Annotated in this window: 92 protein-coding genes, 2 tRNA genes and 3 pseudogenes (1 of these 97 running past the window's edge); 39 read left to right on the plus strand and 58 right to left on the minus strand. The window is 39.4% G+C overall.

The genetic code is table 11. The features are described from left to right. Positions 1 to 483: 483 nt before the first annotated feature. Positions 484 to 1,110 carry a TetR/AcrR family transcriptional regulator gene (locus tag FB6_RS12495; protein ID WP_174560309.1) on the minus strand — a complete coding sequence of 209 codons (627 nt, stop codon included), beginning with the start codon at positions 1,108 to 1,110 and terminating at the stop codon, positions 484 to 486. A gap of 96 nt (positions 1,111 to 1,206) precedes the next feature. Between FB6_RS12495 and FB6_RS12500 the strand changes: the two are divergent. Then, positions 1,207 to 2,416: pseudogene (locus tag FB6_RS12500) on the plus strand (oxygenase MpaB family protein). Between the two features lie 37 nt (positions 2,417 to 2,453). Here the strand turns inward: FB6_RS12500 and FB6_RS12505 are convergent. The 3 genes from FB6_RS12505 to def all read right to left on the minus strand — a co-directional run bounded on the left by FB6_RS12505 (position 2,454) and on the right by def (position 5,637). Next, the gene (locus FB6_RS12505) at positions 2,454 to 4,517 is read right to left on the minus strand and encodes a TonB-dependent copper receptor (protein WP_174560310.1); all 2,064 of its coding nucleotides are present in this window, start codon (positions 4,515 to 4,517) and stop codon (positions 2,454 to 2,456) included. Between the two features lie 70 nt (positions 4,518 to 4,587). Continuing rightward, complete coding sequence (locus FB6_RS12510; protein WP_174560311.1) at positions 4,588 to 5,013, minus strand: DUF2946 family protein; 426 nt, start codon at positions 5,011 to 5,013, stop codon at positions 4,588 to 4,590. A gap of 93 nt (positions 5,014 to 5,106) precedes the next feature. Further along, on the minus strand, positions 5,107 to 5,637 hold the full coding sequence (gene def, locus FB6_RS12515) for a peptide deformylase (RefSeq protein WP_174560312.1): 531 nt from the start codon (positions 5,635 to 5,637) through the stop codon (positions 5,107 to 5,109). Between the two features lie 119 nt (positions 5,638 to 5,756). On the opposite strand from def, the gene FB6_RS12520 reads away from it, so the two are divergent. The 3 genes from FB6_RS12520 (at position 5,757) to FB6_RS12530 (ending at position 8,761) form a co-directional block, all read left to right on the plus strand. Continuing rightward, on the plus strand, positions 5,757 to 6,911 hold the full coding sequence (locus FB6_RS12520) for a LysM peptidoglycan-binding domain-containing protein (protein WP_174560313.1): 1,155 nt from the start codon (positions 5,757 to 5,759) through the stop codon (positions 6,909 to 6,911). Positions 6,912 to 7,009: 98 nt separating this feature from the next. Further along, positions 7,010 to 8,149 (plus strand): DNA-processing protein DprA, encoded by a 1,140-nt coding sequence (dprA, locus tag FB6_RS12525; RefSeq protein WP_174560314.1) that lies wholly within the window; start codon positions 7,010 to 7,012, stop codon positions 8,147 to 8,149. Positions 8,150 to 8,191: 42 nt separating this feature from the next. Next, positions 8,192 to 8,761 (plus strand): L-threonylcarbamoyladenylate synthase, encoded by a 570-nt coding sequence (locus FB6_RS12530; protein WP_174560315.1) that lies wholly within the window; start codon positions 8,192 to 8,194, stop codon positions 8,759 to 8,761. A gap of 401 nt (positions 8,762 to 9,162) precedes the next feature. Here the strand turns inward: FB6_RS12530 and FB6_RS12535 are convergent, their stop codons facing one another. After that, on the minus strand, positions 9,163 to 10,080 hold the full coding sequence (locus FB6_RS12535; protein WP_174560316.1) for a DMT family transporter: 918 nt from the start codon (positions 10,078 to 10,080) through the stop codon (positions 9,163 to 9,165). A gap of 417 nt (positions 10,081 to 10,497) precedes the next feature. Here FB6_RS12535 and FB6_RS12540 point away from each other — a divergent pair, with 417 nt between their 5' ends. The 4 genes from FB6_RS12540 (at position 10,498) to FB6_RS12555 (ending at position 13,090) form a co-directional block, all read left to right on the plus strand. Beyond that, entirely contained in the window at positions 10,498 to 11,052 is a 555-nt protein-coding gene (locus FB6_RS12540; protein ID WP_174560317.1) for a hypothetical protein, read from the plus strand. Between the two features lie 154 nt (positions 11,053 to 11,206). Then, positions 11,207 to 11,752, plus strand: coding sequence for a glutathione peroxidase (locus tag FB6_RS12545; RefSeq protein ID WP_174560318.1), 546 nt, complete (start codon positions 11,207 to 11,209; stop codon positions 11,750 to 11,752). A gap of 209 nt (positions 11,753 to 11,961) precedes the next feature. Continuing rightward, the gene (locus FB6_RS12550) at positions 11,962 to 12,330 is read left to right on the plus strand and encodes an RcnB family protein (RefSeq protein ID WP_174560319.1); all 369 of its coding nucleotides are present in this window, start codon (positions 11,962 to 11,964) and stop codon (positions 12,328 to 12,330) included. A gap of 148 nt (positions 12,331 to 12,478) precedes the next feature. Then, on the plus strand, positions 12,479 to 13,090 hold the full coding sequence (locus tag FB6_RS12555) for a hypothetical protein (RefSeq protein WP_174560320.1): 612 nt from the start codon (positions 12,479 to 12,481) through the stop codon (positions 13,088 to 13,090). 85 nt (positions 13,091 to 13,175) lie between these two features. Here the strand turns inward: FB6_RS12555 and adhP are convergent, their stop codons facing one another. Continuing rightward, positions 13,176 to 14,207: an alcohol dehydrogenase AdhP gene (adhP, locus tag FB6_RS12560; protein WP_174560321.1), complete on the minus strand. Its 1,032-nt coding sequence runs from the start codon at positions 14,205 to 14,207 to the stop codon at positions 13,176 to 13,178. Positions 14,208 to 14,451: 244 nt separating this feature from the next. Here adhP and FB6_RS12565 point away from each other — a divergent pair, with 244 nt between their 5' ends. Together FB6_RS12565 and FB6_RS12570 are read left to right on the plus strand one after the other, a co-directional pair. Beyond that, positions 14,452 to 15,456, plus strand: coding sequence for a pirin family protein (locus FB6_RS12565; RefSeq protein WP_174560322.1), 1,005 nt, complete (start codon positions 14,452 to 14,454; stop codon positions 15,454 to 15,456). A gap of 36 nt (positions 15,457 to 15,492) precedes the next feature. After that, positions 15,493 to 15,936, plus strand: coding sequence for an AAA family ATPase (locus FB6_RS12570; RefSeq protein ID WP_174560323.1), 444 nt, complete (start codon positions 15,493 to 15,495; stop codon positions 15,934 to 15,936). On the opposite strand, the gene FB6_RS12575 is transcribed toward FB6_RS12570, so the two are convergent. After that, positions 15,933 to 16,250, minus strand: a complete 318-nt coding sequence (locus FB6_RS12575) for a hypothetical protein (protein WP_174560324.1) — start codon at positions 16,248 to 16,250, stop codon at positions 15,933 to 15,935. The two genes, FB6_RS12570 and FB6_RS12575, sit on opposite strands and share 4 nt — an antisense overlap. 283 nt (positions 16,251 to 16,533) lie before the next feature. Here FB6_RS12575 and FB6_RS12580 point away from each other — a divergent pair, with 283 nt between their 5' ends. Together FB6_RS12580 and FB6_RS12585 are read left to right on the plus strand one after the other, a co-directional pair. Continuing rightward, positions 16,534 to 17,712: an SIR2 family protein gene (locus FB6_RS12580; protein WP_174560325.1), complete on the plus strand. Its 1,179-nt coding sequence runs from the start codon at positions 16,534 to 16,536 to the stop codon at positions 17,710 to 17,712. Beyond that, positions 17,705 to 19,405: an ATP-binding protein gene (locus tag FB6_RS12585; protein ID WP_174560326.1), complete on the plus strand. Its 1,701-nt coding sequence runs from the start codon at positions 17,705 to 17,707 to the stop codon at positions 19,403 to 19,405. The genes FB6_RS12580 and FB6_RS12585 overlap by 8 nt, the downstream gene beginning before the upstream one ends. 43 nt (positions 19,406 to 19,448) lie before the next feature. Here FB6_RS12585 and FB6_RS12590 read toward each other — a convergent pair whose 3' ends face one another. The 10 genes from FB6_RS12590 to FB6_RS12635 all read right to left on the minus strand — a co-directional run bounded on the left by FB6_RS12590 (position 19,449) and on the right by FB6_RS12635 (position 27,661). Beyond that, on the minus strand, positions 19,449 to 19,868 hold the full coding sequence (locus FB6_RS12590; protein WP_086200319.1) for a F0F1 ATP synthase subunit epsilon: 420 nt from the start codon (positions 19,866 to 19,868) through the stop codon (positions 19,449 to 19,451). A 26-nt stretch (positions 19,869 to 19,894) separates the two neighbouring features. Next, positions 19,895 to 21,289, minus strand: coding sequence for a F0F1 ATP synthase subunit beta (atpD, locus tag FB6_RS12595; RefSeq protein WP_016654740.1), 1,395 nt, complete (start codon positions 21,287 to 21,289; stop codon positions 19,895 to 19,897). A gap of 29 nt (positions 21,290 to 21,318) precedes the next feature. Next, on the minus strand, positions 21,319 to 22,188 hold the full coding sequence (gene atpG, locus FB6_RS12600; protein ID WP_086196638.1) for a F0F1 ATP synthase subunit gamma: 870 nt from the start codon (positions 22,186 to 22,188) through the stop codon (positions 21,319 to 21,321). 88 nt (positions 22,189 to 22,276) lie between these two features. Beyond that, a complete protein-coding gene (atpA, locus tag FB6_RS12605) occupies positions 22,277 to 23,821 on the minus strand; it encodes a F0F1 ATP synthase subunit alpha (protein WP_174560327.1) in 1,545 nt (514 codons plus the stop codon). Between the two features lie 63 nt (positions 23,822 to 23,884). After that, the gene (locus tag FB6_RS12610) at positions 23,885 to 24,421 is read right to left on the minus strand and encodes a F0F1 ATP synthase subunit delta (protein WP_092820016.1); all 537 of its coding nucleotides are present in this window, start codon (positions 24,419 to 24,421) and stop codon (positions 23,885 to 23,887) included. Positions 24,422 to 24,433: 12 nt separating this feature from the next. Next, a complete protein-coding gene (locus FB6_RS12615) occupies positions 24,434 to 24,904 on the minus strand; it encodes a F0F1 ATP synthase subunit B (protein ID WP_092820017.1) in 471 nt (156 codons plus the stop codon). A gap of 38 nt (positions 24,905 to 24,942) precedes the next feature. Next, positions 24,943 to 25,188, minus strand: a complete 246-nt coding sequence (atpE, locus tag FB6_RS12620; protein WP_000424060.1) for a F0F1 ATP synthase subunit C — start codon at positions 25,186 to 25,188, stop codon at positions 24,943 to 24,945. An 83-nt stretch (positions 25,189 to 25,271) separates the two neighbouring features. Then, positions 25,272 to 26,147: a F0F1 ATP synthase subunit A gene (gene atpB / locus FB6_RS12625; protein ID WP_174560328.1), complete on the minus strand. Its 876-nt coding sequence runs from the start codon at positions 26,145 to 26,147 to the stop codon at positions 25,272 to 25,274. A 111-nt stretch (positions 26,148 to 26,258) separates the two neighbouring features. Beyond that, positions 26,259 to 26,651: an ATP synthase subunit I gene (locus tag FB6_RS12630; RefSeq protein WP_086196642.1), complete on the minus strand. Its 393-nt coding sequence runs from the start codon at positions 26,649 to 26,651 to the stop codon at positions 26,259 to 26,261. A gap of 170 nt (positions 26,652 to 26,821) precedes the next feature. Then, positions 26,822 to 27,661 (minus strand): metal ABC transporter solute-binding protein, Zn/Mn family, encoded by an 840-nt coding sequence (locus FB6_RS12635; protein ID WP_174560329.1) that lies wholly within the window; start codon positions 27,659 to 27,661, stop codon positions 26,822 to 26,824. 141 nt (positions 27,662 to 27,802) lie between these two features. Between FB6_RS12635 and FB6_RS12640 the strand changes: the two genes are divergently transcribed. From FB6_RS12640 to FB6_RS12655, 4 genes are read left to right on the plus strand one after another with little or no spacing between them, the layout of a single operon-like run. Further along, positions 27,803 to 28,300 carry a transcriptional repressor gene (locus FB6_RS12640; protein ID WP_174560330.1) on the plus strand — a complete coding sequence of 166 codons (498 nt, stop codon included), beginning with the start codon at positions 27,803 to 27,805 and terminating at the stop codon, positions 28,298 to 28,300. Continuing rightward, on the plus strand, positions 28,273 to 29,064 hold the full coding sequence (znuC, locus tag FB6_RS12645; RefSeq protein ID WP_174560331.1) for a zinc ABC transporter ATP-binding protein ZnuC: 792 nt from the start codon (positions 28,273 to 28,275) through the stop codon (positions 29,062 to 29,064). The genes FB6_RS12640 and znuC overlap by 28 nt, the downstream gene beginning before the upstream one ends. Before the next feature lie 3 nt (positions 29,065 to 29,067). After that, positions 29,068 to 29,859: a zinc ABC transporter permease subunit ZnuB gene (znuB, locus tag FB6_RS12650; RefSeq protein ID WP_174560332.1), complete on the plus strand. Its 792-nt coding sequence runs from the start codon at positions 29,068 to 29,070 to the stop codon at positions 29,857 to 29,859. Positions 29,860 to 29,912: 53 nt separating this feature from the next. Continuing rightward, a complete protein-coding gene (locus FB6_RS12655; protein WP_174560333.1) occupies positions 29,913 to 30,611 on the plus strand; it encodes a hypothetical protein in 699 nt (232 codons plus the stop codon). Between the two features lie 52 nt (positions 30,612 to 30,663). Here FB6_RS12655 and FB6_RS12660 read toward each other — a convergent pair whose 3' ends face one another. Next, a complete protein-coding gene (locus FB6_RS12660) occupies positions 30,664 to 31,284 on the minus strand; it encodes a LysE family transporter (RefSeq protein ID WP_174560334.1) in 621 nt (206 codons plus the stop codon). Between the two features lie 162 nt (positions 31,285 to 31,446). Between FB6_RS12660 and FB6_RS12665 the strand changes: the two genes are divergently transcribed. Beyond that, a complete protein-coding gene (locus FB6_RS12665; protein WP_174560335.1) occupies positions 31,447 to 32,367 on the plus strand; it encodes a Dyp-type peroxidase in 921 nt (306 codons plus the stop codon). A 32-nt stretch (positions 32,368 to 32,399) separates the two neighbouring features. On the opposite strand, the gene FB6_RS12670 is transcribed toward FB6_RS12665, so the two are convergent. The 4 genes from FB6_RS12670 to FB6_RS12685 all read right to left on the minus strand — a co-directional run bounded on the left by FB6_RS12670 (position 32,400) and on the right by FB6_RS12685 (position 39,184). After that, on the minus strand, positions 32,400 to 32,606 hold the full coding sequence (locus FB6_RS12670) for a hypothetical protein (RefSeq protein ID WP_174560336.1): 207 nt from the start codon (positions 32,604 to 32,606) through the stop codon (positions 32,400 to 32,402). Between the two features lie 120 nt (positions 32,607 to 32,726). Beyond that, positions 32,727 to 33,536, minus strand: a complete 810-nt coding sequence (locus FB6_RS12675) for a hypothetical protein (protein ID WP_174560337.1) — start codon at positions 33,534 to 33,536, stop codon at positions 32,727 to 32,729. A 7-nt stretch (positions 33,537 to 33,543) separates the two neighbouring features. After that, on the minus strand, positions 33,544 to 35,880 hold the full coding sequence (locus FB6_RS12680; RefSeq protein ID WP_174560338.1) for a LysM peptidoglycan-binding domain-containing protein: 2,337 nt from the start codon (positions 35,878 to 35,880) through the stop codon (positions 33,544 to 33,546). Further along, positions 35,873 to 39,184 carry a type VI secretion system Vgr family protein gene (locus FB6_RS12685; protein ID WP_174560339.1) on the minus strand — a complete coding sequence of 1,104 codons (3,312 nt, stop codon included), beginning with the start codon at positions 39,182 to 39,184 and terminating at the stop codon, positions 35,873 to 35,875. The genes FB6_RS12680 and FB6_RS12685 overlap by 8 nt, the downstream gene beginning before the upstream one ends. A 223-nt stretch (positions 39,185 to 39,407) precedes the next feature. Between FB6_RS12685 and FB6_RS12690 the strand changes: the two genes are divergently transcribed. The 3 genes from FB6_RS12690 to FB6_RS12700 all read left to right on the plus strand — a co-directional run bounded on the left by FB6_RS12690 (position 39,408) and on the right by FB6_RS12700 (position 43,585). Continuing rightward, positions 39,408 to 40,562 (plus strand): methionine aminotransferase, encoded by a 1,155-nt coding sequence (locus tag FB6_RS12690; protein ID WP_174560340.1) that lies wholly within the window; start codon positions 39,408 to 39,410, stop codon positions 40,560 to 40,562. 122 nt (positions 40,563 to 40,684) lie between these two features. Beyond that, a complete protein-coding gene (locus tag FB6_RS12695; RefSeq protein WP_217427344.1) occupies positions 40,685 to 42,052 on the plus strand; it encodes an MATE family efflux transporter in 1,368 nt (455 codons plus the stop codon). A gap of 162 nt (positions 42,053 to 42,214) precedes the next feature. After that, positions 42,215 to 43,585, plus strand: a complete 1,371-nt coding sequence (locus FB6_RS12700) for an LLM class flavin-dependent oxidoreductase (protein WP_174560341.1) — start codon at positions 42,215 to 42,217, stop codon at positions 43,583 to 43,585. A gap of 145 nt (positions 43,586 to 43,730) precedes the next feature. Here FB6_RS12700 and FB6_RS12705 read toward each other — a convergent pair whose 3' ends face one another. Continuing rightward, positions 43,731 to 44,552, minus strand: coding sequence for an ABC transporter ATP-binding protein (locus FB6_RS12705; RefSeq protein WP_174560342.1), 822 nt, complete (start codon positions 44,550 to 44,552; stop codon positions 43,731 to 43,733). A 32-nt stretch (positions 44,553 to 44,584) separates the two neighbouring features. Beyond that, a complete protein-coding gene (locus tag FB6_RS12710) occupies positions 44,585 to 44,800 on the minus strand; it encodes a TOBE domain-containing protein (RefSeq protein WP_174560343.1) in 216 nt (71 codons plus the stop codon). A 336-nt stretch (positions 44,801 to 45,136) separates the two neighbouring features. Between FB6_RS12710 and FB6_RS12715 the strand changes: the two genes are divergently transcribed. Further along, positions 45,137 to 45,619, plus strand: coding sequence for a hypothetical protein (locus FB6_RS12715; RefSeq protein WP_368034421.1), 483 nt, complete (start codon positions 45,137 to 45,139; stop codon positions 45,617 to 45,619). Positions 45,620 to 46,021: 402 nt separating this feature from the next. On the opposite strand, the gene FB6_RS12720 is transcribed toward FB6_RS12715, so the two are convergent. Next, complete coding sequence (locus FB6_RS12720) at positions 46,022 to 46,870, minus strand: SDR family NAD(P)-dependent oxidoreductase (protein WP_174560345.1); 849 nt, start codon at positions 46,868 to 46,870, stop codon at positions 46,022 to 46,024. A 233-nt stretch (positions 46,871 to 47,103) separates the two neighbouring features. Here FB6_RS12720 and FB6_RS12725 point away from each other — a divergent pair, with 233 nt between their 5' ends. The 3 genes from FB6_RS12725 (at position 47,104) to phoR (ending at position 50,126) form a co-directional block, all read left to right on the plus strand. Further along, positions 47,104 to 47,817: a TetR/AcrR family transcriptional regulator gene (locus FB6_RS12725; protein WP_174560346.1), complete on the plus strand. Its 714-nt coding sequence runs from the start codon at positions 47,104 to 47,106 to the stop codon at positions 47,815 to 47,817. 214 nt (positions 47,818 to 48,031) lie between these two features. Next, positions 48,032 to 48,742, plus strand: a complete 711-nt coding sequence (gene phoB, locus FB6_RS12730) for a phosphate regulon transcriptional regulator PhoB (RefSeq protein ID WP_174560347.1) — start codon at positions 48,032 to 48,034, stop codon at positions 48,740 to 48,742. Positions 48,743 to 48,767: 25 nt separating this feature from the next. Continuing rightward, the gene (phoR, locus tag FB6_RS12735; RefSeq protein WP_174560348.1) at positions 48,768 to 50,126 is read left to right on the plus strand and encodes a phosphate regulon sensor histidine kinase PhoR; all 1,359 of its coding nucleotides are present in this window, start codon (positions 48,768 to 48,770) and stop codon (positions 50,124 to 50,126) included. A gap of 47 nt (positions 50,127 to 50,173) precedes the next feature. Here phoR and FB6_RS12740 read toward each other — a convergent pair whose 3' ends face one another. The 3 genes from FB6_RS12740 to FB6_RS12750 all read right to left on the minus strand — a co-directional run bounded on the left by FB6_RS12740 (position 50,174) and on the right by FB6_RS12750 (position 52,305). Continuing rightward, entirely contained in the window at positions 50,174 to 50,821 is a 648-nt protein-coding gene (locus FB6_RS12740; protein WP_174560349.1) for a glutathione S-transferase family protein, read from the minus strand. 100 nt (positions 50,822 to 50,921) lie between these two features. Further along, positions 50,922 to 51,320, minus strand: a complete 399-nt coding sequence (locus FB6_RS12745) for an OsmC family protein (protein ID WP_174560350.1) — start codon at positions 51,318 to 51,320, stop codon at positions 50,922 to 50,924. A 37-nt stretch (positions 51,321 to 51,357) separates the two neighbouring features. Further along, positions 51,358 to 52,305 (minus strand): pirin family protein, encoded by a 948-nt coding sequence (locus FB6_RS12750; RefSeq protein ID WP_174560351.1) that lies wholly within the window; start codon positions 52,303 to 52,305, stop codon positions 51,358 to 51,360. Between the two features lie 332 nt (positions 52,306 to 52,637). Between FB6_RS12750 and FB6_RS12755 the strand changes: the two genes are divergently transcribed. Together FB6_RS12755 and FB6_RS16605 are read left to right on the plus strand one after the other, a co-directional pair. Further along, complete coding sequence (locus FB6_RS12755; RefSeq protein ID WP_174560352.1) at positions 52,638 to 53,897, plus strand: GGDEF domain-containing protein; 1,260 nt, start codon at positions 52,638 to 52,640, stop codon at positions 53,895 to 53,897. 204 nt (positions 53,898 to 54,101) lie between these two features. After that, the gene (locus FB6_RS16605) at positions 54,102 to 54,614 is read left to right on the plus strand and encodes a hypothetical protein (protein WP_254592242.1); all 513 of its coding nucleotides are present in this window, start codon (positions 54,102 to 54,104) and stop codon (positions 54,612 to 54,614) included. A 460-nt stretch (positions 54,615 to 55,074) separates the two neighbouring features. On the opposite strand, the gene guaA is transcribed toward FB6_RS16605, so the two are convergent. The 3 genes from guaA to FB6_RS12780 all read right to left on the minus strand — a co-directional run bounded on the left by guaA (position 55,075) and on the right by FB6_RS12780 (position 57,949). Beyond that, positions 55,075 to 56,643 (minus strand): glutamine-hydrolyzing GMP synthase, encoded by a 1,569-nt coding sequence (gene guaA / locus FB6_RS12770; RefSeq protein ID WP_174560354.1) that lies wholly within the window; start codon positions 56,641 to 56,643, stop codon positions 55,075 to 55,077. A 268-nt stretch (positions 56,644 to 56,911) separates the two neighbouring features. Continuing rightward, on the minus strand, positions 56,912 to 57,379 hold the full coding sequence (locus FB6_RS12775; protein WP_174560355.1) for a NirD/YgiW/YdeI family stress tolerance protein: 468 nt from the start codon (positions 57,377 to 57,379) through the stop codon (positions 56,912 to 56,914). 123 nt (positions 57,380 to 57,502) lie between these two features. Beyond that, the gene (locus FB6_RS12780) at positions 57,503 to 57,949 is read right to left on the minus strand and encodes a DoxX family protein (protein WP_174560356.1); all 447 of its coding nucleotides are present in this window, start codon (positions 57,947 to 57,949) and stop codon (positions 57,503 to 57,505) included. Between the two features lie 195 nt (positions 57,950 to 58,144). Here FB6_RS12780 and FB6_RS12785 point away from each other — a divergent pair, with 195 nt between their 5' ends. Then, positions 58,145 to 58,777, plus strand: a complete 633-nt coding sequence (locus tag FB6_RS12785) for a DedA family protein (protein WP_174560357.1) — start codon at positions 58,145 to 58,147, stop codon at positions 58,775 to 58,777. Here FB6_RS12785 and FB6_RS12790 read toward each other — a convergent pair. From FB6_RS12790 to FB6_RS12810, 5 genes are all read right to left on the minus strand, one after another. Further along, positions 58,774 to 59,364: a LysE family translocator gene (locus tag FB6_RS12790; RefSeq protein WP_174560358.1), complete on the minus strand. Its 591-nt coding sequence runs from the start codon at positions 59,362 to 59,364 to the stop codon at positions 58,774 to 58,776. The two genes, FB6_RS12785 and FB6_RS12790, sit on opposite strands and share 4 nt — an antisense overlap. 219 nt (positions 59,365 to 59,583) lie before the next feature. Further along, on the minus strand, positions 59,584 to 59,973 hold the full coding sequence (locus FB6_RS12795; protein WP_174560359.1) for a hypothetical protein: 390 nt from the start codon (positions 59,971 to 59,973) through the stop codon (positions 59,584 to 59,586). A gap of 15 nt (positions 59,974 to 59,988) precedes the next feature. Then, entirely contained in the window at positions 59,989 to 60,825 is an 837-nt protein-coding gene (locus FB6_RS12800; protein ID WP_174560360.1) for a ParA family protein, read from the minus strand. Between the two features lie 82 nt (positions 60,826 to 60,907). After that, complete coding sequence (locus FB6_RS12805; RefSeq protein WP_174560361.1) at positions 60,908 to 61,300, minus strand: SirB2 family protein; 393 nt, start codon at positions 61,298 to 61,300, stop codon at positions 60,908 to 60,910. 12 nt (positions 61,301 to 61,312) lie between these two features. Then, positions 61,313 to 61,624 carry a BolA family protein gene (locus tag FB6_RS12810; RefSeq protein ID WP_174560362.1) on the minus strand — a complete coding sequence of 104 codons (312 nt, stop codon included), beginning with the start codon at positions 61,622 to 61,624 and terminating at the stop codon, positions 61,313 to 61,315. A gap of 241 nt (positions 61,625 to 61,865) precedes the next feature. Here FB6_RS12810 and FB6_RS12815 point away from each other — a divergent pair. Beyond that, positions 61,866 to 61,938: transfer RNA gene (locus FB6_RS12815), tRNA-Gly, on the plus strand. A 48-nt stretch (positions 61,939 to 61,986) separates the two neighbouring features. Continuing rightward, positions 61,987 to 62,062, plus strand: a tRNA-Gly gene (locus FB6_RS12820). A 327-nt stretch (positions 62,063 to 62,389) separates the two neighbouring features. Here FB6_RS12820 and FB6_RS12825 read toward each other — a convergent pair. Beyond that, positions 62,390 to 62,617: a helix-turn-helix domain-containing protein gene (locus FB6_RS12825; RefSeq protein WP_004858363.1), complete on the minus strand. Its 228-nt coding sequence runs from the start codon at positions 62,615 to 62,617 to the stop codon at positions 62,390 to 62,392. Between the two features lie 112 nt (positions 62,618 to 62,729). On the opposite strand from FB6_RS12825, the gene FB6_RS12830 reads away from it, so the two are divergent. The 5 genes from FB6_RS12830 to FB6_RS12850 all read left to right on the plus strand — a co-directional run bounded on the left by FB6_RS12830 (position 62,730) and on the right by FB6_RS12850 (position 65,779). After that, on the plus strand, positions 62,730 to 62,939 hold the full coding sequence (locus FB6_RS12830; protein WP_004858367.1) for a hypothetical protein: 210 nt from the start codon (positions 62,730 to 62,732) through the stop codon (positions 62,937 to 62,939). 19 nt (positions 62,940 to 62,958) lie between these two features. Next, positions 62,959 to 64,140: a site-specific integrase gene (locus FB6_RS12835; RefSeq protein WP_004858369.1), complete on the plus strand. Its 1,182-nt coding sequence runs from the start codon at positions 62,959 to 62,961 to the stop codon at positions 64,138 to 64,140. Continuing rightward, entirely contained in the window at positions 64,133 to 64,381 is a 249-nt protein-coding gene (locus FB6_RS12840) for a hypothetical protein (RefSeq protein WP_004858371.1), read from the plus strand. Before FB6_RS12835 ends, FB6_RS12840 begins: the two co-directional genes overlap by 8 nt. Positions 64,382 to 64,449: 68 nt before the next feature. After that, entirely contained in the window at positions 64,450 to 65,022 is a 573-nt protein-coding gene (locus FB6_RS12845; RefSeq protein WP_174560363.1) for a DUF1376 domain-containing protein, read from the plus strand. 10 nt (positions 65,023 to 65,032) lie between these two features. Beyond that, positions 65,033 to 65,779 carry an ATP-binding protein gene (locus tag FB6_RS12850; protein WP_004858377.1) on the plus strand — a complete coding sequence of 249 codons (747 nt, stop codon included), beginning with the start codon at positions 65,033 to 65,035 and terminating at the stop codon, positions 65,777 to 65,779. Positions 65,780 to 66,306: 527 nt separating this feature from the next. Here FB6_RS12850 and FB6_RS16610 read toward each other — a convergent pair. The 11 genes and pseudogenes from FB6_RS16610 to FB6_RS12900 all read right to left on the minus strand — a co-directional run. Continuing rightward, positions 66,307 to 66,429: pseudogene (locus FB6_RS16610) on the minus strand (IS5/IS1182 family transposase); the annotation flags it as partial. 83 nt (positions 66,430 to 66,512) lie between these two features. After that, positions 66,513 to 66,794, minus strand: a complete 282-nt coding sequence (locus FB6_RS16615; protein ID WP_004858381.1) for a transposase — start codon at positions 66,792 to 66,794, stop codon at positions 66,513 to 66,515. Then, positions 66,727 to 66,930, minus strand: a pseudogene (locus FB6_RS16670) (transposase family protein); the annotation flags it as partial. The gene FB6_RS16615 and the pseudogene FB6_RS16670, both read right to left, overlap by 68 nt. 351 nt (positions 66,931 to 67,281) lie before the next feature. Then, positions 67,282 to 69,360 (minus strand): polyphosphate kinase 1, encoded by a 2,079-nt coding sequence (gene ppk1, locus FB6_RS12865; RefSeq protein ID WP_004858386.1) that lies wholly within the window; start codon positions 69,358 to 69,360, stop codon positions 67,282 to 67,284. A gap of 112 nt (positions 69,361 to 69,472) precedes the next feature. Next, positions 69,473 to 70,741: an MgtC/SapB family protein gene (locus FB6_RS12870; RefSeq protein WP_004858387.1), complete on the minus strand. Its 1,269-nt coding sequence runs from the start codon at positions 70,739 to 70,741 to the stop codon at positions 69,473 to 69,475. A 49-nt stretch (positions 70,742 to 70,790) separates the two neighbouring features. Continuing rightward, positions 70,791 to 72,383: a Na/Pi cotransporter family protein gene (locus tag FB6_RS12875; protein WP_174560364.1), complete on the minus strand. Its 1,593-nt coding sequence runs from the start codon at positions 72,381 to 72,383 to the stop codon at positions 70,791 to 70,793. Between the two features lie 141 nt (positions 72,384 to 72,524). Then, positions 72,525 to 73,649, minus strand: coding sequence for an ABC transporter permease (locus FB6_RS12880; RefSeq protein WP_004858394.1), 1,125 nt, complete (start codon positions 73,647 to 73,649; stop codon positions 72,525 to 72,527). Between the two features lies 1 nt (position 73,650). Next, positions 73,651 to 76,407, minus strand: a complete 2,757-nt coding sequence (gene rbbA / locus FB6_RS12885) for a ribosome-associated ATPase/putative transporter RbbA (RefSeq protein ID WP_004858397.1) — start codon at positions 76,405 to 76,407, stop codon at positions 73,651 to 73,653. Beyond that, positions 76,404 to 77,462, minus strand: a complete 1,059-nt coding sequence (locus tag FB6_RS12890) for an HlyD family secretion protein (RefSeq protein ID WP_174560365.1) — start codon at positions 77,460 to 77,462, stop codon at positions 76,404 to 76,406. The genes rbbA and FB6_RS12890 overlap by 4 nt, the downstream gene beginning before the upstream one ends. A gap of 18 nt (positions 77,463 to 77,480) precedes the next feature. Then, complete coding sequence (locus tag FB6_RS12895) at positions 77,481 to 78,878, minus strand: efflux transporter outer membrane subunit (RefSeq protein ID WP_004858405.1); 1,398 nt, start codon at positions 78,876 to 78,878, stop codon at positions 77,481 to 77,483. Positions 78,879 to 78,882: 4 nt separating this feature from the next. Continuing rightward, entirely contained in the window at positions 78,883 to 79,578 is a 696-nt protein-coding gene (locus tag FB6_RS12900) for a TetR/AcrR family transcriptional regulator (RefSeq protein ID WP_174560366.1), read from the minus strand. Positions 79,579 to 79,894: 316 nt separating this feature from the next. Here FB6_RS12900 and FB6_RS12905 point away from each other — a divergent pair, with 316 nt between their 5' ends. From FB6_RS12905 to FB6_RS12925, 5 genes are all read left to right on the plus strand, one after another. Further along, positions 79,895 to 81,313 (plus strand): phosphate--AMP phosphotransferase, encoded by a 1,419-nt coding sequence (locus tag FB6_RS12905; protein WP_174560367.1) that lies wholly within the window; start codon positions 79,895 to 79,897, stop codon positions 81,311 to 81,313. Between the two features lie 564 nt (positions 81,314 to 81,877). Beyond that, positions 81,878 to 82,549: a hypothetical protein gene (locus FB6_RS12910; protein WP_174560368.1), complete on the plus strand. Its 672-nt coding sequence runs from the start codon at positions 81,878 to 81,880 to the stop codon at positions 82,547 to 82,549. Continuing rightward, complete coding sequence (locus FB6_RS12915) at positions 82,549 to 84,876, plus strand: hypothetical protein (RefSeq protein WP_174560385.1); 2,328 nt, start codon at positions 82,549 to 82,551, stop codon at positions 84,874 to 84,876. The genes FB6_RS12910 and FB6_RS12915 overlap by 1 nt, the downstream gene beginning before the upstream one ends. Further along, entirely contained in the window at positions 84,860 to 88,075 is a 3,216-nt protein-coding gene (locus FB6_RS12920; protein WP_174560369.1) for a tyrosine-type recombinase/integrase, read from the plus strand. Before FB6_RS12915 ends, FB6_RS12920 begins: the two co-directional genes overlap by 17 nt. Before the next feature lie 130 nt (positions 88,076 to 88,205). After that, positions 88,206 to 88,568 (plus strand): MbcA/ParS/Xre antitoxin family protein, encoded by a 363-nt coding sequence (locus FB6_RS12925; RefSeq protein ID WP_174560370.1) that lies wholly within the window; start codon positions 88,206 to 88,208, stop codon positions 88,566 to 88,568. 175 nt (positions 88,569 to 88,743) lie between these two features. Here the strand turns inward: FB6_RS12925 and FB6_RS12930 are convergent, their stop codons facing one another. From FB6_RS12930 to FB6_RS12975, 10 genes are all read right to left on the minus strand, one after another. Continuing rightward, positions 88,744 to 92,100: an ATP-binding cassette domain-containing protein gene (locus FB6_RS12930; RefSeq protein WP_174560371.1), complete on the minus strand. Its 3,357-nt coding sequence runs from the start codon at positions 92,098 to 92,100 to the stop codon at positions 88,744 to 88,746. Then, entirely contained in the window at positions 92,084 to 93,331 is a 1,248-nt protein-coding gene (locus FB6_RS12935; protein ID WP_005137646.1) for a radical SAM/SPASM domain-containing protein, read from the minus strand. Before FB6_RS12935 ends, FB6_RS12930 begins: the two co-directional genes overlap by 17 nt. Further along, entirely contained in the window at positions 93,331 to 94,068 is a 738-nt protein-coding gene (locus tag FB6_RS12940) for a TauD/TfdA family dioxygenase (protein WP_005137647.1), read from the minus strand. Before FB6_RS12940 ends, FB6_RS12935 begins: the two co-directional genes overlap by 1 nt. A 14-nt stretch (positions 94,069 to 94,082) precedes the next feature. Next, a complete protein-coding gene (locus FB6_RS12945; RefSeq protein ID WP_174560372.1) occupies positions 94,083 to 94,568 on the minus strand; it encodes a glycine-rich domain-containing protein in 486 nt (161 codons plus the stop codon). 1,555 nt (positions 94,569 to 96,123) lie between these two features. Beyond that, positions 96,124 to 102,189, minus strand: coding sequence for an SdrD B-like domain-containing protein (locus FB6_RS12950; RefSeq protein ID WP_174560373.1), 6,066 nt, complete (start codon positions 102,187 to 102,189; stop codon positions 96,124 to 96,126). Between the two features lie 129 nt (positions 102,190 to 102,318). Continuing rightward, complete coding sequence (locus FB6_RS12955) at positions 102,319 to 105,069, minus strand: NEW3 domain-containing protein (RefSeq protein ID WP_174560374.1); 2,751 nt, start codon at positions 105,067 to 105,069, stop codon at positions 102,319 to 102,321. A gap of 39 nt (positions 105,070 to 105,108) precedes the next feature. Then, positions 105,109 to 105,603: a hypothetical protein gene (locus tag FB6_RS12960; RefSeq protein WP_174560375.1), complete on the minus strand. Its 495-nt coding sequence runs from the start codon at positions 105,601 to 105,603 to the stop codon at positions 105,109 to 105,111. 241 nt (positions 105,604 to 105,844) lie between these two features. Further along, positions 105,845 to 110,761 (minus strand): beta strand repeat-containing protein, encoded by a 4,917-nt coding sequence (locus FB6_RS12965; RefSeq protein ID WP_254592243.1) that lies wholly within the window; start codon positions 110,759 to 110,761, stop codon positions 105,845 to 105,847. Positions 110,762 to 110,765: 4 nt separating this feature from the next. Further along, positions 110,766 to 113,453: a hypothetical protein gene (locus FB6_RS12970; RefSeq protein ID WP_174560376.1), complete on the minus strand. Its 2,688-nt coding sequence runs from the start codon at positions 113,451 to 113,453 to the stop codon at positions 110,766 to 110,768. Between the two features lie 19 nt (positions 113,454 to 113,472). Continuing rightward, on the minus strand, positions 113,473 to 115,343 hold the 3' portion of the coding sequence (locus FB6_RS12975; protein WP_174560377.1) for a DUF11 domain-containing protein. The gene runs 781 nt beyond the window's last position; the window shows 1,871 of its 2,652 coding nt (coding positions 782-2,652); the start codon falls outside the window, past its right edge — the gene reads right to left on this strand; its stop codon occupies positions 113,473 to 113,475.

A 115,343-nucleotide genomic window follows, 5' to 3' on the forward strand; every position in this document is an offset into this window, starting at 1 on the left:
GCCAGCGTTCAATCTGAGCCATGATCAAACTCTTCAGTTTAAAATCAATAGTGCATATAGTGCACCAATCTTGGCTCATCAATTACTGACAAAAATTTGCTCAAATAAACTTCGAGTAATTTCTACCTTCAATCAATGAAAATAATTTCGATTAATCAACCAGTAAAAATCCACACAAGTTGTTCTTCATAATCTCTTAATGATCTTCTTACTGCTTCGTCAGCAGCAAGCTAGGTCGGCTATATTACGCTTTCCTCTCAGAAAGTCAACTAGCAATTTCAAATTAATTTAAACTTTCTTTCTAAAACCCAACCCAACCATTTAATGCTAAGCCACTGTTTTATCAGAAGTTTTAATTCTCATCACCGCCGATGGATGTGCATTCTACAGCATTTCTTACCGCTTGCAAGCATGTTTTAGCAATTATTATTTTGAGTGCTTATTTTTCAAACCAACAACCACTTAAGTATTTGTTTTATATTGTTAATTTATTTTATCTTCATTTTTATTAAGAGGATTTACTTCTAAATAAGCCAAAATCATGTTTGATAACTCAACCTTAAGTTGTTGTTCTGTAATTAAAAAATCATTATTACTTACAAAACGCATCATGGTGAACAAGGTACTATTAATAATCACAAATGATCGATTCTTCAGCGTTTCAAAACTCCAGTGCTGGTAATAGCGATTAAATAAATACATACCGACTTCAAAAAAGTGTTTTTCCAAAACCTGAGAGGCATCTGAATGGCTGTATTGATGCCAGTGTTTTAAGATTTCAATAAAGAAACCGCGATCGGCTTTCAACATATCAAATCCAAACTGAATGCTCAGCGGAATGACCCCATAAATACTTTGATGTTCTTGCTCCACAATGATTTGCTTTAAAGCCAATCCTAATTGTTCTGACTTGCGCAGTAATAGTTCCTCTACGATTTGTTCTTTATTTTCAAAATATTGATATATGGAGCCAACACTGACGCCAGATTTCTCGGCAATTTTCGGTGTCGTCAGCTCCAATACGCCATATTCAGCAATACACCACTGCGCCGCTTCTAAAATACTTTCCACAATTAAACGTGCACGCTGCTGCTGCGGTCTTTTTCTCATGGTTCTACATCCAATAGTGATTTTAATTATGCGAATTGAATGCGAATAAATATTCGTATTAGTGTGGAATTAAACAACAACATTGAAGCATAAACAATGACCACATTTTTTAATACGCGGCTCACGCCTTTTAGCGCTACACAGCAAGGTAATCTATTCAGCTTTGCCCTTGCCCATTTCACCCAGCGCCCGATCCAACCCAGTTATGCAGAATACCTGTCGCTGAATAAAGCCTTGCAATGCGGTGACCCTGAAATGGAAAAAGTCATTACATGGATGATGCAAAACCCCAAAGTTCATCGCGGCTATTTTGAAACTGCACTATTTAAAGGTGTTGATCAACTCCCCCACCCCATTCCCGAGTTAAAGCATTTTTTCAAGAGAATTGAACAAGTTCCAGACTGGTTAAATACCGATAAAATTGAACACGCCCTGCAATTTACCCATCGTTTGGGGATTAATAATGGCTTTATTTTAAGAGACTTATCTTTGATGGCCGGCTATCTTTTTCCGGGCTTTAACCAACCTTTAATGCTGACAGGAGCTTTAAATAAACAAGCGGGCACGCGTTTGGCTGAAACGACCAAATGGTGGATTGATATTACTGAACCCAATGGATTAGAGCGTTTCAATGCCGGATTTACTTCCACGATTTACGTGCGTTTTATTCATGCTTTAGTGCGCTTTCAGCTGCAAAAAAAATAAAGCGTGGGATCATGAAATGTGGGGTGTGCCAATTAATCAATTTGACCTTGCTATGACCAATCTTGCTTTTAGCAGTGTGGTCTTGTTAGGCATTCGGGCTTTAGGGATTTTTCCAAATAAGCAGGAATCTGAAAATTTTCTGCATTTTTGGCACTATGTCGGCTGGCTGATGGGGATCGATGAAAAATGGTTAATTGAAAAAGAATCTGAGGGCTGGAAACTTTTATATTGGATGCGATTTGTCCATCCCAAATCGGATGCAAGCAGCGCCGCGCTCGGTGCGAGTTTATCCAAAGAACCTTTTGAACGGCAGTACAAATATTTGCGTCCCCTGCAGCAGAAATTAGCTTATCGACAGCATCTTGAACTGACACAATTTTTTATAGGCAAGAAACGAATGCACAAACTCGGACTGAAACCGCAGTCCGCTGCATGGTTTGCATATTATCTACTTACGCGAAACCTCGTGCTTTATACAGGTGCCAAACATGTGCCGGGGTTAAATCAAAAACTACAGGAAAAAGGCCGTGCCATTCAAAAATTAGGTTTGGCGCTCTATCAAAGTAAAGCCAAACAATTGGCGAGTATGCATCAGCAATAAAAAAGCAGAGCCTTGGCTCTGCTTTTTTAAATCTGACTTAGAACTTCATTGAAATTCGAGCCCAATAATTACGGCCGATATTATTGAATTGTTCCTCAGCCGCGAAACCAAAGGCGGCACTACCCGCCTTGTTCAAGTGTTCGTTATAGGTTTTATCCAGCACATTATCAATCCCTACGGATAAATCCAGCCCTTCACTCACATGATAGGTCCCATTTAAAGATAAAGTACCAAAACCACTACTTTTACCCAGATCATAACCGACAATATTACCCTGATCTTTACTGATCCGATTTTGAGCCGCAACCACGCGCCATAAAGCGCCTAAAGTATAACGATCTTGTACATAGCGCAGATTGACCCGCCCCTCTAAAGGTGCAATTTGTGGCAAGGGCTTATCATCAGTGGTGTTTTTTCCCCAGGCATACATGGCACTGACATCCGCTTGCAGATGATCACTAAACTGATAGCCCAGACCCGCCTCGGCTCCTGCAATTGTGGCATCGACATTTTTCGCCCCTGCAGTTTTGCCATGACTCATCATCCCGGGCATGCTATGTACGTGATAACTCATCAACACATAATCATTGATTAAACCTGCATAAGCAGAAACCCAAGAATTCAGTGCGCCATGTTCATGTTGATAGCCCAAATCCAGCTGCAAAGTTTTTTCGGTATCAATCCCGTTAAAGGCATTCACAGTTCCAGGATTACCATGTGCAGTACTAAACAGCTCCCAATAATCCGGCATGCGTTCGACATATCCTAGCCCGATATAAGTTTTGGCATCATGTTCAGGGTGCTGGTTTTCAAAGCGAATAAATGCGCTTGGCAGCGTTTTATCCAGCTCCCGGTTATAGCCTTTTGCTACGGAATCAGCACGTAGATCCTTGACATTAATCTGATCGACACGCACCCCGCCAACCCATTTATTCTGCTCACTCAGTTCATAACTTAATTCACCAAAAGCACCAAAAGACTGGAACTTCATATCTTTTTCACGAGCTTGATTTTGATATGGCGACATTAAACTGCCACTACGTGAGGAATGCTGATTGTTCTGGCTGTCCACGCCACTAATCAACTGCAATTTATCCCATTCATGGGTCACGGCTAGACGTGCATTCAGCGTTTCACGTGCTACGTTAGAAGCCATAGGCATCGTCATCATGCCGCTCGGTTTAAACTCACGTAAGCTAAAGTTGTCCATGACATGATCATTAAAGCTATAGTTGACTTGCGCTTCAATTTTCTTGATCACCTCCGTAACATTTTTCTTTGCTACACGTAGCCCCAAACTTTCACGGGCAAACTGAGAGCCATCCATTTCACGACCGGCATAGACCGCTTCGCCATCAGCCTTCCCACCGGTCAGTTCCACCCAAGTATTTTCATCCGGCGTCAAGCCCAATGCTACATCTGCATTCCAGCGTTTCCAGTCCGAAGGAACGCTGTTGCCATCGCCATCCTGATAGCTGTTTGAAACAGAACGGTTAGCATTTAGACGAATATATTTCTGCTCATCCCCCACTGCGGCTTCCACATTATGGTCCAGACGACCATAGGAACCGAGCAATACACTGGCTTGGCCGCGATAATTTTTATCGGCAGATAATTTTTCAGCTTCACGCTCAAAGATCACGGTTGCAGCCGAACCAGTATTGGCATATTGAACGGTTTGTGGCCCTTTAATCACCGAAATACGGTCATAGCTTTCCGGTGAAATATAAGAGGTTGGTGCATCCATCCGGTTTGGACAGGCGCCCAAATTTTCCGTGCCATCGGCTAAAATTTTAATCCGTGAACCAAACATGCCACGGAAAGTCACATCGCCATTGGTCCCGCCATTTTTGATTGAACTGAATCCCATAATGCTTTGCAGATAGTCGGCACCATCACTGGCCGGAATTGGCTGGATGGGCTGTTTCGGATCTGCATGCACGATCAGACCGTTGGCATCCTGCCCCTGCTGAGCTGTCACCACAATTGGCGCTAATGTTTGAACATTAGTCGTTTGTTGTTCGGCAAATACAGTCGCAGAATAACCGGCAACACAAATCGCAGCCGCAAGAGGCTGTAAGTAGAATTTAGGCTGAGCCATTTTTATCTCACTAATACATAAATATAGGCGTACTGGAGTCCGTTAAGACCCAGGTAAAAAAACGTCGGATTTATGCAGCGAGTGGCGGGGCTCGGCCTTGAGGGATTAAAAAAAGTCGCTGTAAAGCAAACCAGACATGACTAAACGTCTTTTGGAATGCGATTAAACGCACTTGAATACGATCTAGAACTTCTTTGACGTCTAATTCAGGCGGCAAGACCAGATTACCAAAGACCTTACAGTATTGGCATTGATGATTGGCATCATGATGATCATGCTCAACAGGCGACTGATCATGCTGAGTCGCATGATGCTGATGATGAGCATGTTGGGAAGCAGAAATGTGTTGTGCAGCAGGTTTTTGTAATAATGCACGCGTAATGGTTTCACAGACCGGAGCAACCTGATATTGCTTCGGTAACAAGGGCTGTAAAAACACAGCAATCTGTAAGAATACGGCTGCCATTGACAACAGCAGCCCACCACGTAACAACACAGGCAAATCCTAAAATTTGTCGGGCGCAAGTATAACAAAGCCCAATCGAAATTGGGCCAGGCTTTAAAAAATTTCTCAATGATTTTTTTTGCTTTAGCGTTTTACCGCTACTTTTTCTTTTTGCCGTTGACGAACGACTTTTTCCACTTTTTCACGTGCACGTTGACGTTTTAATGGCGATAAATAATCGACAAATAACTTGCCATTTAAGTGATCCATTTCATGTTGAATACAAACTGCGAGAAGTTCGTCCGCTTCCAGCTCAAATGATTGACCTTCAAGGTTAATTGCCTCGATTTTTACACGTGACGGACGCTCAACTTTATCGTATATTTGAGGCACTGATAGACAGCCTTCTTCATAAGGCAGTGTTTCTTCAGTTAATGGGGTAACTTTGGGGTTAATAAATACCATGGGTTGATCTTTATTTTCAGATAAATCCATGACAATCAGCTGAATATGATGATCGACTTGTGTGGCAGCCAAACCGATACCTGGGGCTTCATACATGGTTTCAAACATATCTGCTGCGAGCTGACGAATTTCATCAGTGACTTCTTCGACTGGTTTAGCAATGGTACGAAGACGGGGATCCGGGAAACTTAAAATAGGTAATAAGGCCATACGGTGTCCTCACTTATGCCATTGATCAAAAAACAAAATGAAGGAATGCTTCATCAAAAAAATGTGTGTAATATCGTTATTATAACGCAACTACATACATAATTTTAGGAATTATGATAATGAAAAAGGTTTTGAAGGGCATGCCAACTTTTAGTGCCTTGGGGTTTAAAAAACAGTTATTGGCACTTGCCGTATGTGTAAGTGTTGGCGTTGGAGTCGTGAGCATTGCCGAAGCGGCCCCTGCCCGAAATGTCAATCCACCTGCATTAAAGGCCGGAGCACCACAAGTGTATGTGGTGAAAAAAGGCGATACTTTATGGGATATTTCCAAAAGATTTTTAAAGAATCCAGTGCGCTGGCCTGAAATCTGGGCCAGCAATAAACATGTGAAAAATCCACACTGGATTTTCCCGGGCGACCGCCTACTTATGTGTACCTACAATGGCAGACCAATTATTGGTAAAGATGAAGGTGATGGCTGTGAAGGCATTATCCGTCGCTATACCGGTGGCACCAAATTACAGCCTCAGGTTCGGATTGAGTCTTTAAACAATGCCATTCCGGTGATTCCGCTGGAATACATCAAGCAATGGTTAGAGCGCAGTACCATTGTTGCGCCTGAATCAATTACAGGCACGCCTTATATTTTAGGTACTGCCGACCAGCGTGTTCTTGCTGCCAAAGGCCAAACTGTTTATGCCCGCGGTAATGGCCTGGAAGTCGGTCAACGTTATGCCGTTTACCGTGAAGGTGAGCCGTACATGCTTACCGATGCCAAAGGCAAAAAATACAATGCTGGTCTTGAATTGACTCAGGTTGCCTCAGGTGTTGCCGTCCGTGGTGAAAATGACATTACCACTCTGGAGCTCACTGATACCTATAATTCTGAAGTTCGTCGTGGTGACCGTGTACTGCCTGAATACGATCCGATGTTGCCAACCTTGTTCTACCCAACTAATGCTGAAGATGTAGTTGCCGGTGGTCATGTGGTTCGTGTAATGGGTTCAATTGGCACTGCAGCAAAACACAGTGTGGTGACCATTGACCGTGGTAGCTTGCAAGGTGTTCAAGCCGGGCAGGTCTTGGCTGTGAACCAAAAAGGTGAAGTAGTCACTGACCCGAAAACCAAAGAACGTGTGCAATTACCTGGACAGCGCATTGGTAACATCATGGTGTTCAAAAGCTTTGACAACCTGAGTTACGCTTATGTACTGGATAGCGAGTTACCGATTAAAGTTGGTGCCGAAATTCAGCCTCCACTGATGGATGAATAATCTTCCTATCTAAATATTAGGATTTATTGAAATGAGGCTGAGATTCAGCCTCATTCTATTTCACACAATAAAAAGAAGACATTTTTAAAGGTCTCATTATGCTCAATTCATTAAGCGCCTTGCAGCTGGATTACATTCGCCTATGGTTTCTGGTGCAACACTCGCTGACCAGCTTTTATAAAATTCATAAACACTACACCAATCTTGCAAAGGCAACACAGCCTGATCAAGTTGAAATCTGGCAAAAGCTGGGCATTCACAAAAACCATATCCAACGCCTGCAAGACTTTCATCTTCCTGAATCACAGCTACAATTTGAACGTTGTATTGATCTGATTCAAAAACACAGTGACTTTGTGTTATTGCAGGAAGATGCGCACTATCCGCAACAATTACTTCCCTATGCCGATAAACCGCCAATTTTGTTTGGCCAAGGTGATGCTCACACCCTGTTGCAACCACAAATTGCGATTGTCGGTAGCCGCAAACCGAGCAATCACGGCCGTCAAATCGCTTATGACTTTGCTTATTATTTAAGTGAAAAAGGCTTTTATATCAGTAGCGGTTTGGCACAAGGCATTGATGAAGCCGCCCATCAGGGGGCTTTGCAGCACAAGCGGACCATTGCGGTGATGGGGACCGGTCTGGAGCAAACATATCCACCCCAACATCAGCAGTTAAGACAACAAATCATTGCTAAAGGTGGTACGGTGATTACGGAATTTTTACCCGGAACACTGCCTTTACAACAGCATTTTCCACGGCGCAACCGCATTGTCAGTGCTTTAAGTCTGGGCGTGATTGTGGCTGAAGCAGCACTGAAAAGTGGTTCTTTAATTACGGCGAAATGGGCAGCTGAACAAGGCAAATTGATCTTTGCCATTCCGGGACACATTTATAGCGAACATCATCAAGGCTGCCATCAGCTGATTCGCGAAGGTGCGATTTTAATTGATCATCCGGATCAGGTGATTGAAGACCTGGCACTGCCGACCCAATGGCAAAACCGGCTACAGCTTGAGCAAACCAACCCTCCATCTCCCACTAAAATTGAACTACCTGCGCACCTGACACCGCTCTATAACCAACTGGACTGGGTGGGACAACCTATTGACGAGATTGTGGCCAAGCAACAACTGGATGTCGCCACATTGACCGGTCAGTTGATGGAACTGGAACTTCTGGGCCTATGTATGCAACAGGCTGGACTGTATCTACGTTGTCGTCCAGGCAAATAAGGTTCACAATATCCCTTTCATAAATTCGAAGGGAAAAATCTGATGATTACCACCTCTGTTGCCGAAGCTGCTCAATGTTTAAAACAAGGACATGTTTTAGCATACCCTACAGAGGCAGTTTGGGGCTTAGGCTGTGATCCTTTTAATGAACAAGCGTTTCTGGAAATTTTACGATTAAAGCAACGCCCCATTGAAAAAGGTGTCATTTTATTGGCCGCGCAAGTAGCACAAGTGGAACATTTATTAGAATCCTTGCCAGAAAAAATGCGTCAAAAAGTCATTGCATCCTGGAGCCATCGCTCTCCGACTGAACGGGCGACTACCTGGTTATTGCCTGCCGGGGATCATATTCCGGCATGGATTAAGGGTAATCATCCTAAAGTGGCGGTGCGGGTCACCACCCACCCTCTATGTGTCGCACTCTGCAATGCCTTTAATGGCTTCATTGTCTCCACCAGTGCCAACCCTGCAGGTGGCAATCCAGCACGCTCCCTTCAGGAAGCCAACCAGTATTTTTCCAGCCAGGTGCATTATTTAAATGGTGATTTGGGACTCAGCAAAGAACCAAGCCGTATTATTGATGCCGAAACAGGTGAGGTGATCCGCGCTTAAGCGGATCATTTTATTTGATAAATAACGTAAAAAACGCAATTTTTAGGCAAAAAAAAGCTCAACCATATAGGGACGGTTGAGCATAAAAAGGATGTGCATAAATCACATCCAGAGGGTCTGAAAATCTGTTGATGAACGCTTAATATTGTTAAGAAAACTTAAACATTCACGATATAAGTATTATGTAATAATTTATTTTGTTATACAAATACATTATTTATCTTAAAATACATTTTAAAGCTATCAAATAATGATCAATCTTTATTAAAGATTTAAATTATCTCACTATTTTTAATTATATTTTAAAAAAACCATCATTTTTATAAGCCTGTTTTAAAACTAGTTTGATTGCAAATCCGTTCCAAATAAAAGTTTATTTGTCTCTTTTTTAATCACATTTTTTAATTTGTATTCAATTTTTCTCTTGTGCTCAGCCGATCTTTCTTTTGAGCTAATAAAATGCCCAATAAAATCATCAGACCACCAAAGCTATGATAAATCGTCCAGGCTTCACCTAACCACAGCTTGGCAATAATGGCGGTACACACGGGCATTAAATTCATAAAAATACTGGTTCGGTTTGGCCCAAGCATCTGTACGGCCAACATCCAGACCAGTGGTGCAATCAGTGATGGAAAAATTCCGGCATAAACTACACTGCCGATATTTTGTAGATTGATGGCATCCAGCCCTAACCAGATCACAAAAGGTAAATGGTAAAGCAATGCAAAAATAATCTGCACATACAGGCTGATCAATAACGGAATCTGTAGTTGCCACTTTTTTAGAAAAACACCATAAAAAGCGTAAAAAAATACTGCCAGCACAATCATGATATCGCCCAGATGTCCAGCGGACTGAATCAGATTGCTCCAGTTTCCCTGTGCCATGACATAGAGCAAACCGGCAAAAGACAAGAGACTGCCTACCACGGCAAAACGGTTGGGAATATCCTTGAGCATGAACATGGAAATAAAAATGGTAAACACCGGAATAAAAGCATTAATAATGCCCATATTGGTCGCGGTGGTATAATGTGCCGCGGTATAGCCCAACCCTTGATACAGTACCATACCAAAAGCCCCGAGTACTGCCAGCTGTTTCCAGTGTGTGAACACCAGCTGACGTTCACGCCAGACCGTGCCTAACATAAACGGCGTAAGCACTACAAAAGCTAGCAACCAGCGATAGAAACTGATACTGACAGGTGAAATATAGTCCGCGACATAGCGCGTTACGGTAATATTCATCGACCAAATGAAGACAGCCAGCAAGGGCAATCCTAGTGCCCAAAAGACTGTTTTATACTGTTGTGTCATTCCCTGCCCTGTTTCTCAATATTCGTTATGATTTTTTCATGCTGTATTAAAACATGAAATATCAATTGTTCACCAACCTAGGCAAGTGCGAAATACCACAAAGTTAAATGATGATCATCAGCAGCAGAGTAATTAAAAAAGAGAAAAAATTATGCAAATGATGTGATGCCTCATACAATGACATAACATCTAAATGAAATTTCATAACCAAACGCTCACACAACGATCATAAGATTTCATATTGGTCGCCTTTAAATAACGTTGTTTGCAATTTGCAGCAGCTTCGCAACACAAACGCCCTAGTGAGCACTTGTATAAATATGTCATGTTGATGACAGCACTCGATCGAAACTGCGCTATTTTTAATATGTATAAAATTAGGCTTGATCAAAAGATTGAACCTAATGAGGATGCGATATGAACAAACCCTTACTGGCTTCACTCTGTGTTGCTGCCTTGGCATTAACAGCATGTGATAAAAAACCCAATGAAGCACCCGCATCATCAGCATCTGCTCCGGCAACCACCACCTCTGCTCCAGCTAACCCGCAAACGACTACTACAGCTCTCAGTTCAAACAATGTCCAAGATATTAAAAATGATCTGATTGAAATACAGACCCTTTCCAAAAATCGATCCCAAGAGGCTTCGGACTTACAAAATAAAGCCAATCAGGCTGCAGAAAAAGGGGACAAAGCCACGCTTACGGCCACAGTTGCAGAAATGAAAACCTATATTGGCAATTTTAACCGCGATCTGGATAATCTAAACCTAAAAAGTACAGAGCTGAATGCTGTACGCGGCAAAATCAAAGAATCCAATAATCTGGGGATCCAGCTCGCTGAAGAAAGCATTGCAGAAAAAGCAGATATGAACAAAATCAATGAACTGCGTACTCAAGCCAGCCAATTGCAAAAAGAATTGGTCACTGAAATGCAAGCCTTGGAAAGCAAAGCCAAAACTGTCAAATAAAGTCTGTTGCATGGTCAGAAAACAGGTCGCTTGACCTGTTTTTTTATTCAGCTAACAATCAATCGCTAATATTGCTTTCAATAAAGACTTGCCGATATGCAGAATAAGCTTTAAAACAAAGCAGTGATCCTCTCAAGTCATTAAGGACAATACAATGAGTCAATCTGTTTATGACATTCCGGTCAAAACCATTCAAGGCAATGACACCACGCTAAATCAATATCAAGGTAAAGTGCTGCTGATTGTCAACACGGCGTCGAAGTGCGGTTTAACCCCACAATATGAAGGTCTGGAAAAACTGTATCAAGACAAAAAAGCCCAAGGTCTGGAGATTTTAGGCTTCCCCGCCAACAACTTTCTGGCTCAGGAACCCGGTTCAGATGAAGAAATTCAACAATTCTGTTCGCTGAATTATCAGGTTGATTTTCCGTTATTTGCTAAAATTTCAGTGGCTGGTGAAGATAAGCACCCGCTGTATCAAACCCTGACTCAAGCCATTCCTGAACGTACAGGTGAAGGACCTTGGTGGAAAGATCTGGTCGATTATGGCTTAACACCAAATCCTAAACCTGAAGTACTGTGGAATTTTGAAAAATTCCTGATCAATAAAAATGGTGAGGTAGTCGAACGCTTTGCACCGGACATCACCGCTGACGATCCGCGTATTGTAGATGCAATTAATGCGGAATTAGCCAAGTAATTTATAACAATAATGTAAGTATCTGCTTATATACCAGATGCTTACATTTTTGATTCAAAAACAGAATTTTAAATTTGAAAATCAAAAAGTTTATTCTTCATTATCTCTCCATCATTTTAATCATTTAACAACAATACATTCACTACTTATCAATGACTTAGACATATGATGAAGCTATCAACCCAATGCCATGATAGAAAAGGTGAAGTATGAATACTCTAGTAAAAGCAATTGTTTTCTCTCTCTCTACTGCTTTAGTTACTGCACCTGCAATGGCTGCTCCGCAAGAACATAACCAGTCTCATCAAGTTCAAAATCAACAGAAAGGCCATACTCAGTCACATCAAAATACTTCACATAAAAATACTGCACATAAAAAAGCAGTAAATCCATCACATGACTGGAAAGTGGGTCAAAAAGTACCAAGCCAATACCATGGCCAAGGTTATAAAATCGACCACAAAAAATTTAAAAAATTGAGCAAACCAGGTAAAAACCAACAATGGATTAAAGTGAATGCTGACTACGTACTGACCAATGTCATTAGCCATACCATTATCAAAATCATTGGCGGTTAATACAGCTGATTTGAGTCAGAAAAGAGTGCTTAAGCACTCTTTTTTAATGCAAAAAAATAGATTTGTTATCGCTTTGCAACAATCAGTTTTTTCTCCACATTCTGTCCTTATATTGAAAAATATTGATTGAAGCTGAAATGAAAGAGATATGAAAAAATTCATCCAAAATGTGGTTTCTCCTTTTGTGATGTTTAGTGCGGGCCTTTTGCTGATTGGTTGTGAACAAGCCAATACTCCAGATGCAACTGAAAATGAAATGTCACCATCCAGCGATGTCTCTGAACAGGTCTCTACCCCATCAGCTACAGAACCTACAGCCAAAACCGATTTGAAAAGCGGGAACATGTTTTATATCGTTCGCGATGTTGCAGATATGCAGCTTAAGGCGGGTGCTTACGTTGAACAGTTGAAGCAAACTCAAACGGATTTAGAAACAGCAATCAACGATAAAGATCAACAGCAGTTGCAAGCCACGGCCAAAAATCTGCAACAACAACTGACGGGATTTAATCAGGCACTGAGCAGTCTGAACCTGAAAAGTCAGGAAATTGATTCGATTCGGCAAAATGTGATGCAAGCCAATCAGCAAGTGCTGGCTACCCCATTTTTAAATGGCGAAGTGGATTTAACTCAGGTGGATTTCAAGAAAATTGAAAAACAGATGGGCAATATCCAACTAGAAATGATTAAGCTGGCTGGAATGATGATTCCTGAAGGTCAGAAATATACCAGTGAAAGCAAAGCCGATCAGGAAAGTTGATTCCCTATAAATAAGCACGCTAAAAATAAAAACCAATTCAGTCCAGCTGAATTGGTCTGTTTAAATGAATATAAAGTATTAAAGATTAGAGTTTCATATCAATCACGATACGACCATCAATTTTACCCTGTTGCATACGTTCAAAAATATCGTTAATATTTTCAAGCGGTTCAACATGAATATGTGCCTTGACCTTGCCGCGCGCTGCAATATCCAGAGCTTCTTTCAGGTCCAGACGTGTTCCGACAATTGACCCCCGCACGGTAATTCCTTCCAACACCATATTGAAAATCGACAGGTCAAATGTGCCTGGCGGCAAACCGTTGAGCACCATGGTGCCGCCACGGCGAACAATCGCCACTGCCTGTTCAAATGCCTTTGGAGATACTGCTGTCACCAAGACACCGTGACAACCTTCACCCGTAGCTTTCATGACTTCTTCTTTGACATCGACTTTCAGTGCATTAATACCGACATCTGCACCCAAATTTTTAGCCAATTCCAGTTTAGAATCATCCACATCAATGGCGACCACATTAAAACCCATGGTCTTGGCATACTGAATGGCCACATGACCTAAGCCACCAATGCCGGAAATAGCCACCCAATCCCCGGTTTTGGCTTCAGTCATTTTCAAACCTTTATAAACGGTCACACCGGCACACAGAATTGGGGCGATTTCCAGCAGATCGACACCTTCAGGAATCACCCCGACATAATCACCATCGGCCAGACAATACTCTGCAAAACTGCCATTGACTGAATAGCCTGAATTTTGCTGTTTCTTGCACAGGGTTTCCCAGCCGGCATAGCAGTGATCACAGTGACCACACGCTGAATACAGCCACGGAACACCGACAATATCACCTACCTTTAAATGCTCTATACCCTCACCTATCTCAATGACTTCACCCACACCTTCATGTCCTGGAATAAAAGGTAAAGTCGGTTTCACTGGCCAATCCCCATGCATGGCATGCAGATCGGTATGACAAACACCTGTTGCTATGATTTTCACCAGGACTTTGCCCGGACTGATTTTTGGAATTTCGACTTCTTGGATTTGCAGCGGCTTATTAAATTCTGTCACCACCGCCGCTTTCATTGTATTTGCCATCTTGATATTCTCCATATTACACATACCGAGAAGACTCTTTAGAAGAGTCATAGTTCTACTATATCGAAGCTCCACTATATCGAATAATAAATCACCAAAAGTGGTGGATTTGTACGGGATTTGATGGTTTTAGATGGCCTTACAGTTCAGCTATAGACCCATGCCAAGCTCAGCATTTAAATGAATAAAATAAGAGACTTATTCATTTAGGTTAAGTAAAAAACTTGATAACAGGATTGATCACATGCACGACTTGCCTATTCTTTCCATTGTTCCAGTTGAATTTCGCCTAGATTTAAAAGACCCGTTTTTGTTTACTGCCCATCATATTGATCATTTTCCGACAGCAAATGCCGATCTGGGTCCGCAAACAGCGGCAAAAAATAAAGAATTTAATATGTACTATGGCGAAACGGTTCCGGGTTTTCCTGAACATCCGCATACCGGTTTTGAAACCATTACCCTGGTCGAGCAAGGCGTGGTCGATCATTTCGATTCGCTGGGTAATGGTGGCCGTTATGCTGCCGGTGATGTACAGTGGCTGAGTACCGGCAACGGTATTGAACATTGTGAAATGTTTCCACTACTGCATGAAAATAAAGAAAATCCTTTTGAGTTGTTCCAAATCTGGTTCAATTCATCGCCTGAACAAAAACGAAAAGATCCAGCCTACAAGATGATGTGGCGTGAACAGATTCCTCATGTATTTTCAACCGATCATGCCGGTAGAAAGTCTGATATTCGGGTCATTTCAGGATATTTTAACGATACTGCAGCAATTAACCGGCCTGAACATTCCTGGGCAGCTGCAGATCAGAATAAAGTGAATATTTATCTGATTACCTTAGAACCCTATGCTGAGCTGACTATTCCGGCAACAACTGCCAGTGCAACCCGTTTTGCATATTTTTATCAGGGCAAGCAGTTAAACATTGCAGGTCATGAGATTGAATTTAAACATCTGGTCGAGCTTAAACCGGCTGAAGCCATTCATTTACAAGCGGGTGGAATGGAAGCACGAGTTCTTTGGCTCGAAGGTGAACCGATTGGCGAACCTGTGGCTATGCGTGGCCCTTTTGTATTGAATTCCAATCAAGAGCTGAATGATGCATTTAAGCGTTATCGGGAAACCCAGTTTGGTGAATGGCCATGGCAAAGCCCTGCTCCGGTGTTTAAACGCGAGCAGCCGCGTTTTGCCAGTTATGAAGGCGGTCAACGCGAAGAATATCCCGAAACAGATGATTTATGATTTAATTAACCCTCACTTAAAGATGTAGCCTCTGTCATGCAACTGATTATTTTTACAGGCGTTCAGGCTTCAGGTAAATCAAGCTTTTACCTGTTGAATCTACACCATAGTCATTTGCGCATTAATCTGGATATGCTGAAAACCCGGCACCGTGAAAATTTAATCTTTGAAGCCTGCCTTGCCTCTAAAACCAAGATGGTGATTGATAACACTAATCCGACCAGTGCAGATCGCGCTCGTTATATTCAGCGCGCGCTGGATGCCGGCTTTGAAGTGATTGCCTATTATTTTGAAACCGATTTGCAAAGTACTTTAGAGCGCAATAGTCAACGTATCGGTCAAGCCAATATTCCTGAAGTGGGTGTCAAAGCGACTTATAAAAAACTGGAAGTGCCGCGTTTAGATGAAGGTTTTGCTGAAATTTTTAAGATCAAAATTATTGGTAATGGTGAATTTTCCATATTGCCTATTTCTAGTTAATTGTTTCTGATCAATTCATCTTGCTGTTCACGCCATGTTTTAAAAGCAGCTTGCATGGCTTGTCGTTCAATAGCTTGGGCTAAACGGCTTTCCATAACGGAAAAATCACCTTTATAGGCCGCAGCAACTATAGATTTTGCCAGTTCCTCAATACTCGCTCGACCCTGCTGCCTATAAGCCTGTATTTCATCTTGCCTTAAGACCAAGTCCCAGCAAGACACCACTGAACTCATGTCTACAGCAATGCTGAGATAGTACTGTTCAAGGTCTTGGTAGAGCTCCCAAAAGTGTGGTTCATGTTCGATCAGATTCATAGGAGAAAATTTGTGAATAGAATGAATTTAACTTAATACAGGAGATGAATAAAATATATGCAACTTTAGATGACATAACTTTAAAAGCCAAAATTTCTAAAGTGGTGATTAGAGCCACTATAAAAATTTGAAATCAGCAAGTTTAAATAAAAATTTTGATGAGATATTTAAAGTAAAAATTATAGGAGGAGAATGGAGAGCTTTTAATTAAATCCATTATATGACTATTTTTTTAACTTAAAAAAATTATAATGAAAACAAATGCTTTAAAAGAATATAGTTTATGAGTATAAGATTTTATAAACCTGCACCCATTGACAACTTTGTACCTTATGAAAAAGATGAAGATGAGCAAAAAGTTAATGACTTAGGTGATCTCAAAACAAAACTCAAAACGGCACTTCAAATGCCTAATATTATGGTTTTAGCTGGTAGTGGTACTTCATTAGGAAATGTTGAAGGACCAAGTATGAATGACTTATGGAAGTTCTGTATTGAAGATACTACAAGGAAAGATGATGCTGAAAAAATTATTAAAGAAATCAGATACAATCTTTCAGAACCTAAAAACAAAAATATTGAAGAATTCTTATCGTATTGCGAAGCGTACCAACAAATACACAATTCTATTGAATTAGAAATTTTTCTAACAAAGTCGAAAGAAATTATCTTAGAAAAATGTAAATTCACTAAATCTCCATCCACCTTATTTGCACACATGGAGCTTATTAAAAAACTTGCTAGACGAAAGAGTAAAGACAATAGAATTAAATTATTTACTACGAACTATGATACTTGCTTTGAAGAAGCTGCTGGGAAGTTAGGAATAACAATAATAGATGGCTTTACTTTTTCAGCACCCAGAATTTATAACCCTCAATTTTTTGATTATGACATTATCAAAAGAGATGGTATGGGCTCCTCTAATACTCCTAAATATTTAGATGGGGTATTTCATCTTTATAAATTACATGGATCTGTAAATTGGTTTAGAAAAAAAGAAACTGACGGTAATTTTACTATTGAACAGAAAGAATCAAATGATGCTAAAAATGCTTGTATGATTTTCCCTGCAAAAGGTAAATACCAACAATCATATATACAACCCCACCTAGAACTAATAGCTAAATTTCTTCAAGGTATTCGAGAACCTAATACTTGTCTCATAACTAGTGGCTTTGGTTTCAATGATGATCACCTCTCAGAGCCAATATATGCAGCCTTACAATCTAATCCACACTTAAAATTAATCATTGTTGATCGCTCTGTCGAAAAAAAATTTAAAAGTCCTGGTGAATATTCAACTTATTGGAAAAAATTTAAAGCTCTTGCAGATAAGGGTTTAGATATTTTATTTATAGAAGCTGACTTCGAAAATTTTGCTCTCAACATACCTGATTTGAAGGCTCTAAGTCCTGCGGAAAGTTTATATCAAGTTATTCATGGTGGACTTAATGCATAGTTTAGAAGAACGTGGAATCGTGCGCCCTGAATTATTATTTGGTAAAGTTAATGCAATTTCAGCAAACTCTTTGCAATTTGAGTTCATTAATTTACAACATGAGCCAATTTACTTTGAAGGGCGAAGATATGGTAAAGGAGAAGTTGGCGAGTTTGTCATTATTGAAAGCCAAATAAATTTAATTTTAGGACGTATTATTGAAATTAAAAAATCTGATTTAGAGCTTTCAAACTTAGATATTGTTGGACGAATCCAGCTTCTTGGTTCAATTCAAATGGATAACCTTAAAGTCACAGCAGGTATTGATTATTATCCAAGCATAAGTGACTTAATATATTCTGCTCCACATGATTTCATCGCTGATATTCCTCGTAGAATGAATAATATAAAGCCAGACGTAGAATTAGAAATTGGAGCTATCGATCTTGATAGAGATTGTAAAATCACAGTTACACCTGAAAAATTATTTGGTCGGCATTTAGGAATATTAGGATCAACAGGTGGTGGAAAAAGCTTTACTACAGCACGAATATTAGAAGAGTGTCTAAAGAAAAATTCTCGAGTAATTCTATTAGATCCAACAGGTGAATATAGAGGTTTTGATAGTGAGGATGTATTTCATATTCATCTAGGAAATCCAACATATCCGTTAGAGAACTCTTTAGCATGTAAACTACCGCCTGAATCATTTGTAGAAACAGATTTCTTAGCCTTATTCGAACCATCAGGAAAAGTTCAAGGTGCTAAATTTCGTGAAGCGTTAAAAAGTTTAAAACTAGCTAAAATCTATCCTCAAACATATCCAAATGGATATATTCCTAAAATTGATGCATCCAAACTAGAATATATTCAAATCATTAATGCTCTTACAATTAATATTAATGATCCTTTATACAGCTTCAATATTGATAAACTAACCTTACAAATTGAACATGAATGCGTATTCCCAGAAGGACAAGAAGGCTATGGTACCAAAGCCATTAAAATTCCTGAACGTTGGGGTAACCATGATGGTGGTTCTTTTGCAAATTGTCTTCCTTTAATTAGCCGAATCAATACCATCATCAATTCTCCACCTTTTGATACATTTTTTGACGTTAACTCAGGTCACAAATCATTAACGAATGTTATAAAACAATTTGCTTGTTCAAGTAAAAGCACTAAGAAACTACTTCGAATTGATTTAAGTGGAATTCCATTCGAATATAAGGCTCGTGAAATCATTGCTAATTGCATTGGGAGAACCCTTTTAAATTCATCAAGAAAAGGAGAATTCAAAGATAAGCCAATTGTTGTATTTTTAGATGAAGCACATAATTTTATCGGTAAAACAATAGGTAATGAAGACACTTTAGCTAAGTTAGATGCTTTTGAACTGATTGCAAAAGAAGGTCGAAAATTTGGTTTAAATATCTGTTTAGCCACCCAAAGACCTCGTGATATTACAGAAGGTGTTCTTAGTCAACTTGGAACTTTAATTGTTCATAGACTTACTAATGATCGAGATCGTGAGATTGTAGAACGTGCCTGTGGCGAAATTGATAAAGCAGCTTCTGACTTCCTACCGAGCCTACAACCAGGTGAGGCTGTGATTATTGGAAATGACTTCCCTATCCCTCTAACCATTAATATTAAAAAACCGACAATTAAACCAAATTCGGAAGGTGCCAATTTCCAAAAAAATTGGGCATAAAAAAACCACCCTTTCGGGTGGTTCTTCAATCTCAAACCGTGTCTTATTGAGCGCGGTTTTTGATTTTGCGGATGGTTTCCAACTGAGCAGCAGTTTCTGCAAGAGCAGCCAAAGCAGCAGCAGAGTCCAAGTCGCTCTTTTGATTTGCAAGCAATTGTTCAGCGTTTTTACGCGCTTCAACAATTGCAGCTTCATCCAAGTTTTCTGCACGGACTGCAGTATCTGCAAGAACCGTAACAACATGCGGCTGAACTTCTAGAACACCACCAGATACATAGATTAATTCTTCTGTACCGTTTTCAAGCAGAACGCGAATTGCACCCGGCTTGAGTAAAGTTACTAGCGGAGCATGGCCAGGCATAATACCCAACTCACCGCCGGCACCTTTAGCAATTAGCATAGTCACAGTGCCTGAGTACAAAGACTCTTTAACACTTACAACATCACATTGCATAGTCGACATGAGAATCTCCTAAATTAGGTAACTAATTAAAGTTTCTCAGCTTTAGCAATCACTTCGTCAATACCACCAACCATGTAGAACGCTTGTTCTGGGATGTGGTCGTATTCACCAGCTAGAAGACCTTTAAAGCCACGAATTGTTTCTTTAAGCGGTACAAGTTTACCAGGAGCACCAGTAAACACTTCAGCTACGTGGAACGGTTGAGAGAAGAAACGCTGGATTTTACGCGCACGGTAAACAGTCAACTTATCTTCTTCTGCAAGCTCGTCCATACCCAAGATCGCGATGATGTCTTTCAATTCTTTATAACGTTGCAATACGTTCTGTACAGAACGTGCAATTTCATAATGCTCAGCACCAACAACTAATGGGTCTAACTGACGTGAAGTAGAGTCAAGTGGATCGATCGCTGGGTAAATACCAGAAGATGCGATGTCACGGCTCAATACTACAGTTGCGTCCAAGTGGGCGAATGTAGTTGCAGGCGATGGATCTGTTAAGTCATCGGCAGGTACATATACCGCTTGGATAGATGTAATCGAACCAGACTTAGTCGATGTAATACGTTCTTGAAGAACACCCATCTCTTCTGCAAGAGTCGGCTGGTAACCTACTGCAGATGGCATACGACCTAGAAGTGCTGATACTTCAGTACCTGCTAGTGTATAACGGTAGATGTTGTCTACGAACAATAGAACGTCACGGCCTTTACCGTTTTCGTCTTTCTCGTCACGGAAGTACTCAGCCATAGTAAGACCAGTCAACGCTACGCGTAAACGGTTACCTGGTGGCTCGTTCATCTGACCGTAAACCATCGCTACTTTGTCAAGTACGTTAGAGTCTTTCATCTCGTGATAGAAGTCGTTACCTTCACGAGTACGCTCACCAACACCAGCAAACACAGATAAACCTGAGTGAGCTTTAGCGATGTTGTTGATCAACTCCATCATGTTTACAGTTTTACCAACACCGGCACCACCGAACAGACCAACTTTACCACCTTTAGCGAACGGGCATAGTAAGTCGATGACTTTAATACCAGTTTCTAAAAGGTCAGTAGAAGCTGCTTGTTCAGCATAAGAAGGTGCTTGACGGTGAATCGGCAAACGCGCTTCAGTAGCAACAGGACCAGCTTCGTCGATAGGGCGACCAAGAACGTCCATGATACGACCTAAACATGCAGTACCTACAGGTACAGAGATAGGCGCGCCAGTGTTAGTTACGTTCAAACCACGCTTAAGGCCTTCAGTAGAACCCATTGCAATAGTACGAACTACGCCATCACCAAGTTGTTGCTGAACTTCTAAAGTAGTTTCAGTACCGTCAACTTGGAGAGCGTCATAGATCTTAGGAACGCTGTTACGTTCAAACTCGACGTCGATAACCGCGCCGATGATCTGAATGATACGACCGCTACTCATTGCTGTCTCCTCAATTCAAACTAATAATGTTAAACGGCAGCGGCACCACCAACGATCTCAGAAATTTCCTGAGTAATCGCGGCTTGACGCAGCTTGTTATAAATAAGTTGTAGACTCTTGATCAGCTCACCCGCGTTATCCGTTGCAGCTTTCATTGCAACCATACGTGCAGACTGTTCACACGCGATGTTTTCAATCACGCCTTGATAAACCATAGACTCGATGTAACGAACCAATAAACCATTTAAAAGCTCTTCAGCTTCTGGTTCATAGATATAGTCCCAACCGTATTGACGGTTCAGACCTTCGCTTTCTTCAGCAGCTGCTAAAGGAACGAGTTGTTCGATCTTTTGGTTTTGAGTCATGGCATTGACAAAGCCGTTTGACACTAGATAAATACGATCTAACTCGCCCTTATCATAAGCGTCCAACATCACCTGTACAGAACCAGTTAACTGTTCAAGACTTGGCGCGTCACCTACGTTTGTAGTTGCACCAAGCACTTTACCGCCGTAGTTTTTAAAAAACGAAACCGCTTTTTGACCAATTAAAGCAAATTGAACTTCAATTGACTGCTCTTGTTGCTGTTGAACGTGTTTAACCACTTTCTTGAACAAGTTAATGTTCAAACCACCAGCAAGGCCGCGATCTGATGACACAATGATATAGCCAACGCGCTTAACCGGGCGTTCAACCATATAACGGTGCTTATATTCAGGGTTCGCTTGTACCAAATGAGCAATTACACGGTGCATATTTTCGGCATACGGACGGCCCTGAGCCATGCGCTCTTGCGCACGACGCATCTTAGAAGCTGCTACCATCTGCATCGCGCGAGTAATTTTCTGCGTGCTTTTGATACTAGCTACTTTGGCGCGAATTTCTTTTAAATTTGCCATACGCTTAACCTAGTATTCGAAAGCTCTTTCGAGCTTCCGAAGGTTGATCCGTGAACCAAACCAGAACTAAATTCAACAAAGTTGAAACTTAGTAAGTTTGAGTCGCTTTGAAGCTTTCAATACCTGCTTTGATTGCAGCTTCGATGTCTTTGTTGTAATCACCAGTTTCATCGATTTTTTGCATTAACGCAGCATGTTCTGAACGGAAGTAAGCAATTAACGCAGCATCAAATGCAACGATTTTCTTCACTTCAACGTCAGCCATGTAGCCTTCGTTAGATGCATAAATTGAAACAGCCTGGTCAGCAATTGAGTAAGGAGCATATTGTTTTTGCTTCATTAACTCAGTTACACGTTGACCATGTTCAAGTTGCTTACGAGTTGCTTCGTCAAGGTCAGAAGCGAACTGAGCAAACGCTGCCAATTCACGGTATTGCGCCAAAGCGGTACGGATACCACCAGACAATTTCTTGATGATCTTGGTTTGAGCAGAACCACCAACACGAGATACAGAGATACCCGCGTTCACAGCAGGACGGATACCTGCGTTGAATAATGATGTTTCAAGGAAGATCTGACCATCAGTAATCGAAATTACGTTTGTTGGTACGAATGCAGATACGTCACCCGCTTGAGTTTCAATGATTGGCAATGCAGTTAATGAACCAGTTTGGCCTTTAACTTCACCATTCGTGAATTTCTCAACATAGTCAGCAGAAACGCGCGAAGCACGTTCAAGAAGACGTGAGTGAAGATAGAATACGTCACCAGGATATGCTTCACGACCTGGTGGACGGCGTAAAAGCAATGAAATTTGACGGTAAGCAACAGCTTGTTTAGACAAGTCATCATAAATGATTAACGCGTCTTCACCGCGGTCACGGAAGTACTCACCCATTGTACAGCCAGCATAAGGAGCTAGATACTGCATTGCTGCAGGATCAGCTGCAGCTGCAGCTACAACAGTTGTGTACGCCATAGCGCCAGTTTCTTCCAGCTTGCGCACTACGTTAGCGATAGTCGATTGTTTTTGACCGATTGCTACGTATACACATTTAATGCCAGAGTTTTTCTGAGCGATGATTGCATCGATCGCCATTGCTGTTTTACCAGTTTGACGGTCACCAATGATCAACTCACGTTGACCACGGCCTACAGGGATCATTGTATCTACTGATTTATAACCAGTTTGTACAGGCTCATCCACTGATTGACGCCAAATTACGCCTGGTGCTACTTTTTCAACAGCATCAGTAAGTTTTGCATCAATAGGGCCTTTACCATCAATCGGGTTACCCAAAGCATCTACTACACGGCCTAAAAGTTCTGGACCAACCGGAACTTCTAATACACGACCTGTGCAACGCGCTTTTTGACCTTCTTGAAGGCTTAAGTAGTTACCTAAGACAACGGCACCCACTGAATCCTGTTCTAGGTTCAGTGCCATACCAAATAAGCCGCCGTCGAATTCGATCATTTCACCGTACATTGCATCAGCAAGGCCGTGAATACGCACAATACCGTCGGAAACCATAACAATGGTCCCTTCGTTCTTAGCGGTCGCGCTGGTGTCCAGATCGCCGATACGCTGTTTAATGAGCGCACTGATCTCGGATGGATTCAGTTGTTGCATTGCGCTATACCTCAATCTTTTTAAAGTTCAGTCTTCTTTTACGCAGTAATTTTTTATAAATAATTACGCAAGAAGACGAGTCCGCATTTTTTCAAGCTTGTTAAGCGCAGAATCATCTATCACTTGGTCGCCTGCACGAATAACTACACCAGCAATTAGCTCTGGTTTAACTTCTACAGAAACATTTACTGCAGCGTTAAAGCGTTTTTTCAACGCATCTGCAAGTACTTGTTCTTGTGTAGAAGACAATGGGAATGCAGATTCAATCACTACATCCACAGTATTGTTATTCTGTGATTTGAGCTGTTCGTATTCTGCTTCAATTTCAGGAAGAAGAGTCAAACGGTCATTTTCAGCAAGCAATGTCAAAAAGTTTGACACTGCTGCGGTTTGATCTTCACCTAAAACTTTGGCAAAAAGACTCACCTGCTCTGCAGGAGTAAGCTCAGGGCGATTTAAGTAAGCTGAAAATGCTTCGTCTTGCACCGCAGCACTGAGCAAAGTTAATGCATTTGACCAAGCGTCAGTTGCACCTTGCTCAGAAGCGTAAGCAAATGCTGCTTTAGCGTATGGGCGTGCCAACGTCAAGAGTTCAGCCATAATCCGCCTCTCTTAAAGTTTAGCAGCCAGCTGAGTCAGCATGGCATTGTGAGCTTCTGCGTCAACTTGCTGGGTCAGAATTTTTTCTGCGCCGGCAACTGCAAGAGCAGCAACTTGTTGACGTAATTCTTCGCGGGCAGCATTGATTTCAGTATCAACAGCTTCTTTAGCCTGTTGACGGATACGCTCACCTTCAGCAGCTGCCTGAGTACGCGCTTCTTCTACCAATTGCGCACCGCGACGGTTCGCTTGTTCGATCAATTGAGCCGCTTGTGCTTTAGCTGCGTCTAATTCAGCTTTCACTTGAGCTTGCGCATCGGCAAGGTCAGCTTTCGCTTTTTCAGCAGCGTTTAAGCCATCAGCGATTTTACGCTGACGCTCACTAATCGCATTGATTAGTGGTGGCCATACAAACTTCATGCAGAATGCGACAAAAATCGCAAATGCAATCGCTTGGCCAATCAATGTGAGGTTGATATTCATTGCTATTCCTCAATGGTTTAATTTAGGAATTAAGCTGATTAACCTACAAATGGATTAGCGAAGATGAAGAACAAGCCAATACCAACACCGATCATAGGCACAGCATCAAGAAGACCCGCGATTAAGAACATACGAGTTTGAAGTTGTGGAGCCAATTCTGGTTGACGAGCTACAGCTTCAAGGAAACGGCCGCCTAAAAGACCAAAACCAATCGCAGTACCTAAAGCACCAAAAGCGATCAAGATAGCAGATGCAATTGCAACTAGACCTAAAGTGAGTTCCATGATAATTCCTCAGAGGTTAGGTATATACCAAATTAAAGTAAAAAATTAAGCCCAACCATCCTTTTGACAGTCAGGCAATACCATTAATGTTTTTCGCTAGCCATACTCAAGTATACGATAGTCAGCATCATGAAAATGAATGCTTGTAACGTAATAACAAGAATGTGGAAGATCGCCCAAGGCACAGACAACGCCCACTGGATCCAGAACGGTAATAACGCGATGAGGATGAAGATTAACTCACCTGCATACATGTTACCGAAAAGTCGTAGAGCCAATGAAACTGGACGTGCAAGGAATGTTACGAGTTCCAGAATCAAGTTCACTGGAATGAGCAACGCTTTTGCAACTGGGTTACTTGGGTTAAATGGGTTAAGTGCCAACTCGCCGACGAAACCGCTGATGCCCTTTTCACGAATGCTATAGAACAAGATAAGCACAAATACCGACAATGACATACCAAGGGTAACGTTAGGGTCAGTAGATGGAACAATCTTGAAGTAAACGTGATGCGGGTCCATGCCAAATACATTTGCACCGATCAGTTGAGCTGTATACGGGATAAAGTCAACCGGGATCAAGTCCATTGCGTTCATGAGGAAAATCCACACGAAAATGGTCAGTGCAAGTGGTGCAATTAAGCGTGACTTGCCATGGAAAGTGTCGCGGACACTTGAGTCAACAAACTCGATGATCATTTCGATTGCAGACTGGAACTTGGTAGGAACACCAGCGTTTGCAGCTTTCGCTACTAACCAGAACAACAAACAGAAAACCACACCGAGAGTGATAGACCAACCCATTGAATCCAAGTGAATAGCAGTGAACCCCATCTGTTGAGCTTCATCAGCAGTCTCAGCCAATTTCCAAGAACCATCAGGCATTTTGCCATAGGTTAAATTGGTCAAGTGATGCTTGATGTACTCGGTCGAAGTAAGGGCATGTTCTTCAGCAGCCATAAATCACACCTGGTCAATGTCAAATACTAAATAGAGGGAACGAACATCGCGTGCTGCCTGATATCTCGTTCTTCTCCTAAAAAACTTTTCAATTTTTTGTTGTGTTTAAACTCATTTCCGGAGTCGTGACGCCCAAAAAGGTGCGACCCACGTCATCGTCTGAACAAGTATAAATCCACAAAACAGCGCCACCGCTGACAACGGTTTGACGTTGCTTAAAATTAAAATGAAACCAACAATCACAATTGCAAACTTGCCCATCAAGCCTCTATACATGTTCGAAAGAACCTGTTTTGAAGCTCGCGCACCTGCGGCTCGAAACGATTGCCAAGAAAAATAACAACTTGCGAGCCAACACACCAACGCACCAAGTGCGGCGCTGTAAGCTGCAGTTGAGTCTTTCAGGACCCACGCTATCAAGGCTGAAACAGGGATCATGCATGCTTGTAAGATGACTAAAGCTTTCGCTAATCGTCGGTCAATCATGCGACTAGTTCGGCTCATTATTTATTCACTCACAGCAATCATGCTTGACAAGTTTAGCTGATGATCGTTTTTAATCGCAGGCATTATAGAGTTACACCCCTGAACATGCAATCTTTTCCCGACCTAAGTCGGATTTTTTAATTACATAAATCGCTTTTGAACTCATCAATTGTTGCTTATTTTTTGCATTATTTACGTGCATTTTGTATGCATTTAAAAGTTTGATCAGCAAGTTTCTTCCACGCCAGCACAAAGTCCCCTTCCCCGCCCATGCTCTCATCGACAGCCTGGAAGGTCACCGGATTCAACTTCTGGTACTGGTTTTTGCTGGCATGCCCTTCTGCCAGGAGACACATATTGCGAGCTGGACGGCTATCATTTAAATACTTGATTTGAGCGATGGTCGGTGCAACATGTGGATCATCGGTCAATGCACCGGAAAATTTCAGGTTTAAAGCACGTTCCAGATATTGATAGGCATCATGATATGCCCAATAAGGCTTTACTGTTGCATTGTTATTGTATTGTTGTGCACTCAGTAGCATCTCTTGAGCAAAGCGTTTGGCATTGGCCCAGTAGACTTCTTTATGTTCGGGTAATTGCTGTGAACGCAGGGCTGCAATAAAAAAACCGATACGTACGGCATTGTTGGGATCTAGCCAGACATGCGTATCTACCGTATTGTTCAGCGCCACACCACGCGTAGTCCGCTGAGGCAGGGTTTGCACAATACCGGAATCTAAAATCGCAATCGCTCTGGGATTATCAGACAACAGCTTGTTCAATGGGGCTTCATGTGCCTTACCCAGCCAGATCACCAACGAGGCATCCAGAATGGCTTTGCGATGCGCAGGAGTCAGGGTGACATCATGTCCGGATTGATCTCCCAGCAATAATACAGGGTTCTCGACACCTTGAGTAATTTCCTGAGCAATCAGATAGATGGGATGGGTAGAAACCACCAGACTTTGCGACCAGCCTAAAGTACTGAATAAAGCAAGTGCACAAAATGCAAAGAAACGGGACATGAACAAGATTACCAAAGACTCAACAGGTGTTATAATATAACAAATCCACAAAAATACCTATGTCTGATCGAAACATGTGACACTTCATGTTAAGATTTAATGTCCTATTGTTTTTATAAATTTCGCACTTGAGGTTTTGCTATGAGCTTATGTTCACACGAACATCACAATGCATTACATGGTGTACACGACCATCATAATGTCGAAACACGTCTTGCTGAAGCCGAAAATCTCTGTGCAATTGCTGGGGCACGCCTAACGCCTTTACGTAAAGAAGTGCTCGAACTGATTTTAAATGCCACCGGTCCTATGGGGGCCTATGACTTACTGGCTAAAATCAAGAGTGATTCTGATCGACCCGCAGCACCACCAACGGTCTACCGTACTCTGGATTTTTTACTGGAAAAAGGGTTGATTCATCGTTTAACGTCCATTAATGCCTATATTCCCTGTTGTCATCCACGTGAAGGTCATCAGGCCGCTTTTTTAATTTGTACCCAGTGTAAAAATGTCAAAGAAGCCTCCGCACAAGGTTTACTTAAACAATTAGATGAACTTTCAGCCTCTGATCAATTTACTGCCCATCACAGTATTATTGAAATTTCTGGGATATGTCAGCAGTGCCGCAACCAACAATAACAGCCCAAACACTGATTGCTTTAGATAAAGTCAGTGTGCGGATGGATGAGCGTGACATTTTGAAGAATGTCGATTTCGCCCTGCATGAGCGAGAAATTGTCACGCTGATCGGTCCCAATGGTGCAGGGAAATCCACCCTGATTAAAGTTTTACTCGGCATTGTCAAAGCCAGTTCAGGCAAAATTCATAGCGCTAAAAAACTCAAATTTTCCTATGTGCCGCAAAAGTTCAATCCCTCGCATAGCCTGCCTTTACGGGTACAAGATTTATTGGCCTTAGAACACTGCGATGCGGATATAAAAGCAGAAATTATTCGTGATACCGGCATTGCCAAATTACAGACCGCCAAAGTGCAGCAACTTTCCGGTGGTGAACGGCAACGGGTGTTACTGGCTCGGGCTTTATTGCGCCAACCGGATGTGCTGGTCCTGGATGAACCGATGCAAGGTTTGGACATTCAGTCTGAAGCTGAACTGTATGAATACGTGCGAAGCTTACCCAACAAATATGGCTGTGCCGTGCTCATGGTTTCGCATGACCTGCAATGGGTGATGCAGGGTACGCATCGTGTGGTGTGCCTGAACAAACACATCTGCTGTAGCGGCTTGCCGGAAAATGTTCAGCAACATCCTGAATATCAGGCCATTTTTGGTACCAATCGGGTGTTCTATCAACATCATCATGACCACTGTGCGCATGGTGATAGTGCGACCCCTTGTCTGCACGATCCTCGCCCACACATTCACCCTGAACCGGAAGCTTAAGCCATGATGGAATGGTTACAAATATTGTTACCTGCATGGACCATGGGAACCCTGTTGGTGTTTCTGACTGCTCCGCTGGGTTGTCTGATGTTATGGCGACGGATGTCATTTTTTGCCGACACTATGGCGCATGGCACCTTATTGGGTGTAGCGATCGCAGGTGCTTTAAGCCTGCCGCTGTGGTTAGGGGTCAGCTTTCTGGCTTTTCTATTGGTGGCCATTTTATGGGTCTTGCATGATCCGCGCTTACCTAATGATGCCTTGCTGGCACTTTGCTCAGCCACCCTACTCTGCTCGGGCTTACTGTTTATTCAACATATTCCAAGTTTAAGACCGGAATTGCTGAGCTATTTGTTTGGTGATCTGCTACAAATTTCCTGGTCAGACTTGCCGATGTTTGCGCTAGTGATTATCGCGGCTTTAGCAGTACTGTATAAAAACTGGAAAGCACAGATTCAAATCGCGATTGACCCGGATATGGCTGTCAGTGAAGGCGTGAATGCAAAATGGCAGCGTCTGGTCTTTATGTTGTTGTTGGCTTTATTTACCGTGCTGGCTTTACGTGCAGTCGGTTCATTACTGATGGGCGCTTTACTGGTGATTCCCGCCTTGACCGCACGTTTACTGGCAAACTCACCTAAACAGATGGTGCTGTGGGCTTTTGTGATTGCTCAAATTGGCATTAGTGTGGGCTTATGGTCCAGTGCTGGTTTAGATACCTCTACCGGTTTAACCATTGTCCTCACCATGGCTGTTTTATTTGCGGTGGTTTTTGCCAAACATAAATTATTATAAATTTTAAAACAAAAATAATTAAGCTAATACAAATGAATTAAAAGGAAATTTGAATGCGTTTATTCGTAATTTTTTTAGGGTTAATCACTGCATTTTGGGGCATCAATCAATACCTTGTTCATAAAGCATTAGATCATTTTGTACTATTACAAGCAGTCAAACAAAATGATTTAACTGAATATGAAAAAATAAAAAAGTTAAATATTGGATTAACCAGCCTGCCAAATGATGATGTAGAAGATGGCGTTCGTAATTTATTAAGATACTATTTGCGCAATAAAATTGCCGGGGCAAATGATGAAGGGCAACGATTATGGGCGACATCTTTAGTACAACAATTACAAGATGCTAAAGTAAAAGGAAATTGTGAAGCTATTGCATATTACGATGAGCAACCATCTAATCGTAAAACAATTCAATCACTACTCACTCCGATCACACAGCAACAAGCAGCTCATGCAATCTCATACATTATTACCCATAAAAGAGTAAATAACAGTACTTGCCCTCATAGGACTTGCACTGTTCAACAACCAAAAGAATGGGAAATTGTAGAAAAAAGGATGATTGAACAATTTGGACCAGATGTTAAATTATTCAATCTTGGACTGAATGAAAAAGACAAAAATAAACAATGTGATTTAAAAATTCGTCTTTTTGAAAATATCTTAGCTTTGCCACCACAACAAAGCGCTATCGTTCTACATTGGTTCTTCGCTAATTCAATTGCTAATAGAATTGCCATTTTTTAGAAAAAAGATAAGGAGTTAACTTTTGGTTAGAAATATTCAAAATGATTAAGCACTACTGATGTATTAAACTCAGTAAGCCAGCGGCACAACTAAATAAAACTGCAAAAGTCCGATTCATATATTTTTGCTGCTTAGGTGACTTGAGTAAACGTAAAACTTTGGCTGCCAGCCCTGTATAGCCTGCCATCACAATCAGATCAATCGTCACCATTGTGGCTGCCATAATCACATATTGAATCCACTGCGGTTTAGACAAATCTAAAAACTGCGGCAAAACAGCCAGTAAAAAAACAATCGCTTTGGGATTGCTCATGTTTACTAAAAAGCCGTGCAAAACCAATTTAGCAACAGATTTAGTGGGTTGCTCTTGTTGAATCTCGATTGATTGCGTAGGTGCTTTCCATTGCAAATAAGCCAAATATAATAAATAGCCCACTCCAAACCATTTCACCACCAGAAAAGCCCAAGGCGTGGTTGCAAATAGCACCCCCACTCCAGCAGCGACAATCCCGATTTGTACCAATAAAGCAAGCTGTAGACCTAAAGCATTCCAGTAACCGCGTCGAAAACCATAATTCAAACCACTGGACATGGATGCAATTGCACCTGCACCCGGTGAAATACTGATGACCCAACAAGCCAGAATATACGCCAGCCAAATTTGGTAAGACATAAAAGATAAGCAGATAGAAAAGTGCAGCCATTATATGACTTTTCATCTTTTATGTGCTTGAAAAATTGATCATCAAAAACAGGCTTTGGGCTATTCACCTTGGCAGTGATGAGGCACAATAAAGCAAATCACGTCTTTGATCAAAATTGTTAGGAGCCATGTATGACTGCCCAATCCGTAATTTTACCGTTACCTTCAGATCATGCTCGGTTTATTGTTCTACGCTTAAAAGACTTAACGATTGATGAGTTAAAAGAAAAACTGCAAGATTTATTTACCACCCGTGATCGTTTAATCACCCAGCACCCCAATGCACAGATTAAAACCGGGGTAGCCTTTGGTCCTGAACTTTGGGCAAAACTCTATAATCTAAGTCCTGCCGGTTTTAAACAACTGGAACCGATTCAAGGTTCATTTCACATGCCTGTAGCTCCGGCAGATCTATTGATTCATGTTGCTTCACAACGTACCGATATCTGCTTTGCCTTAAGCCAGTCATTCTTTGAAGGTATTCAAGATAAAGTGGAAGTACTGGATGAGCGCGTATGCTTCCGCAATTTTGATGGTCGTGACCTGACTGGTTTTATTGATGGGACTGAAAACCCGCAATTTCCAGATGATCGCGCCGAAGTCGCATTATTAGGTGAAGATGCCGGTATGTTTGCCGATGGCTCATTTGTATTTGCACAGCGCTATGCGCACAACTTGGCAAAATGGAAACAGCTAAAAGTTGATGCTCAAGAACATGTGATTGGCCGAACCAAACTAGAATCCATTGAACTGGATGATGAGGTGAAGCCTAAAAATGCTCACATTGCGCGTGTCGTGATTGAAGATGACGAAGGTGAAGAAATAGAAATTTTACGTCATTCTCTTCCTTATGGAGATGGTCGAGGTGATCAAGGTTTATTCTTTATTGCTTATACCAAAAACCTAGAAATTATCGACCATATGCTGGAACATATGTTTGGTACAACTGGTGATGGTATTCATGACCGCTTACTACACTTTGTGACGCCTATGGATGGTGCTTATTACTTTGCGCCAAGTGAGGAATTGTTGGAAGAAGTTTTGGAAGGGTAAAAACCAAACCAAGCTGACAGAAATCGGCTTGGTTAAATCCACAAAAAAGAAGTTTTCCCTGCATTTGTTTCAGATAAATACTCGTCACAATCAGACATATCAAACCCTTTTCGCTCTAAATGAATTGCTTGTATTTCACCATGTATAACATCAAACAATAGAACATTATTTTTCTGATTTTTATCAATAGCAGTATAGGTTAAATCTTGCGGTGAATCACTTGCCCCTTCACTTATCATCCTCTCAGCTTTAATAAGTTAAAATCCAAATGATTTTCACCCCCCTTACTATTATTTTAATAAGTACAAGTTCCTAGTGAAACCAATTTAAAATACAAAAATATCTCATCTTCATTGGAGTCAATTACCCTTTAAAAAATAGGAATACATTCCATCTCCATCATCATTTGAAATAATATTGTTAGTTCCTTTCTTCTTTTCCACAAAGTTGTTTATCAAAAAAGGTTCTTTTTTATCAGGTATTAAGATAAATGAGTACTCAATAGGAGATTTTTCATAGACTACTCTTCCGGTCGAGCTAAAATCTTCTGAAGCTTTTTGAAGTTCATATAGAATCTGATATGTTTTTTTGTTTTTATTATATTCCACAGACCCCAACTTACTAAACCCCATAGAAACCTCATTAAAATTTTTTAATTTAGAATTTAAAGATAAGAAGAAAGGCGAATATAAGCCTAAATTTTTTTTATTTAAAATATATACATCACTTTTAAATTTTTTTGAATTATTATTTGAAACTGGATTTACATAACTCTCAATTGAGAAAATAACTATATTACTATCATTAAATAGTACACTAGAGCCAATAGCACTTACATCTGAAACAATAAAAGGAAACTTATACTCCCTTCCACCTAGCTGAATAAAAGGCTCATAATTTAAAAAATAATAATCATTTCCTTTTATTTTATTGTCATTTTTTAATAGAGGCTTCAATAAAATTAAAATATCTTCATATGGAACATTAACTGTATTCTTCTTTAGTTTAAAATTTTTATCATTATCAGTATATATAAATACAGAATTCAAAACATTCCTATATCCTAGTTTTATATAAGTAGGTTGATTTACATTATTTTCTATATTAAATTCTGCATTAGCAATTGCTGAAAAAGCCAACATACCTATCAAGCATAATTTATATTTCATGATATATTTACCTATTTAATTTAACACCATTTTCAGTGGTCTTACAATTATCTAACCAAGGAAACGGGTCTTGTCTATACGTCATTCCAGATTTCCCCATTGATTTCGTTATCTCTGTTCTGACCTCAAAATGCAAATGTGCACCATCCTCAATTTTTGTCATACTTCCAGCATTACCAGTATTACCAGTTTTCCCCAGAACAGTATCTAGTGTGGTTATAATAGCTCCCTCTGTTACATTTATAGAATTTAAATGTGCATAAACAAAGTAAATTGTGTCTATGTTTTTTGCTAAAGCTTTTTTTGAAACTGGCAAATCATTTACGTCACATTCTAAAATGATAGTTTTTCCATAACCTGGATATGATGGAATTACTTTTGCAATGGTACCAACACAAACTGGATAGACATTGGTACCATTATCAGCCTCAAGATCAAGACCTTGATGCATTCCACTAGATCTATAAGTTGTTCGATTAAACCCTGATGCAACCTTAGTTGCCTGCTGTAAATTACTTTGATTATAAGTTGCAGCATTCGCTTTTAAGGGTAATGATTTATAACCAAACCGCCTCACTTGACAAGTACCATTAAGTGGATTTCTCCAACCATCAAAATTGAGCTTCTGTTCGTTGTTCGTACTAACCTCTTGTGTTTTCTTCTGTATATTTTTTTCTTGAGTAATTGGAAAATTAATCCTAAATTCTTCTTTATCTTTTATCGAAGTGATTGAAGTTAAAACTTGATTATCGAAAATGATTTCAAGCTTATCTCCTTTTTTAATTTTAATAACCTCATGACCATTTTCATTTGTCAAATGTGGTTTTAATCCATATTTAGATTTTACGGAATACCGAATATTGGGTTCAACCTTATTATTTACAATAGATGTAATGATAATACTAATATTTTCTGTTGCTTGGGTATCATTAGCTCCTTTCTTTTTCTCGAATTCTTTACTTGGCCGAACTAAAGCTTTACCACCTAGAAAAACAATAATTTCCTCCATTGTTCGAGCATTCTTAAATTTTTTCCCATCAGCAGGGCTAAGGGTAAATCGATTTACATTAATTTTTGCATCTGTATATTCAGTACATAACCACCATCGATATGCATCCCCCCCATTACTAAATCTTTCCTTATAATTTTGTAATGTACTGCAATTAGGACTATCTTTGGAACACACTTGCCCTTGTAGTTTTGACCATGAAGAGTCGTTTGTTGCTTCAATTATTTTGCCAAACCCTGTTGGACCATCATGATGAGCTACATATCCAACTTTTGCGAGATCACCAGGTTCTAAACTACCGACCTTACTATATATGTTTGTAACTATATCAATATTTGCTCTAGCATATGCCGCTGCTGAATCCACTGAAAAAGTAGGATCCGTTCCAAGAGCTTTTAATTTTGCTTTATCTTTCACCGAAATTAACTTAAGAGCCATATTTTCTTGAAAATTAGAGATTAATTTTTTCTTAATAACATGTTGTTGAAGTAAGGTGTCACTATAGGTAGAACGCGTACATATCTCATACCAAGTTTCACTTAGAAACTGAGTTAATCCTACTGCAGATGATGTTGAAGCACGTGCTTGAGCATTCCATTCTTGGCTTCCTCTTTTTGTACCGGCTTCTGCGTTAATTTTTGCAGCTAAGGCTTGTGGCGCTAAATTATATTTTTTTGCTGCGTTAATAATTATTCTTCGATATTTTTCATTATCTGGATGTAAATATAAATTTTCTTCTGAATATACTGCAGCTACTGTGACGGCAGGTAATCCACCTTCCACTCTTGTTTCAGATGCCCCAGATGTATTCTGCACTTTCTTACCATTAACTTTCAATTTTTTTTCAATTACTTGTGTATTTGTTCTAGCTACACCCTCAACTTGATAAGTATTACCTTTTAATATCATTGCACGAGAACTTAGTTTTAATATTTTTTTCCCCATCGGCAATGTTTTATGATTAGCTATAAGTTCAAATATATTTTTTAATGTATATAAACTTATTTTTATACCTTTCAAAGCATCTTCAATTTGAATATCTTTAATTACCCCATTATCATCACTAGTCATTAAATGACACTGACCATCATACTCTAGTAATAGCTTAGCTTGACGAATTGATTCCCATTTTAAATCATAAATTTTTAATGTTAAAAATGTATCAATGTTTCTACTATTATTTTTTTTCAAATATATCTTTTGCCCAATTTTTAATAAATTTTTCTTTTTACCATATAAACCATTTATTTCAACTAATTCATTAAGACTAATATGATATTTGTTTGAGATACCCCAAAGCGTATCCCCTTTTTTTACGATATGTACATTACTCATACTGATGTCCAGACTCTTTATCATATGGATTGTGATGCTCACCTAAATCTATTTCTTCTTGTAACTCCTCTTCGTCATCATCAAACCACGAAACCCAATCATCGAATCCAACCAATGCTTTATACTCAATATTTTTTTCATCATTTTCTAATCTAAAAATGGATTTATCAATTTTTGAATCTAATTTAAAAACATAGTTCTCATTTATTTTTTCATAAATTTGTATCATTGCATTTTCTATTTTCTCACCTTCTAATGACACAAAATGGAATACTTTAGTAAATGGACCACTGCTTGGTAATTCAGGAACCTCATAAGATACTTTTGCCCCACCTGTAAACACATGCTGCCCCGCCTTACTCTCAAATTTGCCGCCTGTTGTACTAAAAATACCATCCCCATTAATTTTCAATTGGGAACCACCAGCTGTCAGCACAATTTCTTTCGGACTTGTTAATTCAATCTTATCTTCCGTCGAAATCAGTTTAATAACCTTACGGGCAATAACTTCAATCGCATCATCCTGCGCTTGTAATTCAACTTTACCTTTCGCGGCAAAAGCACTTAAACCTTTTTGAGCCGCAAATAAGCTAATTTTGTCTTGCGCATGACCAACAATATTCTTTTGAGTGCTTAAATTAATAGAACCTTGAGCACTGGTCGCAATATCTTGCGAGGCTTGTAAAATAATATCTTCCGGTGTAGTCAGGGCTATGCCATTAGGAGAAGCCAATAGCATTAATGCCTGTCTAAATAATTTCCCCTGTTCCTGCTGAACAGACTCATGAGTATTCCCCTGCTGCGTGTAGCTTTCCATAAAACCTTGCAAGGAACTCAATGCTTTATCTGGGGTGATATCCAGTTTGTTTCCTTTAGTGAAAGCGCCACAGCTGCTCATAATATCGAAGTCTTTAACCTCAACATTCGCCAGTACTTTACCCACCTCTTGCAGAGCACTTAAGGGATTCAATTCAATGTTCTTTTTAATCCCCGCCAGTTGAGTTTTAATCAAGTCTGAGCCGTGTTCTTCAATATTGCCAATAAACGCTTTAAGATTTGAGACCGCTTCCTTTGAATCAGCAAAGAAGGTATTGAATTCCTCGGCAATATTAGAAAAAGAGTTTCCTAATTGGCCAATTTCACTGATAAAACCACCACAATTCTTTAATGCTGTTAAGGGATCTTTACTGATATCTTCTTTAAATAAATTTAAAGTGGTATTTAAGGCTTGTCCTGTACTTTTAAGCTCTAGAGACTGAATAAATTTAGGCAAGCGATGAATCACATTCAAAGCATCTGTTTGCTGCTTCACCGCAATTTCACTCAGCATTTTCATGCTTTCATGGCCTTGATTTAATAATGAATGGGCCTGAGCAGCTTCCAGATGATCCGCAATCGCCTGTTTCTGGGCATAGGTAGTGATTAACATCCCCTTCCCCGCCCGCACAGCTCCCCATTGATCGGTTCTTAACTCAAAGCCTTCACCACGACCATCACTTTCAGCCTTGTCTTTAGGGTGACTCAAGTTACCCAAATTCAGCTGGCTTGCCCCATGACTGCTATGCAATTGGGTACTAATCTGCCCTGTGGTGTCATCAAAACGCAGCTGGTTGAAACCCGCACCCGCGACTTCCTGAGATCGAATGCCACTGAGTTTTTTAGTTTCAGGTAACTGACCTTTCAGATCAAACATCGTTTGGTGACGTTCTGCTTCATGGATTCGGCCCACCACAAATGGTCGGTCTACATCACCCTCAAAGAAATCAACCACCACAATTTCACCAATCCGCGGATGGAAACGTGCACCATAACCTTCACCTGCCCATGGCGTGAGTACATCGACCCAGGCGGAATCACTGTCATTATCATTGCTCCCTGCCCCACCATCATGGCTATGGTCATAACCACGGGTAAACATAAAGCGAACCTTAATCCGCCCCCATTGATCGACATAAATGCTTTCACCTTCAGGACCCACCACTTTGGCTCGCTGTGGGTAGGCTGCCGGTCTATGCATCAAGGGATGATATTCAGGAACTACAGCGATATTGCGTCGTACCAGATACAGCTCATTGGCTTGGCGTTCTTCACCCACAGCTTTCCAGCGACTTAAACTGAGTAGGCTGTCTAACTGCTGCAGAATATCTTTGGGTAAATTGTTCTGGTTATAAAAGGTTTTGCCCAAAATCAGGAATTCTTTGTCCGAACCCGAATGCTGATCAATTTCCGGATGATCCAGCAGTTCAAACCAGTAGCCAACATGGGCATCTCGTACACTGCTTTGGGCAGTAAAATATTTGGACTGCAAATCCTGATATTGCGACAGTTGCTGATTGAGCTGCTCTAACTGCTGGCTGCCTGAAACGGTGCTTTGATCGGTACCAGTTAAATCCGAAGTCCAGGCCGGGCTGATACTCCAGGCCTGTTCTAAACTTAAGGTTTCATTGTCTTGCACATCACTATGTTGATGATGACTGAGTAAGGGATTGGCTTGATCTTGAGACAGCATGTTCGCCTGCCAACGCTGAACCTGAATCGCGGTGGATTGCAAATGACGTTCAGCAATCCAGCTGGTAATACTATCCAGACGTTCTGTCGCATGACTGCGATGAAAGCGAATGCTTCTGCGGCTTAAAGCACTATATTGTGAATTTTCATCAATTAAACGCAACTTCTGCGGCTGTATGACCGCAGATGAACTGGCCACCCCATGTTCCGCTTCATCAATCAGCCAGTTCATGCCTTCACTACGCCAGAGCCGGGTTAAAAATTCATAATCGCTTTCATTGGCCTGCATCACAAAAGGACGGATATCATATTCCCGGCTCAAGCCCTGGGTATTTAAGCTTAAGCTTGCGGAAAAGAGCGCACTTTTCGCCTGCCATTCCTTAAACAGAATTTCACTGATATCACGCACACTTTTGTTCATGAACACCCGGCTGTTACGGCGCTTATGCCAAAGTGCAGTCGCATCTTCAATGGTCAGTTTATACAGGGTGAGTGCGCCATCACTTTGACCTTGACTGGCCCCCGTCACGATGCCCGTGATTCGGGATAATCCACCCAAATCCGTCACTTGATCGACCGCCACCTGTCCGCCAATAAATTGTTTCAGCGGAATATGTGCGTTGGTCGACAAACAGATCAGCTCGGCTTTGAATCCCTGATTGATGCGATGTTGCCCTTCAATTCTTTGAATAAAGACTTGCGGGTTTAATATGGGATTGGAAAAATGAATGTGCAGGGCACGCTTTTGCAAGCCAAAGCCCATCGCCTCAATCACGGCATAAATGGTGTTTAACATAATAATTTATTGTTTTAGTAGTGTTATTTTAATTAGTGGCTGCATTCTAAAAAATGTTGCTTTTTTAGTCCAGTTGCTTTTTTGTTAATTTTATTCCAGGTCAGCCTGCAATTAAATGCATGAAATGGGTTAAAAAATGCAGTGCTGAATCAGAGACTTTTATTCTGCTCTGGGGAACTTGCTGTTACACTCGAAAGCATAAAAATATTCAAGAGTTCGGGTCATGATTGACATTCATTCCAAACTACCGGCACAGGGTGTCACTATTTTCAGTGTGATGACTGCGATGGCGCATCGCCTGAATGCCTTAAATCTCTCCCAGGGTTTTCCCGACTTTGCAGCACCTCCTGAGCTTTTGAAAGCCCTAAGCCACGCCACTTTAGAAGGTTTTAATCAATATGCCCCGGGTGATGGGCTGCTTTCCCTGCGCGAACAATTGGCGCATCAATTTTTAAAACGCGATCAATTGGTGATTGACCCGCTGACTGAAATTACCATTACCCCCGGCGCCACCTTGGGGATTTTTGTGGCCATTCAAGCCCTGATTCATCCCGGTGATGAGGTCATTATTTTCGATCCCAGCTATGACAGTTATGCACCCAGCGTACAATTGATGGGAGGAAAAACTGTTCATCTTGCCCTGACGGCACCGGATTTTTCCGTGGACTGGAACCGGGTGAAAGATGCCATCAATGATCATACCCGCATGATCATTGTGAATACCCCGCACAATCCCACCGGCGCCATCTGGTCACGTCAGGACTGGTTAAATTTAATTGAACTGATTCGCGATAAAAACATTGTCGTGCTGTCCGATGAAGTTTATGAACATCTGATCTATGATGAACAGAAGCACTATTCAGCGCTGGCTTTTCCTGAATTGCGCGATCGTAGTATTGTGGTGGGTTCATTCGGCAAAACCTTCCATGTTACCGGCTGGAAAACCGGTTATTGTGTGGCTTCCCCCGAACTGATGAAAATCTTTCGCCAGATTTACCAGTTTGTCAGTTTCTGCGGCGTGACCCCCATCCAGATGGCGCTGGCGACCTTTATGCAGCAGCATCCTGAGCATATTGCAGGACTGGCAGAGTTCTATCAGGATAAACGTGACCTGTTTAATTCGGGTCTGAGTAACTCTCGCTTTTATTTTAGCCCTTCGCAGGGCACCTATTTTCAGAACCTGAATTACAGTGCTATCCGCCCAGATCTGGATGATGTCGCGATGTGTAAATTTCTGGCTGAACATCATGGTATTGTTGCCATTCCGGTATCGGTTTTTTATCAGCAGCCACCGGAAAATTTACGCCTTATCCGCTTTTGTTTTGCCAAAAAAGATGAAACCCTAGAACAAGCTGCTGCCATTTTATCGGCTGTCTGAGTTCATGATTGCTCCATCAAATTCAGCCTTGGTTACGGAAAAACTAAGGCCTGTTTAAGCGAACTCAGGTAGGCTTAATCCTTAAATCCAAAAGATAAAAATATATACTTACAGGACGTTTCATGCCCCAACATCAACCCTTGGTCAATCAACAAAAACTCTGGAAAACATTTTTTATTTTCCTGTTGCCGCTGATTGTCACCAATATTTTGCAAAACCTGTCTGGAACTATTAATACTGTTTTTGTCGGGCAAATGATGGGCGTGAATGCGATTGCCGCTGTTGCCGTATTCTTTCCGATTCTGTTCTGTCTGATGGCTTTTGTGATTGGTTTATCAGCAGGGGCAACCGTGCTGGTGGGACAAGCCTGGGGCGCGCAAAATATCGAAAAGGTGCGTTGTGTGGTCGGTTCGACCCTATTTATGACGCTGATTGGCGGCAGCATCATTGCCCTGTTTGGCGTGCTATTTTCCAGACATATTTTGTTGGCCTTGGGTACAGATCCAGAGGTGATGCACCTGTCCTTGCCTTATGTGCAGTGGATGCTGGCAGGTAGCCCGCTACTGTTTATCTATATTATTTATACCTCGATTTTACGCGGTGTCGGTGACAGTACCACGCCACTGATTGCTTCCGGCATGACCATTATCATTGGCTTGTTCGTGACTCCGGTGCTGATTGCCGGTTATTTCGGTTTTCCTAAAATGGGCATTGTCGCTCCTGCAATTGCGACCGCGATTGGTTATCTTGCCGTGCTGATCTTTTTGGCTGTGTATTTAAATAAAAAGGATCATCCGCTCAAACCTGACCGCCATCTGTTAACACATATTCGCCATCAACCTGAACTGAGTCAAATTATTCTGCGCTTAGGCATTCCTACCGGCATTCAGATGATTACCACTTCAGTTGCGGGGTTAGTTATTGTAGGTCTGGTCAATCGCTATGGTTCACACGCCACTGCAGCCTATGGTGCTGTTAATCAGGTATTGAATTACATTCAATTTCCAGCACTTTCCATTTCCATTGCCGCCTCCATTTTTGCCGCGCAGGCAATTGGCGCCGGCAAATCTGATCTACTGGCCAAAGTCACCCGCACGGCTCTGGGCATGAATATCCTGATTACCGGTATGCTGATTACATTAGGCTATTTGTTTTCAAAATATCTGATGGCACTGTTTATTACCGATGCTGATGTGGTAGTACTGGGTCAGCAATTGCTGTTTATTGTGCTGTGGTCCATCCTGTTTTTTGGTGCCAGTGCAATTTTTGCCTCCATCATGCGGGCCAGTGGCACGGTAACAGCACCTATGCTGATTAATATTGTCGCAATTATTGGCATTGAAGTGCCTTGTGCCTATCTGTTCAGTCAATGGTGGGGTTTAAAAGGTATTTGGTATGGTTATGCCTTAGCCTTTGTCTGTCTGTGTATTCTACAAGGTCTGTATTATCAATTGGTCTGGAAGAAAAAAACTGTAAAAGCCTTAATTTAAAAAATAGCCGGGCGTTTCAAAAGTGCATGCTAATCGAGATAAATAGCCTGCAATTGGCTTATCCCATATTCCTTATAAAGATTTAATTTTATCGTATTTTTCAAGTTTTTGATTCCTTGTTATAAATCGGTTGAAAATAAATGATGATAACAAGGCAGGATCATGGCTAAACGACAAATTAAACTGGGTGCTTTTATTCCAACCACGTCGCAACATGCAGCAGGCTGGCGTCACCCACAGTCTCGTCCACACGATCATCTAAGCATTGATTACGCCATTGAACTGGCAAAAACAGCTGAAAAAGGCTTATTCGATGCCTACTTTCTGGCTGACGGTCTCGCTGTAAACTGGAGTCACGGCGCATCCAAACACAAAAGCAGTATTGGCTACAGCGACAAAGTCGTTGGTTTCGAGCCGGTGACCTTATTTGCAGCCATTGCTGCCGTGACTAAAAATATTGGTTTTATCGCCACTGCATCCACCACCTATGAAGAACCGTATTTACTGGCTCGTAAATATGCATCCTTAGACCATATCAGCAAAGGTCGTGCAGCATGGAATGTGGTGACCACCATTTCTACCGATACCGCGCGTAACTTTGGCTTTAGTGCCCATCCGGATGCCAAAGTCCGTTATGAACGCGCCGACGAATTTATTAAAGTGACGCAAAAACTGTGGGATTCCTGGGAAGATGATGCGTTTCTTTATGATAAACACAGCGGTCAATTCTTTGATGCCAGCAAACAACATGAACCCTTGCATAGCGGTAAATATTTTAATGTACAAGGTGCATTGAATGTCCCTCGCCCACCACAAGGTTATCCGGTCATTGTACAAGCCGGACAATCGGAAGATGGCCGTGAACTGGCTGCAAAATACGCCGAAGTGATTTTCACTGCCCAGCAAAGCCTGAGCGATGCTCAAGTCTTCTACCGAGACGTAAAAAGCCGTTTAGCCAAATATGGCCGCCATGCCGATGACCTGAAAATCATGCCGGGCGTTTCAGTTTTTGTCGCAAAAACCGAACAGGAAGCACAGGAAAAATATCAGTTATTGAACAGTTTAATTCATCCGGATGTTGGCTTGGGTTTATTGTCCGGTCTGGCAGGCAATATCGATTTATCCCAATTTGATCTGGATGCACCTTTTCCAAAACTGGACGAGACCGAAATCAATTTTACCAGCCGTCAGCAAATGATGATTGATATTGCACATAAGCATCATTTCACCATTCGTCAGCTGTATGAATATATTGCCTCTGCGCGAGGTCACTGGACCCTGATCGGAACGCCGGAACAGGTGGTGGATCAATTGCAACAATGGTTTGAAAATGAAGCTGCCGATGGTTTCAATGTCTTGCCACCGTCGACTCCGGCAGGCTTGAACGATTTTGTTGAGTTTATTGTGCCGGAACTGCAACGTCGTGACCTGTTCCGTAGCGAATATGAAGGCACCACCTTACGCGAAAATTTGGGTCTAAAACGTCCCGAAAACCAGTATGCTGTCAAAAGCAAAGTCGCTCAAGCTTCTTAAGCTATCTACCTACCTCCTTTGCAAAAAGGAGGTTTTTTTAGATAAATTTTTTGCGATTGATTAATCAAGAAAAGAGCTGCTTGTGAAACGCCTCAACTGCTAGCCATTCCTCATGGATAGCAGGCTTTTAATTTACAGATTTGTATTACCAGGCAAACTGATAATCGGCAAACTGTTTTGGTTTGGAATTAATGAGCTGGTCTTTGAATGGATCGCTAAAATCCAGCAGGATATTATTTTTAATATTGGTCAAACGTACATCTTCACGCTTGCGCGGATGAGCGACTGGCACCGTGACAATCCGTTTGATCCGTCCCGGATGTGGCTGCATCACCACCACACGATCACCTAGAAATACCGCTTCTTCCACATCATGGGTGACAATAATCATGGTGATTTTTTCAGCCTGCCATATACGCTGTAATTCATCTTGCAGGTTCTGACGGGTCAAGGCATCCAGAGCGCCAAAAGGTTCATCTAGCAATAAAATTTGTGGACGATTAACCAGACTGCGGGCAATGGCCACACGCTGGTTCATGCCTCCGGACAGCTGCGATGGATAGGCATCTTTAAACTTGGTCAGCTTGACCAGTTCCAGATGCTCATCAATCAAAATATCTTCTTCGGCACGGCTCAGTTCGCTTTGATGCAAGGCCACACGAATATTTTCTTTGACACTGAGCCATGGAAATAAACGGTGATCCTGAAAGACGATGCCGCGGTTCAGACTGGTTCCCGAAACCGGTTCACCATCAACCAGAATTCGCCCCTGATACTGGTTTTCCAGCCCGACCAGCAAGCGTAACAGTGTCGATTTACCACAGCCGCTGCTACCGACAATACTAATAAACTCTCCCGGTTGAATGTCGAGGCTAATATCTTCTAAAACCTTAAGATCCTGATTATTCTGACTTGGATAACTCTTGTTTAATTGCTGAATAGATACAGCACCTGAATGATCGGTCATGGTCGAATTCCCTTGTTTAAGCAAGCTGCTGATTAAAGTTTGGCCAATGAAACTTCGGTCGACTTAATCAGTACCACCACTTCAGAACCGACTTTTAAATCCAGATCTTTGACAGATCGTGTACTAATAATAGAGGTAAAAATACCGGCTTTGGTTTCTACATTAACCTCAGAAACAACGCTACCTTCTACGACTTCTTGAATAACGCCTTTAAATTGGTTACGGACATTAACGGATGTGATTGTCATTATAATTACTCTGTTGTTTATAATATCTTCAATATAAAGTACTTTAAGCAGATTATTTATCTTGATTTAATATTTAGTTATCGCTGCTGTATTTATCTTTTATTCAGATAAATATTTTCTTTTATACCTTATAGACCAGACTGATCATCAAATACCGATTTATTATTTATCTTTTAAATTTAATTCTTTCATGATGACTAGCATTTTAATATATAGCAATAAAAATCATGACAATACTGAAGCATCTCTATATGAGTCCGACACGGCATGCTGAAAAAGCCGCCGCCACGTTATAACGACACCTTCTCCAAGGTTTTGCTGGAGCGTATTTAGCAGATTGCAGCTAGTGAAGCCAACACTTTGATAATTGGAGAAACCCGTACAGAAAAAGAACATGTTGTCCGTCAAATTCATACCTTGAGCCACTGTGCCAAAGCGCCTTTTTTTCCGGTACGATTGATACCCGGATTGGCTGGCTTGAAGTGGCGCATAACGGCACGCTATTTTTATTCGAACCTGCAAAATAATACGCCTTATCTTGGCCAGCGTAGCCCCGCAATCGAGCCGAAAAATGGCTTCTCTTTCAACTCAAGTATTCACAATATTCAGGATGCCGAGCAGCTTTTACAATTGAATTTTCACCGGCTATTTCAGGCTGCACAGCAGCTCCCTGAACTAAATATCAATGAACTGATTGAAGCACATTTCATTCGTAGCGCCTATGAATACTGCCAGTATAATCAAGTTCATACCGCACGCCTCTTAGGCGTAACCCGCAATGTCATCCGTACTTGCTTATTAAAATATGGCCTGCTTTAATCGCTTTTAAATTATTTTTATTAAAATAGTAGATTGATCCATTAAAAATAATGATATTTAATTTTAATATATACCTATTATTTTAAACAATTAAACCAGATTAAATATATAAACCATAAAAAATTCAATTTAAGTTTATTTTTTATATGCAAATAAGATAACAATATTATTTCTTCTTTCACTTTAAAATGATCATTAAAAGCAAAAAAATTCCGCCCCGTACCAAAACATAAGTATTCATTGGCTGAATGAATGGGAAATCATGAAATACTTGGATAAAGCACCACATAATCGATGCCCAACTCTTCCAAACCGCCATTTAAACCCTGAGCATTCGTTTCAAAAGGCAATCATCAGAGCATAAAAAACCCGCTTGATGCGGGTTTTTTAAAATTAATACGACTAAGAAGTCTGATTGCTTTTATTGCTCAATTTGGTCGCAAACGCCGTCACTTTTTGATAGCCGGTCGGCAAAATACGCTGAATGAGATCCAGCGTTTTTGCATCGTTACCAATCAATAGACGACGCTTGTCTTTTTGCACCGCTTCTAAAATTTGGCGCGCCGCTTCTTCAGGTGGGCAGCGTAATAATTTGTTGAATGACTTGGCCGATTTTTCCGGATGCATGCCTAAAGTCCGGATACTGTCATTCATTTTGGCTGCATTGGCAATATTGGTACGGATACCACCCGGATGAACACATAATGCACTCACACCGCAATCTTCCAGATCCAGCTCCTGACGCAAGGATTCGGTAAAACCGCGCACTGCAAACTTGGTCGCATTATAAGCCGACTGAGTCGGTTGAGCGGTTAAACCGAACAGACTGGAAATATTGATGATATGACCTTCACCCGACTGCTTGATTAAAGGCAAAAATTCTTTGGTGCCATAGACCACACCCCAGAAGTTGATATTCACAATCCATTCCAGTTCTTCGTAAGAAGCGCCTTCTACTGTTGAACCTAGTGCAACGCCGGCATTATTAAAAATCATATTCACTGAACCATGATTTTGTACCGTTTCAGCAGCCCAGGCACGAACTTCTTCTACATGAGCCACATTCACTTTTTTCGTAGTTACCCGTACATTGCTGTCTTTGACCAGCTCAACGGTGTTTGCCAAACCTTGTTCATTCACATCACTCAAAGACAAATGACAACCTTGTTTAGCCAAAAGTACGGCCAATTGTTGTCCAATACCCGAACCCGCGCCGGTAATTGCTGCGACTTTATTTTTAAAATTTTTCATGACCAATCCTTATTCAGTTTGCTAGCTCACCCATCTCATCCTATGCATTGTTTTTCTGTGATGCTGATGAGTCGTTGACTCCTTCAATATAATTTTGACAATAATCATTGTCAATATAATATCCGATGAATCCTGTCTGGAAAAAACCGTTCAGCTTTGTTCTGGCATAGGTCTGAGCTTAAATTGTTGTTAATATAGGACAAAACCGATCATTCAATTGGCACACGACATTTATGACTGCACAGCGCGAAACTATTGAAGAAAAACAAAAAAAATCGTCTAAAACCAAAGAACGTCAATTTAAAGGCTTGTCTTTAACTGAACGTAAACAGGCACGCCGTGAAAAACTGATTGAAGCCGGTATTGAAGCCTATGGTACACATGGTTTTTTTGCGGTCACAGTCAAAGACATTTGTAATGAAGCCAAACTAACCGAGCGCTATTTTTATGAATCCTTTAAGAAAAGCGAAGATCTGTTTCAAACCATCTTTTTAAAGCTGATTGACCAGTTACAACACAACGTCATGCAAGCCATCATGCAGGCTTCCACCGACCCAAAAAAAATGATTGAAGACGGCTTAACAGCGCTGCTCACCACCCTCAAAGAAAATCCGCATATGGCGCGGATTATCTATATTGATGCCATGCTGGTGCAAGAACTGCATAATCAAGCTACTATTCATGAAACCATGACGCGTTTTGATCGGATGATTCAGGCTTTTGTCATGCTGATGATGCCTCATCTCGACCGCTCGGAACATGAAATTTCTTTAGTCGCCACCGGGTTAAATGGTTACGTGACCCAAATTGCCATTCGCTGGGTCGTCAACGATTTCAACCAGTCCATGGAAGATGTTTTATCTTCTTGCAGTATCGTATTTTTGTCTCTGCTGAATACTTTTTCAGAAAAAGAAAAAAAAATTAAAAAAGAAGACTCATCGTTATGAATAGGCTGAAATATTTACAAGACATTGAATTAAATATATTTATATGACTGATTTTTTTAAATTCTTAAATGAATGTCATAAAAATTGTCACAATTGTTTGCGAAAATCGGCAGATAGCCCTTTTCTGCAATGATACTGTCATAATAAATCTTTGTAATAAGCCTGTCATAAATACAAAACGGCCCACCGTTACCATCAAATAGGATATTGCGTTGTGAAAGATGACTATATATTAATCGTCGATGACGAACTTCCCATTCGAGAGATGATTCATACTTCTTTAGATATGGCAGGCTTTCAGTGCTTACAGGCTGAAGATGCAAAACAAGCCCACCAAATGATTGTGGATCAACGTCCTGCGCTTATTTTATTGGATTGGATGTTACCCGGTGGCGTTAGCGGAGTGGATCTGTGCCGCCGCCTGAAACGCGATGAAACCCTGTCTGAAATCCCAGTGATTATGCTGACGGCTCGCGGTGAAGAAGATCATAAAGTTCAAGGCCTGGATGCCGGTGCCGATGACTACATGACCAAACCTTTTTCTACCCGCGAACTGGTTTCACGTATTAAAGCTGTGTTACGCCGTGCCAATGCCTTAAGTGGCGAAAAAACCATTGATGCCAATGGTCTGGTGCTGGATCCAGTGAGCCAACGGGTAAGTCATGGTCAAAATATTTTAGATATGGGACCGACTGAATACCGTTTACTGGCCTTTTTCATGACTCATCCGGAACGTGCCTATACGCGCGCTCAATTGCTGGATCAGGTCTGGGGTGGTAACGTATACATTGAAGACCGTACCATTGATGTCCATATCCGTCGTTTGCGTAAAGTGCTGGAACCTTTTGGGGCAGACCGTTATGTACAGACAGTCCGTGGCACAGGTTATCGTTTCTCAACCCGCGCAGATGTCGCATTAGGCTAGTCGTTTTCTAGGTAAATCTTGTTTTATGTATGAACCCTACCCCGTCCCTGAACTTGCACGAGAACATAAACGATTCCGCTACAGCAGTTTATGGACTTTTGCCAAACAAGATTTACGTCTGCTGGCCTTTTTACTGCTGATTGCAGCGTTAATTGGCTTGGGGGTTGGGTATTTCTGGATTTTTATTTTAATTGCCTTTAGCGTGTTCTTTGCCTTGCAACTGCGTTCACTGTATCTGGTCAATGAATGGATTTCCAACCGTCCTTACGATGTCCCGCCCAATCTGGATGGCATCTGGGGCGCATTACTGTTTAATGTCTATCGTGCCCAGCGTCAGGAACGGATTGTTCAGGCAGAAATGGTCGGCCTGATTGATCGGGCGCAATCTTCACTGGTGGCGCTGGCGGAAGCGGTGGTGCTGATTGATGAACTGCATCAGATTGAATGGTGGAATCCGGCCGCTGAAAAACTACTGGGCATTCAACCTCTAGACCGAGGCCGCAATATTTTAACCATTTTGCGTCAGCCCAGTTTTATTGAATATTTCAACAATATTGATCAGGCTCCCGATGGCCTGAAAATGAAATCTTCCGCCTTTGAAGACCATTATGTCCAAGTCAAAATGACCCGCTTTGGCGGTGAAAGCCGCCTGTTGGTGGCCTATGACGTAACCCGGATGCATAATCTGGAACAGATGCGCAAAGACTTCGTCGACAATATTTCCCACGAATTGCGCACCCCGCTTACCGTCCTCAGTGGCTATATTGAAACTTTTACCGATCAGGAAGAGTTAAATCCACGTTGGAAACGTGCTTTCGATCAAATGCAGGCACAAACCAAACGCATGAATGCGCTGGTGAATGATCTATTGCTGTTGTCGCGTCTGGAAAATGACAAAAAAATTGCTAAAAATCAGATCATTGAAATGCCAAGTTTAATGAATCAGCTGTTTGATGATGCTCAGGCTTATAACGTGGACTACCACCATACCCTGAATCTGGATATTGACAGCCATTGTGACCTGATCGGCTCGGACATGGAGCTGGCCAGTGCCTTTAGCAACCTGATTACCAATGCCATCAAATACACCCCTAAAGGTGGCACCATTACCATGGGCTGGCATGATGATGGCGAACACGGCATCTTTACCGTGCAGGATACCGGCATCGGCATTGACCCTAAACATCTGCCGCGCCTAACTGAACGGTTCTATCGTGTTGATAGCGCGCGTAGCCGGCAAACTGGCGGCACCGGTCTGGGTCTGGCCATTGTCAAACATGTGTTGATGCAACACGGCGCACATCTGGAAATTGAATCCAAAGAAAATCAAGGCTCGACCTTTAAAGTGATTTTCCCCAAAGAACGTCTTTACAAGCTAAGCTAGTCATATGCGCTATCTCATCCTTGTTGTGTAAACCCAACAGCATAAAATTAAGCCAGATTTTGTTCTTTAAATTTGGCACGCTGAAAAGCCGGTCGCTCGGAAAGACGTTTGATATAAGCACTAATGTGAGGATATGAACCCGATGTTCTGGACTGTAGCGCATCTAAAGGAAACCACATCTGAATATCGGCAAAAGAAAATTCTCCCGCAACATAGTCATGCTTGGATAAGTAATCTTCCAGATAGCTAATATGATCTTTTAAACGCGGGTGAATAAACCCGGACTTTACTCCTGCAGTAATCTTTTGCGCGACCGGTTTAATCAGCCAGGGCACATGTTTAGGTACATTGCTCATTACCAGTTGCATCACCAATAAAGGCATCAGCGAACCTTCGGCATAGTGCATCCAGTAGCGATACTGATGCTGATCCTTTTTATTCTGTGGTTTAAATTTCTGTTTTTCATCATAGGTTTCTTGCAGATATTGCAAAATAACAGCGGATTCGGCAATGGTTTGATGATCATCCGTCAACACAGGCGCTTTCGCCAGAGGATGCACCAGTTTTAATTCAGGTGGCGCGGCAAAAGTCGGTAAGCGTTTATAAAACTTCACCTGATAATCCAGAGCCAGTTCTTCTAAGGCCCATAAAATCCGGAAAGAGCGAGATTGATCTAAGTGGTGCAGTGTAATCATTATTTTTCACCTTGATTTTTTATACGCTGACTATAAACCCAAAACCTAAAAAAATGACATCCTGTATGCTACAAAATGTCATTTCGAGTTCTTGATCAGCTTAAAGCAGAACCGTATTAATTTCTAAACTGCGTAACAAGGTCTTGGTCACAGGCGTTTTACTGCTAATGTCCAACATCTTGTCTTTTAATTCATCCGATAATGGCTGGGCAAAAGACAAACGCCGTTCAATCCATTCTTTGCCTTCTTTATTGGCATTAAAATCTGCCTCTACCGAAAACTCGCCCAGTTCTATTCCTTTATGACTGGCATACATGCGCAGCGTAATCATGGTACAGGAAATCAATGCTGAACAAAGCAAGTCATAAGGCGCAGGCCCGCGGTCCTGCCCACCAAAGGAAGCCGGTTTGTCGGTAATCAATTGATGGGTTCCGGTTTTGATCTCCCCCGCCCAAGGTTCGGCCAAGCTACGTACTTCTGCAGTTGCAATGATTGCCATAAGTCAAAATCCTGAATTTTATAAGTTTATTTTATGGTTATTTAGAGGGACGCATTTTATCTGGAAATGCCGGCGCTTCTAAGCGTGGCCCCGGATAATCTGGAATGGTGCCAAAGCGTTCATCCTGACTGATCCAGTGATCCCGCGCTTTACACAGTTCTTCCTGCGTCCGGCCGACAAAATTCCACCACAGCAGAATAGGTGACTCAAAGGGTTCTCCACCCAGCAATAAAACGCGGCTGCCCTTATGTAAACGGATTTCAATTTCCTCTACACCCGGCTCCAAAACCACCATATTGTCTTCATTCAGTTCATGCGCATTGACCTCCGCTGAACCTTCCAAAGCCATCAAACCATATTCAAATTTTGGATTCAGTTTAATTCGGGTGGTGGTGGATTCCTTGGCGGTGAGATCAACGCCCAGCAATTCACTATGTACTTCTACCGGAGATTGGGTTTGTAAAAATTCACCCACTAAAACCGTAAATTCAACCTGATCTTTTTCCACCACCGGCAATTCTGGATAATGATCAAAACGTGGCGCCATATTAATTTTGTCATCTGGCAAGGCAATCCAAAGCTGAGCCGCATGCATATGGGTTTCCGTTTCCGGTGCGACTTCGGTATGGGAAATACCATAACCTGCTGTCATCAAATTGACCTGCTTGGGACGAATCAGCTGTTTGGTGCCCAAACTGTCGGTATGCATCATGGTGCCTTCAATCATCCAGGTGAAGGTCTGCAAACCGATATGTGGATGAGGTCCAACATCCAGACCATCGCCTTGAGGGAAAGTGACCGGACCCGCATGATCTAAAAAGCACCATGCCCCAATCAGGCGTTTGTGCCGGCTGGGTAAGGCACGTTTAATCACAGTACCCTGCCCAATTTCCGCGCTACGCAAAGGAAATTCCTGAATAAACTGGTTCACGTATTTTTCACAATCGTCCGAATCGGACAGCTCGGTATAGTTGCTATTGGTCATATTGCAATCCTGAATCTCACGAATGAAGCTGCTTTTTATCTTCTGATCTATCCTGATGAATCATATAGGCTCTTGGCTGTTCAGCCTATAGCTAAGTTAATACGCTGAATACCATGTATAGGACAATATCATTTTTGAAATTTTTCTTAATCAAAATCTGTTAGGAGCCGTTAATCCATTTAATATTATTACCCTATTCATATGAATTTTATAGATAAAATAAAATTTGTCACAATTATCCCAGCCAATCCCTGCGTATTTTATATACAAGGTTTTATCCTCAGCATAATATCTCTCCCTTACCAATCCCATAAAAAAAGAGGGGGAATCACATGCCAAAGGAGGAGCCTATTCGTTCGCATAATGATGCAGGGACTCATCAGCTTTGGGAGAATGGACACCCTTATTCGACAGCTGCCATTTTGCCCAAACAGCTGTGCAATATTGAAAATAAAAAAGCCATAAAATACCAATTACAAAACCCGACTACCCTTATTCCAGAGCAATTTCAACAATACTATTTGGACTATCAGAATAAACACCAACGACACTTTTTAAAATGCGTTAATTTGATTGGTCAACTGACCTTTTTATGCTATTTCTTCGTAGATTGGGTGTTATTGCCAGAAGTAGGCATGCTATCCGGGATTATGCGCCTCAGTCTGGTGTTGATAACGGTATTGATCAACTGGCTGGCTTTTCGTTACTGCAAGAATATTAAAGTTTTAGATAGCTTGCTGCCGGTGTACGTGGCTATCGGAGCAGCCGTATGGCTTCAACTTTTGCTTCTATCACACAGCCCGGTTGTGCATACCTACATTTATGCGGCAGTCATTTTTATTCTGTTGGGCAGTTTATGCATACAGGTTTCCTTTAGAAATTCAATTTTTACTTCAGCCTTGATTAGTACGGTCATTTTTCAGGGCGTCATCCAGTTAGTCAGCTTAGAGGAAGTAGCTTTATTCTTTATCATTTATACCCCGGTGCTGCTACTGAGCATGTATATCAGCTGGAATAACACTTTAAACTCTAAACGCAATTTTTTACGTGCATTATTAAATGATTGGAGTTATTACGCCCTAACTGAACTGGCGCATACCGATGAATTAACCCAGCTGAATAATCGCAGACAGTTTATGCAGGTTGCCGAACAGGCGATTCACAAATGGCCTCGCTATAATTTGGCCTGTTTATTGATGTTTGATATCGACTTTTTTAAGAATATTAATGATACCTATGGGCATGATGTCGGTGATGAAGTACTGCGTGTGCTGGCTGACATTGCGCGTCGGGAAATGCGTTATAGCGATGTACTAGCGCGTTTTGGCGGAGAAGAATTCATTGCCTTACTTCCTAACACCACACTGGAAGATGCCATTGCCATTGCCAATCGCTTATGTCGAAAAATTGAAGGCCATCAAATCTGCATTAAAGATAAATTCTTCTTCAATTTCAGTGTTTCGATTGGCGTATCTCAGCTGCAACCGCATCAAAATGACTTGAACCTGCTGATTAAAAATGCCGATATTGCGCTGTATCAAGCCAAGAAAAATGGCCGCAATCAAGTGGCGATTTATACTTGTAAGGATTAAGAATTGTCTTCATCAAATCGGTTTTGCTTATTTTTATAAAAAAAGTTTCATTCGGTTTAATAGCCTATTGCATATTCTTGTCCAATTGGACACTTAATAGTATATCGTACTGGACATAGATTCTTCTTTTAATTGGACACTCTGATTTTCAGACACTCTTTGTATCTAAAACGAAATTTAAATGAAAAAAGTAAAATGATTACTATGAAAAAAACAGTTATTGCACTGATTTACTTAAGTATATTTTTGACAGGCTGTTCCTCGCTTCTTAATCCAAGTATTCAGAATGCACTAAAAGAAGTAAGAACATCGAACTTCCTAAAAAATGAAGATAAAACAAAAACCATCGGTGGGATTGATGCAAACAGCAATGGTGTGCGAGATGATATTGAGGGATATATAAATCTCAAATATGGAAATAACCCCAAATTTGTTAGCGTATATATGCAGTATGCAAAAGAATTACGAAGAAAGCTGACTTTGGCTAGTGATGATCGTGAAGTCTATCGTAGAGCATCACACAAAGTCAGTAGGCAAATGGTTTGTGCTTCGAAAATTGACTATGAAGTTGAGCCTGAAAAAATGTATCGAGACACAATGATCATCTACGCCCTGTCGGTGAATACTAAGCAGCGTAAGGCTGAAAGTAATCGTATTAGCTCATTGGTGAGTGGCATGGTCTTCACATTGCCAACTGAGGAACATTGCAAAAATTAACGAATACGTTTATTAAAATGTCCAAATTAAAGAAGAATGGGTGTCCAAATACTTATTGATTTTGCAGCCTATTCGTACCCTAAAATAAATTGAGTTCTTTTTAGTCGATAGCTTCATTTATAAACAGCACAATAATTCGATATAGACAAATTCATTTTCTTCTATTAAGTATTTAATTTGCAAAAATATAAAAAAGGACGCTTTCGCGTCCTTTTCAATCGAGGGATTTAGCTTTGATTCAACTGTCGCACGCATCTTGCACAAAATTCAAAGCAGCACTTTGAATTTTGCTCATGGCGTAATTTAGACGGACAGGAGTACTGTCCGAAACCCCTCACTGCCGTAGGCACAGCCTTTGGCGTAAAATCGGCTAAAAGCTATCGCTTTTAGAAATCCCCTCTGCCGCGCGCAGCGCTTGGCGTAAAACTGGCACGAAGCAGTGCTTCGTGAAAGCCCAGTTTTACTCCCATTCAATTGTTGCTGGTGGCTTAGATGACACGTCATAAACCACACGTGAAACATCTTTAATTTCGTTCATGATACGAGTCGAAATTTTATCAACCAACTCATATGGAAGATGAGCAAAACGTGCTGTCATAAAGTCAACAGTTTCAACCGCACGAAGTGCAATCACCCATGCATAACGACGGCCATCACCTACGACACCCACAGATTTAACTGGCTGGAATACCGCGAAGGCTTGAGCAGTTTTATCATACCAGCCACTAGCACGAAGTTCCTGCATGAAAATATCATCTGCTAAACGTAGGATGTCTGCATATTCTTTTTTCACTTCACCCAAAATACGCACGCCCAAACCTGGACCTGGGAATGGGTGACGGTAAAGCATTTCGTAAGGAAGACCTAAAGTGGTACCTAAACGGCGTACTTCATCTTTGAACAAGTCACGAATTGGCTCAACCAGTTCAAAGGCTAAATCTTCCGGTAAACCGCCCACGTTGTGGTGAGATTTAATCACGTGTGCTTTACCATTTTTGGTTGCAGCAGATTCAATCACGTCTGGATAAATCGTACCTTGAGCAAGGAAGTTTACGCCATCAAGCTTACGTGCTTCTTCAGCAAATACTTCAATGAACTCACGACCAATGATTTTACGTTTTTTCTCAGGATCAACTTCACCTGCAAGCGCAGACAAGAAACGGTTTTCAGCATCGGCACGAATTACGCGAATACCCATGTTTTTGGCAAACATGTCCATCACTTGCTCGCCTTCGTTCAAACGAAGCAAGCCGTTATCTACAAATACACAAGTCAACTGATCGCCAATCGCACGGTGTAAAAGTGCAGCAACTACAGATGAATCTACACCACCTGAAAGACCAAGTAGAACTTTTTGATCACCAATTTGCTCACGTAACTGTTCTACGCGCAGGTCGATGATGTTTTCAGAATTCCAAAGATTACGGCAACCACAGATGCTGTGTACGAAGTTAGATAATAACTCGGCACCTTTTGCAGTATGCGTCACTTCAGGGTGGAACTGTACACCGTAGAAACGACGTTTTTCATCACTTACCGCTGCAAATGGACAGCTTGGTGTACTGGCAGTCACCTGGAAACCTTCCGGAATCGCACTGACTTTATCGCCATGGCTCATCCAAACATTGAGTTTGTTTTCGCCATCGTTTAAATCCCCAAGAAGCTGGTCACGTACTAAAACATCTACCGCTGCATAACCAAATTCATGCACTGTACCTGGCTCTACTTTACCGCCAAGCTGTTCAGACATGGTTTGCAAGCCGTAGCAAATACCCAATACAGGTACGCCCAAGTTGAATACAACTTCAGGCGCGCGTGGACTACCTTCTTCATGAACACTTTCAGGACCACCGGACAAGATGATACCGTTTGGATTAAATGCGCGAATGTCTTCTTCAGACATGTCATAGGCATACATTTCAGAATATACGCCAGCTTCACGTACACGACGTGCAATCAGCTGACTGTATTGAGAACCGAAGTCCAAGATCAGGATACGGTCTTCAGTGATTTGAGTATTGGTAGTCATGACAAACAACTATGCAAGGCAAACGAAATAAGCGCTGCATTCTATCATTTTTCCATACATTAAGCACACTATTCGCACAAGGGTTTCATTTAGTTGATTGCATTATATTTCGAACAGCAAAAAGCACCTGTTCAGGCGCTTTGCTTATTTTGCAATTTGAGCTTATTGGATCCCCTTCTGCCTATCGTGAGGGGCATATTCACTTTCCCCATTTTTTCAATTGAATCAATAATCTTTTACCGTGTGGTTTTAAAGCACACTGTTTAAATTAGTGCTGGTTGTACCACATCCATTTATCCTTTGAACTGGTCATTTTTTCTATTTTCATCACATCAATACTACTGGCTTTATTAGCATGTGCATCGACTTCGCCCATGACGTTCACCTGATCACCAACTTTTAAAGCTAAGGGTCTCCACAAATCTTCATCTACATCAATATCAATAGAACCTGTACCATCTTTCAGTTCAAAATGATCGCCACGCAGGTGTTTGACAATTGTGCCGGATAGCATGACCATCGTTTGATCTGCCAGTTTTTTCACTTCTGCTACAGCCATCATTCTGTGACCATTTTCATTCATCATCCAATGATCACACCCTTTCATCATATGACCATTTCCATTCCTCATCTGCTGATCACATCCCATCATCATATGATTACTTTCACCAGCATAGCTTGAAATTGTGCAAAGCATTGAAACAGAAGTAAAAACCACCCATAACATTTTCTTCATGATTGACTCCACTACAGTAGTTTCATCAATCATTATTGAAGCAAAATTGGCCTATTTTGTACGCAGCTTTTATGTACTGTGCACAGGTTTTTTGTAATTACAAAATGGCGATCATCGTGAGTATTAGGGTACTCTTCTGGACACTTCCGCTAAGGGTTTCTCCAGCATATTATCTACACTGAATTTTCCTGCACCATGCAGCATCAGGAATAAAAGACCACCGGTCATCGCCATATTTTTCATTAAGTTAATACTATCTTCAGCACCGCCATGAAATAACACTGCGGTCACTACACTAAATATAGCCAAACCTAAAGCGGCAAGACGGGCTTGAAAGCCCAATAACAAAGCCAATCCCCCACCAAATTCAACCAGAATGGTTAGCGGAAGTAGCGCACCGGGCACTCCCTTGGACTCCATATAAGCGATGGTTGTTTTATAGGCTGTAATTTTTCCCCAGCCTGCCACAAGAAAAATATAGGCCATCAGCACACGTGCAACCAGACTGATGAAGGCATCGGTGTTTGGGCCTTGTACACTATCTTTTATAAAAGCATTCGGATTAAACATGAAAGTCACCTATGAATTTTTTGTTTTAATGACGTTCTCATCTTAAGCCTTTTTCAGTTAACAACAAAAACGAATTTGTCAGCCAAATTATGGCAAAAGAAGAAATCTTTAAAATACAATTTATTTGCTTTTTGGTACTGACTTTCATGTCCCAGACTGCTAGGATTTCAGCATATTTTTGCTGTCTGTAGCCCCATGGAACTGCTTGATTTTATCTTACATGTTGATGCCCATCTGCTCGAATTTATCTCTAATTATGGCGTGTGGATTTATGCCATTCTGTTCTTAATTATTTTTGTGGAAACCGGTCTGGTGGTCATGCCATTTTTACCCGGTGACAGCTTATTATTTGCTGCCGGGGCATTGGCAGCATCCACGGGGGCCATGGATCCGGTTATTTTAGTGGTTCTGCTCTTTTCAGCTGCAGTACTGGGGGACACCTTAAATTATCATATTGGTAAATTTATTGGGCCACGGGTCTTTGAAATTGAATCACGTTTTATTAATAAACAACATTTGACCTATACACAGAAATTTTTTGAAAAGCACGGCGGCAAGACCATTATTTTTGCCCGTTTTATTCCTTTTGCCCGTACCTTTGCGCCATTTGTCGCTGGTGCAGGCAGCATGAATTATAAATATTTCCTGAGTTTTAATGCGATTGGTGCCATTTGCTGGGTCGGTTCTTTTATTACTTTGGGCTATTTATTTGGCAACATGCCGATTGTGAAAGACAATTTTACTCATCTGATTTTTGGCATCATTATTATTAGTGTCTTGCCCGGCATTATCGGTTTTATTCGTCAGAAACTCAAAAAAGCGCCTTAAAAGAAGCGAATCATTACCGGTAACATACACATAATCAGCAACATGGCCGATCCTTTATATAAAAGATCGGCTTTTTTTTGCGTGGACTGCACCGCCAAAATGGCACGTCCAAAGGACATCCAGAAGACTGCTGTCGGCAACAGTACCAAACTGAAGGCAGCAAATACCAAAATAAAATTGGTCGGGTTATTCCAGGTTTCTGCAGGTAAAATGCCTGCCGCAAACAATAAAGCTTTGGGATTTTTTAAGATGGAAAAAAACAGTTGTCGCGGCCGGATTGAAGGATGACGCTGATGATGCTTTTCTAAATCCGAAGACTTCCATAAATGAAACGCCATCCAGATGACATAGGCAGCACTTAACAGATGTAGCAGATGAATAAAATTTGGCCAGATTGGACTACATAAATGAATAATGATGGCCCATAAATTGATGGCATAAAAATAGCCCAACAATTCTGCCGGAATCAGCAAACTGGTTTTAGCAATGCCTTGCTGATGTGCAGAGCTTGCCAGTAATGCATTGGTGGGACCCGGAATCATCAATACCGCAATCACTGCCAAGACAAAAAGCCAACTCTCAATCATAAATACCTGACATCACCATTTAACAGGGCCACACCTTATATGAAACTGATAAAAAGTGACAAGTGTTTCAATTTCCTAAATATAACCTCAGCAGTTTAAATGAACCAATAAAAAAACATAAATAATTGATATTAAAATAATTATAATTGAAATATTTTGCTAAGATTTTATCACTCCGTGATCAGTCCAAGACCAAGCGCAGAGCGATAGATTGATGAATTATTGAGCTTTATTGCGAATAATAATAGGACAGTTTTTAAATTTTGCTGCCTGAACCACCGCCTCCTGCTCACCTAATAAACGTGATAATTCAGTTTTTTTAGTATTGGAAGATTGTCCCATATTCACCGAAACGCTTGGACCAATGCCCCAACCACCATGACTGCCCCAACCGCCACCGACACCAAGACCCACACCGACACCGGTGCTTTTAGGGACTTGGACACCATTGTCGATATATTGCTGAATACGGTTATATTCACTTTGTAATTGCTGGCAGTTTAAAGCCTGATATTGCGTTGGAGATACATAGCTCGGTTTCACTGTGGTCGCACATGCGCCTAATAAAACCGTACTGCCCAATAACAGACCTAGATAAATCGTTTTCATCAGAAATCTCGATTCTTATTGATGTTCAATTTCATTGAACAACGATTGATAGGCTTGCGTCAATTTATGATCTGTCGCCAAATGAATCAAAGGTTGATTTTTAAGATGTGATTCTTTCATTAAAATAGAGGGCGGCAACATGCTGTCTAGCACAGGCAAGCTTTCATCTTTCAACTGTTGCACCACTTCACGTGGCAATTTGGCTTGTGCCTGAAACTGATTAACCACAATCCCTTCAATTTCCAGACGATCGTTATGATCATCCTGAGTCTCAATGACATTTTCAATCAGGGTTTGCAAGGCACGTTTGGAAAATACGTCGCAATCGAAAGGAATCAGCACCCGATCTGCCGCAATTAGCGCAGATAAGGTAAAGAAATTAAAGGCTGGTGGGGTATCAATATAGACACGGTCATATTGTCCACTCAATTGCTGTAAGGCATCGCGCAATTTATAAATCTTATGTTTAGATTCTAAGGCATGTGCCATTGCCCCCAAAGTTGGACTGGCAGGCAGCACATCCAGATTTTTAAATGGCGATTGATGCACATAGCTTTCCAGACCTTTTGAACGGTTCTTTAAAATCGAACCAATGGCATTGCCTAAAAGCCCCTTGCTTTGTCCAGCATTTAAGATTTCTTCAAAATAATTTTCAATGTTTGGCTCCAATGCCGGCTTGTCCACCGTATAAGTCGCATCATCCCCTAACAGGTATTGACTCGAATTGGCTTGCGGATCGAGATCGATCAATAAGGTTTTTAAACCCTGATGGGCACTGATCGCTGCCAAATTTACGGTAATACTGGATTTACCGACCCCACCTTTTTGATTAAAAACCACACGTGTCAGCATTGGAGCCCCCTATAGTTTATATTTATCTGTTGCTTGCAGTTTAACCTACAGGCATTGTTTCAAAAATAATTATGTCTAACAATTAACCGAAATTTGGCTTAATCAGCACCAGACCTATAATCGCCACCAATGCGACTACAGCAATCGTGAAACCGGCACGACGTTGTACCAATAAAATGCGGTCATCTTTTTTATACGCTTTAAGTAAAGATGAAAATAACACCAAAAACAAAATCACTTTGGCATAAAACCACGGTTGTACGGCAAAGTTTTTGATCACTAATGAGGTCAGACCGGTCAGAATGATGAGCGTCATGGCCAGATGCTGCCCTGCCACAAAAAGCTTGCGTGCCACCGGATTCGGCTGATTGCCCTGCACCCCGATAAACAAAGTAAACCCGCGTGCAATGACCACTGCAATGAGTAGGGTCACACTGATCATATGCACAATTTTCACCGTCAACTGCAAATCCATTATTTCAATTCCTTATTCAGATTTTGGCGCATGTGCACATTCAGGACTAGGCGTCTCTTGGCCTTGCCATTCTGAAGGAACAAAAGCATGAATAGCCAGTGCATGAATACGGCCAGGTGCAAGCAAATCACCCGCAGCGGCATAGATTTTTTGATGGCGTTGTACTAAACGTAAGCCTTCAAATGCTTCACTGACCACAATCACTTTAAAATGTGATTCTTTGCCAGGGAAATATCCCCCATGGCCCGCTGACTCATTTACCACCTCTAAATGTTGTGGTGATAAATCTTGAAGTCGCTGAATCAATTGTTGTTCTAAATTCATGAAGACTCTCCCAATCCAAATTAACAGTTTCTCTGACCTCAGTATAACGTGTTCCGATTCAATCTTTTGTGCATATGCTATAAATCCTTGATTGGATTCCACAGCATTTTTTCTTTTCAAAGATCAATCTTGTTTACAAAAGCGTCACTTTGGCTAAAAATGCTTTTATTTTATGCAATCGATACAAGTTTTTTCACAAAGTTATTGACCCTATTTTTGCATACTGTATTATACACGGCATGCGGGAATAGCTCAGTTGGTAGAGCATAACCTTGCCAAGGTTGGGGTCGGGAGTTCGAGTCTCCTTTCCCGCTCAAAATTTTTTCATTTAGTTTTTTCACTTAAAAAACTTTATAGACTCCGCGGGAATAGCTCAGTTGGTAGAGCATAACCTTGCCAAGGTTGGGGTCGGGAGTTCGAGTCTCCTTTCCCGCTCCAGATTCAAAAAGCCCTCATCGAAAGATGGGGGCTTTTTTATTGTTGATTTTATTATATTTTTTGAAAATTCCCCTGTCTTTGTTAGTCTATTCAATAAAAAAATATTCTTAAGATAATTTGTATTTTGTGACCAAGATGTGACCATAGCGTGCCCACGACAATAAAAATGGTCTCAATTGACCTTAAATGCCCTCAATCGATCACCACTTTCAGAGCCTTTTTTGAAGGCAAAAAAGCAACCTGTTCTCTTCCAAACAATGTACTTTTTACCAAATGATCAAGGATTTGTGACCATTTCACTTTTTGATGTGACCATTTGTGACCAAACTAGTCTTTATCATTTTGATTATTATCATTTTTTTTGAAAATCAATAAATCACCTACTTCCACATCTAATGCAATACAAATTTTATCAATTGTCTCAAAATCAATCCGTACAGATTCATCATTATAAAGTTTATGTAAAGTAGATTTATTAATTCCAGTACTTCTCACCAAATCAGCAACCTTAAGTTTCCTTTCTGCTAATAGAACTGCCAAGTTTGAAATAATCATAAAATTTCCCAGTTAAATCATAAAAAGTACTTGCAAAGACATAAAAATATGATAATTTATGTCTTAGGAATAATTTTTCCTAGTTACCTAGTAAAAAATATGAGGCTCTATTATGTCATATACCTATCTCACAGCCCAGCAACTGGCTGAAAAAATCCAGTACGACGCTCGTACTATTCGTAACCAAATGAAGGACAGCATCTTCATTGAAGGGGTTCACTACATCCGTCCTTTTGGTGGTCGCAAGATTCTTTTTGTTTGGGAACGCATTGAAACAGAAATGCTTAAATTCACTGGTTTAAGCATGGATGCTCTGCAATAAAGCTTGGGAGGTTTAATTGATGGCTACCATCCGGGAACGAAGTGGCAAACTGATTGCCGATTTTCGCTACATGGGCATCCGTTGCAGAGAAACAACCAATCTTGAAGACAATGCCTATAACCGTCGCATTTTAAAAAAACGTCTCGAACAGCTTGAGGCAGAAATCACACTGGGAACTTTTGAATACGAAAAGTACTTTCCCAAAAGTAAACGTGTCGATGAATTTAAGGAAAAAAGAAGTCAACAAATCGCTGTACAAACCAAGGTTCCTCTTTTTAAAGAGTTTACTGCGCTGTGGTTTAAGCAGAAACAGGTTGAATGGAGAACATCCTATCAACACAAGGTTTCAATTATTATTAAAAATTATTTGATTCCTGCTTTTGGTAATCAGGTTCTCTCAAAAATCAAGAAGTCAGACTTGCTGAACTTCCGTGCATCCCTCGCCAAAGTGACTCACGGAAAAGATCAGACAAGCCTGAAAGCATCGCGGATTAATCAAATCATGACGCCTTTACGTATGATACTCAATGATGCAGCTGAACGATACGACTTTGAATCGCCTTATAAAAATATTAACAATCTGAAGGAAAGCAAGATTGAAGTCACACCTTTTTCTCTGGAAGAGGTGCATAAAATTCTTAGCACGGTGCGTGAAGACTTCCGCCCCTATTACACCATTCGCTTTTTTACGGGTATGCGTACCAGTGAAATCGATGGTCTGCAATGGAAAAATATCGACTTACAGCGTCGTGAAATCCATATCAGAGAAGCGTTAGTGAATGGTGTTCTTGGTGGAACCAAAACTTATGGCTCTGACCGCACGATCCAGATGAATGACCGGGTTTACCAAGCTTTTCTGCAACAGAAAAGCTTAAATAATGGTAAATCAGAGTTTGTATTCTGTAATCGTGACGGTGGACCTCTCGATTATCGTCTGGTGAATAAACGTGTCTGGCATCCGATCTTGCGATTTCTAGGATTAAAGCCTAGAAGAGCCTATCAAACACGTCATACCGCAGCAACGCTCTGGCTGTCGGCAGGAGAAAATCCTGAATGGATCGCACGTCAATTGGGACATTCAACGACTGAAATGCTATTCCGGGTCTATAGCCGCTACATACCCAATGTTACCCGTCGTGATGGCAGTGCATTTGAAGCCATGTTGGAAAAACTAAATACAGAGGAGCTTGCACATGAATAGTAAAGCTTTCTTTGGTGGTGTGGTCGTCAGTCCTGAAGCAGATATGGTGGCTCGTGAATTAATCCATGAGCTACACATTCCCAAACTGCACAATCTGGCATTTCTACTCAAAGTTAACAAATGCTTCGATGATCATCAGGCGTTGAGACTTTGGCTACAGCGAATGCTGGATGATGGACAAGCCCATTACGATGATTTAGCCCAACAGGCCCGCATCCGGTTAATGAGCCTGGCTCCCTGATCTAATAAATATACAAGGTCATCTACTTGATGACCTTAGCCCCTCTATACCTATAAAAAGGTGAACACATGCATAAAGATATTTCAATTTGGATGCCACTATATATTGGCGACTTACAGGCGAAATTTGCACGAATGACAGCAGAACAAATTGGTGCGGCACTGCTGTTAATGATGGATTTCTGGAAAAATGGTGCTATTCCTCATGACCTGGCGACAGTATGTAGCATCACAAAATTATCGCAAAATACCAAGGCTAAAACCTTGTTGAATACGCTGTTGGCCCTGGAATTGTTTGAAATTGAATCTGAGCAGATTCATTCAAATTTTTTAACCAGTTTAAAAAGCCAGGCATTGCAAAATCAGCAAATGAAATCTGATAAAGCTAAAAATGCAGCTCAAGCACGTTGGGGAAAATCCGCAAGTAATGCTCAAGCATCAGCCAATCAACAAAAAGTAAATACTCAAGCAAATCATGAGCATAGCCCGAGTATTACTCAAGCCATGCTTGAACCATGCCCTTCATCTTCATCTTCATCTTCATCTTCATCTTCATCTTCATCTTCATCTTCATCTTCATCTTCATCTTCAAATTTTGAAGAAAAAAATGAGGTTTTTTTAGAAAATTCCAAATGGATTTAGGAGAAGGATCATGAATACCATGCTTAAAACGCTCCAGTTGCGCGCAGAAACAACAGAAACACTTTGCCCTACCCATCATATACCCCTGATGGAAATTGCCGGTCACAGGCTCTGTAAATTGTGTGCGAAAGAAACCGTCCATCACTCACATGCAGCCTATGCAGATGAGCTGCAACAGCGATTGCTACAACAGAAAATCAAAAACTCAGGGCTCAATAAACGCTACCTGGATCGTGGCTTCAAGAATTATGTAGTTGCCTGTCCTGCACAAGACAATGCCATCAAACTATGTCAGGCCTTTGCACAGCAGATTATTTCTGACCACAACCCGAACATGTTGATGATTGGTACACCAGGTACAGGCAAAACCCATCTGAGTGCATCAATCATTCGCAACATTCTACATAACAGTACAAAATCTGCACGCTACTATACCAGTGCAGAAATTGCTCAAAAAATGATGGACACCTGGTCAGATGCTTCACGCTCTGAAAAGGAAGTTATCGAGCATTTCTCCAGTTTTGATTTATTGGTGATTGATGAATATGGCTTGCATGACCGGCATGAGAAACGTCTGGAGATGGTGCATAAAGTTCTGTATAGCCGTTATGACAATATGAAGTCCACACTGCTAATTTCCAATTTCACATTACAGAATATGCAGCGGGATTTAGGTGTCCGATTATGGTCACGCTTACACGAGAATAATTTAATTACGATACCATGCTATTGGGAAGACAACAGGCTTCTTCCTTAAAAGAAGCAATCATAATAAAAGTGTAAAACCATCCAATATGGTTTTACACTCTAAAATCTATTAAATCATCCATTGTAAAAATAATTATATTTAAAAAAAGTTGCTTTAAAGCCACTTTTTAAATCAACTAAAAATTAATATAATGTTTACCATATTTATAAAAATGCAATATACTTATAATATATAAAATATTAATTTCTAGGAAAAAAGATGAAATTTACTGCGAACAAATTCTTAATTCCATTAAGTCTAATTATATTACTAATAAGTTTTTTAATCATTTTATACCGACTTTCCATAAATTAGATAAAATAATTCAACATACTTAACCTGAATCTCGGATAAGGATTTTTCTTCAAAAATAAAAATAAAAATAAAAAGATAAACGTTATTTTAGGATTAACTTTTACAGATATTAGATTAAATTGCAGAGCTTTTTATGATCAAAATGATCGATCAGCTCAAAGATGAATGGTCTTAACTCCTTAAGCAGGATTCAGGTTACTTAATTAGATCTCTTTCATAAGTCATTTTTCACTCAATTCCATATGGTAAATTCCAGCGATTAAGTTGAATCTCAGACCGAGTCTCTTACCTCTATTTCGGTAACGGTCAGCTAGAATTTTAAAGGTCTTAAGTCGACCAAATACGTGCTCAATCCCGATTCTTCTTCTGTTAATCTCTTGGTTATACATTTTAAGCTGAGGATCTAACTTACAGTGCCGTTTGGCTTTTAACGGCAATAGGCTCTTAGTGTAAAAACAGCATAAATTCCTTGATAGCCTTTATCTGCAAGGATAAAAGCCCCTTCAGGAATTTGATTTAAATTGCGTTTGAGCAACTCGAAATCATGCACTGCACCGGGACTGCTACATAAACTAAGAATTTGCTGAGTTTTATAGTGAATCATGGCCTGTACTTTAAAGGTATGCGTCTTTTTCTTGCCGCTATAGCTTTTCTTCTGTTTTTTTAGGTCTTTGTATTGGAATTTCTGTGGCATCCACGATGACAACATTCCAGTCTATACCTTCACCTGCAGGTAAATTCTTCGGTAAATTGAACAGGTTTGACTGAATTAAGCAGTCTTCCACATGACGTACAATTCGCGAAGCTGTTGGCTCTGAAACACCATAGCTTGTTGCAATGTGAAATAAAGTTCGATACTAGCGCCAATAGCTCAGACACAGAAGAACCTGGTCTTCGAGACTTAGCTTGGATAGTCTACCTTTAGCAGGAACCTGCTTCTGTAATTGTTCCACCATTACATAAAAGGTTGACCATGAGATGCCTGTATATCGCTTAAACTGTGTTTCAGAAAGCTTCTTCGAATCGATGTGTTTCATCAGCAGATTATGCATTAATGCTAAAAAATCCGGGGTACAAATATTAATCAAAAAGATGATCGCTTTTTTGATTTATGAAAGAGATCTATTAACTTGAAATTTTTACGCATCTTAAATTGATAAAATCCGATTTAACCAATTTAAAACCGGATTTTTTTATCAAATAATATCACCTAATAACATCTGTTGTGCATTATGAGGCTTTTGATCTTCTGTCGAGATGTTACGACACCAACTACCATCACTTTGCAATAACCATGATTGCTGATTATCCATTAAATAATTTTCTAACCCTTGCTGATAAATTCTTTTTTTGAGTCCAGTATTTTCAATAGGAAAGCACACTTCAACACGTTTAAATAAATTACGCTCCATCCAGTCAGCACTAGAACAATACACACGTGTATCACCATTATTGTAAAAATAATAGACACGAGTATGTTCAAGGAAACGTCCCACAATCGAACGGACACGAATATTTTCTGACAGTCCTGCTAGACCTGGACGTAAACAACAAATAGAACGAATTATTAATTCTATTTTCACACCAGCTTGAGAAGCTTCGTATAATTTATTAATCAATTGAACTTCGGTTAGTGCATTGACCTTAATGATAATTTTTGCCGGTTTCCCTGCTTTCGCAAGCACAATCTCATTTTCAATAAAATTCATCAACTGACTATGCAAAGTAAATGGTGCATGTAGAAGTTTCTTTAACTTCACCATTTTGCCCATACCGGTTAATTCTTGAAAAATACGATGTACATCTTCACACAAATCTTGATTGGTCGTTAATAAACCGTAATCAGTGTAAATTTTGGCATTGCCAGCATGATAATTTCCTGTACCTAAATGTGCGTAGCGCACCAGTTTTTGATTTTCTCGGCGTACCACCAAAATCATTTTGGCATGAGTTTTATAGCCGACAATGCCATATACCACCACAGCACCCGCTTCCTGTAAAACATTGGCAACAGCGATATTGGACTCTTCATCAAACCGTGCCCGTAATTCAATCACTGCGGTGACTTCTTTACCATTTCGTGCCGCCTCAGCCAAAATTTGCACAATTTCTGAATTTGCACCGCTACGGTATAAGGTCTGTTTAATGGCCAAAACATGCGGATCTTGCGCGGCTTCACGTAATAATCGAATTACAGGGGAAAATGATTCAAAAGGATGATGCAATAAAATATCTTGTTTCTGCATCGCACTGAAAATATTTGCAGATTTTTTCAGTATTTTTGGAATCACAGGAGTATGTGGCTCATAGCGTAAATATGGGCGTTTAAAATCCGAGACCAATCGAGCCAAATTAACAGGCCCGTCGACACGATACAATTGATGCGTATCCAAATCGAATTCTTTGAGTAAGTATTCATAAATATGTGTTGGACAATTTTTATTGACCTCCAAACGTACTGCCCGACCAAAACGGCGTGAACTGAGTTCGTCTTTTAAGGCTTCCGCTAAGTCTTCAACATCTTCAGTTAACGTTAAATCTGCATTTCGGGTTACTCTAAATTGATAGCAACCCGTTGCCGTCATTCCCGGAAATAAATCAGACACATGAGTATGAATAATTGAAGAGAGCATCACATGATGCTCTTTGCCTTCGGTCAACTCATCTGGCAAACGCACCACACGTGGCAATGAACGTGGTGCAGGAACCACTGCCAAATCGATCTGACGGCCAAAGGCATCCTTACCTTCCAAAGTCACAATGAAATTAAGTGATTTGTTGACCAAGCGTGGAAAGGGATGCGCAGGATCTAAACTTATTGGTGTTAAGGCTGGTGCAACCTGTTCCTGAAAATATTTTTTGACCCAATTAGATTGTGCTTGAGTTAACTCTCCACGTCTTAAAAAGCTGATGCCTTCTTCTCTTAACTGCGGAAAAATTTGCTCATTTAAAATTTGATATTGGCGTTCAATCGCAGCATGTGCTGTCTCCGAAATTTGATGTAAAATTTCTTGTGGGGATAAACCATCAGCCGTTTGTATGTCTCGCTCTTGAACAAAATGTTCCAACATAGTTGCAACACGAATTTCAAAAAACTCATCTAAATTTCTAGAAAAAATTAATAAAAAATTCAATTTTTCTAAGAGTGGATTTAAAGGATCGACCGCTTGTTCTAAGACACGTAAATTAAAATCTAAAATTGACAACTCGCGATTAATATATCGCTCAACTTGACCATATACCGGGGGGGAGGCTTGTGTAACTACGGAATTCATATACTACCCATATTTCTTAAAAGCAATGCCATTTTTAGTTGGCTAAAAATAAATAGAATTACAAAACAAAAACTTAAATACCATTCTAAAATATTGAAAATAAATCCTAAATTTACTGAATAACCATCCAAAGTACCGCCATTAAAATCGCCATATGCAGCATTTGTGCGGGGGCAAAATATAGAAAATATTTCCCGCCACCAGTTAAAAATGCATTGATGCTTTTAGAAAATGCATGTGCAGCCAAACCAATCATCATAGCGTAGACCAACGTCATCTGCTGTGGTGTTCCTTGCATCACCACCGTTGCCATGGCGGCATGCACTTCAAATAAAGAAGCGAAGAATGCCCCAATAATCAAACCGCTATCACCCAACACTACATTCAAGCCATATACCGCTGCTTGAATCACTGTCAGTGTTACCACAATGATCAAGGCTTCCTTAATGCTGAACATACGACTGTCCATATGCGTAATATCATTTTGTGGTGTAGCCTGTTGACCCATCGTCGCTTTGGATGAATGAATTAACATCAAGGCAATGATCAAAAGCACTGCAATGCCAATACTGCAAGGCAACAATAAAACCTTAAACCAAGCAAAATTAATCCCTGCGACAATAATCAGCAGCTGTAACAGGGTCGCAATACAGGAAATTAAGCCTGCACCGGCATTAGATTTGGCTTCTGCTTTGCCTGAACGGACTTCCATGCCCAAACTGGCAATAGTTGCGGTGCTAGAAACAAAACCGGATGCCAAAGATGACAACATCAAGGCTTTATTGTTTGGCAAGAGACGTTTAGCAATATGTGCCAAGGACTGTACGCCTAAAATCATGATCAGCAGTTTTAGAATCACATATGGATTGAGTACTGTGCCCCACATTGCCTGATCCGGCATCAGTGGCAACGCAATTAAAATCAGTGCCAGTAAAAACAAACCGTCACGCAGTTCAAAATGCTGAATCCAATTGCCAGCAAAATAATGCAATGACTGCTTGCCCATTAAAATCAGACACAACACTACCGCTAACCCTGCAGCAAGCGGCACATTAAACACACATAATGCACCAATCAAATAGGTCATCAAAAATGCCAGTTCAGTGGTCGCACCAATATCCTGTTTTTGTTTAATCAGGCTATAAACACAAAAAGTCGTGACTGAAAATGCACCTAAGATACCTACTGCAAGATGTAGTAAAAAACATACTGCCCCAAGCAAGGCGCAAATGGTAAATGAACGCAGTCCGGCAAAACTGGGTTCACTTTCTTTACGATTATGCTTTTCTCGTTCTAAACCGATTAATAAACCGCAGCCTAATGCAGATACCATGACTCTCAATAATTCTTGAAAGGATAAATCTAGTAATACAGTATTCAATGTCTTAGCCTCAGCACAGCTGGATAAAAAATGCGATGAATCACATTCATCAAGACTCCTCTAAAAGACGCTCATACATCACATTAGAGAAACGATAGCTATGTGCAATTAAGCGATCCATCCAACGCTGTGCAGCTAATAATTCCACCCCTTTGGACGCGCTTAATTGATTTACTTCGGTATATTCCATGACTTTTTCGCGCATTTCGGCACGATGGCTACTGGTCCATTTTTTTAAGTGATTTAAATCGGCTCTAAGACTTTCAATGACTGACTGATCTGCTAACTGTTCTATATTTGAAAAGTAACTTTCTAAAATATTGCAATAATCTAGTGCTAACTGAAAAATTGCTGGTTGTGTTCGTAGCAATATCGCATTATCTAAACGCTCTAAATCATTATGTAAGACACGTACATAGACTATTACTCGCAGTAATGATAAGAATTTTTGTTTGAGCGCAGGATGCTCAGGAATCGCTATTTTTTCTAAATACTGCTCAATATGCTGAATAATCTCATTCAGCGTATTCAACTGTTGCTGTCTAGGTAATGTACCAGTCTGAAAAACCATTTGTAGAATTTTAAAAATCTCAAATATGCTGAAATATACCGCCTTTTCCGCGGCCTGTACTGCAATGGCAGGTACTTGCAAACTTCCATCATCCAGACTGTCTAAAATGGCAGGATTATTACTTGGCAACCATTGGATAATTTTCTGTTCTAAAAATTTCAGACTTGGCATAAACATACATGCCCCCAACACACTGAATGCTGTATGAAACATCGCGAGCATAATCACTTGATCAATGCTGCTGAAAAATGCACTGTGTTTAATCAACCAAAGAAAAAACGGTGCTAACAGGAAAAATGCAGCAATCGCACTCACGAGATTAAAAATCACGTTCACAGCAACTGTACGTTTGGCATTGATCGAAGCGCCAATCACCGAAATCACGGTAATGCTGACTGCACCAATATTTTGCCCAATCACCATATATAGCGCCTGCGGCAAGTCAATCGCACCACTGACTAAGGCAGCCATAGTCGCTGTAATAGATGCACTAGAGGACTGCAGCAGCATTGCCATAATGATGCCGATCAGCACCAAAACCAATTGTGACCACAAGCTGTCATAACCAAAAAAGGATAAATCTGAGTGTACAGCAAACCCCGCCATGGCTTTTTGCAAAACATCAATGCCAAAGAAAATCAGACCAAAGCCTGCAATCACAAGGCCCAATAAAGCCATTTGGCCTTTAGCGATGAGTTTAAGCAGAGCGCCTAAAGCAATCATCGGTAATGCCAACATGGAAATGGAAAATTTCATGCCCAAAAATGCCACAATCCAACTAGTACTGGTTGTGCCGATATTGGCACCAATCACTACACTCATGGCTTGCGTGAAACTGAGTACCCCTGCTCCGACAAAACCAATGGCGGCGACAATTGTTGCTGTAGATGAATGCACCAGCAATGTCATACCCAAACCTGACAGCATGGCTTTAAACGGCGTTGCCGTAAACCTTGTCAGTAACTCCTTCAAGGTCTGACCTGCAATTTCTTTAAGGCTATCAGTCAGTAACGTCATACCAATTAAAAATAGACCGACACCGCCACATAGTTCAGAGAGAATTTGAAGCACTACATTCCCCTATAAATTTCAAAAAAATTATGCTATTCAATGACATTTATTTAAATCTTGCACCATTGAATTATTATCAAAGAATAAAAAAAAAGCAGGCAGACTATTCAGGGAGTCATCTGCCTGCAAAAGGGAAACCCTTTACGCCATGGTATGAATCGTGTCTTTAAAGCGCTTCCAAGACACATAAAAAAACACTGACGCAATACCTAACAACCATACAAATGATGGCCACACCACATCGAATCCTGCATTACGGTATAAAATGGCCTGAGCCAAAGAGACGAAGTGTGTAGTTGGGGCAATCATCATGACCTGCTGCACTATTTCCGGCATGCTTTCACGTGGGGTTAACCCACCTGACAACATTTGCATTGGAATTAGTACCAACATCATTAGCAAGCCAAACTGCGGCATGGATTTCGAAACGGTTGCCATATAAATACCCATCGAAGTAGTTGCAAACAGTGTGAGTAAGGCGCCAAAGAAAAATAGCGGCAAACTGCCGTCAATCGGTACATGCAATACACCTTGAACCACGACTTTTAAGCCAACAAATGCAGCGATTAATACCACAAGACTCATTGACCAGACTTTGGACATCATGATTTCAAATACCGTTACTGGCATTACCATCAAATGTTCAATGGTGCCATGCTCACGTTCACGAATCAGCGCTGCACCAGTCAGAATAATTGAAAGCATTGCCACGTTATTAATAATCTGCATGACACTCATAAACCATTGCTTTTCAAGTGTTGGATTAAAACGCGAGCGTATCGCCAAATCTATAGGCAGATTAGTGACTTCACGGTTACGCAGCACATATTCATTCACTTCAGACTGAATCATCTGCTGAATATAGCCTGCACCCGACATAGCTTGAGTCATACGGGTTGCATCAACATTGACTTGAATCTCCGCACTTTCGCCAGACAACACATCTTGCTGAAAATTGGCTGGAATATTTACTGCAAAAGTAAACTCACCTGCATCCATACCCTCATCCATCGTGTTCAGCGTTGTCGTTTTACTGGTAAAATTTGGAGGATAAAATGCTGAAGAAATCCGTTCAGACAAAGTTGAATGATCCTCATCAACAATCGCAATCGGCGCCATATTCAATGTTTCTTTTACAGCAGTTGATGATGTGTAAACTGATACAGTAAAAGTGTAAATAATTAACACTAGCATGATTGGATCACGCCAGAGACTCCAAAGCTCTTTACAGCCGAGCTGATAGATATTCTGTAATTTTGTGAACATCTTATTGCTCCTGTTTCTTCAGCAAGGCAATAGCAGCAAACATTACTACCGGAACAGCCATGGCAATGATCCAAATGGCCTGTTTCAAATCATCAAAGCCCAAACCTTTATTAAAAATTCCACGACTGATATTGACCATATGCGTTGCCGGATAAATTTCCCCAAACCAGCGTCCAAACCCTTCCAAAGACGATACAGGATTGATAATTCCAGCAAACTGCATAACTGGTATCAAAGTCCCAATCATGACTAAAAACATTGAAGCAATCTGGCTTTTGGTAATAGTAGATGCCAATAGCCCCATACCTGTGGCAAAAATTACAAACAAAAAAGAAGTTAAGGTCAGAGCAAAGAAGCTACCTTTTACAGGTACATCAAATAAAGTAACCATGACCAAACACATAAGGAAATAGTTCAGCATTGCCAACAAAATATACGGAATCTGTTTACCAATTAAAAATTCTGTTCGCGTCACTGGTGTGACATACAAATTCACAATCGAACCTAATTCTTTTTCTCGCACCACAGATAAAGCAGTCAGCATGGCAGGAATCAACAGCAGTAATAAAGGCAGTACTGCGGGCGACATTGCTGGCAAACTTTTAATATCTGGGTTATAGCGGTAGCGGGTTTCAACACTCACAGCGCTAGATGTTTTATAACCACTTTGTTCTAATGCTTTTTGCATCAGCCAATACGTGTGAATCCCCTGCACATAACCTTGCACAGTTTCTGCACGCTGTGGCATCGCACCATCAATCCACGCAGCGACTTGCACCTGTTCACCACGAGCAACATCACGAGCAAAATTTGGCGGAATTTCTATCGCCAAGGAAATATCCCCACTACGCATACGCTGATCAATATCATCATAGCTTTGCAGCGATGGTTGTTCGATAAAATAGCGCGACCCTGCAATACTCATGCTGTAGTTTTGACTTAAGCTCGTTTGGTCACGATCCAGCACAGCGAATTTGAGGTCTTCAACATCCATGGTGATGCCGTAGCCCATGACCAGCAGTAAAATTAATGACCCCATTAAAGCCATGGTGGCGCGAATCGGATCACGCGCCAACTCCAAAGATTCACGCCAGGCAAAACTCAATAACCGGCGCAAACTGAATTTTTTTGGCTTGGCATTCAGTTCTTTACTGCCATTTGTTTCAGCAATACTTTCCGCCAAATCATTGGGCTGATCTTTAGTGCCTGCACCAGCATCAATCAAATAACCGATAAAAGCTTCTTCAAGTGTTTCAGCATGGCGGTTTTTAATCAGCTGTGCTGGTGACGCACTGTCAAGCACCCGTCCAGCGTGCATCATTGACATTCGGTCACAGCGCAAGGCTTCATTCATAAAATGCGTTGAAATAAAGATCGTGACCCCATCATTACGCGACAAATTGATTAAATAGCGCCAGAAATTATCACGCGCAATCGGGTCAACCCCAGATGTTGGTTCATCCAGAATTAAAATTTCAGGATTATGCACCAGTGCCACTGCGAGTGATAAACGCTGACGAACCCCCAAGGGCAAATCATCAGGCAGTTTTTCTTTCACATTCTCAAGATCAAAACGCTCGAGCATCAGTTGTACACGCGGCTCAATTTGCTCTTGTGGCACATGAAATAATTTGGCATGCAATACCAAATTCTGCACAATAGTCAGTTCGCTATACAGGGAAAAAGCCTGCGACATATAGCCCACACGACGCCGGGTTTCAATATTGCTGCCTTCAACGGGCTGACCAAACAGCCATGCCTGCCCTTCCGATGCTTCTAAGAGGCCCGTCAGCACTTTCATGGTGGTAGATTTACCGCAGCCATTTGAACCTAGAAAGCCAAAAATCTCACCACGTTTAATTTGAAAATTAACATGATCTACAGCAGTAAAATCTCCGAATTTTACTGTTAAATCTTTCGCTTCAAGTGCAAAGGTATCTGAACCATAATCCGGCAAGGGCGGGATCACGACAGGTTCATAACCGGCTTTTTTTTCTTCTGGCAGCAATTTAATAAATGCATCTTCTAAGCTGATGCTTTGGGTTTGACTGAGCAGCTCCTGCGGTGTGCCAGTTTTTAAAATTTCCCCATCATCCATCATGGCAAGCCAGTCGAAACCTTGTGCCTCATCCATATAAGCAGTAGCAACAATTACACTCATATGTGGACGAACTTTGCGAATACGGTTAATTAATTCCCAAAATTGCGCTCGCGCCAAAGGGTCAACCCCTGTTGTAGGCTCATCTAAAATCAGAAAATCCGGATCATGAATTAAAGAGCAGCATAGACTCAATTTCTGCTTCATCCCGCCAGAAAGTTTTCCTGCTGGGCGATCTAAAAAATTGTATAAACCTGTACTCTTGGTCAGTTCATCAATTCGTTTGCGGCGCTCGATGGCATCATGTCCAAATAACCGGGCCACAAATTGTAAATTTTCTTCAACAGTTAATGTTTTATAGAGGTTTTTTCCTAGACCCTGAGGCATATAGGCAATATATGGGCAGACCTGAATTCGATGATATTTATCTGCAATATCACCACCCAAGACTGTTACTTTCCCCTGCTGCACAATTTTAGCACCTGACAACAAAGCCAATAAGCTAGATTTACCTACCCCATCTGGACCGATCAAACCAATCATGCAACCTGCAGGTAACGTTAACGACACTTTATTAAGCGCGACTGTTTTTCCATATTTCAGGCTGACATTTTCAATTTCTGCAACAAACGATCCTTTTTCAGATTGTTGTGTCATCATTTAGCTTTTTTCTCTAAAAATGTCGGCCACACTGCCTGATCATCAATTTTAATATATGCCACACCCGGCAAACCTGTTTTGACTTGTTCAATATTATTGTTTAATAAAGTGGGATCAATTTTCGCTTTAACACGGAACATCAATTTTTGGCGTTCGCTTTCAGTTTCCACCGATTTTGGTGTGAACTGTGCAGTATCTGCAACAAATGACACTTTGGCAGGAATCACCACATTTTTCGCGGCATCCAACACAATGCGAACTTCTGTACCAATGGCGATATGCCCTGCGACAGTTTCCGGCAAAAAGAAGGTCATATACACATCAGACAGATCAATCAGATTTAAAACACGTCCACCTGCTGCCACCAATTCACCCGGCTGTGCAACACGGAACTGCACTCTTGCTTTTAATGGAGCACGTAATTGCGCATCATCCATATCAAATTTAATACGTTCAATCGATGCTTTGATTGCGTCAACTTGAGAGTGAGCCGCTGAAACTTGACTTTTAGAGGCCACGATCGCACCTTGCGCACTTTGCACTTGTGCTTTAGCTGCGCTTAATACCGCTGCTACTTGCTGTGCAGAGGCACGTTCATCATCGAGTTGCTGCTTTGATGAGGCTCCCTCTTTGGCTAAAACCTCAGTACGCGCCAAACGGTTTTTAGCGGCCATCAATTCGGTTTCACGCTGCTGTACCATTGCCTCAGCAGCAGATTTTTCACTAATGCGCATTGACACTTGTGCTTCAGCAGTGGCAATTGCATCCTGTGCTTGACGCTGCTGGGCTTCCAATTCACGCAATTGGGCCTCTAAAGTAGAAATTTTAACCCGCGCCAAGATTTGACCAGGCTCGACAAAGTCACCTTCTTTAACCAAAATTTCTTCTAACTGACCAGATAGCTTACTAGATACGTTAATTTCAGTGGCTTCAATACGTCCATTGCCACTGACTAAGGCATCAGTGTCTGGCTTATTCATATTTTTCCAGATCAGATAAGCGACCACCCCTAAAACAACGATGAACCCAGCAATGGTTATTTTCTTAAAATTCATGTTTAATTACCCAATATTTTAAATTTTTTTTGCAAATGCGGTGTCACCACCCAAGGCAAAATAAAGACTGACATAGGACTGCATTAAGCTACTTTGCGTTTCAATCAATTGCTGTTCTGCACTAAGTAAATTGCGCTGTGCATCCAAAACGTCTAAATATCCCACAGCACCGTTGTCATAACGCAGTTGTGCCAGCCGTGCAGTTTCCTGGAAAGCACTGAGTCCTTGTTTCTGAATCCGTAATTGTTGATCTAAATATTTCTGTTGAACCAGTGCATCAGAGACTTCACGGAATGCGTTCTGTACCGTCTTTTCATACTCTGCCACTGCAATCTCTTTACGCACTTCTGCTAAGGTCAAATTATTTTTTAGACGACCCGCAGTAAAAATCGGCACACTGATACTTGGAGCAAACGACCAAACACTGCTGCCAGATTTAAATAAATCGTCTAAATCTGCACTGGCTGTTCCAAAACTGCCCGTCAGTGCGATACGTGGAAAAAATGCTGCGCGTGCCGCATAGATATTGGCATGCTTAGATTTAAGCATTGCTTCCGCAGCATGAATATCAAAACGGTTCAACAATAAGTCTGAAGGCAAACCCGTTTGTAGCATACTTGTTTTAAAAGTCACTTGATCTAAATCTGTTTTAGGCAAAGAAATCGGCTGTCCCACCAATTGCACTAAATAGTTTGCAGTCAGTGCACGGGATTTCTGTAATTCAGCCACCAAAGCTTGACCATTACTGAGCATTGTTTTTGCTTGCATGTATTCCACTTTAGAGCCTGCACCCACCTCAAAACGGCGCTTAAAAATTCGTACTGATTTTTCATAATTCTGTACAGAACGCTGAGCAAAATGGATACGTTTATCCAGTTCAGACAGCGTTAAATAACTTTGAACAGTCTGCTGCATAATACTATTGCGTGCTGCATGCACATTGCTTTCAACTGCAAGAAATTGCTGCAAAGCCGCTTCATTCAAGCTGCGGATACGACCCCACAAATCCAGCTCCCATTGGTTCATGCCAAGACCCACAGAATACTGACTGGATGTCACTTCTCTACCGACATAAGATAAGTCGGCAGGCACATGACTGCGTTCCATGCTCGCAGTACCACCTATATTGGGAAAAAGTTCAGCACGTTGAATATTATAAGCCGCTTGTGCTTCATGCATACGTAATGAAGCAATCTTTAAATCCTGATTCGCCACTAGTGCCAGATCGACAATATTAATAAGTTGTTGATCTTTGACATAATCAATCCAAGAAAGTGCTTGGTAAGAGTGCTGAGTTTGAATCGGATAATTATGAGATAAAGAAATTTTAGGCTGTTGATAAGGATCTATTTGTTGACAACCAGTAATACTGAATATAATTAAAAAACTACTATATTTTAATTGGGTAAATTGCATAATATTATTCACCCCAAAAATTAATAGAATGATACAAATGAGAATTTGAAAACATATTTTTTAAATGAATACAAACTAACTGCTTCAATCTAATTTCAATATTAAAATTAGGATCTACCATCCAGTTATGAACTAAACCCATCAATGATGTTTTAATAAAATCATGTACCATTTCAATATCTACATTTCGTGATAATTCCTCTAGAGCTAATGCTTCTTTAAGCCATTTAATAGTGTTTTCCTCACGCATATTATGAGATTTTACCAGACATTCATTTAAAATTTTATTTTGTTCTAAACCATAAAATCTCAACCAAAAATATGCTCTATATTTTTCACGATGCAAATAAAAATCATCTGAAATACTTAAAATTAATGAATTAATAGCATCTAAACCATATTTATTATTAGTTGCAATTTTAGATTTCTCATTTAACCAGTTTTCCAAATAATTTAAAACTCGAACAAGTAATTGATCCTTAGAACCATAGCGCCTAGAAACTAAACCGCGACTGTATCCAGCATTCACACCTACTGCCTCTAATGTAACTGCATTAACGCCACCTTCTGATAGAAGCTTAATAGTCTGATTCACCATCTTAAAATCAGATTCAATTGCTCTAACCTGTGTCTTTTTCTTAAAAAAAGCATTATTCAAGTTTTCTTTATGTTCTAAAACAGTTGAAATCTCAAGACTCATAACAGCCCCTTTCCAAAGACATATAAAAATATTGCTGTCGACAACTTTTTCTTATAAATAATATAAACTTAAAATAAAAAAAGGTCAAAAATTAATATTTTAATATTTTAATATTTTAAATATCAATAAAAACAATAACTTATATTAACCACACTAATAAAAATAATAATTAAAAAAATACCGATCTTTTTAGTCAGTTTTGTTTTACTGGCACAAAAAAAAGTTGTTGCAAAACAACTTTAATCATAAAACAATAACATTGACTACAACTGAATTTATAATTATTTTATTAAAAATTTTTTAAACGAGACTTAAAATGAATTATCAAGACCTCTCCATTAAATTAATTCAAGAACAATATAAACTCAAGAATTCTAAATCAAAGAGTATATTAGTAATAATTGGCGGAATTGAACTAACGCGAAAAAATGAATCAATCAAAAAGCTAAGTGAATTAATGGATCCTAGATATTTAAAAATTAAGGCTGAAACCCCAAATAGAGTCAAAGAAAATAAATTAATTTGGCAACCATACATAAATGACATTCCAAAAAATGGACAAATCATGTTTTTTTATGGAAATTGGTATACTGATTTACTAGCGTCAACTATATTAAATGATGAAAAAATACAAAATAATGCATTCAACGAACACTTAAAGCGTATATATGAATTTGAAAGTTACTTAAAAAATAATAATGTAGATATTATTAAAGTTTGGTTTGAAGTTTCATGGAGCAAAGTAAAAATTCGCACAAAAAATATTGATATTATTAATAAAATCCAAAGAGTTCCACGTTTTACATGGGATGATTTTCCACAAAAAAAATGGGAAACTAAAACCTTATACAATCAAATTAAAACTTTAAGAAATAGATTCACCCACGATTGGGTAATCATTAATAGTGAAAACAATATAGAAAGAAATACACAGTTTTCTCAATTAATACTTAAACATCTAAAACTACCACCTGTACAAATTAAGAATAAATTAAAATATCAGGCGGCACCTATTCCTTCAAGTTTAACTCAAATAAAAAAAAGTGAAATTAGCCACATAGAGTATAAAAAAACCATTAAACAACTAGAAAGGAAAGTCGCAGATGTTCTACGTTATTCATCACATAACGTTGTATTAGTTTTTGAAGGTATGGATGCCGCAGGTAAAGGCAGTTCAATTAAGCGCATCATTAAATTTCTAGGGCTACACGAATATAATATTCATAGTATTTCAGCACCAGAAAATTTTGAACGATTACGTCCTTATTTGTGGCGTTTTTGGAATAAGCATTCAACGAATGGGGCACTTAATATTTTTGATCGCAGCTGGTATGGACGTGTACTTGTAGAACGTGTAGAAGATTTAATTAACCCAATAGAATGGCAAAATGCTTATGAAGAAATAAATCAGTACGAAAAACAACTGTCTGATACGAATACAATTGTTATAAAATTTTGGCTAGCAATTTCAAAAGATGAACAATTACGTCGTTTTTACATGCGAAAAAATACACCTCAAAAAAACTTCAAATTAACAGAAGATGATTGGCGTAATAGAGAAAAGTGGGATGCCTACTTACAAGCAGCATCAGATATGTTCAAATACACGAGCACAGATATTTCTCCTTGGTACATCATTGCCAATGATAGTAAATATGCTGCACGAATTGAAATTTTGCAAACTATCCTTCATAGCGTACAAAATAAAAATTTAGGTCACTTAGAAAACTTATAAGATTATATAAAGATATTTTATAATCAAATCAGGTGCCATTAGCATCTCGAAAGAATGAGTCCAAAAGCATTTGAAACAGCTTCAAAATGAGGCTGTCTCATACTGGGATAACTAGAGCTGTCCCCTATGAACTCAAAATAATAGCCCTCTAGGTAAAGAGGTCCATTTTAATTTTGAGGCTGTATTAATTTAATATTCAACTTCTTTCAGTTCTTTAGCTAATAAAAATTTCCAAGCTCCGTTTTTATCAGGCTTGAAACTATACCTCTAATGTGTAAATAAGGCTGAAAACTCGAGTGGGAGATTGATTGCTTAGAATATTTGTAACAATTTCTACCTGTTTCAATTTTTTAATTTCCTAAGTAAGAACCTCTATATCTTTAAATATACAGCATGTTATAGATTGTTATTTAGTTCTTAAAATTATATAAAAATAACAACATATTGTATATTAATTGTTAATATACACAAGATATAGGGTGGATCAACCTTGTTTAATATTTCAAAAAACTATAAGAATATTCACTTGATTATTTTTTACACTTTTTGGGGACTCTCATTTCTATGGGAACAGCTTTTGATTTTGATGAAGAATTTGGCATACCAAAAAAATTGTTGTGCAAAAATTTTAATAAAATCCAAATCAGTATCCACCCTGATTTTTCTGGAATTTATCTTTGCTATCAAGAGGCTTTCAAATCCTTAAAAGCTGATCTATCAATATTGACTTCTTACCCTGAAATCCGTGTCTGGAAAGACCCCAATAGATCTGGCTATACCATCGCAAATGCCTGTCAGTGGCACTTATATTGGTCTAAGAACACACCTAAGAATATCAACTTACTCATCCATTCTTTTCCTCAAGATAAAGACAAAATTGAGCTATTAAAAAAAGACGCAAGTTTGGAATTCATGAAATTTCTGTCCTCTTATCATCATGATCTTGATCGAATGAATCCTGCAAAAATGCAATCGCTGATCAATGCCCATATTTCATCTGAAGTTATCCTGGGTTTAAACAAAGAAAATTCTTTCAAACCTCACCGTACTATGAGCTTAGATCTGCTAGCAAAACTACTCTCATACACACGAAATCAACTGAATTATCGCAATAAAGTTATAAACCGGAAAAGACAGAATGTGCTTGATCAATTGCAACAAACCAGTGGAATTGTGCAACAGCTTTTAAACAATGTGGACTTCATTCTCACGCCAGATCAGCTATGGAAGGCATAATGTCAGACTCCAACCCAAACCATCAAAATATTGCTGATATTCCTCGGGTATCATTAAAACAGACATTGGAAAAACTCTTTGGTGATGAGCAGCTCCAACGTACCGAACATATTCAATATGTTGCTGATTTACTGACTTCACACCCCACTGATCAATATCTAAAGGAGCTGAATCTCGATCTATTAGATTTTGATCTACAAACCAATTCTGTTGTTGCTAGACCCGCTGCCTTGGTCTCCTCTCGAAAACATACTGTTAGTGCAACACCCATTACTTGGTATGTGAACTCAATTGCACAATTAGTAAAGTCACAAGAAAATGCCTTAATCTGGAATATCCTAGTCTTAAAAGCAGCAATCTATTTAATTGCACTTCCAGACATTAAACCTGAACTTTTTAAAGAGGATCACACTGAACATTTCAATACTGTAAAACGTTTATTCCAACGCTTCCGTACCGCCAATCGGATTCTAAGTTCTGAAAAAGAATATCAAAATACTCCTGAATATAGACTCCTTTGGGAAAAGTATCTTAAAGATCCCCCCCTTTCCTTAGTTGAATTTATTCGGAATTTGAATGAGGTTATTGATGAAGAACTTGATAAAGAGTCATCTAATGATTTTATGCAAAACCTGCTAAACATGATCCGCATCACCTTTAATTATGTTTTGCAAAATAAGGCAAAAATTGCCAAAGCGAGCATCGAGACGCAACTGCAACATGAATTTTTAGACGAAGATCAGCTGATTGCAGAAAGTTCAGAAATTAAAAAAGGGCAAAAATCTAAAGCTCTCAATATAGAACAACAACTAGATGACCAAGATACACGTCAAATATTTGTAGACCCAACCATCGTTACCCCCCTTGCTGCATATTCCGAATCCAGCCAGAGCTATGTGCTGCCTCTGGTTGCCAAACATATTCAACGGAAAGAACATTTGCTGCCATACAGCAGCCTCTTTCCTAATACCGCAAGCATAAGTGCCTTAATTACTGAACTATATAAAAATTACATTGTTGAGATTAAAGAAGATTCTAAAGACAAGGATAAAGAAACCAAAAAAAAGAAGGCATCCTTAATCCTGATGCTGTCATTTCTGACAGGAAATAAAATCCAGGAGTGGCTACGTCTACAAAGTAAACGTGCTAAAAATTTAAATGCTCGCCAACAGATCAAGCAAAGCAATGGGCAATATTTTCTGAGGAGTAAATTTTCAATTTTTGAAAATAAGGATTTTGCTTATCCAGATGGTTTGCTCAACCAAACAGTCTATCTGGATATCCCAATTCCAAATTCATTTATTGCTTCGCTACGAGATGGTAACAGCGTTACGGAAGAGGATCTTCAGCAACTTTTGAAACAGCTGCGAGCCAAACTTTATATTCCAAAATTATCATTAATAAGAATTAGCTCTCTTTTACATCAGACTATTTTGCAACGCACTGGAAATAAACAGCTTGCTGACCTTCTCACCGGTATTGATGCCAACAAGTCTTCTTCTACTTCTTATTGTCATCAAAATACCCTGACTTTACAGACTGAATATGTCTCAATTTTAAAAGAGCTGTGTGAGTCATTAGCCAACGATTACCAGAGCATCGAATATGCTACAGAAAAAAACTTTGGTAGCCGCAAAGCACCTACTTCAAATGTGATTCAAAATATCTTTGCCACACTCAAATTCAGAATAATTTCACAAAAAGAAGACGACTGGATAGCAATTTTCAATCATTACAATCTGTGGATGTGGCATTTCTTGTTGCTCTTTACTGCTGCACGACCCGTCGCTGAATTTCCAGGTTTTTTAAAAAGCTTTAACCTGAAAAGAAAAATATGCATGGTTTCTGATAAAGAGGTGGGTGGACGTCAAGGCTATGGACGTTTAATTCCACTGGGTCATTTTGTCGCACAAGAACTCCAGAAATTCATAGAATTTTTACATTATTTTAAAACTCAAATTGCACCTAGTCAGCCAGAAATTCCACAACATATTCAACAAATTTTAGAGAGCAAGCTCCCACTTTTGAATATCTTTCAGGATGGTCAATGGCACCCCTTAAGGCCATCAATTGTAAAAAACTTTCATCCTGAGTTAGGTTTGGAGCATGAAAACTGGCACCGGCATACTGCCCGTGCGTTTCTCAGCAATAAAATTAACGAAATTGAAATTTTAGCTTTATTCGGTCATGAACCGATGCAGCAAGAAGCTGCTCATCCTTATTCCAGCTTATCTATTTCACAATATTCAAGCATTGCTCATATTCTTGAACAAATGAAAGATCATTTTAATATTACCGGTATTGAACTAGATGTCCTCACTCAATAAACGTACTAAGCAAACTCGAACACTATATGCCGAAGCACGTAGAAAACAAGACCGACTCGATCAGGAAAAACAGCTTCGAGCAGATGTAGAACAGGAGCTAATTCAATACTTCCAAGAACAAGATTTGGAACAAAAAGGGCATCTTGAATCCTTCTATCCAGCAATTTATGAGTTTATTAAACGCAAAGCTCCAAGCCTGGCCTGGAAAAAATACGCGCATGAATTTTTCCGGGCATATATAAAGACAATCAATCTAAACCGTCATCAATCTTTGCCCCTACCGAATCTGATATTTGAGATGCAGCGTGATCAGCCAGTTTTTACCATGGACTGGATCGAGAAGGGACAGCAGGTTGATGAAGTTCTTGATAAGCTTTGGGACTACTGGATTCTAGCAAAAGATAGCAAGACATTTTCTGATGATGAAATCATTGGAAATATTGTTATTTCTGCCATGCTTTATTCCGGCTTAAATCAAAAAGCCTCTTTAGAGGCTTTGCTTCAACATTTAAAAGATCCAGCCAAAATTAGAAAGATCGAAGATCTGAACATTATATTTTTAGAACCGCTCTCCCCTTCCTATGGAGATCTCTTTATTGATGAAAAAACCATCCGTAAATCGCGTAATTTTATTCCTGATCAAATTACCCGCTTATGGTTAATTCATTTTAATAGCAGAAATATTCGTACAGTAAACCAGAAGGTAGAAGATTATTTACAGCTTATTTTTAATAAGATAAAGTTACCATTTAATCTTAAAACTTATAAATTATTACGCGACTACGCCAGCTTCAACTGGATGCAACTCCCGAAAGTTGACATTGATCCCGCTCTCTCACAATGTCTCATTGAAAATACTGCAACCTGTGGCTTATCAGAAATAGAATTTGAAAGATTTCTTCATCCAAAATTTAAATATCAGCAGGACACTCTTACTGATTCCAATGTAGAAAAATCACCATCTATTGTGGGTCAATCCTATTCCAATAATGACATTCAGCAAGCATTGAATGATGTTATAAAGATTCACAAAGATCTTTTGCAACTGATTCGTATATCACAAACCGATCAAAGCATTGATGCACTAATCATTAAATATTGTCTTGAAAATACTGATAAATTTAATGAGTACAGTAAACGTGTCGCATTATGGCTCATCAGCCTTTATAAACCAGAATTAGAACAGATTCAGCAACTGGCTGAACATTTTAATTTTTGCGCTAACCAATTTCAAAAATCGTTTCAGCAGAATAGACCATTAGCAGATAGTTCGATTTACACTTATTACTCCCGGATTGCCGAGCCTTGGCTAACACATTCTTTACAATATCTAGATAGCGAAGATGATCTGAATACGAATCTGGCAAATATCTACACACAAATTATTACGAACACCCGTCTCGCAGATGAAGCAGGCCAACCTGAATTTAAAAAATCCAGAGGTCAAACCAGCAGGATGTTGAAGCGCTTCCATAGCTTTCAACGAACAGTTTTCGAAGCTGAATCTCTCGAATTAGAATCACTCGCCATACAAAATAGGCCTAGAGCCCGTATTATTGGCCCTTTGACTTATCAAGCTTTCATGAACAAATTAGATACCTTATTTTCAGGTGCTAATAGTCAAGAAAACACTTATAAGACATTAAAAATCATCTATATCTTAGCTTACCGTACCGGTATGCGTATTAATGAAATTCTAGGCTTACGTGTGCGGGATATCGAGGGCTTGAGCTGTCTATCAGTATGGATTCAGCCCTACGGCTCAAAAAAGAAAGGAAACTTACATCAACTTAAAACAGATAGTGCTGAACGCAAAGTTCCTGTGTATTGCTTATTAAAAACCGATGAATATCAACTATTTCATAATCATGTAGTCGAGCAACGTTTACTCAATCAACAAAACTTATACTTATTCCGTAATTGGAATGAAAATAGCAAGCTGAACAAACATACGGTGACAACACCTTTTAGAATGATTATGAACGAGCTTTTTAAAACTCATGATTATTCTTTTCACTCATTTCGACACACGGCTGCCAATCACTTATCCGTTCTGCTCAACTGCGATTACGCTCCCCTAGTCAAGAATCTGACGGATTATACTGAAGAACAATATCAGTCCATTCGGACAGAGTTACTCCGTCATACACATGGTCAAAATCATTGGTTTATGATTGCCCATTTACTGGGTCACATTGACCCTACAGAAACTTTTAAAAGTTATATTCATCTAAGCTACCTGATTGCTGGGCATAAAATACTGAAATATCACCCAGACATCGATACTCAACTGGCAAAAAAGATGATGGGCTACCTACCTTCTTTCAAATTTTTAAACATAGTAAAAGATTCTGCTCCATTCAATTTCGAAAAGCATGCTGTTCATTTAAGTCAGCAGTTACTCAACGATCAAACTGACTGGTTAAAAAGTAACGTAGAAGACATTCTAGATGAGGTTTCATTTAACTCAAAGCATCATGATTTTTTTAAATATTTCGCGGGAACAAAAGAATCCAAAGTTTCATTTGCATGGTTTTTTAAGTGCCTAAATTTACTGGAAATTCATCATGATCCAGATCGGGTATCACAAGAAATGAGTTTACCTGTCGAACTGGTTAACTACTGGTATGAAAATGCCAAACAACTGGGCCAACTCAAGTCTCAAAAAAACAACCCAAGGTTATTTGATCTCAACAACACAAATCATCTGGATAAACCTTTGAAACCCTCGATGATAGATACCGTTGAAGAGCGCAAAGCAAGGAACTATTTCTTTGAAAATATTCAAAATATCTTTGAAAAAAAGCCAGATCAAATAAAAGCGGTGCTTGAGACATTTTTAAGTCGTGTTACAGTTTCGCATACCGGCATTCATTATCGCTGGAATAAAATTGATCAATTGGAATCATTTTATTGTAAGGTAAAAGACCTGTTTCCCCATCAATTTTGGCATTTGCTTGGACAAGACTTGGTACAATTGCTAGATAAAAAGAAACAACCTTTATTACTGAAGCTGGCTAAATCGAGCACAACAGAGCATCCTACGACTCAAGAAGATTATGTTCGTCTCCAGCTTTACTCGACAAAAGATGCCAAAGCACTGGCCGCATTTAAATTTTGCTTACATCTAGCATGTATCGGCAGACCTCGATCTCTTGAACTTAAAGCTGAAGGTCTAAAAATAACCACATGCTGTTAAATAATTTAACCGTTGCTTCCTTATCTAAAGCCAAATTTAATATATCTTCAGTAAAAATTGGATGTCTGAGAAACGATAATCAAATAGTATAAACTCTAGGTATCAGCAACGTCTGAAACTGAGATCAGTCATGCATAAAACGTCAGAAAAAATTGAAAAACAAAAAAAGGTATTAACTAAAGCTGTTTTATCATCTGCAAAACAACTTGGTTTGACACTGGACCAGCTTGCTATCGTTATCAATTTAGATTCAGTGGAAACTTTAAATTCGCTTCAGTTAGATCCCGATTCAAGTCAAGGAGAACTCGCAATTATTTTAATTCGTATTGCGATATCACTAGATGCTCTAACAGGTGGAGAGGCTAAATGGATGCAGCATTTTATGAAGTCACCAAATAAGCTAACCAAAGGCATTCCGATAAAACAGATTCAGACTACTCAGGGATTGTTCTCTGTTTTACACTTGCTGGAGGGTCTTCGAGCTAAACTTTAAAAAATTTTGAGTCTATAAATAATTTCATGTAATTGATTTTCAAAAAAAGAAACTAGTCTTTTGCTTATAACACCTAAAAGCAACAAATGTGTCTACAATGAATCAGAATACGCCGACTATTAAGATCATGAGCACATTGGCTTAAGTAGAGTTCGAGTTAACTCAGGTATTATTTTTAATAAAAATCAAATATTTTTTCACCTTTTATAGAAAAATAATTAACAGAATTATTAAATCCTTTATAACAACATGGGCAACTAATAGTTCTTATGGCAGAACTTTTAAAGTTAGAGTTTAGCTTAGAGCCATAAAAATATGTATAAGAGTTTAGTCCTCTCCAAACACCTTTATCATCCGTTAAACTTGGAATAAAATTTATATGTTTAGCACCATATAAAATAATATTTTGAGCTTCTAAGCTCAGATCATTAAAAGGTAGGTCAAAAGGAAATTTAAAATCATTTATTAAAAATTTAATCAGTTTTTTAGGTAATATTTTCAATAAATCACAACCTAAAAAATTAGAATCAAATATAGAATATTTTTTATCCATATATTCATCAAATGGATAAGACTTAATTACCCCATACCCTTTACAAATTCTGCATGAATTTTTATATACATTAAAATAATTTTTATAATCAATTAAAGGGCCAATATGTTTATCAATGACAGATAAAGAACGTACTGTATGGTAAATTAGATCCTTATTTTTTGTGGCAACTACACCTTTCCCTCTGATAAAAGCATCTTCAAAGCTATTAGTCTCAACTAAACAACTCCAAGCCTCATCTAAATTTTCAATAAATTTATTTTTTTTAAAATCAATATAAGGGAATTGATATAATTCATCAAAAAGAGGATTATAAAAAAAATGGTCATTTCTTTCAGTTATTTTCTTTATCTCATGATGATTTTTATAAAAAATAATATTCTCATCTGAATTAAATACTGAATCTTGGTAAAACGATTTCTCTAAAGCAAAATTTTCTTGATTAATTAAAGTTTTACTTAACAGATCATTCTCTTTTATTTCATTATTTAAACTAACATCAAACTGGAAATTGTTATGAGTATAATCTCCAAAATCAAAAATTTCTAAACTAGGAAAATTAAAATCATTTATACAGCCTAAAGTAATATTATCTTTAGTTTTATTAGTATTTGATTCACCTAAATCAATAATGAAGTCACATTGTTTGATAAAATCAATATTATGTTCAATTACTAATATAGATTTTTCATAAAGATTTTCATCAAAGAGCTTCAACATTTTTGATATAGATTTTTTATCAAGCCCTCGACATGGCTCATCTAATATTATGAAATTAACATTATTCGTTGAAAGAAGAAATTCAACTAGCTTTAAGCGTTGAGCTTCACCACCACTTAAACTAGATACACTTCGTCCTAATGTTAGATGATCAAGACCTAGAGCCTCCATAAATTGATAGATATTTGATAAAAATTTAAAGTCTTCTAGTTCTATTAAAGATGAAATCTCCATATGAAGAATATCATTAATAGTATTTCCACCAACTTTGATCAAACGAATGTCATCACTATATCTAGTTCCTAAACAAGATGGACATAAATTATTTTCAATAATTCCATGCCCTTTGCATGTTGAACACCCGCCACGACTATTAAAACTAAAAAAAGAGGCTTCTATATTTGTCTTCTTCGCAAATATAGTACGAATTTTATCAAATACATTAATATACGTAGCTACGATGGATTGGATATTAGTTGATATAGGCTTACTATCAAAAATAGCATATTTTATATTACTTTCTTCAAAGGATTTAGGCAGAAGTTTTGTCAATAAAGTTGTCTTTCCTGAGCCACTAGATCCAATGCAACAGGTTATTCCCTTTTCTGGGATACTGATTTGATCTATATTGACATTATTCACATGGGCTAAGAGAAATTTTATCTCCTTTTCATGTCTGACCTTTCTTTTATATTCATCAACTACTTTTTCATCATCAGGAGAAAATAGAAGTCCACCTTTACTACCAGAGCCAGGTCCTAAATAAAAAGACTTATTAGAAATTTTTTTATAAATTCCATTATGGTCAATAATGATTAATGTATTTTCATATTTATTCAATTCTAGTAATAAATCTAAAATCGGCATATTGTCGTTATAGTGAAGATTTACAGATGGCTCATCTATAATTATTATTTTTTTTCTAATTTTATTTTTCAATAAATCAAATATCTTAATCCTTTGTAATTCTCCAGAACTTAAATTTAATGAACCTCTATTTAAAGCAATATTATTGATTTTCAATTTTTTTAATATGTTATTTTTTTTTGTGAAATCAGCAAGTTCATTTGCTTCTATACAACAACCAATCTTTACTAAAATTTCTTCTAAAGTCATTTTCTCCAATTCAGTAAAATTGAAGTTTCCAACAAAAATATGAGATACATCAGCCTTATACCCTGTCCCATTACATTCATTACAAAGGCTCTTTAAGAGTAATGATTCAACATTATTGCTCACCAACTTATCCAAAATTAACTGATCAAATGAGCCTTTTTCACCCTCAGAGAGCTGGTTATATGTTTTATTAATATCTATATTTTGTCTTTTAAGTAGTCCAATAAGTCCATTTGGAGTGAATTTAAGTGATTCATATCTGCCAGTTTTTTCACTAGTATTTAACAAAATATTGTTTTCAGATATTTTTTTATCACAATCTATGATTTTTCTATCATAATCTACAATATCGCCATTTCCACCACACTTAACACATAGCCCAGAATTAGTAGAACTTTTTGATTTAGTAAATAGTGACAGATATGGACGGCTAAATAAGATATTATTTTCAACATCAATATATTTTTCATCGAAGTTAATTTCAATATCGTTTCCTATTAAAAATAATGGAAAACTATCAACTGCATATTCAGCTTCAACTAGAAAAAAATAGTCGTCAGAGTTGTATTTTTTTAATTTTTCAATTTGTACCTTTGTTATTTTATTTGTTTTAAGATTTCTAACATACGCTATATGATCTTTTTTAAAAGACTTTAAAACATTAACTTCATTAAATGATCTAAGATTTAAAATATAATATACATGGCTATCTGAATATAATTTATTTTTAAAATTTATAACTTCATTAAATGTATTCTTTGATATTATTCGGTCATCATTTTTAACCACACCATACTTAACAAATATATCTCTTAGATCATTGATTAAATTTGTTTTTGTTCCAAAAGTAGAAGTAATACTAGAAAATAAGCCTCTCTGAGTGACCATATCACTCTCAACAAGCATTGAAGCCTCTGAAAAATTTGGTCTTACTGCATATTGATATAGATCATCTGTTGCATTACGGATTAGATGCTGCCGATGTGCTTCCCTATAAATTACGTCTAAAACCAAGGTAGATTTACCGGAGCCACTTACACCTCCAACAAAAACAATATCACCATGGTTTATTTGAAAATCAAAACCTTTAAGGTTTTTTTCATGAATACCTTTAATAAAAAAATCATTATTCGCATTTTTCATAAAGTTCAACCACATTTCTAATAATATTTTGGTAGGTAGTGCATTGAGGACTCTTACCATTTACTCTATATAAAGGGCAACCACCAGCACAAATTGCTCGACATGAACATTTATCGCAATCAGAACTTAAATTTAAATGTTTGTGATATCCAGATCGAATGGTTTCATCTAATGAATTTATTGACCAGAGATTACCTAATTTATTTTCAGTTCCAAACTCAGTATGACAAAAAAATATATCTCCATTCATATAAATAGCTGTACCTGTTTTCCCCATAGAACATGGTTCAGCTTTAGGATATAGAGTATTCAAGTCAGAAATAAGGAACTTATACATTATGTCTTTGTCATTTTTTGCAGCCTTATTTAACAAATCTATAGTTTGATTTAGTGCAAACTCAAACTCATTTGTAAAATTAGAGTCTCCTTTATCGTCACTAATTCTGAATACTATATCATTATCAATTAAATACTCGACTAAATCCTTAACACTCTTATAGTTAGATTTATCTACAGTGATCATTGCTGATGGTGTAATACCACTATTGTTCAGTATTTTTAGGTTCTCTAAAACTTTAGCTGATGAGTTAACATTCTTTCTATAAAAAATCCTTGAATTTTCGCTATTTAAACTGTCTATAGAAAAGGAAAGATTTATTCTATAATTTTTTATAAAATTTATTATCTCATCATTGATGATAGTTAAGTTAGTTATGACCCTAATATTCAGAGCTATACCATTTTCACGCAACTCTTTTACAAAAAAATTAAAACCAATCTTCCACGATTTCAATGTGAGAAACGGCTCTCCCCCTGCCAACTTCAAATTGACTTCATTATATTTAGACTTATCTCGAATGATCACTTCTGCTAATTTTTCAAAAAAGCCATCTCTTATTTTGTTTTTTGAATGTAGTGAGGGAATGTAACAATATTTACAATCTAGATTACATTCATCAGTTAGATGCAACCAGATATAGAGGCTGCTTGAAATATCTAGGTTAGCATCACTGCAAATAACTAAATTATGTTTAATAAGCTCTTTAAGTTCTTTACTAAGGTTTGCTATTTTTGCTTTACCTTTTTCTTTTAACAACTTTAAAATGTTAAATGTCTCTAGGCTTATGACTAGATTTATATCATCTGATTTTAATAAAAACAAATCTCTATAATGAGTATTGTCAATCTCTATTATTTTGAATTTGTTGCTATTATTTAACTTAATTTCCATCAATTAAACCGAGCTGAGTTCATTTTTCGCCCTTCAAAAATTCTTTTTTCAAAGTCATATCTAACCGAGCATTCCGAACGTCGATGTAGTGTTGTGTGATTATCTATTAGTAATAAGTCACCAGAATTAAGCACTATATCCTCACAAATGCTTAAACTGAGATTATTGATTAATTCAACAATTTTAAGATCATCATTTAAGACAATATTATTAGAAGCAAACTTTTGGTGGTACTTAATACTTTTCAAATCATCATCAAATAAATTTTGCTTATATATTTTACCCTTTAATACATATTCAATTTGTAATTCTCGTAATTGATCTTTGCCAACACCACACTTAGTGATTGCATTAATTAAGTTATCAATCTTAACAACCTGATTACGCCCATAAAGAGGATACTTAGGGTCTGGTTTAATACACTGTAAAGCTATATATCTTGGCGGCTCTTTTTGAAACATAAAATCTGTATGAAATCCACCTGGTTCTAATTCCTCTGACAATTCAGTAGCAACAGTTTGTGTCTCAAAAGTATGTAGCCATCCATTTAAAGATTCGGTATAAAAAAGCCTATAACCATACCCCATGATGAAATTTTTTAATTTTTCTGATGAAGTACCGAAATCACGTAATATCTGAAATCCAAATTTATCTAAGACTTTTCTATCAATTTTCGACTGCATCTGAAGTCTTGAGGGGAAATATGTAATATTTTTATCCTGTAATAAATCTCGCATAAATCCCCCTTCTATTAAATTACAGCTTTTAAAGCTTCTGTGTTATTTGTTACAGCTTCTACATGACATGGACAAACTTGAGGACATTTCTGTCCCACATTTGTCGAACTATATAGTTTATTACCGAAAAGTTGTTCCCATACATTTTCAGATAAAGTTTGTGTTTCTAACCATTGAGTCTTATTTTCTTCGCCTAACATTCCAAAATATGGGTAGTGATGCATGTATTCACCAAATAGTTCATTACAATCTTGCATATATTGACGCGTATCTAAAATGTGCATGTGCCAAATTTCATCTATTTCTTCATTAGGAACTAGTTGATAACTATCCATTGCTTTCATCAATGCCATATATTTTTTATAGTCATTGACTGCACGATCAGCTTTTTCACTTGACCATCCTTTTGATTCCAAAAGTTTCTCTTTTGCTAAATCAAAATTCCAATTCATTGTTACTGCTAAAGCTTGTTCTAAAGCTTGTTTATCAATATTTAGCATTACATCTTCCATAAGTTATTAATTGAATTATATATAATCACATATTTGGTTAAAAATCCTAAGAATATTAGCATTAAATAATGTCTATAAAAAATAAAAATATTAAATATAATCCGTATCTTAATTTTTATAACTCAAATAGAATTGTTATAATTTTGTAGTTAGTTAGAAAGTTAAGTTATTAGAATCATTGAACTTTATTTAACTCATAATTCGAAAGACACAATGAGGGAATATACCCAACTTTATCAAGACGAAAGATACGATTTTATACTGCTTTAAAAAAGTAGATATTCAATCTCCACCTTCGTTACATCTCTTGGACGTTCCAGATTAACAGTCTATCGTGAGATCAAAAGAACAGGAAAGCACAGCTATTGGGCTAAATAGGCATAAAGTTTTCAAATCAATAACAATACTGACCTATATCAGTCTAACTATTTGAGTGATGTACTGAATACCTCTACACAGAAATTGAGCTACATTGAAGAATTGCTACCGCATAACTGGAAGCCAGCTGAATAAGCAGGAATTTACCGGATGCTGACAGACCACAAGCTCAAGTTAGATCAATGATATCCTTACACGAATGGGGCTGTTCTCGATAAATTCACTAAATTAGGCAGACCTCAAACCCAAGTTGCAACTTGAATTTAAAAGCTTAGGAAACTTTAACTTTTACATCTTTGTACAACAAAGCCGAAAAAGCGATGGCATTCAAACGAGCTTTATTTAATGTAATTTTCAAGAATCAGATGACCATTGTAAAATCTGGAACTTAAGGAGCAGATATTGCTATCACAGATTGATGAAATAGTCACATGAGTGAGTGTGCTAGTCGATTTATTAAAATCTCTCAAACGCTATTACGGGTCAGATTCGATCAGAAACTCAAAATGATCCAAGACCCGATTGAAAATAACATCCACTTACTCACCGAGCAAATTTACCAAATGATAAAATTTAAAAATCTATAGAAGTTTATGTTGGCAATTATTGTTGAATTTATATAAATTTTAAAGTGACCAACTTCTTTTTACTCTACCCTACATTAAATTACACCCAAAAATATTAACAATATAAATATATGTTTTATATATATTTAATTTAATGTCACTTTAATAAATTTAATGTAATTTATGTCGGTGAATATTGCCAAGGTTGGGGTCGGGAGTTCGAGTCTCCTTTCCCGCTCCAGATTCAAAAAAGCCCTCATCGAAAGATGGGGGCTTTTTTTATGTTGATTTTATTATCGTTTTTAAAAAGTATTCTTCTTTAATTTATACCCGTGATCTGAATAAACAATACTAACTGGCGCAATTTTTTTGATATTACAGACACGAGGTTGTCAATTTAGTATCGCGAATGATAACAGTATAGACCCTGCTCTTTGCTCTAAATGAGGCGCAAAAATAAAGTGAATTTCCAATAAATCCGTGGCCAATCTAGCTATTACTTTGAACAAAAAACTCGAGCAACTTTAGCTGTTATTTCTTATTCAATTGACTAGCTTTATTTTCAAAGATTAACACTATGCTAATCTAGCATAGTGTCTTTACTTATTGTTACTAAACAAATTTTCATCAAATTTAAATCTAAAACGGACATAAGCTCCCTGGATTGTAGTATCACTATCCACCAGATCATCATCCTTATAGCCGGAGAAATTATAACCCGCAGACAACCATAAGTTTGCTGCAACAAGATATCCCACTTCTCCACCGACAAGAACCCGGCGGCCTGAACTCATATCAGACCATAATACGCCAGTATGAACACCTGCATCCCATCTTTCATTGATGTCATACATTGCTCTTGCACTAAACATATGTGTCATACCTGTAGACTCTAAACCAGAGAATGTTGTTTGCACATTTTTTACTGCATACTGACCAGACAGCGTAAAATCACGTGTTGGGTGATAATTTAAATGGTTAGAGAAAATATAAACATGTTTAAGAGAAGGATTACTTAAATCAGTTTTATTATCATCATAACGATATTCAACTTTAGCTAAAGCGTCAAAACGATTGCGCTCGGTATCCCGATAAGCTAATCCTAACTGGAAGCGGTCGACTAAACGGTCACCACTACTCTCACTCTTGCTATCAGTAAGGCTAACGACATTTTTTGCTAATAAAGTCACATCATCTGAATATTTATAAGCAGCGCCCAAATTGTTCAAAATCGTATCTGACTGATCTGCCCAACGTGCTTCAATACGGGCAACAGTTTTCCAATTCGGATTCTTCAAATATTCAACGCCTAAAGACGCCGCTGTGCTATCAGAACTTAAATTATTGGCATTTGACAAAGATTTGGTTTGTTCAAAACTGGTATTTGCATAAAACCCTTTTTCAATTTCCCAACGGTTGCGTAAACCAATTGCTGCTTCAGCCTCTCTTGCACTAATACCATCACGAACACGATATTCACTAAATGCTGTACCATTATTGTTGTACTTACTATCAAGACCAAATACCGTTACATTACGGCGCTGATTGCTATTTAATTCATACAAGCCATTAATACTGGATACAACTTCATGACGACCATAAGCACGAAGTTTTGAATTAATTTGATGATTGGCACCTAATGCAAAAATACGGCGGTCTGATTCAGAAATATCTTGTTCATATTCAGCAAATACGTTCGAACCCTGCCAAGGAAGTTGGCTGGTTAACTTGGAGCGAACCGTCACACCATGATACGGGGCAACTTGTGTGGTATTCAATGTTGCTGGATTGGATGACTCATCATAATATTTAAAACCAAGCTCTACGGCCAAAATACGGTTTATGGCCCGTTCAATACTTGCCGAAATACCTTGATTAACACCACTTGACTGATCTTCTGTGCGAATGGCTTCTAGTTTCGCTAAACCAATTTTATTGAATTGTGTACGTGCTTTAATTCCACTTTCTTTACGGCCAGCTGTAATTGGTGCCGCAGTATTGTAGAACCCTGTATCTGCCTGGTTATGATAAACCTTCATTTCCAAGTCTTTGTAGGAATAATTCAATTCAACCCGTGCTGCATTACCCGATAATTTACCTGTTGCATCAGCTTGTGTATTAATTTGCGTTAACGAATTCAGACCATCATTAATATTCTCTGATCGTGCAAATTCAGAAATTAATTTACCCTTATCATTGGCAAATTTAACTACTGTATTCACACTCGCCAACTGCTCCTGGGTAAGTGGATTATTGCTCTTGACATAGGAAGCTCCCACTTTGACTTGATCAGTTACTTTTACAGCACCTGATAAACCACCAACTGTATATTCTTCACCACCTTCGTCAGATTCAACTGTAATACGCAGGTATACAGGGTTCAGATCAGCATCTACACTAGAAACTGGATCTTTGAGATAGATACTATTACTGAAAGTATCAACTTCATAATCGGTAAAACGAGTCAAGCTTGTACGTGCAATGATTAAACCCGGATTGTTACGGTCACGGGTAATCACTTCTACTTTTTCACTATTATCACGAACATCCTGGGCATTAAGACCACCTAAGCTATATGGACCTGAAATGCCCATCGCACGCTGTTCATTCACAACTTGTTGCGTATTGGTCTGTGCAGCAAATGCCGTAACTTTATATTTATCCATTTCTACGGTGCTACGGACACCGGTTAATGAACGGTTATATTGACCTAAAGATAAACCTTCATCATTTTCTGTACGTGTTACATAGTCACCATACATTGCATATGAACGTCCTTTATCAACACGAACATACAATTTGCTGGTGGATTGGGCATCGAAACCTTTGGCCGCCGAATCACCATAAACAGGATAATACTCATCAGGTCGAATATCGCGGAACAAACGTTGATTTTTATCCTTGTCTGAATCATAAGCAAGTGTGAGAAGGTATTCACCTTTGACCTTACCTTTCAAAAATAATGCAGCTCGACCTGTTAAATTGCGTTTACCATCTTTTGAAGCCGAGATTTCATTCAATTCCTCTTCAAAACCATCATTGGAGTTAATACCACTGAGTTGTTTAGGATCAAACTTTTTAAAGTTCAATGCCCCCTCTACCATACCTACAGCAATGATTGGTCTTAAATCAGGTAAGAAACGAATTGGGGTACTCGAATGGAAAATACCGCTTTCAACCGATAACACACCTTCACCAGCTTCAATGGGTGCTTGAATAGGTACAAGTAAATTGCCGCCTTCAACAAAGACCTGTATGCCCGGTTGTTTTGGATCCAAATCTACTAAATCAATTTTACCAATTGAACTGTCTAAGGTGATGGGTGTACGACTTGATACCAATGTGCCATGTCGATCCACTATTTTTAAGTTCACATTAAAACGGTCAAGACCATTTGCTTGTGGAATGATTTTACTTGGCTCAAGTTGCAGTTTATCCAATTGATCTGGGGCAATAACATCAATACGTTTGAAATCACGCGTATTCCCCATCATGTCGACTTGACGGACTTCAATCGTGTTATGGCCTGCATTTAAGTCTATACCAATGAAATCCAAACCTAAGACTTGCATGTCCGGCAATACAGCACGCTTACCAATGCGCTTTTCAGGAATACGTATCTCATTTACCCAAAGCTCAAGTTGAGTACCTGCTGTACCTTTAACTTGAACAGATGTCTGAGGATATGCTAATACTTGACCATCTTTCAGATTTAAAATTTCTAGTTGATTATTCACCGCCTTTTCTAAAGCTGTTTCCAAATCAATCATTTTTGCTGAATTTACCGTGCCGACCGATGACGAAACATTCGGGATCGCCAAGGTATCGGACATAGGTAAGGCAATAGCGTGTTGAATTCCTGACTTGTCAGGCTCAAATTGTACTTGCCTGATTTCTTTCATCTGCTCTTTTGAAAAATCAAGATTACAATTCGCCTGAACACCCACTGCCGAAATACAACCGCTCGATGGCTGCCCGCGTACATCCGTGACTTTAGAAAAAATTGGATCAACTGTTAAATCTGAACGAATGATCTGTTCTAAATTTGTATTATCTTGCTCAATCTGTTTTTTTCTTTCTGCAATTTGATCCATTAAAGGCTGCGCGCACTGTGAAGCATCATCTGTAATCGCAAAATCTGCGCGATGCAACTCACCACGTTTTAAATCAACAAAACGGCTATTCGGATCACCCGCTTGACGATTGCTAATTAACACCATTTTGGAACCAGCCGGCAGGCTTGTACGGTCAACTTTTAGGACATGAGTTTTAGCACTAATGCCATAGAAGTCATATTTACCTTCGCTATCGGTGATAACATAACTGCCATCTTCTAAATAAATACGGACACCGGGAACACCTACTTCACCCGCATCCTGAACCCCATTTCCGTTACAATCCGTGAAGATTTTACCCACAATAAATGCATCAGAAATCATCGCTCCAGGCGTTACTTCTACTTTTGCTGATGCTTCATTTGATTCAATGCCTTTCGCATCTTTGGCACGAACACGGTTAATGCCGTCACCATTTAATGCATTTGGCCCAATATAAACACGATACTGTACTTTGACTTCTTTATTTGGCGTGAGGGTGCCTAAACCAAGCTTTAAATAAGGACCTTTACCACCTAGCGGATCTGCAACCTGGGTACCATCAACCCGCATTGAGCCTTGCACATAAATAAAGCCTCGCGGCAATGTATCAGTAATTGAAACATTCGTAGAATCTACGGCTCCGCGATTTGCAACAGTAACCGTATATTCTTCAAATTCACCAATCTCGGCAGTCTTGTTGGAAGCCGCTTTTTTAACAAATAAAGAAGAATTGGTATTTGCCAGTTCAGGGTCAATTGGAATATCAATATTCAGTGCAGGATCACCATTATTTAATGTGAACTGTCCTGCATATGACCATGTTAAATCAACGGCTTTATCTGCTGGAAAGCTTGAATATACCGAACGATCGCTCACAAAAGTATAACGTGTGTTGCCTGGAATTGTTTTTGTATCTACAACAAAACTATAAGTACCCGCATTGACAAGTGGATAAATAAATTCACCCGCACTGTTCGTAACTTGTGTTGCAGGTATTGAAACGAGGGCTCCCGTTTGAGAGTCAATTTCAAATGCAACATTATTTCCAACCGGCTGACCATTTTGATCTAATAATGTGATTGTAGCGCCAGCGACAGGCAAGCCTGTTTTTGCATCAAATACCGTACCATACGGATCCATTAATACACTTGTATTAATATTGGTGATTGTTTCTGTTGATTGCCCTTGCGCATCCAGACAATCCGTTAAATTTATACTGACTGAATCACGTTTAACTGTTTGCAAAACTGCATCAAATGGAATGCCTTTATCTGAAAAAGTTGTTGGCAACGTATAACGGAATATACCGGTATTTACACCCGTTTCAACACCAATAACTTCTTCTACATCACCCGTTTTTGTTGATTTAATTTGGATTTTTACACGATCTGCGGTATATCGATCCGCATTACAACTTGCATTTTTAGCTTCGATATTCAGAGGTTTTTTCACACTAGCGGTTGCTAAAATGCTCGTAAAATCACTCGAATTGTTTGTGATATTTGCAGAACCGCCCACGACTGTTGATGCTACATTTGACAACACATCTTTTTGACTATTGGTAACCGCATAAGACACTTTATAAGTATTTTTTACAGTGGTCTTCGCAATATTGCGGTTCATGCTGACAACAAGATCAACTTGCTCAGTTGTATTCGCAGCAATTTGTGGAAAACCAACAACCAGCTGGTTTATCTGTGTCACATCATTTGGAATGATTGTGCTATAACTATTACTTGCAAGCTTGTATAAAACTTTAGCTTGCGCATTCTTTGCCAAAGCGGATTTGAATGTGGTATTTGGAGGCAAATCATCAACTAACAACACCATTTTTTGTGTTTGGCCATCGACCATTACATCAATGGGTTGAGCTGGTTTGATCCCTTGATTGCTAATGTTTAATGTGTAATTTAAATCGTAATTTGCAGAAGCAGAGGGCTCAAATGTTTTTTGTTGTACCTCTTTGGTTGCAACCAACTTTGTGTCATAGCTAATTGCACTATCTGTCGCAGTCGCAATTGCATTCATGTCTTCAACAACAGATGCTTTAATCGGTAAGTTAAATTGCTGACCTTCAGTTAAATTTGAGTTTGTCGTTGCAACAATCCATAAATTAACACTCTGACCAATTTGAAGTGGTACTGACGTCGTTACTTGCTGATCATTTGTATCAAATTGACCATCTTTGTTTGTATCTATGTAAATTTTAACATTGCTTAATTCATTAATTGCTAATGTCTCAAGCAGAACATTAACCGGTGCATTACTATTATTTGATAATGTATTTGCCCATATAACTTTCGTGCTAGGCTCAACATCAAGTACAGGCGGGGTAGTTAGTGTAATAGCATACAATGCTGAAATATTGACTTCTACAGTATTGGAAACCGATTGCTCGGATTTACCATCTGGCGCAATATAAGTTGCATATGCAATGTTTTTAATAGCATGACCTACTTCAGGCACATTCGCGGCATGACCATACTGCGCAGACAATATAGATATTGTCAACGTTGATAACATGAAAGACATGTTTTGACATGCTCGAATTTGCTTCTGTCGTAGCACAGCGCTCTACCCTTCAACTAAATAGTCTAAAAAATAAAAAATAAAATTATTGTTGTGGACACCTGCCAGGTGCAAATGTCCACACATTTAATCAATTCATAATGAGCAATAAAAATTACTCAATGAATATTAATTATTTACTTTGATTACGAACTCTAATGATGCACTCGTATTTGCTGCAAGCGGAGTTTTCTCTGCGGCGATAGTACCTGTTGAACCGTCAGTTAAAGCTGCAGTTAAAGTGCTTAATGTTGCATTTGTTGCTACTGGAGATGCGCTTGCAATGACTTTTAGCGTTGTATATGCAGGTGTAGCATCACTAATAACAACATTAGTTACATTCGCATTACCTTCGTTTGTAGCAGTAATTTTATACTTCACACACGCGCCTGGCTTAGCATCAACATTATTTTGAGTATAAGAACCTATAACAGCACCAGTAGAACAGTTCGCTAAAGATTGTTCTTTTACTAAACGAACTTGACCAGTTGTAACCGTTGTTAAGTCTGTATTGACGAGATCAGTAACAGACTTACCACCAACTACTGTTGGTTTAATGGTTAATATCACTGCGCTTGGTGTTCCAGCAGTTGCAGTTGCAGGCGCTTGAACTTTGATGAGTAAGTTAACAGATGCACCACGAGCAATGCTTCCGGTTACGGCTGCAAGATCAGTGCCTGTAACTAATTCAGTCGCATCCGCTACGCCATCATTATCTATATCAACAAATAGGCTTGTTACCCAGCCATTTGCAGCCTGATCATTGGTCAATGTAAATGGCAAGCTACCTGATGTAGCACCTTCAATAATGTTACTGTTGTTTGTTAACGTGTGTTTATACACAACGGTACCACCCGGCGCAACCTGACCAGTCCGGTCATTTTGCAAACTCAGTACGCGATTAGTTTCTACGGTTACACGATCAGACATAACATCTGTTAAGCCAGTAGCCGGTGAAGTCACTTTAAAGATAACTTCTTGATCACCCGCTGGAGCATTTGCAGGAGATGTTACAACAGCAACAATTTCGGCACTACCACCACTTGGGATGTTACCAGTATTGGTAATTGGAGCACCTGTTGGATTACCAGAAACATCAGCTAAGTAATATTGAACTGTCCAACCTGTTGGCAATGTAGTTGATGTAGATAAATTATAGTTATCTCCCGTTGCACCTTCATTTTCCACAACTAATGGAAAATTAACCGATACACCTGGCTGGGCTGTTTTAGTTTCAACATATTGCCCCTTATCTTTACCCGATGCATCAGCAATAGCATTTGTAGTGCTGTCAGTTGCATCACCATTATGCAAGTCCACAGTTGCGCGGGTTACATCGTTAATCACCAAGTTTAATGTATCTGTCTTGCTGGCATCAGACTTAGGACTTGTGGTTAAAGTTGCTGTAAGTGCAGTGCTACCAGAGTAATTTGCTGGCAGAGTTACTTTTGCAACAAGATTATAAGTACCACCACTGGCAATCAGTCCTGTACCAACAAATGGTGTTACGCCATCAGCTTGATATAAAGTAACAATACTGCCTGATGGTAAACCACCCGAACCTGCTGTACCTTTATTTACACTTACATTGAACTCTTCTGCAACGTTACCAGTATTGTGAATTACAATTGGCTCGCCTTGACCTGAAGCACCGAATTCAGCAACTTTACCTTGCTTGATTGAAGCAATGACAATTTGGTTATCTTTTGCGGTTGCAGAGGTTTTATCCGCATCTGCGTAAGCATCAGTTTGGTTATCGTTGATTGTACCTTTTTTGATACTTAGTACAGTTACATCAGTCGGGTTAGATGGTGTTTTCCCTTCATCAGTACCTGGACCATCTGGGTCAACATATGCAGTGTTGGTAATGGTACCTGCTGGAGTATTTTGATTGACTTCGACTTTGAATTTCAGCACACCACCACTGTTGGCAACAACAGTAGGAATAACGAATGTAACCGTTCCTGAAGTGAAGTTATATCCGTCTGTATCACCAGTACCGTCATTTAATACAGTACCATTTACAGTTGCAGAACCAGGCACGTAAACCAAACCTGCTGGAATTACGTCTGTAATCGTAACGTTTGTTGCAGTCGTATTACCAGTGTTTTGATAAGCTAAGCTATATTCAACTTCACGTGCCGTTCCGATTGATAAAGTTGCATCTACATTGCTCACACTTGCAGATTTTAATAAGCTAATCACAGCGCCATTGGTAATCTTAACAGTATCAACGTTCCAACGAACTGCATCTCCCTTATCTGTTGCTGTAACTTTATTTATGCCTGAACCAGCTGTTGTTGATGAGCTTCCTGAGCTACCATAAGTACTGGTTGCAGATACAGTTAACTTACCAAGATCACCAGCATTAAGGTTACTGCTTGCAGTAGTTGCTTGCACGATTAAGTTAACAGATTCGCCTGTGGCTAAAGTTACGCTAGTAACAGGCGTCTGGCTATCAGGAATACCATCTTTATTGGCATCAAGATAAACTTTCAATCCGCTGAAATCGTAACCATCTGTAGTGCTATCACGTGTATCGTCGTTTACAACAGCCACGTTAAAGGTATCACTACCATTACCTGTGTTTGTTAATGTATGAGATAACGAAACTTGTCCATTGGCATTGGCCGTTTTAGTTTGATCAGACACCAAAGTAAAACTAGCCACTTGTAAAACAGTTGTTGTAACAATGTTGGAATTTACTTTCTTACTTTCGCCCGTATTATCAGTATAACTTGCAGATGCAACGTTACTAATATTTGTACCCTTAGCTGGCGCCGCAGCATTCGCCGCAGAAGCAAATGCAGCACCGCCAGCAACCAATGCAATGGAAGCTGCTAATTGCGTGAACTTTAAACGTTGTGTTGGATTGGACATTTGGAACTGACCCCTATTGAATTTTCAATGTCTATTTGTTTAATTTTTGGTTTTGTCGCTATTAATTCGTGTTTGAGCTGAAACAGTGACTGATTTCCCTGCTGGAAGCTCTGCAATAGTCCAACGTAAAGCACGATAATCCTTCAGCGGAACATTCACCATTTGGTTACCCTCTTTGCGCTTTAAAGGCATCGGGGCAAAATTTATACTGTCTGTACTTGCTTGTGCACTTTCTGGTTGTGACTTACCCAAAAATTGGGTTTCTACTGGTATTGGTAAAGTCGCTGCCAGGTTTTTAATTTTTCCAGTCGTGTTATTGGTATAAGTTGCCCGATACTCAATGACATCATTTGGCTTAACTTTAGAAACTGGTGTAGCTGTCGGTTTCCCTTTTGCATTTACGCCAATGAGGTAAGTTTTTAGCTCTACTGATACTGGGTCTTTGGAAACTTTTGTTTCAGCACTTGTATTCAAGGCTAAAAGTAAAGCTACGCCCCCAAGCACCCCTATTTTCCATGGACTTTTTACATACATATTTATTACTCCAAAAAACTCAAAACCCCATTTTTTCAGCTACAGTTTCATTTTCAGAAACCATGCTCAAAAACCGATCTATTATTGAGTTTACAAAAATACATCATTTTTATACATTTTTGTTGACATATATCACTCTTTTTTACAAAAAATATGTCACATGTCAACAAAAGCAATTGCCGTACCAAAATTTCTGAATTTTGGGTAATTGCTTTTTGTTGACTTTTTTCTTATTGCAAAGTTATTGTTTTACACAAAATCTCAGTTTTCCTGTCGCCGCAGGACTTAACATCCCACTTAAATTCCATTCCAGTGAATTACCTGAATTATTTGCGTTACATGTATTACCAGCAGGGGTTTCAGTACAAATCATGCTTCCAAAAACAGTCCCTGTAGGTAAACTGTCTTTGATTTTCACGTTTTGAATTTTCTTGGTACTATTATTTTTGTAGGTAATTTCATACTCTAAATTATCTTGCTTAGCTGCCTGATTCGTCATCACAAATGCATTTGTATCAGATGAAGTTGATGGACAACTCGCAACAGCACGAACTTTTTTTGTCAGTGTTAAACCTGCACTACCAATAAGTGTCACATCCTGACGTTTAGTTGTTTGTCCTGAAATCGTTTGTGCCGGATTTGCTAAAGCAAATTGATAACCGGCTTGAAGAGTTCCAATATGCTGTGCGCCAGCAAAAATATTGGTTGGTGCAAATACGCGCTGCACTAGACAGATATCAGTGTTTGGTTGCAATAACACTGAACCAGATACCGTTGGATCAAACACTGTTTCACCAGCATCAACCGTACCGTTACAGTTACTGTCTCGGTAAATCAGAGCCTGCCAAGGTTGATCATTATTTGAGTTTGAATAGCCTTGAATAAGCTGGGTTAACTGAACAGGTGCCTGTGTAGTTAAACGGTGCGGATAATCTGTTACCTCACTTGCAGTAATGGTATGTTGTCCATCTTCAGTTAGTACTACATTCAGGTTGGCATCACCAAAGTTATTGTTTAGATAGCTCGTGGCATTTGTTCTTGGCACAGTAATGGTGTCTGTATCACGTTTATATGTTCCTGTCGTACTCGCTCCACTCACTGAGGTATATTCAGGCAAATTAGTTTGTACTACACAGAATGATGCAGATAACTGACTTTGATCAATATTGAACTTATAATCACCATTTGCATCAGTAGTAGCAGTTGATAAAGTTGTTGAACTACAGTTGGTTAAACGTATTGTATTATTAGCAATACCACTTTCCCCAGCGTCCTGAACACCATTGTATGCCTTACTGGCATCGCCAGTCGTGCCACTATTATCGTTAAAGACGCGACCTGAAATGAGGGTTTGGGCGACTGTTCTAGTGTTGGTATAGGTACATATTGTGATGATGGTATTGTTACTAATGGTGACTGTGCGACCTACCACACCACTAGTTAATGGACTCCCGCCATTACAAGTTGTCGCTACAGTATATTGATTTAAACTTCCATTAATAAAAGTTTCAGTTGGTAATGTAATTACATCACCTGAGTATACCGTTACAATCCCTCCAGATTCCGTGTTGTCTCCACTTGAAATAGAGGTAATGGCAGGGTTATTTGTTCCACCTGTGGTGATTACTTTTATCTGGTCGTTAACTGCAGCATTTTTCCACTCTTTCATTAATTTAATCTGTTGTGGAATACGGCTATTGTTATATATACAGGTAATCAGCTTCCCAGTATCTGCGTCCCCAATGATGAGAGTATTGCTCAGTTTGGCATTTGTTCCAGATAGACTATTTGCTGTTGCCCCACCGTTAGCAGTGCAAGTCAATGTTGCATTGTAGTTATCTTTGTTTATGGTTACAGCTGCATCATAATTTGAGTCACCAGATGTGTAATCATTTAGACCTATTTCCGCGCCTAAAGTCACAATATCACCCACATAGACGGTAATCGCGGTACCAGAATCACTTGAAGTTGGTGCAGTGCTTTTAAACTTAGTCGTATTACTGGTTAAACCCAATGTTGCAGGAATGACCACCACATCACCTGACTTAGCATTTGTCCATGCTTTTGCAAGTTTTAAAGTTGCCGTTTTACGGATATTGGTATATGTGCATGTAATTTCTGTTGTCCCACTAGATGGAAGCAGCAAATTATAACTACCATCGTTATTATTGCTCACAGTTCCTGCTGAACAAGTCGGTGTTGCTACTGCATAGTTGCCATCACCTATATCAATGACTTCTTTTAAAGTCACATTGGTAGAGTTTGCAATCAAAATACTAGCACTATCTGTTTGACTCGCCGCACCTGTCGCAATTGACTCAAGTTTTGCCAAACCAGTTGTGGTATCTGCCGTAATTGTCGCCTTGTCGTACTGCTTAGCATTTGTCCAGGTTTTTTTAATCGTTAAAGTCCGGTCACCTGCTACAACAGAATCAGTATCTTTAACACTACACACCCCTGAGCTAAAACTACGCACAACATTACTTGATAAGCTACCTGTAGTACAACTCGTTCCAGTATTGGTCACTCCAGAAGGTGCTGTGACTGATGCAGTATTATTGGTAGTTGAAGTATTGCCTGTCGATATGGTCGCAGTCACTATGACTTCATAGAACTCATCATTATCAAGTCTTGGTAATGCATATCCACTCTCAAGCTGAGTCGTTGTAGGCGTAGAACTTGGCGTACATTTATTATTGTTTGCATTACTACAGGTCACACTGGTTTTTGATTGATTAGTACCAGCAGCATCAGCCAACGTTGCACCCATTACAGGGGTACTGCCTTTATTGGTGACACGCACCACATAAGAAGTGCTTTGCCCTCTTAGCAATGCCGTCTCATTATTGGTTTTGGTAATATTTAAATCAGTCTGTGGATTAAGTCTGTTCACAAAAGTACAGGTAATATCCGCCCCGCCTGTAATTAAATAGGTCGAAGGAATAGTGAGCACTCTGGTTGAATTGACCAAGCTACCAAAAGTCCCCGTATTCCCTGTTACAAGACTATTGTCATCTCTACAACTGGCTTCTGTTAGGACATAATTAGTGGGTGGTGCACTTTCTGTAATGGTGACATTTGTTCCTTTGGCACTCACGGGTAATGCCGTTGGATTCACTGGAGCAGCAATACCTGCAGTAGATGTACTTATATTATTAAGAGTTCCTGTCAGGTTAGTATTGCTAAACGAGAAGGTTCCTGTTCCACCATAGGATATTTTTTGCACTTTAACAGTCGGTAACCTTGTATTCATGAGGTTACAAGTAATGACAGCCCCTGTTGTGATCCCACTGCGATTAATGGTTAAAGTATTTCCTGAAATAGAGGATGTTACAGTCGCTCCAGCTGCATTTTTACAAACGGCTGTTGAAAGCTCCCAGCTCTGCCCTGTAGGCATAGTTTCCGTAATTACCACATTAGTATTCGTACTACTGATAATAAAAGGCTGTATTCCAGACTTAGTCGTATCACTATCAACCTGAGTTGGGCTTCCTGGCATATCAATAGCTACACTCGCTGAATTTTGCAAAGTGTTGGTCAATGAATAGCTGAATGTTCCAATGCCACTGGTGGTTTCCTTATTTAATATAAGTGTGGCTGCAGCAACTGTGGTTTGTACAGTGCTGCTATTATTTGAAGTATCAATATCCGTATTACCAACAGGCACATTTGCCGATGCAGTATTGGTGAGTATAGCCCCAGCAGATGGTGCAGTTGCCTGAAGAATAACTGTACAGGTTGAGTTCTTAGGGCCGCTAAACGTACCACTGACAGTATTACCTGACGTTGTGGCAGAGCAATTTTCACCTACTGTTGATGGTGTAGCAGAAAGCACAGATATAGACGAAGATGAAAAATTCGCAGGTAATGTATCTGTAAATGTTGCCAATGCAGTTTTGCTAATTGGATTTTCACCCAAATTGGTCATCACCAATTGGTATTGCATAGTACTACCAGTTGCAACCGTTAAAGGATCACTGCTAAATGTTCCTGAAGTCCCTACTCGTTGACTCTTTTTGATTGCAACGTTCATTTGGGTAGGCGCATCATCATCTATAATTGTATATGTAGCCGTACCGTTCCCTGACGACCCACAAACTGATGACGAATATATGTAAAAGTTACTATCATCCCTTTGAATTGTTACTGTAAATTGCTCATCATCTTCCTTCTCATTATCATTAATAATTTCTACAGGAATACTCACTGTATAAGGCGTACCCATTCCATAATCACCTGCTGGAATGGTTTTAGAAAAAGTTTTATTTATGCTGCCATTAATTTTGTAGTCTAAATTGATTTCGGCGTTTTTTGGTGGTGTACCATCATTTACATTAAAAATCAGGGTTAAACCACCCGTAGGAATAATACCCACAATGATAACTTTAATGTCTTGAGGAGTACCATTTTCAGGAACATCATAATTTGCAGAAGCAAATTCAATAATTGGCCTAACCGAAATTTGAATTGCATCTAAAAAATTACCCAGAGAACCTGATGATCCTGAGTCTGCTTTAAAACCTAAAACTGTTTGCCCTGTTGCACCTGTGTAATTAAATGTTCCGCTATAATCTGCCCAAAATTTATTACCACTATAAGTCACAACCCCTGATGACACATTACAATTACCCGAAGCACAACTTAAAATTGAACCATTACCATTTTTAGTTGTTGCCACACTCACAATTGTTTGTGCCCCAGCACGTAAAGACATTTTATCTACATCAGTAGTATTATCACGGCGCGCATTATGGCTAAGTTTCCATGAAATCGGCTCATCCTTGATCAAACAAATATTTTGCTGCATTTCCGAGTATTCCTCAGCATTTAATTCAGCAAATACATTCCCCTGCCTTGCAGGATAGCCGTTGAATCCATGCGACCATAACTCAATCAATTTTCCGAATTGATTACTTGTACTCCCACAACCCCCACTCCCTTGCATACTTCTATGCGTAGTATTCCAACCTGGAACACTTGAGGCATCGACCTGTACATAGCATGCTGTACCTAATGAGTTACTCTCAAAATCAAAATTTAAATAACTACGCTGATAAGCAGCCTGAGTAACAGTAATACGACTGATTAGTACAGCAAACAGAATCAGTAATTTTAAGTAGGTATGATTGAGGATTTTCATCGTGTCTAATTTATTCATTGAATTACTGCCCCACATAGCGCACCCCAAAACTGAATTCATAACTTTGATTTGCAGCCACACTATTTAATATTCCTGAAACCGCGCCGGCATTACCAATTGCGGGAGCTGTCGTACTGTTACATGCTGCACACATAGGCGATCGAGATAAAACTGTATAAACAGGTGTCATATCCCTAAAAGTAAATGCACTACTCAAAGCTGCTGTACTTGTGTTGGTCAAAGTCACCCTGTACAACACACATTGCCCTTGACCACTTGCTTGTTTACCAATATTTAAAGTATTTGTTGTATACGACTCATCAGCTGTGCCATTACAGTCAAAATCACGCGCTTGTAATTTAGTAAGTTTTAATTGTGCTTGATTTACAGTCGTCACATCAGTAATTGAGGCCAGAACCTGACCATTACTGTTATTTGCAAGATTGACGGTGGTGTTATTTGCTTGAGCAATATTATTCGTCACCAGATTTTTAACTTGCAGTAATAATTTCACTTGAGTGTGTGCTGCCAATTTACCTCCAGGTAAATCAGCCAAGTCTTTAATCACCAAATCAACCACATCAAAAATGCCATTTCCATTTACGTCATAGAAAAGTGTGCTATTGAATTCAACCTGATCGTTATTCATAAGGAAGCTATAGTTCCCCGTATAATCAACATCGGTATTATTGGTTAAAAGATGACTATAAATGACTGTACCTAGCGGTGAAACTTGTCCGCGTAAATTCGGTGTAAATTCTACTTGAGCTACAGCATTAACACTTTGAATGGTAATCGCATTTTTCAGAATATCCTGACCCGGATTACTGCTATTATTCCCACTCACAAAACTTGTAGAAAGCACACGGAAATAGATTGGTGTAGTTAAGCTACTGTTCAACTGATCTATTTCCACAACAGCACAGATTAACTGGCTTTCACCATTATTGAGATAACTCGTTTTTCCCGTCTCACTGCCTAAAACACTACAATCTGTACCATTTCCAGCGACATAAAAACGGATACGATTTACACCGTTTGGTAGCGTTAAACTGCTAAAATCACTCGTTGCATTCGCACTAAGTAAATATTCAGCCCCAGCACCTGTATGACTTATTTTTAATGGAAATACAGCTTGCCCACCAGCCACAGAATTGACACTTGTTGACGCAATCACGGTTTTCCATGGGTTGCCAGCATTGTCAACATTCCCATTCCCCAAACCATTGTTTTCAGGGCTATTGGTTAAGTCAACTAAACGAGCTACCGCAGTGGCAAGTAAAACACCCTGATCTTTAATCAAACTTGTTTTGCTAATATCGCCCAGAGACTGCGCCTGAGGTGAAACTTCAAATGTGGTATCAGTGGTTACCGCATAACTACTCGGTAAACGTACTTTGACAATAATAGGTAAATTCACCCCTGCCGATAATAAACCTGTATCGGGAATGCCATCCCCATTACTATCTAATAATGGTGTAGCCCCATCTGCACGATAAAATTCAATTTGGCTGCCCGCAGGAAAAGTACTGGCTGTAAGTGTTAAATTAAATCGATCAGCGCTATTACCCGTATTCCAGACATAGTTATTAAAAGTAAGCACACCACCCTGTGCGGTAGAAGTAGCAATAACTGTAGCGCTATTATTTACATCACTTACGCTACCATTAATTTTGACAGCATAAATTGGAGCAATATTCAGTACAGCTATATTACTTAGATCTGAAATTGTTGCTGTTGTCGTATTATTATCATGATCATATTGGAAATTAACACTATTATTAATTGGACCAGCAGTTGTTTTATTTACTTTAACTTTGAACTCAATATAACCTGTCGCATTTGCTGCAATTGAGTTAATGACTGCTGTTACAGTATTTGATGTAACACTATAGTTAATCCCGGCTGGATCATTACTGCCCGTACTCGGATTGACCGTTACGCCATTCCAGTTTTCACCACTATTTAGTTGATAGACCAGACTGGAATCAAGTGCATCTGTTAAGGTAACAGCACCTGTAGCCGTACTACCTAAATTTTGATAATCCAAACGAACGGTAACAACATCACCATTTGCTACTGTAGTTTGAGAAAACTTTTTACGAACCACCAGAGCAGACTGGTTAGTTACAGTAGCAGTATCAGTATTGGTTTTGGTTCCAGTGGCATTATTTAAAGAGTTTACCGTTAATGTTAATAATCCTTTTTGACTGACAGCTGCCCCATTCGGCACATTTGCTGCCACAATAAGCCCAACCGACTCACTCGCACTTAAAGAATAAGAAGTGATCGCAGCACCATCAGGCAGCCCGTCATTATTTTTATCCAGAAAAATTGAAAAATTACTGTAGTCATAACTGCCTGAAGTATTATTTGTCGCTGCAAATGTGTATTGATCGACTTCATTACCTGTATTAGTCAAAGTATGGTTAAAGTATACCGTTTGACCAGCGATGACATTTTTAGTGTTATCTGCAGTTAAATTAACGGAATAAACAGGGAGAATAGTCGTTTGGACTAAATTGGAACGGCTGACCTGAACAACAGTTGATCCCTCTTCAGTATATTCACCAACTGCCATATTACTAATGATTTGACGCGTAGCAACTGCAGCAAAACTAGACTGTTGTATGCCCAATACAGTTACCAGCAAAACCAATAAAGCAATTATGTGATTGCGGATATTTTCTAATGTATTCATTATATTCATTTTCTAAAATCCGCCCAACTTAAGGTGTAACCTGAATAGAAAAATACAATGCAGCCTGCTCCTGTGGTGCAAGTGCTCCAATATTTCCTGATATTTGCCCCCCACTCACGGTTACAGCCCCCTTACTCACCGAAGGCGGCAAGCTATTGCGCAAAATGCTGTAAGCTGGCACAACATCATTAATCACAACATTTGCTGCTGGTGTTGAACCATCATTCTTGATGGTTAAACGATAAGTTACGCATTGATTTGGTTTAATCGTCAGTGGGTTACTAGCGTAAGCTGCTGTAGCAACATTAATAAGTACGCATGCTTCATCTTTAGCCTGCTCTTTAATCAGACGAAGTTGTGTAGGATCAACTGTTGTTAAATCTGTATTTTGAATTGTTGTTAGGGTTAAACCCTGAATTGTATTTGTAGCTGAAACCACGATATTGGCTATACTAGACATACCATTTGTTGCTGTGAATGGTGCCTGGACCTTTAAAAGCAATTGAACCGAGCTTTGAGGGTTTAAACCGCCCGTTACAGATAAATCAGTCGCAATCGGATCGGTAGAATCGAGTACACCATTATTATTTGCATCGTAATACAGTGTATAAACAAACCCATCATTGATGTTTTGAGGTACTACACTCAGGCTTACCTTGCCACTTGCATCACCTTCAACAAAGGTACCCATATTTTTTAATGTATGAAGATACACAACTGTACCACCAACATTAATGCGTCCTTGCTGATCATTTGCCAAAGTTAATTTGCGTACAGCTAGATCCACTTGATCTTTAATACTGTCACCCTGAGCATTCATCGGTGATTTCATTGCAAACCAAATGGGCAAACTTGATAAAGTGGTATTGGCTGGAACAGTGACTACAGCACAATATTGTTTAGCTGCACCAGCAGCCAAGTTGCCAGTACTACTAATCTCGCCTTGCAAAGCCTGACATGTAGCATCACCATTATAAAACTTCACCACCCAATCTGTGGGTAAAGTCGTATTAATACTATTGATGTCAATCGCTGAACTCGACGCGTACAGATTATAATTATTTGAGACAGTGCTATTGTTTCGAATAACAAGTGGGAAAACAGCATTTGCACCTTTAACAGCATTTTTTACTAATAATGCTTGTCCACCAGAACCGGTAACATTTCCAACACCCACACCTGAATTGTTGCTGTTATATAAATCACTTTCACCCACAGCAACCGTATTCACCAATCGATCACGTGTACTATTTTTTACACTGGTATCGGTAACTGAGGTTGCAGTAATATCAAAATCCATTGTACTTGTTGAAGTACAATTCGATGGGAAATAAACCCCTAATTTAATTCTTTTTGAAGCGCCGTAAGCCAATCCACCAGTATCAATTACGCCATCGCCATTTGTGTCAGTAAGTAAGGTAATACCATCTGCATGATATAAGCGAACTACAGCACAGCTTGGTACATTGCTTTTCACAAAACTTAAATTATAAGTATCGGTTGCTTGTCCTGTATTCCAAACATAGTTATCAAACTGAATTTCTTTTGCTATGCCTCCAAAGGTATTATTTTGGATTTGCAGATTATTCAATCCGCCATTTGGCTCGCCATCATCATTTGCACTGCTCGGATTATAGTTAAGCACAACACCTAAAGTTTGTTGAACGTTAAAAATGACCGTATTCGTTAGCGTATTTTTCAGAATCGCATTTGATGCATTGTATTGTTGGTAATCTGCAGTGTTAGGAATTTTTTCAGCAGCATTAGCATTCACTGTGACTTTAAAACTTACAGTCCCTTTACTTAAAGCTGCCACACTTGCAAGCTCTACATCGACCTGCCCATTAGTCACTTTATATTTTATTGGTGCATTTGCACCTGTTTCTACATCATCGGCAT

Source organism: Acinetobacter bouvetii, assembly GCF_902753875.1.
GTDB lineage: Bacteria > Pseudomonadota > Gammaproteobacteria > Pseudomonadales > Moraxellaceae > Acinetobacter > Acinetobacter bouvetii_A.

Coding starts and splice junctions, on each gene's coding strand:
- FB6_RS12495 (WP_174560309.1), bottom strand. CDS start 1,110: ATGAGAAAAAGACCGCAGCAGCAGCGTGCACGTTTAATTGTGGAAAGT.
- FB6_RS12505 (WP_174560310.1), bottom strand. CDS start 4,517: ATGGCTCAGCCTAAATTCTACTTACAGCCTCTTGCGGCTGCGATTTGT.
- def (WP_174560312.1), bottom strand. CDS start 5,637: ATGGCCTTATTACCTATTTTAAGTTTCCCGGATCCCCGTCTTCGTACC.
- FB6_RS12520 (WP_174560313.1), top strand. CDS start 5,757: ATGAAAAAGGTTTTGAAGGGCATGCCAACTTTTAGTGCCTTGGGGTTT.
- dprA (WP_174560314.1), top strand. CDS start 7,010: ATGCTCAATTCATTAAGCGCCTTGCAGCTGGATTACATTCGCCTATGG.
- FB6_RS12530 (WP_174560315.1), top strand. CDS start 8,192: ATGATTACCACCTCTGTTGCCGAAGCTGCTCAATGTTTAAAACAAGGA.
- FB6_RS12535 (WP_174560316.1), bottom strand. CDS start 10,080: ATGACACAACAGTATAAAACAGTCTTTTGGGCACTAGGATTGCCCTTG.
- FB6_RS12540 (WP_174560317.1), top strand. CDS start 10,498: ATGAACAAACCCTTACTGGCTTCACTCTGTGTTGCTGCCTTGGCATTA.
- FB6_RS12545 (WP_174560318.1), top strand. CDS start 11,207: ATGAGTCAATCTGTTTATGACATTCCGGTCAAAACCATTCAAGGCAAT.
- FB6_RS12550 (WP_174560319.1), top strand. CDS start 11,962: ATGAATACTCTAGTAAAAGCAATTGTTTTCTCTCTCTCTACTGCTTTA.
- FB6_RS12555 (WP_174560320.1), top strand. CDS start 12,479: ATGAAAAAATTCATCCAAAATGTGGTTTCTCCTTTTGTGATGTTTAGT.
- adhP (WP_174560321.1), bottom strand. CDS start 14,207: ATGGCAAATACAATGAAAGCGGCGGTGGTGACAGAATTTAATAAGCCG.
- FB6_RS12565 (WP_174560322.1), top strand. CDS start 14,452: ATGCACGACTTGCCTATTCTTTCCATTGTTCCAGTTGAATTTCGCCTA.
- FB6_RS12570 (WP_174560323.1), top strand. CDS start 15,493: ATGCAACTGATTATTTTTACAGGCGTTCAGGCTTCAGGTAAATCAAGC.
- FB6_RS12575 (WP_174560324.1), bottom strand. CDS start 16,250: ATGAATCTGATCGAACATGAACCACACTTTTGGGAGCTCTACCAAGAC.
- FB6_RS12580 (WP_174560325.1), top strand. CDS start 16,534: ATGAGTATAAGATTTTATAAACCTGCACCCATTGACAACTTTGTACCT.
- FB6_RS12585 (WP_174560326.1), top strand. CDS start 17,705: ATGCATAGTTTAGAAGAACGTGGAATCGTGCGCCCTGAATTATTATTT.
- FB6_RS12590 (WP_086200319.1), bottom strand. CDS start 19,868: ATGTCGACTATGCAATGTGATGTTGTAAGTGTTAAAGAGTCTTTGTAC.
- atpD (WP_016654740.1), bottom strand. CDS start 21,289: ATGAGTAGCGGTCGTATCATTCAGATCATCGGCGCGGTTATCGACGTC.
- atpG (WP_086196638.1), bottom strand. CDS start 22,188: ATGGCAAATTTAAAAGAAATTCGCGCCAAAGTAGCTAGTATCAAAAGC.
- atpA (WP_174560327.1), bottom strand. CDS start 23,821: ATGCAACAACTGAATCCATCCGAGATCAGTGCGCTCATTAAACAGCGT.
- FB6_RS12610 (WP_092820016.1), bottom strand. CDS start 24,421: ATGGCTGAACTCTTGACGTTGGCACGCCCATACGCTAAAGCAGCATTT.
- FB6_RS12615 (WP_092820017.1), bottom strand. CDS start 24,904: ATGAATATCAACCTCACATTGATTGGCCAAGCGATTGCATTTGCGATT.
- atpE (WP_000424060.1), bottom strand. CDS start 25,188: ATGGAACTCACTTTAGGTCTAGTTGCAATTGCATCTGCTATCTTGATC.
- atpB (WP_174560328.1), bottom strand. CDS start 26,147: ATGGCTGCTGAAGAACATGCCCTTACTTCGACCGAGTACATCAAGCAT.
- FB6_RS12630 (WP_086196642.1), bottom strand. CDS start 26,651: ATGAGCCGAACTAGTCGCATGATTGACCGACGATTAGCGAAAGCTTTA.
- FB6_RS12635 (WP_174560329.1), bottom strand. CDS start 27,661: ATGTCCCGTTTCTTTGCATTTTGTGCACTTGCTTTATTCAGTACTTTA.
- FB6_RS12640 (WP_174560330.1), top strand. CDS start 27,803: ATGAGCTTATGTTCACACGAACATCACAATGCATTACATGGTGTACAC.
- znuC (WP_174560331.1), top strand. CDS start 28,273: ATGTCAGCAGTGCCGCAACCAACAATAACAGCCCAAACACTGATTGCT.
- znuB (WP_174560332.1), top strand. CDS start 29,068: ATGATGGAATGGTTACAAATATTGTTACCTGCATGGACCATGGGAACC.
- FB6_RS12655 (WP_174560333.1), top strand. CDS start 29,913: ATGCGTTTATTCGTAATTTTTTTAGGGTTAATCACTGCATTTTGGGGC.
- FB6_RS12660 (WP_174560334.1), bottom strand. CDS start 31,284: ATGTCTTACCAAATTTGGCTGGCGTATATTCTGGCTTGTTGGGTCATC.
- FB6_RS12665 (WP_174560335.1), top strand. CDS start 31,447: ATGACTGCCCAATCCGTAATTTTACCGTTACCTTCAGATCATGCTCGG.
- FB6_RS12670 (WP_174560336.1), bottom strand. CDS start 32,606: ATGATAAGTGAAGGGGCAAGTGATTCACCGCAAGATTTAACCTATACT.
- FB6_RS12675 (WP_174560337.1), bottom strand. CDS start 33,536: ATGAAATATAAATTATGCTTGATAGGTATGTTGGCTTTTTCAGCAATT.
- FB6_RS12680 (WP_174560338.1), bottom strand. CDS start 35,880: ATGAGTAATGTACATATCGTAAAAAAAGGGGATACGCTTTGGGGTATC.
- FB6_RS12685 (WP_174560339.1), bottom strand. CDS start 39,184: ATGTTAAACACCATTTATGCCGTGATTGAGGCGATGGGCTTTGGCTTG.
- FB6_RS12690 (WP_174560340.1), top strand. CDS start 39,408: ATGATTGACATTCATTCCAAACTACCGGCACAGGGTGTCACTATTTTC.
- FB6_RS12695 (WP_217427344.1), top strand. CDS start 40,685: ATGCCCCAACATCAACCCTTGGTCAATCAACAAAAACTCTGGAAAACA.
- FB6_RS12700 (WP_174560341.1), top strand. CDS start 42,215: ATGGCTAAACGACAAATTAAACTGGGTGCTTTTATTCCAACCACGTCG.
- FB6_RS12705 (WP_174560342.1), bottom strand. CDS start 44,552: ATGACCGATCATTCAGGTGCTGTATCTATTCAGCAATTAAACAAGAGT.
- FB6_RS12710 (WP_174560343.1), bottom strand. CDS start 44,800: ATGACAATCACATCCGTTAATGTCCGTAACCAATTTAAAGGCGTTATT.
- FB6_RS12720 (WP_174560345.1), bottom strand. CDS start 46,870: ATGAAAAATTTTAAAAATAAAGTCGCAGCAATTACCGGCGCGGGTTCG.
- FB6_RS12725 (WP_174560346.1), top strand. CDS start 47,104: ATGACTGCACAGCGCGAAACTATTGAAGAAAAACAAAAAAAATCGTCT.
- phoR (WP_174560348.1), top strand. CDS start 48,768: ATGTATGAACCCTACCCCGTCCCTGAACTTGCACGAGAACATAAACGA.
- FB6_RS12740 (WP_174560349.1), bottom strand. CDS start 50,821: ATGATTACACTGCACCACTTAGATCAATCTCGCTCTTTCCGGATTTTA.
- FB6_RS12745 (WP_174560350.1), bottom strand. CDS start 51,320: ATGGCAATCATTGCAACTGCAGAAGTACGTAGCTTGGCCGAACCTTGG.
- FB6_RS12750 (WP_174560351.1), bottom strand. CDS start 52,305: ATGACCAATAGCAACTATACCGAGCTGTCCGATTCGGACGATTGTGAA.
- FB6_RS12755 (WP_174560352.1), top strand. CDS start 52,638: ATGCCAAAGGAGGAGCCTATTCGTTCGCATAATGATGCAGGGACTCAT.
- FB6_RS16605 (WP_254592242.1), top strand. CDS start 54,102: ATGAAAAAAACAGTTATTGCACTGATTTACTTAAGTATATTTTTGACA.
- guaA (WP_174560354.1), bottom strand. CDS start 56,643: ATGACTACCAATACTCAAATCACTGAAGACCGTATCCTGATCTTGGAC.
- FB6_RS12775 (WP_174560355.1), bottom strand. CDS start 57,379: ATGAAGAAAATGTTATGGGTGGTTTTTACTTCTGTTTCAATGCTTTGC.
- FB6_RS12780 (WP_174560356.1), bottom strand. CDS start 57,949: ATGTTTAATCCGAATGCTTTTATAAAAGATAGTGTACAAGGCCCAAAC.
- FB6_RS12785 (WP_174560357.1), top strand. CDS start 58,145: ATGGAACTGCTTGATTTTATCTTACATGTTGATGCCCATCTGCTCGAA.
- FB6_RS12790 (WP_174560358.1), bottom strand. CDS start 59,364: ATGATTGAGAGTTGGCTTTTTGTCTTGGCAGTGATTGCGGTATTGATG.
- FB6_RS12795 (WP_174560359.1), bottom strand. CDS start 59,973: ATGAAAACGATTTATCTAGGTCTGTTATTGGGCAGTACGGTTTTATTA.
- FB6_RS12800 (WP_174560360.1), bottom strand. CDS start 60,825: ATGCTGACACGTGTGGTTTTTAATCAAAAAGGTGGGGTCGGTAAATCC.
- FB6_RS12805 (WP_174560361.1), bottom strand. CDS start 61,300: ATGGATTTGCAGTTGACGGTGAAAATTGTGCATATGATCAGTGTGACC.
- FB6_RS12810 (WP_174560362.1), bottom strand. CDS start 61,624: ATGAATTTAGAACAACAATTGATTCAGCGACTTCAAGATTTATCACCA.
- FB6_RS12825 (WP_004858363.1), bottom strand. CDS start 62,617: ATGATTATTTCAAACTTGGCAGTTCTATTAGCAGAAAGGAAACTTAAG.
- FB6_RS12830 (WP_004858367.1), top strand. CDS start 62,730: ATGTCATATACCTATCTCACAGCCCAGCAACTGGCTGAAAAAATCCAG.
- FB6_RS12835 (WP_004858369.1), top strand. CDS start 62,959: ATGGCTACCATCCGGGAACGAAGTGGCAAACTGATTGCCGATTTTCGC.
- FB6_RS12840 (WP_004858371.1), top strand. CDS start 64,133: ATGAATAGTAAAGCTTTCTTTGGTGGTGTGGTCGTCAGTCCTGAAGCA.
- FB6_RS12845 (WP_174560363.1), top strand. CDS start 64,450: ATGCATAAAGATATTTCAATTTGGATGCCACTATATATTGGCGACTTA.
- FB6_RS12850 (WP_004858377.1), top strand. CDS start 65,033: ATGAATACCATGCTTAAAACGCTCCAGTTGCGCGCAGAAACAACAGAA.
- FB6_RS16615 (WP_004858381.1), bottom strand. CDS start 66,794: ATGTTGTCATCGTGGATGCCACAGAAATTCCAATACAAAGACCTAAAA.
- ppk1 (WP_004858386.1), bottom strand. CDS start 69,360: ATGAATTCCGTAGTTACACAAGCCTCCCCCCCGGTATATGGTCAAGTT.
- FB6_RS12880 (WP_004858394.1), bottom strand. CDS start 73,649: ATGTTCACAAAATTACAGAATATCTATCAGCTCGGCTGTAAAGAGCTT.
- rbbA (WP_004858397.1), bottom strand. CDS start 76,407: ATGATGACACAACAATCTGAAAAAGGATCGTTTGTTGCAGAAATTGAA.
- FB6_RS12890 (WP_174560365.1), bottom strand. CDS start 77,462: ATGAATTTTAAGAAAATAACCATTGCTGGGTTCATCGTTGTTTTAGGG.
- FB6_RS12895 (WP_004858405.1), bottom strand. CDS start 78,878: ATGCAATTTACCCAATTAAAATATAGTAGTTTTTTAATTATATTCAGT.
- FB6_RS12900 (WP_174560366.1), bottom strand. CDS start 79,578: ATGAGTCTTGAGATTTCAACTGTTTTAGAACATAAAGAAAACTTGAAT.
- FB6_RS12905 (WP_174560367.1), top strand. CDS start 79,895: ATGAATTATCAAGACCTCTCCATTAAATTAATTCAAGAACAATATAAA.
- FB6_RS12910 (WP_174560368.1), top strand. CDS start 81,878: ATGGGAACAGCTTTTGATTTTGATGAAGAATTTGGCATACCAAAAAAA.
- FB6_RS12915 (WP_174560385.1), top strand. CDS start 82,549: ATGTCAGACTCCAACCCAAACCATCAAAATATTGCTGATATTCCTCGG.
- FB6_RS12920 (WP_174560369.1), top strand. CDS start 84,860: ATGTCCTCACTCAATAAACGTACTAAGCAAACTCGAACACTATATGCC.
- FB6_RS12925 (WP_174560370.1), top strand. CDS start 88,206: ATGCATAAAACGTCAGAAAAAATTGAAAAACAAAAAAAGGTATTAACT.
- FB6_RS12930 (WP_174560371.1), bottom strand. CDS start 92,100: ATGAAAAATGCGAATAATGATTTTTTTATTAAAGGTATTCATGAAAAA.
- FB6_RS12935 (WP_005137646.1), bottom strand. CDS start 93,331: ATGGAAATTAAGTTAAATAATAGCAACAAATTCAAAATAATAGAGATT.
- FB6_RS12940 (WP_005137647.1), bottom strand. CDS start 94,068: ATGCGAGATTTATTACAGGATAAAAATATTACATATTTCCCCTCAAGA.
- FB6_RS12945 (WP_174560372.1), bottom strand. CDS start 94,568: ATGCTAAATATTGATAAACAAGCTTTAGAACAAGCTTTAGCAGTAACA.
- FB6_RS12955 (WP_174560374.1), bottom strand. CDS start 105,069: ATGTCCAATCCAACACAACGTTTAAAGTTCACGCAATTAGCAGCTTCC.
- FB6_RS12960 (WP_174560375.1), bottom strand. CDS start 105,603: ATGTATGTAAAAAGTCCATGGAAAATAGGGGTGCTTGGGGGCGTAGCT.
- FB6_RS12965 (WP_254592243.1), bottom strand. CDS start 110,761: ATGAATAAATTAGACACGATGAAAATCCTCAATCATACCTACTTAAAA.
- FB6_RS12970 (WP_174560376.1), bottom strand. CDS start 113,453: ATGAATATAATGAATACATTAGAAAATATCCGCAATCACATAATTGCT.